We start from the raw sequence: 111246 nt of genomic DNA on the forward strand, positions 1-111246 counted from the left end.
AGAGGCGTTTCATGTCTGTCCTGCAATTTTTCTGATGCGCATGGCACCATGCGCCCCCAACCACGCACAGGATTCCCGTCTGAGGCGAGTCGCGCAATGCGAAATGTGGAAACAATGCGTTTTATTTGGGGCGGCGTAGTCGTGCGCGCGCAGGAATGCACAAGGGGTTGTGTTTACGTACCGGCTTGCGCCGGGTCGCGGCCGGATTAGTTTGCCTCGGATGATGAAAGAAGGAGCGCGGGATATGGCGGCGTTTGTCGAGGTGAGCGGCCTGGAGAAGACTTTTGACGACGGGTTTCAGGCCCTGAAGGGCGTGCACCTGGAGATCCGCGAGGGCGAGATCCTGGCGCTGCTGGGGCCCAATGGCGCGGGCAAGACGACGCTGATTTCGGCGCTGTGCGGGATCACGACGCCGACGGGCGGCACGGCGCGCGTGGGCGGGCATGACATCGAGGCCGAGTATCGCGCGGCGCGGTCGCTGGTGGGGCTGGTACCACAGGAGATTGCGCTGGAGCCGTTCGAGAAGGTGATCAACACGGTGCGGTTTTCGCGGGGCCTCTTTGGCAAGGGCCGCGACGAGGCGCTGGTGGAGAAGATCCTGCGGCAGCTGAGCCTGTGGGACAAGCGGACCAACCAGATCAAGGAATTGTCGGGCGGTATGAAGCGGCGGGTGCTGATCGCCAAGGCGCTGGTGCATGAGCCGCGGGTGCTGTTTCTGGACGAGCCGACCGCCGGCGTCGATGTGGAGTTGCGCCGGGATATGTGGGACGTGGTCGAGGGGCTGCGGCAGGACGGCGTGACGATCATCCTGACGACCCATTACATCGAGGAGGCCGAGGCGATTGCCGACCGGGTGGCGGTGATCAACAAGGGCGAGATCCTGCTGGTTGAGGACAAGACCGCGCTGATGCAGCGGATGGGGCGCAAGAGCCTGCGGATCGACCTGGTCGAGCCGGTGGAGGCGGTGCCCGAGAGCCTGTCGGATTATGACTTGTGGATGAGCCCGGACGGCCAGAGCCTGACCTATACCTATGACACCAATGCCGAGCGGACGGGGATTGCGCGGCTGGTGCGCGAACTGACGGAGGCGGGGCTGGTGATCCGCGATATTCAGACCAGCCAGTCGAGCCTGGAAGAGATCTTCGTGGGGCTGGTGCAGGAGGATGCGGCATGAATTTTCTGGCCATCACGGCGATCTACAAGTTCGAGATGCAGCGGTTCTTTCGCACGCTCTTGCAAAGCTTCGTGTCGCCGGTGATTTCGACCTCGCTTTATTTCGTGGTGTTCGGCGCGGCCATCGGCAGCCGGATCGACCAGGTCGAGGGGGTGAGTTACGGCGCGTTCATCGTGCCGGGGCTGATCATGCTTTCGGTGATCACGCAGGCGATTTCCAACGCCTCCTTCGGGATCTACTTTCCGAAGTTCATCGGCACGATCTATGAGCTCTTGTCGGCGCCGGTGAATTTCCTCGAGATCGTGATCGGGTATGTGGGGGCCGCGGCCACCAAGGCGCTGTTCATCGGTGTGGTGATATTGGCGACCTCGGCGCTGTTCGTGGACGTGGAGATACAGCATCCGGGCGCGATGGTGGCGTTCCTGCTGCTGACCTGCATCAGTTTCGCGCTGTTCGGGTTCATCATAGGGATCTGGGCGCAGAATTTCGAGCAGTTGCAGCTGGTGCCACTGCTGATCGTGACGCCGCTGGTGTTCCTCGGTGGGTCGTTCTACTCGATCTCGATGCTGCCGCCGTTCTGGCAGACGGTGACGCTGTTCAACCCGGTGGTCTATCTGATCTCGGGATTTCGCTGGGCGTTCTTCGGGCAGGCGGATGTGTCCATCGGCCTGAGCCTTTTGGCGATTGCCGGGTTCACGGCGCTGTGCCTGTTCCTGATCTGGCGGATCTTCAAGACCGGGTACCGGATCAAGAGCTGAGGGGGCGTGGAGCGGCGCGTGGGGTTTCACCCACCCTACGCAGGTTGTGCACCGGCCAAGGGTAGGGCGGCGGAGGTCTGGCGATCGCGCCGTGTGACCCGGCGTCGTTTACGTGGCTTTCTTGCCCTCAGGCGGTACTGAAACGCGCCGCCACCTTGTTTGTCCTGCGCGGGCATTCTACATCGGCTTCCATGAAGCGATTTATCCCGTTTTTGAAAAGCGACCCGCTGGTGTCGGTTGTCCGCCTGTCGGGGGCCATCGGTGCCGGAGCACGGATGCCTTTGAGCGACGAGGCGATGGCGCCGGCCATCGAAAAGGCGTTCAAGCGGGGCAAGCCAAAGGCGGTGGCGCTGCTGATCAACAGCCCCGGCGGATCGCCGGTGCAGTCGGCGCTGATCGCCGGGCGCATCCGGCGGCTGGCCGACGAGCACGAGGTGCCGGTGCATGCCTTCGTCGAGGACGTCGCGGCGTCGGGGGGCTATTGGCTGGCCTCGGCGGCGGATGACATCTGGGTCGACGACAATTCCATCGTGGGCAGCATCGGCGTGATTTCCGCCGGTTTCGGCGCGCATGTGTTCCTCGCGCGGCAGGGCGTCGAGCGGCGGGTCTATACGGCCGGCAAGTCGAAGAGCACGCTCGACCCGTTCCAGCCCGAGAAGAAGGAAGACGTGGCGCGTCTGAAAGGCATCCTCGAAGAGATGCACGGGAATTTCATTGCGCAGATAAAGGCGCGGCGTGGGGATCGGCTGAGCGAGGAGGAAGACCTTTTCACCGGCGAGTTCTGGCTGGGGGGCCGGGGTGTCGAGCTGGGGCTGGCCGACGGGGTGGCGCATCTGGTGCCGAAGCTGAAAGAGCTTTACGGCGACAAGGTGCGGTTTGCCACCTATGGCAAGAAGAAGGGCTTTTTCCAGCGGTTCGGGTCCTCGGTGATCGAGGATGCGTTTGCCTCGGTCGAGGAACGCGCGGCCTTTGCGCGGTTCGGCCTGTGACGTGCTGAGCAAGATCGCCCTCATATTCCTGGCCTTCATCGCCGTGCTGGCGATGTTCGGACGCCTGCGCTTTCCCGGACAGAAAAAGCTGGAATCGGCTCGGTGCCCGCATTGCAAGCGGTTCCGCATCGGCAAGGGGCCGTGCCAGTGCCGGGAGGGCAAATCCTGATGTGGCCATGGCTGATGTCGGGGCTGGGGCTGTTGATCCTGCTGCTGGCCGGGGATGCGTTGGTGAAAGGCGCGGTGAACCTGAGCCTGCGCGTGGGGATCCCGGCGCTGATCGTCAGCCTGACGATCGTGGCTTTTGGGACGTCTGCGCCGGAATTGCTGATCTCGGTCAACGCGGTGCTGGAGAACAAGCCGGGGCTGGCGCTGGGCAACGTGGTGGGGTCGAACACGGCGAATATTCTGCTGGTGCTGGGGGTGCCGGCGCTGTTGGCGACGCTGCACACCTCGGGGTGCAACACGCGCAAGACGTATCTTTTCATGATCGGGGCGACGCTGATCTTCATCGGGCTGGCGTTTCGCGGGCCGTTCGATTGGATCGCTGGGGCGGTTTTGCTGGCCTGCCTTGGGCTGGTGCTGGGCGATGCGTTCCGGGATGCGCGGAACCACCGGCGCGACGGCAAGGCTGCCGAGGTGGAAGCGGACGAAGAGGAAGAGGTCGAGGGCGCCGACCCCGACATGCCGTGGTGGCAGATCTTCGTTTTTCTGGCGCTGGGCCTTGTGGGGCTGCCGCTGGGCGCGGACCTGCTGGTGGACAACGCGTCGATCATCGCGCGGGAATTCGGGGTCAGCGATGCGGTGATCGGCCTGACGCTGGTGGCGCTGGGCACGTCCCTGCCGGAGTTGGCGACGACGGTGATGGCGGCCTTGCGCAAACAGGCGGATGTGGCGCTGGGCAACGTCATCGGGTCGAACATGTTCAACCTGCTGGCGATCATCGGGATCACGACGTTCGTGGGTGCGATCCCGGTCGACCCGGAGTTCCTGCAGTTCGACCTGTGGGTGATGCTGGGCGCGTCGCTGCTGTTGATCCCGTTCGTGTTCCTGGGCCGGGATATCAACCGGCTGTGGGGCATCGCCTTGACCGTTCTCTACGTGATCTATGTCTTGGTCGTGTTGAGCTGAACGGAGCCCCCGCATGACCGACCAATCCCAGACCCGCCGCGCCCTAGTGACCGGAGGCGGCAAGCGCCTTGGGCGGGCGATGGCGTTGTACCTGGGCGCGCGGGGCTATGACGTGGCTGTGCATTACGGCGGGTCGGCCGATGCGGCCGAGGAAACCGCGGGCGAGATCGAGGCAAAGGGCAGGAAAGCCGTGACCGTGCAGGCGGACCTGCTGGATGAGGCCGCGGTGCAGGCTCTGATGCCCGAGGCGGCGGCGCGGTTGGGCGGGCCGGTGCATGTGCTGGTGAACAACGCGTCGATCTTCGAGGACGAGACGTATCAGACGGCGACCCGGCAGAGCTGGGACCGGCACATGGAGTCGAATTTGCGCGCGCCCTTCGCGCTGACGCAAGGTTTGGCGGCGCAGGTGCCGGAGCCGGTGAAGGACGAGAATGGCGAGCCGGTGGCGCAGGGGCTGGTGGTGAACATGATCGACCAGCGGGTGCGCAAGCTGACGCCCTATTTCGCCAGCTACACGATTGCGAAGTCGGGTCTGTGGACGATGACGCGCACCGCCGCGCAGGCGCTGGGCCCGCGCGTGCGGGTGAACGGGATCGGCCCCGGGCCGACGCTGAAGAGCACCGAGCAGAGCGAAGAACAGTTCTTTGACCAGCGAGCGCGGACGATTCTGAAGCGGGGCGTGAACCCCGAGGATATCACCGCCGCGCTGGGCTATTTCCTGGAGGCAAAGGCGGTCACGGGCCAGCTGATCTGCGTCGATGGCGGGCAGCATCTGGCATGGCAGACGCCGGATGTTCTGGGGGTCGATGTATAGACGCTGCGTCAACTTGTTCACGGGGCGCCGCGTGGTTACCGAAGCGTTACAAAAGTTTTAATGTTTTCATATATTTGGGATACCACGGATTTTTTATCGTTAAAAAACAATGCCTTGTTTTTGTGCTTAATTTTTGTGCAACTTAACGAAGCAGGCCGAAAACAAAGAAAAAATCCGGATGCCCGAAACTTTTCCGCAGAGTTATCCACACGATCAGTGGAGATGTTTCCTATTGCGGCGTGTGTGCTAACCATTGCAGCCCGAAAGGCAGAATCAAACCAGAGCGAATGACCGGCGAATCGAATCACGAATCAGACCGCGATGCCCCGCCCGAGACCGGGCACAAGGTGATCCAGTCGTATCTCAAGACGCTGGACGGCTCGCCCGGCGTCTACCGGATGCTGGGGGCGCAATCACAGGTGCTCTATGTCGGCAAAGCGCGCAACCTGAAGGCGCGGGTGTCGAGCTATTCGCGTCCCACGGGGCACACGCCCCGGATCGCGCGGATGATCGCGGAAACCGCGTCGATGATGTTCCTGACCACGGCGACCGAGACCGAGGCGCTGTTGCTGGAACAGAACCTGATCAAGCAGCTGAAGCCGCGCTACAACGTGCTGTTGCGCGACGACAAGTCGTTTCCGAATATCCTGGTCACGGGGCACGACTTTCCGATGATCAAGAAGCATCGCGGCGCGAAGAAGGAGAAAGGGCAGTATTACGGGCCCTTCGCCAGCGCGGGGGCGGTGAACCGGACGCTGGGACAGTTGCAGCGGGTGTTCCAGCTGCGCAATTGCAGCGACACGCAGTTCGAGAGCCGCACGCGGCCCTGCCTACAATACCAGATCAAGCGCTGCACGGCGCCATGCGTGGGATATATCTCGAAACGGGAGTATGCCGCGCAGGTTCGGGACGCGCAGCGCTATCTGTCGGGGCGGTCGACCGAGATCCAGGAGAAGCTGGCGGCCGACATGCAGGAGGCCAGCGCGGCGATGGAATTCGAGCGGGCCGCGGCGCTGCGCGACCGGATCAAGGCGCTGACGCAGGTGCAGACGGCGCAGGGCATCAACCCGCGGACGGTCGGCGAGGCGGACCTCGTGGCGCTGCACTTGGAGAAGGGGCAGGCCTGTGTGCAGGTGTTTTTCATCCGGGCGGGGCAGAACTGGGGGAACAAGGATTTCTATCCGCGTGTCGGCGCGGACGTGGCCGAGGCGGAAGTGCTGGAGGCATTCCTGGGCCAGTTCTATGACACCAAGGACCCGGCGCGGCAGATCATCCTGAGCCACGAGATCGAGAGCCCTGACCTGATGGCCGAGGCTTTGACCGGCAAGCTGGGGCGCAAGGTGGAGCTGCTGGTGCCGCAGCGGGGCGAGAAGGCGGAATTGGTGGAGGCGGCGTTGCGCAATGCGCGCGAAAGCCTGGCGCGGAAGATGAGCGAGAGCGCGACGCAGGCCAAGCTGTTGAAAGGTGTGGCGGAGGCGTTTGATCTGCCGGGCCCTCCCGAGAGGATCGAGGTTTACGACAACAGCCATATCCAGGGCGCGCACGCGGTTGGCGCGATGATCGTGGCGGGGCCCGAAGGTTTGATGAAGAACCAGTATCGCAAGTTCAACATCAAGGGAGATGAGCTGACCCCCGGGGACGATTTCGGGATGATGAAAGAAGTCCTGACCCGGCGGCTGAAACGGCTGATCAAGGACGACCCGGACCGCGACAAGGGGCTGTGGCCCGATCTGCTGCTCATTGACGGCGGGCAAGGGCAGGTCAGTGCCGTGCATTCGATCATGCAGGAGATGGGCGTGCGCGACCTGCCGATGGTGGGTGTGGCCAAGGGGCTGGACCGCGACGCCGGCAAGGAAGAGTTTCACCGGATGGGCAAGCGGCCCATGGCGCTGCGCCACAACGACCCGGTGCTGTATTTCATCCAGCGGCTGCGCGACGAGGCGCACCGGTTTGCCATCGGCACGCACCGGGCGAAGCGGACGAAGGCGGTGAGCGCCTCGCCCTTGGACGAGATCGCGGGGGTGGGCGCGTCGCGTAAACGGGCCTTGCTGGCGCATTTCGGGTCGGCCAAGGCGGTGAGCCGCGCCAATCTGGCGGACCTGAAGGCCGTGGACGGCGTGTCGGCGGCGCTGGCGCAGAAGGTTTATGACCATTTCCACGAGAAAGGGTGAGCGATCTTCGTCGCGGGCTGTGCCCGCGCCGACCGGCTGGGGGCGCTGCCCCCAGACCCCCGGAGTATTTCGGGAACGATGAAACCGTGGAAACCTGATCAGGGCTTTCGGACGGGGGCGGTTCGCACTAGTTAGAGCGTATGACGTGGAATCTTCCGAATATTCTGACCGTGTTGCGGTTGTTGGCGGCTCCGGCGCTGGCGGTGATGTTTCTTTACTTCAACCGGCCGTGGGCGGATTGGTTTGCGCTGGTGCTTTTCGTCGGTGCGGCGATCACGGACTGGTTCGACGGCTACCTGGCCCGGGCGTGGAAGCAGACGACCAAGCTGGGCACGATGCTGGACCCGATCGCGGACAAGGCGATGGTGGTGATCGCACTTGCGGTGATCCTGGGGTATTCGTCGATGTCGCCGTGGCTCGTGCTGCCAGCTACGATGATCCTGTTCCGGGAAGTGTTCGTGTCTGGCCTGCGGGAATTCTTGGGCGATACGGCGGGAACGCTGAAGGTGACCAGGCTGGCCAAGTGGAAGACCACGTTGCAGATGGTGGCGATTGCGGTGCTTTTTGCGCAAGGTGTTTTCCTGCACTATTTCGGCATGTCCAGCATGGGCATGAATGAACAGATCGTGGCCGATGTGCTGGCGGGGCGCGAAGAGGATCTGCATGGGCTGCGGTGGAAATTCGACGGGATGGTCGTCACCGGCCACGTGGGGCTGTGGCTGTTGTGGCTGGCCGCCGGACTGACGCTGATCACGGGCTTCGACTATTTTCGCAAGGCGATGCCTTACCTGAAGGACTGAGCACATGGATGTTCTCTATTTCGCATGGGTGCGGGAGCGGATCGGACGCCCCAAGGACAAGGTTGAAACCGGCGCCGCGACGGTGCGGGAGCTGGTCGAGGAATTGCGGGCGCGGGAGGCGCGGTACGAGATGGCCTTTGCCGATCTGGACGCTTTGCGCGTGGCCGTGGACCAGGAGTTGGCGGATTTCGACGCGCCGCTTGCGGGGGTGCGCGAGGTGGCATTCTTTCCGCCGATGACGGGGGGCTGAGGCCTTGGATATCCGGGTGCAGGAAGAGGCGTTCAACCTTGGCGCGGAGGTCAATGATTTCACCAAGCGGCAGAGTGGCATGGGCGCGGTGGTGAGTTTCACCGGCATCGTGCGGGATATCGATGCGGGCCTCGAGGCGATGCAGATCGAGCATTACCCGGGCATGACCGAGAAGGCGCTGGCCGGGATCGCGGAGGAAGCGCAGAGACGCTGGAACCTGGGCGATGTGCTGGTCATTCATCGCCACGGTGCGCTGGCCCCCGACGAGATGATCATGATGGTCGCCACGTCCTCGCCCCACCGGGCGGATGCGTTTCAGGCCGCCGAATTCCTGATGGACTACCTGAAGTCGCGCGCGCCGTTCTGGAAGAAGGAAGTCACGCGGGACGGCGCCGATTGGGTGGATGCCAAGGATGCCGACGAAGATGCGCTGAGCCGCTGGTGACGCAAGGTTCGCGTTGACCGCGGCGGGCCGAGCATGGAGAGATTTGCCCCTCGGGACAGCGGAAGGCGCGTCATTCCATGAACGAGATCATCGAGAGTTATGTCGAAACGCTGGACCCCAAGGCGAAAGGCGCCATTCGCGGCACCGCGAAGCTGGTGATCGAGGGCGCGGGCAGCGTGATGCTGGACGAGACCGGCGCGCGGGCGGGCGACGAGGACGCCGATGTGGTGCTGATGGCCAGCGACGAGGTCTTTCGCGACATCCTTTCGGGCGAGCAGAACCCGGTGATGGCCTACATGTCGGGCAAGCTGAAGGTCGAGGGCAACGCGCAAAGGGCGCTGAAGGTGAGCGGGATCCTGACGGGATAGCCGTTGGTCGTGAACGGGCCTGATTGGAGGCCCGTGGGCCTATCGGCTGAGCCGGGTCTGACCGGCTTTTGCCGCGAATCGTGACAAAATTGTGAACCGTGCTATCCTTTAAACTCTGGAGGGAGTTTAAGCGATGGCAGTACCGGCACAGGTGACTTGGGCAAATACTTCGACGAAACCGGGGACGGATATCCGGCAACTCGGGGGGTATGTGAAGAGGTTCTTCGGCAAGGCGCCGTGGCAGCTCGGGCCCGAAGACGCGATTGCCAGCATCGAGCATGACGAGTGGCGGTTCTATGTCGAGCTGGACGGCGAGAAAGTCTGGCTTGAGGTCGAGGAAGACCCGCACGGGCAGAAAAAGCTGAGCTTGTCGGGCGAAGTTCTGGCCGAAGAGGTTTTCGGATCGCTGCCAGACAAGCCGACCCAGTGAGGGTGCGCGGCTTGTCCCGGAGACGAGCCCTGAAAATCCAATCATGACGATGTTCGAGGACCGTCCTGTGCAATATGCCGCCGGGCGCGTGTTTCGGGCTGTGGCCCGTGCGACATCGCCGCTTTCAATTCAGACCGATCTGCTGTATGGGCGCACGTATCTGAAACGTGACGCCTTAGACCCCGGCGCATGAGATGATGGAGGGGTCGGTGGCAATGGGGCCACCAATGTAACGGAGGACCCGGGATACGCCCGGGAGGGCCTCCAGCTAGGAAACGATAGATGTTCAAAGAAGTGAAAAAATCGATCCAGTGGGGCGAGGATACGCTGACACTGGAAACGGGCAAGGTTGCCCGGCAGGCGGATGGCTCGGTCATCGCCACCTACGGGGAAACCTCGGTCATGGCCAACGTGACCTTTGCAAAAGCCCCGCGTGAAGGTCAGGATTTCTTTCCGCTGACCGTTCACTACCAGGAGAAATACTATTCCGCGGGCAAGGTGCCCGGCGGCTTTTTCAAGCGTGAGGCACGGCCCACGGAAAAGGAAACCCTGACCGCGCGCCTGATCGACCGCCCGATCCGCCCGCTGTTCGTGCCGGGTTTCAAGAACGAAGTGCTGGTGATGTGCACCGTGCTGAGCCATGACCTGGTCAATGACCCGGACATGGTGGCAATGATCGCGGCCAGTGCCGCGCTGACCATTTCGGGCGCGCCGTTCATGGGGCCGATCGCGGGCTGCCGTGTCGGTTTCACCGATGGCGAATACGTGCTGAACCCCGAGGTCGAGGACATGCACGACCTGCGCAACAACCCCGAGCAGCGGCTCGACCTGGTGGTTGCGGGCACGAAGGGTGCCGTGATGATGGTGGAATCCGAAGCCTACGAGCTGTCGGAAGAGGAAATGCTGGGCGCGGTGAACTTTGCGCATGAGCAGATCCAGCCGGTGATCGACATGATCATCGACCTGGCCGAGGACGCCGCCAAGGAACCGTTCGACTTTCAGCCGCCGGATTACAGCGACCTTTACGAGGCCGTGAAGGCGGCGGGCGAAGACAAGCTGGCCGCGGCCTACAAGATCCAGGATAAGCAGGAACGCACGACTGCCGTTTCGGCCGCCAAGGAAGAGATCAAGGCATCGCTGTCCGAAGAGCAGCTTGAAGACCCGAACCTTGGTTCCGCGCTCAAGAAGCTGGAAGCGTCGATCCTGCGCGGTGACATCGTGAAGTCCGGCAAGCGGATCGACGGCCGGAGCCTCGACGAGGTCCGCCCGATCGTGTCGGAAACCGGGCTGCTGCCGCGGACGCATGGCTCGGCCCTGTTCACCCGCGGAGAAACGCAAGGTCTGGTCGTGACGACGCTGGGCACGGGCGACGATGAGCAGATCATCGACGCGCTGCACGGCAACTTCCGCTCGAACTTCCTGCTGCACTATAACTTCCCGCCCTATTCGGTCGGTGAAGCGGGTCGCGTCGGTCCTCCGGGACGGCGCGAGATCGGTCACGGCAAGCTGGCATGGCGCGCGCTGCAGGCGGTGTTGCCGGCGCCGACGGATTTCCCCTACACGATCCGGGTCGTCAGCGAGATCACCGAGTCCAACGGCTCGTCCTCGATGGCGTCGGTCTGTGGTGGGTCGCTCAGCATGATGGACGCCGGTGTGCCGCTGAAGGCGCCGGTGGCCGGTGTGGCCATGGGCCTGGTACTGGAAGACGACGGTTCCTACGGCATCCTGACCGACATCCTGGGTGACGAGGATCACCTGGGCGACATGGACTTCAAGGTGGCGGGAACCGAAGCCGGTATCACGTCGCTGCAGATGGACATCAAGGTCGCAGGCATCACGCCGGAGATCATGGAAAAGGCGCTGGAGCAGGCGAAGGCCGGCCGGTTGCACATCCTGAACGAGATGGGCAAGGCGCTGTCGGAAGCCGGTGATTTCTCGGTTCACGCACCGCGCATCGAGACGATGCAGATCCCGACCGACAAGATCCGCGAAGTGATCGGGTCGGGCGGCAAGGTGATCCGCGAGATTGTCGAGGTGTCGGGCGCCAAGGTCGACATCAACGACGAAGGCGTCATCAAGATCGCGTCGCCCAACGGCGAGGCCATCCAGAAGGCGTACGACATGATCCACTCGATCGTGGCAGAGCCGGAAGAGGGCAAGATCTACAAGGGCACGGTCGTGAAGATCGTGGACTTCGGCGCCTTTGTGAATTTCTTCGGCAAGCGCGACGGACTGGTGCATGTCAGCCAGATTGAGAACCGCCGCCTGAACCATCCGTCGGATGTTCTGAAGGAAGGTCAGGACGTTTGGGTCAAACTGCTGGGCTTTGACGATCGCGGCAAGGTGCGCCTGTCGATGAAGGTCGTCGACCAGGAGACCGGCGAGGAAGCCAAGAAAGAAGAGCCGGCGGACGAGTAAAATCCGCAGTCTTCGAGAAACGGAAAGCCCCGGTGGAAACACCGGGGTTTTTGCGGGAAAGTGACGCAACGTCACAGCCAAAGGTAAGGTTTTCCTTACGGGTCAAAGCCCATGTTTTTTCCCATACACCGCTCAGCCGCCTGGCGGCTAAAAAAGGGTAGCGGAAGGGTATCCGGCTGCGCTGTCACTCACGGATCATGCGCGTCGGAGGGGGCCTCGGTCAACGAACCGGGGCCCTTTCAATTTTCCCTGTTTCTAAAGCCGCATGAAGGCAGGTGCGCGGATACGGCCGCGCGTGCCCGCGATGCAGCGGGCCTCGCGGTAGGTCAGGATCGGCAGTGCCGCGCGATAGGGCGTGGTGCCGGCGGCGCGCAGGATTGCGGCGGCTTCCTCGATCAGCCAGTCCTCGGTCATCACGCCGGGCAGGATGGTTTCGCAGGGCGCGCCGCCCTCGGCCAGGACAAGCTGATGATCCTTGAGCAGAAGATGGACATAGGTCACGGAGCGGCAGGGTGCGAAGGTGATGCCGGTCTGGCCCACCAGCGCCTTGGCGGGCACAAGGACCTCTGGCGTGCCGAAGAGCAGCTCGGCCTTCCACGAACAGATCGCGACGCGATGCTGCTGAGACAGGCGCAGCGGGCGGGTGTTGCCAAGAATGCCGGGGGCGAAGCGGACCGGACAGGCGGGCCCGTCGCCCGCCATGCGCCGCGCGCCTGCCCAGAGGATGCGCCGGGGCGCGGCATCGCGGGTCAGCACCCGGTCACCGGGGCGCAGATGCTCGACGGGCCGGGCGCCGGACGGGGTTTCAAGCAAGGTGCCGGCGGCGAAACAATTGACCGCGTGACTATAGCTGGCGTGCTGATCCGCGGTGTAGAATTTGGGCGGCTGGCCGTTGGTGAAATTATCGAAATACCAGGTTTCGAGGTCGAAGTCCGGGGTCCAGACCACTTGGGCCGGGTCACCGTTGCTGTCCGTGCCTTCGAAGACGATGACACCGCCGGAGTCTGGCGACGGGTCGGTGCGGATCACGACCGCGTCTTCGAGGAGGTGCGTGCCGCCCGGGCCGGAATATTGAACGTCGTAGGTCTCGCCCAGTTCGAACAGGTTGGGATCGCTGTCGCCCGCGTTAGAGGTGACGATCAGGTCCCGTGAACTGTTGGGCGGATAGTCGAAAGACGATTGCCCGGGCGTGTCGTTGACATTCGCACCGGTCGCAACCGCAAATTCATTATCTATGCCGTAAAACGTCTTGGTCATGCCCACCACTCCGGGGGTGCAGCATCACGTCAAGTGCCTAAGGTGATGTTGATTACCGAAAGGAAAATACGGCGGATTTGACTTAAACCGGCAGGGCCGTGGTTTGTAGCACCGTGCGCAGGGCGAAACTGGATTGCATGGTGGCAACGCCCGGCAGACGGGTGAGGTACTGGCGGTGGATGCGGGCGAAATCCTCGGTGTCCTCGACCGCGAGTTTCAGCAGGTAGTCGGCGGTGCCTGCCGTCAGGTGGCATTCCAGCACGTTGGGGATGCGGGCGACGGCGGTTTCGAACGCGTCGAGCACATCGTCGGCCTGGGTCGTCAGGGTGATCTCGACGAAGACGGTGGTGGGCACCCCCATGCGGCGCGGGTCCAGAAGGGCGACATAGTCCTTGATGTAGCCGTCGGTTTCCAGCCGCTGCACCCGGCGATGACAGGCCGAGGGCGAGAGGTTCACCGCCTCGGCCAGGTCGGCGTTGGAAATGCGGCCGCGTTTCTGCAGGACGGCAAGAAGGCGACGATCCATCGTATCGAGGGTCATTCGGGGCAAAACCTTTTAGGAAAACGCCGTTGCTTCGAAGAATATCCCGGTTTCTACGGCAATCACGGGTAAAATATCAAACCCCTTTCATCGGGGGTGCGATAAACTAGTTCAAAGCGCGAAGGAGGAGTGCGACATGAAAATCGGATGCCCGACAGAGATCAAACCGCAGGAATTTCGCGTGGGGATGACCCCCAACGCCGCCGGAGAGGCCGTGTCCCATGGGCATGATGTCATCATCCAGTCCGGCGCCGGGAAAGGCGCGGGGTTCGAGGATGCGGATTATGTCGCCGCCGGCGCCACGATCATCGACACGGCGGAAGAGGTGTTTGCCACTGCCGACATGATTGTGAAGGTAAAGGAACCGCAGGCCGGTGAACGCAAGATGCTGCGCGAAGGGCAGCTGCTGTTCACCTATCTGCACCTGGCGCCGGACCCGGAGCAGACGAAGGACCTGATGGAAAGCGGCTGTACCGCGATCGCCTATGAGACCGTGACGGACGAGCGCGGCGGGCTGCCCCTGCTGGCGCCGATGTCCGAGGTTGCGGGTCGCCTGGCGCCGCAGGTGGGCGCCTACACGCTGCAGAAGGCCAATGGCGGGCGTGGCGTACTGATGGGCGGCGTGCCCGGTGTGGGCCCGGCCAAGGTTCTGGTGATCGGCGGCGGTGTCGTCGGCACGCATGCAGCGCGCATCGCGGCGGGCATGGGCGCGGACGTGACCGTGCTGGACCGCTCGTTGCCGCGTCTGCGGTATCTGGACGACGTCTTTTCGGGCACGTTCAACACCGGGTATTCGTCGCAAGGCCTTTTGGCCGAGCATCTGGGCCAGGCCGACATGGTGATCGGCGCGGTGCTGATCCCCGGGGCCGAAGCGCCGAAGCTGGTTCGCCGGGCGCAGTTCGCGGACATGAAGCCGGGCGCGGTGCTGGTGGACGTGGCCATCGATCAGGGCGGGTGTTTCGAGACCTCGAAGGCGACCACCCATGCCGACCCGATCTATGACGTGGACGGGATCATGCATTACTGCGTGGCCAACATGCCGGGCGCCGTGGCGCGGACCTCGACCATCGCGCTGGGCAATGCGACGATGCCGTTCATGCTGGCGCTGGCAGACAAGGGCTGGAAGCAGGCCTGCGCCGATGATCCGCACCTGCTGAACGGTCTGAACGTGCATGCCGGGCAGTTGACGTATTTCGCCGTTGGCAAAGCGCTGGGGATCGACGTGATCTCGCCGCAGATGGTGGTGAAAGGGTAAAATCCGCGTGGGTTTTCACCCATCCTACGCTTGATTGCCGCACGCGGCACCGTACTCATTGCTCGATATCCGCGCCGCCTTCCTCGGTGCGTTTGGCAATGAAGGCGTCGATGGCCTCTAGCCGGTCTTGCGGCAGTGCGGGGTCTTTATGCGCGGCGAGCGTTTCGAAAACGATGCGGTTGCCGCGTTCGGTCGTGTCTACCGCACCCCGGCCGCGGGAGTTCTCGAAGTTGGACCAGTCGGACGGTAGCCGCGCATAGAAGGCCTATACTGCGTGACAAAGAAATGGCCGCCTTGGCGCACGTCGGCGATGGCGTAATAAACGAGCGTTGCGTTGATGACCTCGACCGGTTTGAAGAGCTCGGCGAAGATTTGCAGCACCTCGATGTCGATGATGAACTTCTCGACCGAGATGGTCAGCCCGCCTGTTTCGGCGCACGCAGGCTGAGGGGTTCGGGGTGTTGCTCGACTGCGACGGGGTTCGGGCTATAGATGATTATCGGTCGCGGATACGCGACACACTCTTCCGCAGGTTCGAGGCCAATGCGCCGCGCATCCGCCGTTGCGCCTGCAATGCAAAATCCGAAGTTGTCTTGGGCTGACCGCTGTCGCCTTTCGCTCACTTTGTTCCGGATCGCTCGACCCCGGAAATGCGACGCGTTCGAAGCAGGTGAATACATCGGTGCGCAATCGACCGGGCAAAGTTGCCCGGGGAATCTGCGCCAGCAAGCAGACTGAGCGGGTATTTACGGTGGCCACCGAAGATGCCCCTGCTTTGAGGATCTTCGTAGATGGAGCGCATATTCGATGCTGGCCGGAATACCAGACGCGAAACCTCGATATTGTATTCGGCAAGATCGAAAGCCACGATAGGTGCTGTCGCTTCGCCCTTGTCCAACAGGCGATCCTGTCACCCGCCAGCCAGCTTCGCCAAGACTTGAGGGAACTCGGTTGGGATCACAAACAAACCGTCACGGGGATGTCGGACGGGGAACCAGCCCTGCCAAACCTCGTCCGCAACGCCGTCGGTGGAAACGTCCGCCACATCCTCGACTCGTGGCATATCTCGATACGTATTCAGCACGTCGAGAACGCCGTAAAAGGCCTGCTGCAGAGCAGGGCTTCTCCGGCATTTCAGTGCCGTTCAAACGTCCGGCCGAAACGCTGCGATGGTACCTTTGGCATGGAAAAGTTCTAACGGCCACGACCAGTCTATAGCAATGGTTGATGGTCGATTATGCGCGGCTGGTCACAGATGACCGCGTGGCGACTTAAGCGGCCCGGCGAGTGCAAGATCGGGGCCGAGGCTTCTATTCATACATTGCGGAAAACATGGACACCGCCGAGCCCGGTGGATTTGTCGCAGTTCGACCGGGGCTGTTTCTGCACGGTGGCGAAGCGCGGTTGCTGCAAACTGCGTAATGTCGTTTTGCGACCTCCCTGAGGTCGCATTTGGAATACGTGACTGGACCGGCGCGGCTCTATGGTCTTACAAATAACAATAACCGTAGAGCCAGCCGGGGGCATCGCCATATGGGCCGATTTATCCTGCGCCGTGTCGGAGTGATGCTTCTGACGGCGCTTTGCCTGACGTTCATCGTCTTTTTCCTGACCAATCTTTATCCGAACCTGGAAAAGATGGCGAAGACCGAGGGCAACATGCGGATGTCGGATGCCGAGGTCGAAAGCTATCTTAAGAACAACGGGTATTTACAGCCGACGCTGGTGAAGTACGGCCAGTGGCTGGGTGTGCTGCCGGGGTATGTCATCGAGGGGACGGATGGGAAGGTGCGGGCGAAATGCGCGGCCCCCGAGACGCCCATAGAGGAGGCGCCGGCATTCTGCGGGGTGTTGCAGGGCAACTGGGGCTATTCCAACCGGCTGAAGAAAGACGTGGACGAGGTGATCGGCGAGAAGCTGGCGCTGACCGGCATCCTGATGTTCTGGGTGATGCTGCTGATGGTGCCGTCGGCACTGATCCTGGGGGTGCTGGCGGGAATGCGGGAAGGGTCCAAGCTGGACCGGACGTTGTCGACCTTGTCGATCGGGACCACGGCGACGCCGGAATACGTGTCGGGCGTTCTGTTCATTGCCGTGTTCGCCAGTTCGGCCGTGGGCCTGAAATGGTTCAAGGGCACGGCGACCAGTGCGATGGATAATATCACCTTCGAGAATTTCTTTCTGCCGGTGCTGACCATCGCGGTCTACGGCATGGGGTATATCGCGCGGATGACGCGGGCCAGCATGGCCGAGGTCATGACCTCGCAATACATCCGAACGGCGCGGCTGAAGGGTGTGAGCTTTCCCAACATCGTGATGAAACACGCGCTGCGCAACGCGCTGATCGCGCCCTTTACGGTGATCATGCTGCAGTTTCCATGGCTGCTGAACGGCGTGGTGATCGTCGAGACGCTGTTCAACTACAAGGGCTTCGGCTGGGCGCTGGTGCTGGCGGCGGGGAACAACGACATCGAGCTGTTGCTGGGAATTTCGGTCATTTCGGTCGTCGTGGTGCTGGTGACGCAGCTGATCTCGGATATCGGCTATGTCTACCTGAACCCGCGTATTTCGGTCAGCTGAGGGGAGGAGAGCGGACATGGACCCCTTGAGCTGGAGCGGGATCTTCTTGCAGATGGTGCAGCAATTCGCGGCGCCGCTGATCGCGGTGGCCGTGACCTTTGCGATTTCCATCGTGTTCAAGCGCAGGCTTGGCCTTTACGGCAAGCTGTTCGACAGCGTGATCGGGATGATCGGGCTGGCGCTGGTGCTGTTCTGGGTGTTCACGGCGTTCTTTGCCGGGGCGCTGGACATGGTGGGCACGCATGACCCGCTGGACCAGTCGGCGATGATGAAAAAGGCACTGCCCGGCGAGCCCTATACCAAGCTGATCGGCGAGCCGGACCCGAACGCGGGCGCGCATTACCTGCTGGGCGGCGACAACCTGGGCCGGGACGTGTTCAGCCGGGTTGTGGATGGCAGCATCAAGGTGATGCTGATCGCGCCGTTTGCGACGATCTTCGCCTTCATGGTGGGGATCACGCTGGGCCTGCCGGCGGGGTATTATGGCGGGCGGTTCGACACGGTGCTGAGTTTCCTGGCGAACCTGGTGTTGGCCTTTCCGGTGATCCTGCTGTTCTACCTGTTGGTGACGCCGGAGATAAAGGAGACGCTGATACCTAGGATCATGGCGGGAACGCTGTTCATCTTTCCGATCGTCTTCCTTACGGTCCTGTGGAACTCTAGGTTCCGAACACAGGCGTCAAAGCGCAATCTGTATGTCGGCATCACGCTGGTCGTGGGAACGTGGATTTATCTTGGCATCGCATGGGACGCGGACCCGACGGGAATCATCAGCTTTCCTCCGAACCTGCTGGTGGTGTTCGTATCGGTGGTTTTTGTCAACTCGCCCACGGTCTTTCGCATCGTTCGGGGGCTGGCGCTGGACATCAAGACGCGCGATTACGTGGCCGCCGCGCAGACGCGGGGCGAGGGGCCGTGGTACATCATGTTGTGGGAGATCCTGCCCAATGCAAGGGGGCCGCTGCTGGTCGATTTCTGCCTGCGGATTGGGTACACCACTATCCTTTTGGGCACGCTGGGCTTCTTCGGGCTGGGGCTGGAGAGCGAGAGCGCCGACTGGGGCAAGATGATCATCGACGGGCGGCGGCTCTTGTCGGCCAATATCCTGCATATCGCCATTCCGCCCGCGCTGGCGCTGCTCAGCCTTGTTCTGGGGCTGAACTTTCTGGCGGACGGGCTGCGGGAAGAGAGCTTGAGGGATTAGCGACCAACCTGCCCCGGACCCCGATCCGGGGCCTCTGGCGGTGAGGCCCCGGGTCAGGCCCGGGACGGGATTTCGAGAGGGATATGAGAGATGTCGAAACTGCAAGCGCATGACGGCCCCATCCTGGAGATCGACCGGCTGTCGATTTCCTTCTTCACGCGGCTGCGCGAGATCCCGGCGGTGATGGATTTCTCGGTCTCGGTCCAGCCGGGCGAGGCGGTAGGGCTGGTGGGCGAAAGCGGCTGCGGCAAGTCCACGGTCGCGCTGGGCGTGATGCAGGACCTCGGCGTGAATGGTCGGGTGGTGGGCGGCACGATCAAATTCAAAGGCCGCGACCTGAGCGAGATGAGCGCAGAGGAGCTGCGCGATATTCGCGGCAATGAGATCGCGATGATCTACCAGGAGCCGATGGCGAGCCTGAACCCGGCGATGAAGATCGGCAAGCAGCTGATCGAGGTGCCGATGATCCACGAGGGCATCGGCGAGAAGGAAGCGTGGCAGCGCGCGCTGGACGTGGTGCGGGACGTGAAGCTGCCCGATCCCGAGCGCATCCTGAAATCCTTTCCGCACCAGTTGTCGGGCGGGCAGCAACAGCGGATCGTGATCGCCATGGCGTTGATGTCGAAACCGTCGCTGCTGATCCTCGATGAGCCGACGACCGCGCTTGACGTCACGGTCGAGGCCGCGGTGGTCGAGCTGGTGAAGGATCTGGGCAAGAAATACGGCACGTCGATGCTGTTCATCAGCCACAACCTGGGGCTGGTGCTGGAGACCTGTGACCGGATCTGCGTGATGTATTCCGGTGAGGCGGTGGAGACGGGCAGCATCCGCGATGTCTTCGACAAGATGCGGCATCCCTATACGCAGGCGCTTTTCCGGTCGATTCCGCTGCCGGGGGCGAACAAGAACGCGCGGCCGCTGGTGGCGATTCCGGGGAACTTTCCCTTGCCGCATGAGCGGCCGCAGGGCTGCAATTTCGGGCCGCGTTGCGATTATTTCGAAGAAGGGCGCTGTAACCGGGCGGGGGGGATCCCGATGGAGCCCGTGCCGGGTGACGACCGCCATGCCTCGCGTTGTCTGCGCTTTGACGAGATCGACTGGAATGCGCCGGTGAAGGCCAGCGTGGCGACCGAGGCGACCGAGAAGGGTGAGGTCGTCCTGAAGATGGACAACCTGAAGAAATATTACGAGGTGGCGGCGAACGCGCTTTTCGGCAAAAGCGGTGATACCAAGGTCGTGAAGGCCAACGAGACGTTGAGTTTCGAGGCGCGGGAGAGCGAGACACTGGCCATCGTGGGCGAGTCGGGCTGTGGCAAGTCGACCTTTGCCAAGGTGCTGATGGGGCTGGAGACAGCGACGGACGGGCAGATCCTGCTGGACAACCGCAATATCGAGGGCACGCCGATCGAGAAGCGGGACACTCAGACGGTGGCGGATATCCAGATGGTGTTCCAGAACCCGTTCGACACGCTGAACCCGTCGATGACCGTGGGGCGGCAGATCATCAGGGCGCTGGAAGTGTTCGGCGTGGGCAAGAACGACACCGAGCGGCGGGCGGAGTTGATGCGGCTCTTGGACCTCGTGAAGCTGCCGCGCGAGTTTGCGGACCGGATGCCACGGCAGCTTTCGGGCGGGCAGAAACAGCGCGTGGGGATCGCGCGGGCCTTTGCCGGGGGTGCGAGGATCGTGGTGGCGGACGAGCCGGTGTCGGCGTTGGATGTCAGCGTGCAGGCGGCGGTGACGGACTTGCTGATGGAGATTCAGCGCGAGAAGAAGACGACGCTTCTGTTCATCAGCCATGACCTGAGCATCGTGCGATACCTGAGCGACCGGGTGATGGTGATGTACTTGGGCCATGTGGTGGAACTGGGCACCACCGAACAAGTCTTTGCGCCGCCCTATCACCCCTACACCGAGGCATTGCTGTCGGCGGTGCCGATTGCCGATACCAGCGTCGAGAAGACGCATATCGTGCTGGAAGGCGATGTGCCGTCGGCAATGAACCCGCCCTCGGGCTGTCCGTTCCAGACGCGGTGCCGGTGGAAATCGCAGGTGCCGGCGGGTCTGTGCGAGGTCGAGGTGCCGCCGATGCGAACGCTGGATGACGGGCACCAGCTTAAATGTCACCTGGCGGAGGTGAAGCTGGCCGGAATGGAGCCGGTGATCAAGGTCGCGGCGGAGTAGGCGACCGCGCCTGTTGAAATCGAACCGCAGGACCCGTCAGTGGAACGGGCCCTGCTGTGACCTCAAGACGCGGCCTGTTTCGTTAGCGCGTCGCGGATTTCCACGAGCAAGTCGATCTCGTTGGGGCCGGGGGCCTCTTCGGGGGCTTCTTCCTTTTCCTTGAAGGCGGTGTCCTTCACCTTGTTCACGTAGCGCACCAGCATGAACACGACGAAGGCGATGATCAGGAAGTTGATGATCGCCATGACGAACGCGCCCCAGGCGAAGACGGCGGCGCCGGCCTCGCGAGCGGCTTCCAGCGAGGCGCCCTCGGCCACGTCGCCCGACAGAACGGTGTAGTTGTTGGTGAAGTCCAGCCCGCCGGTGACAAGCCCGATGATCGGATTGATCAGGTCGGCGACCAACGACGAGACGATGGCGGTGAAGGCCGCGCCGATGATGATGCCGACGGCCATGTCCATGACATTGCCGCGGGCAATGAAGTCTTTGAATTCGCTTAGCATTTATGTGTCCTCTTTCCGTGGTGAGGCTGTTTTCGCCCCTGCCGAAGCTCCCATTAGCACAGGTTAATGAAAGAGTGTGACGATTTGTTCGGGGAAAGATACGAGATCTCTCCCCGAGATTGACTTTTTCCGACCCCTCGCGGACGGTCCGAGAAGTGCAGGCAAGGGACGAAGATGACAGACCGGCAGAAAGGCACGATCGTGGGTATCGACGTGGGCGGGACGTTCACCGACCTTGTGCAGCTTGACCCGGCCAGCGGAAAGGTGCGGTTGGCCAAGGTGCCGACCACGGTCGAGAACCAGGCGTTCGGTGTGATGGACGCGCTTGAGGCCTCCGGAGCCGAACTGGCGGCGATCGACCTGATCGTGCATGGGACCACCACGACGACGAACGCGGTGCTGGAACGCAAGCTGAGCCGGACGGGGCTGATCACCACGCAAGGCTTTCGCGACGTGCTGGAGCTGGGGCGGCGGACGCGGCCGCAAGCCTATGGAATGACGGGGGAATTCACGCCGATCATCCCGCGCGACCTGCGGATCGAGGTGCCCGAGCGGGTGGATGCCGCTGGGGAGGTCGTCGTGCCGCTGGACGAGGACGCGGTGCGGGCGGCGGCGGAGCGGTTGCTGGCCGAGGGATGTGAGGCGGTGGTGGTGCATTTCCTGCATGCCTATGCCAACCCGGCGCATGAGGCGCGCGCCGGGGAGATCATCGCCGAGGTTTGGCCCAACGAGCACATCACCCTTGGCCATGCGATCTTGCAGGAAAGCCGGGAATACGAGCGTGGCGTGACAGCGGCGGTCAATGCAAGTGTGCAGCCCATTCTGGACCGCTATCTGAAGCGTTTGACCGACAGCCTGTCGGAGGGCGGCTATGACCACGACGTTCTGGTGATGAACGGCAATGGCGGCATGGTGTCGGCCCGGCTGGTGGCGCCGGAGGCGGCGAAGACGGTGATGTCGGGGCCGGCCTCGGGCGTTATGGCGGCGGCCTATACGGGTCGGCAGGCCGGGTTGGTGAACCTGATCACCTATGACATGGGCGGCACCTCGACCGATGTGGCGCTGATCCGGGGGGCCGAGCCGCCGGTGTCGAACGAGATCGAGATCGAGTACGCGATGCCCATCCACGTGCCGATGGTGGACGTGCGCACGGTAGGGGCCGGGGGCGGGTCCATCGCGAAGGTGAACGTCGCGGGACTGCTGGATGTGGGGCCGGAGAGTGCCGGGGCCGATCCGGGGCCGATCTGTTATGGGCGGGGCGGGCAGCGGCCCACGATCTCGGACGCGAACCTGATCCTGGGGCGGCTGGATGCGGCCAAGTTGGCCAAGACCGGAGACGTCGCGGCAAGCGACGTGGCGCAGGCCTTTGCCCGGGAACTGGCCGAGCCGCTGGGGCTGGACGTGACGGACGCGGCGCTGGCGGTGATCCGCATGGCGAATACCAAGATGGCCGGGGCCATTCGCATGGTGTCGCTGTCGCTGGGGGCCGACCCGCGGGATTTTGCGCTGTTTGCCTTTGGCGGGGCTGGGCCGCTGCATGCTTGTGCGTTGGCGCGGGAGTTGGGCGTGCCGCGCGTGCTGGTGCCGGCCCGACCGGGGATCACCAACGCGCTGGGCTGCGTGGTGGCCGACCTGCGGCACGATTTCGTGCAGACGGTGAACCGGCCCGTGCATGCGTTGGAGGCGGGCGAACTGGCGGCGGTCTTCTCGGCGCAGGCTGCGGCGGGCAAGGCGATGCTGGAGAAAGAGCGCGTGGCGATGACCGGGGTGCGGCATGTCTATAGCGTGGACATGCAGTTTGCCGGGCAGACCCACCTGCTGCGCGTGTCGCTGGAGCGGCCGGACGTGACGCCGGAGGAGCTTCAGTCGTTGTTCGAGGACATTTATTTTGCGCGCTTCAAGGTGCGGCTGCCCGAGATCCGGGCGCATGTGGTGAACGCCAATTGCTCGGTCATCGGAGAGCGTGAGCCGCTGGATTTGTCTGTGCTTGTCGACCCGGCGGGACGTAAGGCGACGCTGGAAGAGGCCCGGCAGGCATCGCGGCGCGTGCGGTTCGAGGATGACTGGCACGAGACGCCGATCTATTGGCGCGACCACTTGCCGTTGGAGTTCCGTCTGGAAGGGCCGGGGATCGTGGCGCAGATGGACACGACGGTGCTTATAGAGCCGGGCTGCGTGGCGACGGGAGACGCGCATGGCAATATCCTGATCGCGGTGGGAGAGGCGCCATGACCATTGATCCGATCACGCTGTCGGTCATCCAGGCCGGGTTGCAGCAGGTCTGCGACGAGATGGACCTGGCGTTCTCAAGGGCCGCGTTTTCGCCGGTGATTGCCGAGGCGAATGACCGTTCGGACGGGATATACGCCGCTGCCGATGGGGCGTTGATCGCGCAGGGCGCTGGTGGCCTGCCGGTCTTCGTCGGCACGATGCAATACTCCACGGCAACGCTGATCGAGATGATCGGGGACGGGCGCGTTGGCGCGCCGGAGCCGGGGGATATCTATATCGTCAACGACCCGTATCTGGGCGGCACGCATTTGATGGACGTGCGGTTTGCGCGGCCCTTCTATCGCGGGGATCGCCTGTTCTGCTGGCTGTCGAATACCGGGCATTGGCCTGACACCGGCGGTGCGGTGCCGGGTGGGTTCTCGGCCAGCGCCACGGCGGTGGAGCAGGAAGGGCTGCGCCTGCCGCCGGTGAAGCTGTTCAAGCGGGGGCAGATGGATGCGGAGATCTACAGCATTATCTGTTCCAATATCCGCGTGGCTGATCAGCGGATCGGCGATGTGCGGTCGCAGGCCGCGGCGCTGGATCTGGGGGCCGAGCGGCTGGGCGCGCTGATGGATCGCTATGGCGACGAGGTGGTCGAGGCGGCGATTGCCGCGTTGCGGGACCGCGCGGCACAGCAGATGCGGCGTTTCATCCGGGAGATCCCGGCGGGCGCCTATGACTCCGTTGCGTGGATCGACAGCGATGGCGTGGTCGATGAGCCGCTGGCGATAAGGCTGACCGTCACGCGCGAGGCGGAGCGGCTGGTGTTCGATTTCACCGGATCTGCGGCGCCGTGCCTTGGACCGATGAATTCGGTCCGTGCGACGACGCTCAGCTCGGTCTACCTGGCGATGCGGCATATCTTTCCCGACGTGCCGATCAGCGCGGGGGCGTTCGAGCCGTTGGAGGTGACGTGGATCGAGGGCACGTTCCTGGATGCGCAGTACCCGCGCCCGGTGTCGGGCTGCGCGGCGGAGGTCAGCCAACGGATCGCGGAGGCAGTGTTTGCCGCGCTTGTGCAGGCGCTGCCGGACAGGGTGACGGCGGCACCGGCGGGCACCAGCGGGAACTTCGCGTTGGGCGGGCACGATCCGGAACGTGATCGGGATTTCGTGATGTACCAATTGTCCGGCGGCGGTTATGGCGGTTGGGCCGAGGGGGACGGGATCACCAACGGCTGTTCCACCATCGGGATTTCCAAGGCCCCGCCGGTAGAGATCATGGAGCAGGCCTTTCCGGTGCTTTACCACCGCTATGCACTGCGCGAAGGATCGGGCGGCGCGGGCCGGATGCGCGGCGGGTTCGGCCTTGATTACGAGGTGGAGTTGCGGCGCGGGCAGGCCAAGGCGAGCTTTGTGATGGATCACGGGCGGTTTGGGCCGCAGGGCGCGATGGGCGGCGGCGACGGCGCGCCCAACGAGGTGACGGTGTGGCGGGGCGACGTGCCCTATACACCGTTGCACCTGTCGAAAGAGCAGGACATTCCGCTTGGTCCCGGCGACCGGGTGCGGGTGAAAACGCCCGGCGGCGGTGGCTTTGGCGAGCCGATGCAGCGGCATCCGGGCCTGGTGGCCGAGGATGTGCGGCTGGGGCGGTACACGGTCGAGGAGGCGGAGCGGCTCTTTGGTGTGGTCATCGAGGATGGCGCGGTGGATACGGTGGCGACGACGCAGCGGCGGCTGTCTTGAAGAAGAGCGCGTGCCGGTAGGCTTTGCTGTCAGGGCCTTGCATCGTTTGGGTGAGACGCATCGCCCGTTTCTGGAGGTGAACCGGGCGCGAAGGAACAGCCATGCGCGTCACGGACCGATCACAACACCCTAGCGGGTCCGCTTGAATTTGAGTACTATATGCGCGGGAGATGCCCCTTGGGGAAGGGTGGGGTAACGAACCGTTGGGCAATACGCGCCACTGCAAAATGTAAGCTGACACTTCATTTTCAGGAGAGCGATTCATGTCCAGATCATCTTACCCGGCGCAGACGGTTCACGTTCCACGGTCAAGTTCTTACAAAGGTCCCTTCGGTCGCATGTTCCGATCTTTGCCACCGTGGTCGCCGCCCGGCGACACCGAGGAACAGATCGACGCCGACATCCGCGCGTTCGCAGCCAACGCCATGGCCGAGACCGATGGTGACGACCAACTCGACAATGCCAACCTTCCGGCTGGCTATACCTATTTCGGGCAGTTCGTGGACCACGACATTACGTTCGATCCGACCTCATCGTTGATGCGGCAAAACGATCCGGACAAGCTGCACAATTTTCGCACACCCCGGCTCGACCTTGATTGCCTTTATGGCGAGGGTCCCGCGGATGAACCTTTCATGTACGACACGAACCGCGGCGGCATGTTCCTGATCGGCAGAGTGCAGCGCGACATCGAGGACAACCCGACAGAAGGGTCCAATGAGCCCGATTTGCCGCGCAACGTGCAGGGGCGTGCCTTGATCGGCGACATGCGCAACGACGAGAACGTCATCGTCAGTCAGTTCCAGCTTGCGATGCTGCGGCTTCACAATGCCGTTTACGGCCAGCTTATCGGGCAGGACCCGGACGATACCGCCGCCCATTTCGAGATCGATCAGGACAAGTTCCACGCGGCGCAGCGAATCGTCAGGTGGTTCTACCAGTACGTCGTTTGGAACGATTTCATCAAGCGGCTGACCAAGAACGACATCTGGTCCGAGGTGCTGCGGCTCGTGGACGGAAAATTCGTCAACGGCGCCCGTTTCTACAAGTGGGAAAAGAACCCGTTCATGCCGGTGGAGTTCTCGGTTTCGGCTTATCGTTTTGGTCATTCGCTGATCCGGCCCGGCTATCTAGTGAACCTGAACTCGGACGTCGGCCTGGGGTTCGATCCGAACGATCCTACCTCGCGCGAATTGCCTATCTTCGATCCAACCAATTCGGGACAGCACGATCTACGCGGTTTTCGGTTCTTCCCCCACAAGCATACGGTGCAATGGGACTGGTATTTCAAAATGTCGTCGTCGGTCGAGCAGTTTTTCCCGCAACCCGCGCGGCGGATCGATCCGAAGTTGAGCTCTGCGGTCAGCAAGATCCCAGAGGGGCCGGGCAAGCCAAATCTGTTGGCAACGCTCAACCTTCTAAGGTCTTGGCGGATGGAGATTCCATCAGGCACCGCCGTTGCCCAGGCGATGGGGTTTGCCCCCCATGCCATCGACGACCCGCATGAAGACATTCTGTGGCACTATATCCTCAAGGAAGCGGCGAGTATTCCGGCGGCAAATTCCGGTCGGATGCTCGGAAACGTGGGCTCGACGATCGTGGCCGAGGTCTTTGGCGGTCTGTTGTATGGCGATCCGAAAGGCTGGGTGCAGAACGAGCCCGGGTGGACGCCGGCTGATGAACCCGCGATTACGGCGCTCTTGCCAACCGGAGGGCCAGAGAACGGCGACTGGGAAGTAGCGGACCTGATCCGTGCTTCCGGCGCTCCGGTCGATGACAACGACGTGGCGAATACCATCGCCAACGGAAGGAACTAGCTGTCTTGGGCAAGGCGGGGTGGCTCCGTCTTGCCCGCGCCCCAGTGTCACACAACCGGATCGGTCATGTGGCGGCCTGTTTCACCGCGCCGACGACATCGTCCAGCACCGTATCCAGCAAAGCGGGGTCGACGGCCTCGCCCATGACGCGGATCAAGGGCTCGGTGCCGGACTTTCGGATCAGCAGGCGCCCGTCGCTGCCCAGTTTCTTTTCGCCGTCGGCGATGGCTTGTTGCACCATATCGGCCTCGAGCGGGGTCTGGCCGGACTGGTAGCGGACATTCACCAGCTTTTGCGGGATAGGCGTGAAGACGCGCGCCAGTTCGCTGGCCTTCTGGCCGGTTTCCACCATCGAGGCGAGGAATTGCAGCGCGCCGATCAGCCCGTCGCCGGTGGTGGCATAATCGGTCATGACGATATGGCCAGATTGCTCGCCGCCCAGGTTGTGGCCGCTGGCGCGCATCTCCTCGACCACGTAGCGGTCGCCGACCTTTGTGCGCTTGAGGCCGATGCCCTTGGATTCGAGGTGCCGTTCCAGCCCGAGATTGGACATGACCGTGGCCACCAGCGCATCGCCCTTCAGCCGGCCTTCGGCGGCCCAGCGGGTGGCGATGAGGGCCATGATCTGGTCGCCGTCGGCGATATGCCCGGTTTCGTCGATCAGGACGACGCGGTCGGCGTCGCCGTCAAGACAGATACCCAGGTCGGCGCGGGTTTCCAGGACCTTGCGCGCGGCGGCCTCGGGGTGGGTGGAGCCACATTCGAAATTGATGTTGGTGCCGTTGGGCTCGACCCCGAGGGAGATCACGTCGGCACCCAGTTCCCACAGCACGGCAGGGGCGGTCTTGTATGCTGCGCCGTTGGCGCAGTCGACCACGATGCGCAGCCCTTCGAGCCGTCCGCGATAGGGAAAAGTGGTCTTGGCATACTCGACGTAGCGGCCACGGGCGTCCTCGAACCGCTTGGCGCGGCCGATGTTTTCCGGCTTGGCGAGGCGTACGCCTTCTTGCAGCAATTTCTCGATCCCGGCCTCAGAGTCATCCGACAGCTTGAAGCCGTCGGGGCCGAAGAGCTTGATGCCGTTGTCGCTGGCCGGGTTGTGGCTGGCCGAGATCATCACGCCCACATCGGCCCGCAGCGAATGGGTCAGGTACCCCACGGCGGGTGTCGGCACCGGGCCGAGCAGGAAGACATCCATGCCGGTCGAGGCGAAACCCGCGGTCAGGGCATATTCGATCATGTAGCCCGACAGGCGCGTGTCCTTGCCGATCACCACGCGGTGTTCCTGATTGTCGCGGCGAAAGTGACGCCCGGCGGCGGCACCCAGCTTCAGCGCCAGTTCGGCGGTCATGGGCCAAGTGTTGGCCTCACCCCGGACGCCGTCGGTCCCGAACAGTTTGTCAGCCATGCACCCGCACCTTTTGCCCCGTGACGTTTTTGTGACCATTCTCATACAAGCGCTGCCGCGCCCTGTCCAATGGTGCGCGCCGGCATGAGCCATTTGTGGCATAGAACGCATAGTGCAGCCGACCCGTCGCAGATGCGCGTTGACTGACGGGGAACCGGAACCGCATAAGAAAGGCGGGGCGACAGGCAGATCAGGGGCGAAACCCGATGAAGATTGCGATGATTGGAACCGGCTATGTCGGGCTTGTCTCCGGGGTGTGTTTCTCGGATTTCGGGCATGACGTCGTGTGCGTCGACAAGGACGCCGCCAAGGTTGAAAAACTCAACCGCGGCGAGGTGCCGATCTATGAGCCGGGGCTGGACGTTCTGATGCGGAAGAACGTCGAGGCCGGGCGGTTGTCGTTCACGCAGGACCTGCCAGAGGCGCTGGACGGGGCCGAGGCCGTATTCATCGCGGTGGGCACGCCGACGCGGCGCGGCGACGGTCATGCCGACCTGACCTATGTGATGGCGGCGGCGCAGGAAGTGGCGCGGCTGGCCAAGCACTATATCGTCATCGTCACAAAATCGACGGTGCCCGTGGGCACGAACCGGCAGGTGAAACAGGCCGTGCGCAAGGCGAACCCGGATCTGGATTTCGACGTCGCTTCAAACCCTGAATTCCTGCGCGAAGGGGCCGCGATCGAGGATTTCATGAAGCCCGATCGCGTGGTCGTGGGCGTGCAGTCGCAGCGCGCGGCGGAGGTGATGGAGGACATCTATCGCCCGCTTTACCTGCGCGAGTTTCCGATCCTGACCACCGATCTGGAAAGCGCCGAGATGATCAAGTACGCGGCCAACGCCTTTCTGGCCACCAAGATCACCTTCATCAACGAGATTGCCGCGCTGTGCGAGCGGACCGGCGCGGACGTGAAGCAGGTGAGCCGAGGCATGGGCCTGGATGGGCGGATCGGTAACAAGTTCCTGCATGCAGGTCCCGGCTATGGCGGCAGCTGTTTTCCCAAGGATACCCGCGCGCTGGCCCGGACAGGGCAGGAATACGGCGTGCCGCTGCACATCACCGAGACGGTGATTTCGGTCAACGAAGAGATGAAGCGGCGGATGATCGACAAGCTCCTGGACCTTTGCGAGGGCAGCTTCAACGGAAAGATCATCGCGGTGCTGGGGGCGACCTTCAAACCCAATACCGACGACATGCGAGAAGCGCCGTCGCTGACCATCGTGCCGGCGTTGGTCGGCGGGGGGGCCAAGGTGCGCATCTGCGACCCGCAGGGCGAGCGGGAAGGGCATGAACGTCTGCCGGGCGTGCAATGGTCCGAGGACCCCTACAAGGCGGTGGGAAATGCCGATCTGGTGGTGATCCTGACGGAATGGAACGAGTTCCGGGCGCTGGACCTGAAGCGGATCGCGCGGCGCATGAACGTCGCCCGTATGGCCGATCTGCGCAACATCTATTCGGTCAAGGACGCCAAGCGGGCCGGGTTCATCGCCTATGACAGCGTCGGACGGACCGCGTTCGAGCGCAAACCCGCGTCGGAAGAAGCCGCCGAGTAGCGATCAGAGCACCACGTCCTCGACCGCCTTGGAATGGTGCGTGATCTGCTCGTAGCCGTCCTCGGTCACGATGAAGCTGTCGCCGACCTGTGCCCGGAACGTTTCGGATGAGACCGATCCGTCGACCGCGAACACCATGCCAGGCTGCAATACCGTCTTGTCGCCGGTGACCAGTTGTGGGCTTTCAAGGAAGCTGAACCCCGTCGCGCGTCCGCAGCGGAAGGGATAATCGTGCCCGGCCGACTGGATGACGTTGGCATAGGCGGCGTGCACTGTCTCGGCGGTGACGCCGGGGCGCAGCGCGGTCAGCGCGGCCTGCTGGCTGGCGATGGCGACCTCGTAGAGCGCGACCTGGTCGGCGGGGGCGGAGCCGATCCAGAAGGTCCGGTCGAAGCCAAGCTTGAAGCGATGGAAATTGGTCATGCCGCAGAAACACAGGAAGACCGGCTCGCCCGCCTGCATGATGCGGGTCGATGCGCGGTGATGCGTCTTGGTGATTTCCGGGCCGGACGCCATGATCTGCAGGAAATGCGTGTTGGGCGACATGCCCGCGTCCTCGTAGTGCGCCGCCAGCAGGGCCGCGGCGGTGCGGGTGCCGGCCTGAGATATGGCCAGGGCGACCTCGTATTCGGGCGTCCCGGCGCGGATCGCGTCGCGCCCGGCCTGCATCATGGCCGTGGCAACCTCGCCCGCGTGCCGGGCCAGCTGAAGTTCCTGCCGGGATTTGATCATGCGCATGTCTGCGAGGATCGGAGTCACGGAGGTCAGTCGATCCTTCGAGACGAGCGTTCCGAGATAGGCGCGGACAAGTGGCGGCATGTGATCGGGCTCGACGGCGATCGTTTCGGCATCGCACAGAGCCTCGGGCAGTTCGGCGCGCCATTCGTCGCCCATGCCGTCATTCCAAGCGGCGATACGGTCCACCCTGGCGTTGGACCGCGCCGCGGCCTCGTCCAGCGATGGCGTGATCAGAAGGCTGCGCCCATCACGAGACACGACGAGGATCGTGGGGCGGCCGAATTCCATGTGCAAGTAGTCGTAGTAGCCGGTCAGGTAGTAGACATTGTCGTCGTCGGTGACGAGTGCGACGTCGATCCCGGCCTTGTCCATGCGGGCGCAGAGATCGCGCATCCGATCTTCAAACATCTTTCAGTTCCTCGCGCGCCACGGCTGTCCAGAATGCGGCCCCGTGCGCTAGGGCCGCATCGTTGAAATCGTAATCCGCCGAATGCAGCGGGCGGGCATGGGCGCCTTCGGTGCCGTTGCCCATCAGCACGAAACAGCCCGGGCGCGTGGCGGCCATTTCGGCAAAATCCTCGGAGAAGAGTTTCGGCGGGCAGGCCGCATCCATCGGTGCGCCGATGGCTTGCGCGGCGGCGGTGGCCGTGGCGACGGGTTCTGGAGCGTTGATCGTGGGGCGGAAGATCGTGTCGTAGGTGACATGGCCGGTGACGTCATGGGCGGTGCAGATGCCGGCCACGATGCGGCGCATGGCGACCTCAATGTTGGCGTTGACCTCAGGCGTTAGCGCTCGGGCGTCGCCGGTCAGCGTGGCGCGACCGGGCAATACGTTGCGTTTGCCGTTTGTCTCGAAGCCGGTGACCGAGACGACGCCATTCTGGGCCGGGTCGAGCTTGCGCGAGACGATGGTTTGCAGCGCGCCGACGATTTCGGCACCGATGGTGATGGCGTCTGCGCCCATGTGAGGCAGGGCGGCATGGCCGCCGCGGGCCTCGATGATAATCTCGAAAAGCGCCTCGCTGGCGGTGATCGGCCCCGCGCGGGTGGCGAAGTGGCCCACAGGCATGCCGGGGATGTTATGCATCCCGTAGACAGCCTCGACCCCGAAACGGTCGAATACGCCATCGGCGATCATGGCGGCGGCGCCTTGGCCGTGCTCCTCGTTCGGCTGGAAGAGAAAGACGATGCGGCCCGAGAGGTCATCGGCTTCGGCCAGCGTCTTTGCTGCGCCGAGGGCCATTGTGGTGTGGCCGTCATGGCCGCAGGCGTGCATCTGGCCGGGAACCTCGGAGCGGTAGGCGACGTCATTCTGCTCGGTGATCGGCAGCGCGTCCATGTCGGCGCGGATGCCGATGGTGCGGGTGCCGTTGCCCTTTTGCAGAACTCCGACGACGCCGGACTGGCCGATGCCGGTGTGAACCTCCAGTCCGAAGCCGCGCAACAGGTCGGCCACGCGGGCGCTGGTGCGCGGCAGGTCGAAGCCCAGTTCCGGCATGCGGTGAAAGGCATGGCGCCATTCGGTCATCTGCGCGGAGAGGTCGGGCGGAAGGGTCATGGTTTGGGCAGGACGAGAATGGCGCGGAAGTCGTTGACATTGGTGAGCGTGGGGCCGGTCACGACCTGATCGCCGATGCGCCCGAAAAAGCCGTGCGCGTCGTTGATGGCGAGCGCGTCGGCGGCGTCGGGGGCTTTCGTGAGCGTGTCGGGCGAGATGATCGCGCCCGCGACCTCGGCCGCGCCGTCGACGCCGTCGGTGTCGCAGGCCAGCGCGTGGATACCGGGCGCGCCGTCAAGCGCGACGGCGAGCGCGAGGCAATATTCGGCGTTGGGCCCGCCGATGCCGTTGCCGCGTCGGGTGACGGTAAGTTCGCCGCCCGAGAGCAGAAGGACGGGTTTGTCGCCCTGTACCTTGCGCGCAAGGGCGGCATGTTCGGCGGCGACGTCGCGGGCCTCGCCTTCGAGGGCGTCGCCCAGGATATGCACGTCTATCCCTTCGGCCTTTGCAATTTCGGCAGCGGCGGCGAGCGATTGCGATGGGGCGGCGTAGATCACGTTTTCCACGGTCGAGAGGCGCGGGTCGTCGGGAGGCAGGGGGTTGCCGCCCGCGGTCAGGTAATCGGTGATGGAGGGCGACGGCGTGACGTTCCAGCGGTCCAGGGCTTCCAAGGCACCGGCCGGGGTGCCGGTGTCGCCCACCGTGGGACCGCTGGCGATGTCGCTTGGGTTGTCGCCGGGGACGTCGGAGATCAAGAGCGCGAGCATCCTGGCGGGGTAGGCGGCGGCGGCCAGTTTGCCGCCTTTGACCGCCGAGATCTGCTTGCGGATGCCGTTGATGGCGCCGATGGGCGCGCCGGAGGCCAGCAGCGCGTCGGTCAGTGCCTGTTTTTCGTTGAGCGTGATTCCGTCGGCGGGTGCGCAGAGGAGTGCGGAGCCGCCGCCGGAGATAAGCGCCAGAACGGTGTCGCCTTCGCCGCAGGTGTCCAGCAGTGCCAGCATCCGGCGGGTGGCGTCGACGCCGGCCTGGTCCGGGACGGGATGCGCCGCCTCGACGATCTCGATCTTTTCGCAGGGGCGGGCATAGCCGTAGCGGGTGATCACCAGCCCCTCACAGGGGCCATAGGCCGCCTCGACCGCCTCGGCCATGCGGGCGCTGGCCTTGCCGGCGCCGATTACCACGAGCCTGCCCTCGGGGTGGGGCGGAAGGTGAGCGGCGAGGCTTTGCATCGGGTCGGCCACTTCCACGGCACGGTCGAACAGGCGGCGCAGGAAGCTGTCGGGGTCTTGCATCGGGGGGCTCCGGGTCTTTGGTTGACGCAGCGTAGCGTTGTTCACGGCGCATGCAAGCCAAGCCTGCTCAGCTTGACAAAACCGGGGGCAGAGGCGACAGACGCGGCCATGTGGATGACCTTTCTTCAGGTGGGCCTTGGCGGCGCCATGGGCTCGATGCTGCGCTTCGGCGTGGGGCAGGCGGTGGCGCGTCACGTCTCTGGCGGCTTTCCGTTGGGCGTGCTGCCGGTGAACATCCTGGGGTCGTTCCTGATGGGGATGGTGGTGGTTTACACGTTCCACAAGGACATCACGCATCTGAACCCGTTCCTGATCGCCGGTGTGCTGGGCGGGTTCACGACCTTCTCAGCCTTTTCGCTGGAGGCGTTCACGCTTTATGAGCGCGGCGCGGTGGGGACGGCGGCGCTCTACGTGATCCTGTCGGTCGCCTTGTCGATCCTCGGGCTGGCATTGGGCGTCTGGCTGGCGCGGGGGATCTGGGCATGAGCGGTGTGCAGACATTGGCGGTGGAGGCCGGCGAGGGCGACCAGCGGGTCGACCGATGGCTGCGGCGACGGTTTCCGCATGTGGCGCAGGGCCGGATCGAGAAGATGTGCCGCAAGGGCGAGCTGCGCGTCGATGGCGGACGGGTCAAGGCCAACACGCGGCTGGAAGAGGGCCAGCAGGTGCGCGTGCCGCCCCTGCCGGAGCCGGGCGAGGTGGAAAGTGCGCCTGTCGAGAAGCAGAAGACGAAGATTTCCGATGCCGACGCGAAGATGATCCGGGACGCGGTGATTTATCGCGACGACCATATCATCGCGCTGAACAAGCCGCCGGGCCTGCCGGTGCAGGGAGGCAGCAAGCTGACCCGGCACGTGGACGGGCTGGCCGATGCGCTGCGGTTCGGGTTTGAGGAAGCGCCGCGGCTGGTCCACCGGCTGGACAAGGATACGTCCGGCGTTCTGATCCTGGCGCGGACCCGGGCGATGGCGGCGGCGATGACGCAAGCGATACGGCACCGCGAGACGCGCAAGATCTATTGGGCCGTGGTGGCCGGTGTGCCGACGCCCTACCTGGGCGAAATCAAGTACGGGTTGGTCAAGGCCGGGGGGCATGGCGCGCGCGGCGAGGGCGAGAAGATGGTCTGCATCCATCCCGGCGAGGTGGACCGGACGAAGGGCGCCAAGCGGGCGATCACGCAATATGCCACGCTTTACCGGGTGGCGAGCCGGGCGTCGTGGGTGGCGATGGAGCCCATCACCGGTCGGACCCACCAGTTGCGCGCGCATATGGCCGAGATCGGCCATCCTATCGTGGGCGACGGGAAATATGGCGGGTCTAGCCAGGAGAACCTTGGCGACGGCTGGGGGGCGAAGCTGGGCGGGATCATCTCGAACAAGCTGCACCTTCATGCGCGGACGATGGCGTTCGAGCATCCGGTGACGAAAAAGCCCGTGGTGATAGAAGCGGAGTTGCCCGAACATATGGCCAACACGTTCGAAACGATGGGCTGGACGCCGGACCTGGCCGCCGAAGATCCGTTCGAGGCGCTGCGATGACTGCGTTGCGGCTGGTGATCTTCGACGTGGACGGCACGCTGGTGGACAGCCAGGCGGATATCGTCGCGGCGATGAGCCATGCCTTTGCGCGGGCCGAGCGGGACGCACCGACGCGCGAGGCGATCCTGTCGATTGTCGGGCTGTCGCTGGACCGGGCCATCGCGTTGCTGGCGCCGGAGGTGGATTCCGGGATGCGGGATCGCATGGTGGAATGGTACAAGGAAGCCTACATTGCCTTGCGGGCCGAGATCGGGGCAGCGCAATCCTCGCCGCTCTATCCCGGGGCGCGGGAGGTGCTGGAGGCGCTCAACGCGCAGCCCGAGACGCTGCTGGGCGTGGCGACGGGCAAGTCGCGCCGGGGGCTGGACAAGCTACTGGAAGGGCATGGGCTGGAGCGGATGTTCATCACCCAGCAGGTCAGCGACCATCATCCGTCAAAACCGCATCCGTCGATGATTCGCGCGGCCCTGTCCGAGACCGGGCTGGAGCCGCACCCGGCGGTGATGATCGGCGACACGAGTTTCGACATGGAGATGGCTGCCGCGGCGGGCGTCGCGGGCATCGGCGTCGGCTGGGGTTATCACCCAAGCGAGGCGCTGAGCGCGGCGCGGCACATGATCGACAGTTTCGACGCCCTGCCGCCCCTGTTGCAGCAGATATGGGAGGCCGCAGCATGAGTGAGTGGAAGGCCAAGCGATTCTGGAAAGAGGCCACCGTCGTGGAGGAAGGGGGCGGGTTCGGCATCCGGCTGGATGGCCGGGCGGTCAAGACGCCGGCGAAGGCCGCGATGGTCGTGCCGACGCGCCCTCTGGCCGAGGCGATTGCGGTCGAGTGGGACGCGCAGGTGGACCTGATTCAACCGGGCACGATGCCGGTGACACGGTCGGCCAATGCGGCCATCGACAAGGTGCGGCATCAGCACGCCGAAGTGGCCGATATGCTGGCCGGTTACGGCGATACGGACCTTCTATGCTATCGCGCGGACAGCCCCGACAGCCTTGTGCGGCGGCAGGCCGAGGCGTGGGACCCGCTGCTGGACTGGGCGGAAACGCGGTACGGGGCGCGGCTGGTGCCGGTGGCGAGCGTGATGCACCGTCCGCAGGACACAGATGCATTGGCGCTTTTTTCAGCAGAAGTGCACGCGATGGACAATTTCGCCCTCACCGCCTTTCACGATCTCGTGGGCTTGTCGGGCTCTCTGGTGATCGGGCTTGCCGCGATGCAGGACGCCCGGCCCGTAGAGGACCTGTGGGAGATTTCGCGCCTCGACGAGCGCTGGCAGGAAGAACAATGGGGCATTGACGAGGAAGCCCGCGCGGTCGAGGCGGTCAAACGCGCCGAATTCCTGCATGCCAAGCGCTTTCACGATCTGGCGCAACGCGGCGAGACCGGGTCCTGAATGGTGGTTTCCCATACGGAAACATTGGCCTGAGACCATCGTTTTTCGTGACACGGGTCTTGACGTTCAGGAATGAATCCACTCACACTTATGCACACTGACGTGGGGGGAACCCCTTTCACAGTATCGCTCCGGTCCTATTGGATCGACTAAACCGCCCTAGATCGGGCGGATACATCAGGAAGAGGTAAACATGAAAAAATCCGTATTTCTAGGCGCGCTGACGGTGGCCGGCCTTACGGCTGGCGCGGCTGCAGCCGCGACGCTTGACGACGTCAAGGCACGCGGCACGCTGAACTGTGGCGTGACCACCGGCCTGGTCGGCTTTGCCGCCCCGGATTCCAACGGGAACTGGGATGGCTTTGACGTCGGCGTGTGCCGTGCTGTCGCTGCCGCCGTGCTGGGTGACCCGCAAGCCGTCGAATTCGTGCCCACCACCGGCAAGACGCGTTTCACCGCGCTGGCCTCGGGCGAAATCGACATGCTAGCCCGGAACACCACCTGGACCTTCTCGCGCGATGTCGACCTGAAGTTCGAATTCGTCGGCATCAACTACTATGACGGTCAAGGCTTCATGGTTCCCAAGGAACTGGGCGTTTCGTCGGCCAAGGATCTGGACGGCGCGACCGTCTGCATTCAGACCGGCACCACGACCGAGCTGAACCTGGCGGACTATTTCCGCAAGAACAGCATGAACTACGAGCCGGTTCCGATCGAAACCAACGCCGAAGCGCAGCAGCAGTACCTGGCTGGCGCATGCGACGTCTACACCACCGACGCCTCGGGCCTGGCCGCGACGCGTGCCGCGTTCGAAGATCCGTCGGCACACGTGCTGCTGCCCGAGATCGTCTCGAAAGAGCCGCTGGGCCCGCTGGTCCGTCACGGTGACAACGAGTGGGGCGACGTGGTTCGCTGGACCCTGAACGCGCTGATCGCGGCCGAAGAGCTGGGTGTCACGAGCGCCAACATCGCCGACATGGCGTCCTCCGCCGGTGACAGCCCGGAGATCAACCGCCTCCTCGGCACCGAGGGCAACCTTGGCGAGATGCTGGGCCTCGAGGCCGACTGGGCCGTGAAGGCCATCTCGGCTGGCGGCAACTATGGCGAACTCTTTGAGAAGAACATCGGTGAGACCACGCCGATCGGTCTGGCGCGCGGCCTGAACGCGCAGTGGACCGATGGTGGCCTGCTCTACTCGCCGCCGTTCCGCTAAGATACCAAGTCGAAGGGCGCGGATCACTCCGCGCCCTTCGCGCATCTAAACCAAGGACAGGCCCACCCGCGCAAAAGCGCATACAATAATCCGGGCCGCCAACGGGGACTTCCAGATGACAACAATAACCGACCCTCAACAGGAGTCGTTTCGACCGTCTATGCTGTTGAACGATACGCGCTATCGTTCCTACACATTCCAGTTCATCGCCCTGATGGTGCTGATCGGGATCATCGCCTACCTGGGCTACAACCTGGTGCTGAATCTGCGGGCCGCAGGGCTGAACATCAGCTATGAATTTCTGGGCGAGCCGGCGGGCTATGACATCAACCAGACGCTGGTGGAGTACACCAGCCGAAGTTCGCATCTGACCGCCGCCATCGTCGGTATCCTGAACACGCTTCTGGTGGCGTTCCTGGCCTGCGTGACAGCGACCATATTCGGCGTGATCGCGGGCGTGCTGCGCCTATCGAACAACTGGCTGGTGCGCAAGCTGATGGCCGGCTATGTCGAGGCGTTCCGCAACGTGCCGGTGCTGATCTGGATCATCATCATCTTCACGATCATGACGGCCGTGTTGCCGGCGCCAAGGGCCTTCCGGGGTGAGGATGCGGACGCGTCGATGATCCTGGGGTCGGTCGCCTTTACCAACCGGGGCGTATACGTGCCGATGCCGATCTGGGGGCCGGGGTCGATGGTGGTCGTGGTGACGTTCATCCTGTCGATTGTCGGGGTGTTCGCCTATCGCGCTTATGCCAAGAAACTGCTGTTCGACACGGGTAGGCTGTTGCCGACGGGATGGCCGTCACTGGCGATCCTGTTCGTGCCGTCGATCCTGATGTTCTTCATCATGGGGCAGCCCATTTCGCTCGACTTCCCGGAACTTGGCGGCTTCAATTTTCGCGGTGGTCTTCAAATCGGGGCACCACTGATCGCGCTTTGGTTCGCGCTGTCGATCTATACCGGCGCCTTCATCGCCGAGAACGTCCGCGCCGGTATCCTGGCCGTCAGCAAAGGTCAGACCGAGGCCGCGGCGAGCCTTGGCTTGCGTCCGCGCCGGATCATGAACCTGGTGATCCTGCCGCAAGCTCTGAGGGTGATCATCCCGCCGCTGATCTCGCAGTATCTGAACATCACCAAGAACTCGTCTCTGGCGATTGCCGTGGGCTATGCCGACATCACTGCGACGCTGGGGGGCATCACGCTGAACCAGACGGGCCGCGCCATCGAGTGCGTGCTCTTGCTGATGCTGTTCTACCTGCTGATCTCGCTCGGGATCTCTGCGGTGATGAACGTTTACAACAACGCCGTGCGGCTGAAGGAGCGCTGAGATGTCTGACACACACGCAGAATCCGTCGCTTATGTCCGCGACACCATGTTGCCGGAATCGCCGCCACCGGCGGCGGAAACCGGCGTTGCCAAGTGGATGAAGCAGAACCTGTTCGCGACGATCCCGAACTCGGTGCTTACCGTCGCGGCGATCTTGGTGATCTATTTCCTGCTGGCGGCAACGCTGCCCTGGATTCTGAACGGGATCTGGAATGCCACGTCGATCCGCGAATGCCGCGAGATCCTGGACGGTGCGACCGGCGGCTGTTTTGCTGTGCTGAGCGACCGCTGGAATCAGCTTCTGTTCGGGTTCAAGTATCCAAGCGAGCTTTACTGGCGTCCGGCGCTGGCCTTCCTGCTGCTGTTTGCGGCGGCGGCCCCGGTGATGTTTTTCAAGTACTTGCCCAGCAAACTGCTGCTGTTCACCGCGATCTATCCGTTCCTGGCCTTCTGGCTGATCTGGGGCGGGTCGATCCTGCCGCCGTTGATCCTGCTCATTGGCTTTGCGGCGGCCTACGTGGCGTTCAAGACGATGGAGCGCAAGGGCTTCGGCATCGGGGTGCTGAGCGGGCTTGGCGTTTTGATCGTGGCGATCATCCTGGCCGGGCTCTTCAGCGAGAGCAACGTGCTCGCGCTGGAGGCCGTGGCGTCGCGCGACATGGGGGGCTTCATGCTCAACATGATCCTCGGCACGGTCTGCGTTTCGCTTTCGATCCCGATCGGCATTGCGCTGGCGCTGGGGCGGCAATCGGACATGCCGATCATCAAGTGGATCTGCGTCGTGTTCATCGAGTTCATCCGCGGCGTGCCGCTGATTACGCTGTTGTTCGTGGCGAACGTGGTGTTGGCCTATTTCCTGCCGCCGGGTACGACATTCGACCTGATCATCCGGGTGATCATCATGATCACGGCCTTCGCTTCGGCCTATATCGCCGAGGTGATCCGGGGCGGGCTCGCCGCCCTGCCGCGCGGGCAGTACGAGGCGGGCGACAGCCTGGGTCTGGACTATGCCCAGGCGATGCGGCTGATCATCCTGCCGCAGGCGCTGAAGATCTCGATCCCGGGCATCGTGAACGTGGCGGTGGGCCTGTTCAAGGACACCACGCTGGTCTCGGTCATATCGATGTTCGATCTGGTCGGCATGATCCGGGGTCCGATCCTGGCCTCGACCGACTGGAACGGGGTCTACTGGGAGCTCTTCGGCTTTGCCGCGCTTCTGTTCTTTGTCGTCTGTTATGGCGTGTCTCAATATTCGCAGTGGCTTGAGCGCGAGCTCAACACTGATCACAGGTAAGGGGAGGGTTATCCATGGCGGAAACCGCTCAAATGCAGGTCTCGGACGAAATCGCGATCCGGATCGAGAACATGAACAAGTGGTACGGCACGTTCCACGTGCTGCGTGACATCGACCTGTCGGTCCACCGGGGCGAGCGCATCGTCATCGCGGGACCGTCCGGGTCGGGCAAGTCGACGCTGATCCGGTGCATCAACGCGCTGGAGGAGCACCAGAAGGGCCGGATCGAGGTGGACGGGACGGTGCTGTCCTCGGACATCAAGAACATCGACAAGATCCGGTCCGAGGTCGGGATGGTGTTCCAGCACTTCAACCTGTTCCCGCACCTGACGATCCTCGAGAACTGCACGCTGGCGCCGATCTGGGTGCGCAAGATCCCCAAGCGGCAGGCCGAGGAAACGGCGATGCATTTCCTTGAAAAGGTGAAGATCCCCGAACAGGCCGACAAGTATCCCGGCCAGCTGTCGGGCGGTCAGCAGCAGCGGGTCGCCATCGCGCGGTCGCTCTGCATGAAGCCGCGGATCATGCTGTTCGACGAGCCCACGTCGGCGCTCGATCCCGAGATGATCAAAGAAGTGCTCGACACGATGGTCAGCCTTGCCGAGGAAGGCATGACGATGCTGTGCGTGACGCACGAGATGGGCTTTGCCCGGCAGGTGGCGAACCGAGTGATCTTCATGGATCAGGGCCAGATCGTGGAGCAGAACGAACCCGAAGAGTTCTTCAACAACCCGAAAAGCGACCGGACCAAGCTGTTCCTCAGCCAGATCCTCGGGCACTGATCGGGGGCCTTCGGGGCCTTACACCCAAACGCGCCGCCGGGTCTGCAAGACCTGCACCCGGCGGCGTATTTCGTTTTGCACGGGGCCATGGCGGGGCGTGTCGCGGAGCGTTTCGACAAGGTGATCGGGCCGGTCGCCGCGCTGGCGGGTCCAGCTGAGGGCGGCGAGGACCGACCGCGCCCGTTCCGGCAGGCGGTCGGGAATCTCGAAGCCGTTGAGCGTGGCCCAGACGCCGGACCAGAGCCGACCCACGGTCCACGGGTTGTATCCGCCACCGCCAAGGACCAGCAGGCGCGGGGCCATCTGTTTCAGGGCCGTGACCACCTGCCAGTGCGCGTTGTTGGACAGGGCCAGACGGGCAAGCGGGTCTTCCAGTACAGCGTCAGCCCCGCATTGCAGAACGATGACCTCCGCGCGCCAGCCCTGCACGGCGGGCAGGAGGACTTCGTCGCGCAGCAGCGCGAAGTCGTCGTCATGAGTGCCGCGCGGCAGGGGCAGGTTGATCGCATGGCTGCCGGCCCGGTCGTCGAGCGCGCCGGTGAAGGGCCAGCGGGCCTCCTCGTGGGTCGAGATCATCAGCACGCGCGGATCGCCATGAAAGGCGTCGGCGACGCCGTCGCAGTGATGCGCGTCGATATCGACGTAGGCGATGCGCGTGAGGCCCTGCGCGAGGAATGCCTTGATGGCCAGCACCGGGTCGTTGAGATAGCAGAAGCCTGCCGCATGGTCGGCCATGCCGTGATGCGTGCCGCCGCCCGGGTTGTAGACGATCCCGCCCTGCGCCAGCAGGTCTGCCGCCAGAAGCGAGCCACCTGCGGCGGTGGCCGGTCGGCGGTAGATTTCGGGGAAGATTGGGTTCGACAGTGTGCCGATCTGGTGGCGCTGACGGGTCGGCTCGTCCACCCTTCGGGCTGCCTCGGCCTGTTGCAGGGCGGTGATGTAGGCGGGCGTGTGAAAGCGCGTCAGCGCGGCGGGCTTGGCGCGCGGGCTGACGCGGAATTGGTCGCGCGGCAGCCAGCCCATCGCGCGGCACAGGTCCATCACCGTGGGCACGCGCGGGATGCTCAGCGGGTGGCGCGCGCCGTAACTGGAGCCGTGATAGATCTCGGACCCGATGAAAAGGGGATGCGGTCCCGCGCCTGTCACTCGGTCAGTTCGCGCGGGATCACGAAGGCTTCGAGCCGTCCGGTGCCGGGTGTGAGAGCGCCCCAGTCGTCGATGTCGAACCGCGCGACCAGCGTGGCCCCGGTGGGATAGTCTTCGAAGCGCGGATGGTCGGGATGTTCGGCCATCATCTGGTGCGCGAAAGAGGCGATGCCGGGGTTGTGCGCCAGCATCAGGACGGTCTGTCCCGTGGCACGCTTCAGGACCTTCAGCATCTGGGTTGGACCGGCGTGGTAGAGCTGGTCGGTCACCTGCCGGTCGCAATCGACCTTGAGCCGTTGCATCGTCTCGACCGTGCGGACGGACGACGACACCAACGCCTCATCCACGACGATGGTCTGCGATCGCAGCCAATCCCCCAGGGCCTTGGCCGATTGTTTGCCGCGCTTGTTGAGCGGGCGATCGTGGTCGTCGAGCGTGGGATCGCCCCAGCTGGATTTGGCGTGACGCATCAGGACGAGACGTCTCATTTGAAGGCCCTCATGTGAAAGGCAGACTGGTTGTCCAGCCGCCCGTAGGACTGGCTGACCGGGCAGGCCCGGCGCACAGCGCATCCTTTTGACATACAATCATTTTCCGGCCTGTCCAAGTCTGCCTTGCAGGTGGCGATGTCATAGGTGCCGGTGGCGAAGGCGTCGACGGGGCAGGCGGTGAGGCAGGGCCGGGTGGCGCAGCTGTCGCAGGGATTGGGCGGCGGCGCCGGTGCGTCGATGATGTGACCGAACCCAAGCGCGCCGCGATACGAGATCATCAGGCCGGCCGTGTCGTGCACCAGCAGGCCGACCGGCGATTGATGCGCCCGACCGCTGGCCCTGGCCCAGGTCACGAACGGCTGGAAGGGCGGGCCTCCGAAGGGGAAGAAGGCGGTGCCGTCCAGATCCCGGGCGAGGCCGCCGATCACGCGCGACGACCAGCGGTCCATCGCGTCGGGCGCAGTGTCGGCATATTCCGGCGACGCGGTGAAGGCAGGCCAGAAGCCGGGCTCCTTCGGGCCGAGCAGAACGAGGCTGCTCATGCCCTCGGGCGTCTCCGCCCCGGTCACCATGCCGAACGTGGCCAGATGGTGCGGCGCTGCGGCCTGTGCGATGTCGTCGAGAGTCGTCATTTGCGAAAGAAAGGCAGGCCAAGGGACCATCCGAGGCGCGACGGGCGGTCGTCCTGCCACTCCAGCCCGATGGTCATGTCGTCATGGCCCTTTGCGGGCTGGGCGATGTAGGTGCCGAACATGCGGTCCCAGATCGACAGGGCGAAACCGTAGTTGCTGTCGTGTTCGCTGCGCTGGTTGGAATGGTGCACGCGGTGCATGTCCGGCGTCACCAGAACCTTGCGCAGGGCCGCATCCAGCCCCAGAGGCAGCTTGATGTTGGCGTGGTTGAACATGGCGGTGCCGTTTAGGATGATCTCGAACAGGATGATGCCGAGAGCGGGCGGGCCGAGCAGGTAGACAAGCCCGATCTTGAGCAGCATCGACAGCGCGATTTCCACCGGGTGGAACCGGATCGCGGTGGTCACGTCGATATCACGGTCGGCGTGATGGACCCGGTGGATGCGCCACAGGAGCGGGATCTTGTGCGTGACAAGGTGCTGCACCCAGATGGCAAGGTCGAAGATCAGCACGGTTAGCACCACGGCGATCCAGCCGGGGATGTCGATGGCGTTCATCAGACCCCAGCCATTGGCTTCGGCATCCACGGCGGCGCCGACGGCCAGCAGAGGCAGGGCGAGCGCAAGGGCGCGCAGGGTCAGCGTGTCGAGGATGACGATGGCCCAGTTGGTGATCCAGCGCGTGTTGCGGGGTTGCGTGCGCACCCGGCGCGGGGCCTTGGCCTCGATCAGGGCCAGGACCGCGAACAGCCCGATGAAGACGGACAGGCGGATGAGTAACTCGTTTTCCATGAGTTATATTTATTGCATCCGCATGTGTCGGCAAAGAGACGAAGGGTCACAACGTGGTGTGCGCCGTTCATCCTGCCCGGATCAGGGAGCCGGAGCCGTGTTCGGTGTAAAGCTCCAGCAGCACGGCGTTGTCCAGCCGCCCATCCAGGATGACCACGCCGCGCACCCCGTAGGAGAGCGCATCGAGTGCGGTTTCCGTCTTGGGGATCATGCCGCCCGAGATGACGCCTTGATCGGTCAGAGACTTGATCTGCGACGCGGTGAGTTCGGTCAGGATGTTGCCTTCGCCGTCGCGCACGCCGTCCACATCTGTCAGCAGTAGCAGGCGGTCGGCCTGAAGCGCCGCCGCAATGGCGCCGGCGGCGGTGTCGCCGTTGATGTTGAAGGTCTCGCCCTGGCGGCCTGCGCCCAAGGGGGCGATGACCGGGATGGCGTCATCCTGAAAGAGCGTGTGCAGGATCGAGGGATCGACCTTGTCGGGGGTGCCGACGAAACCGAGCTTGGGGTCGGTGGGCACGCAGGTGATTAGGCCCGCATCCTTGCCCGACAGGCCCACGGCCTTGCCGCCTTGGGCGTTGATTGCTTGCACGATCCGCTTATTCACCCGGCCCGAGAGCACCATCTCGACCACTTCCATCGTGGCCTCGTCGGTGACGCGCTTGCCGTTCACGAAATCGGACTTGATGTTCAGCTTTTCCAGCATCTGGTTGATCATCGGCCCGCCGCCATGGACGATCACCGGGTTCACGCCGACCTGCCGCATCAGCACCACGTCGCGGGCAAAGGTTGCCATCGCCTCGTTGCTGCCCATGGCATGGCCGCCGAGCTTGATCACCACGACGGCGTCGTCGTAGCGCTGAAGATAGGGCAGGGCCTCGCTGAGGGTGCGGGCGGTGGTGAGGTTGTCGCGGGTCATGTCTCGGGTCTTCATGGGCGTGATCCTTGTTCCGAGGCGTTATCACCGGACGGGCGCTGGCGCGCAAGACTTTAGGTGACCCCCACCCTGACCCTCCCCTCGGGGGAGGGAAGCGGGATTGCGGGCCGAGCGCGTTTATGGAGGGGTGTCACCTGTTGGGCCGGTTGTGCCGTGAGTATTTCCGGCAAGAAAAAGCCGGGGCCGATCTTTGGTTATTCCAGCGTGGCGATGATGGCGCGCAGGGTGGCGATGCCGTCGCCCTTTTCCGAAGAGGTCAGGACGATCTCGGGGAAGGCGGCGGCATGGGTCGCAAGGCGGGTGCGGACCTGCGCCAGCATCTTGTCGCGCTCGGCGACCTTGACCTTGTCGGCCTTGGTCAGCACGCATTGGAAGGTCACGGCGGAGCTGTCGAGCAGGGCCATGATCTCTTCGTCCACGGGTTTGATGCCGTGGCGGGCGTCGATCAGCACGAAGGCGCGGCGCAAGGTGACGCGACCCGAGAGGTACTGTTTCAGCAGGGCCTGCCATTTCTCGACCTTCGGGAGAGGTGCGTTGGCGTAGCCGTAGCCGGGCAGATCCACGAGGAAAGTCCGGCCGCCGAGGTCGAAATAGTTGATTTCCTGCGTGCGGCCCGGGGTGTTGGAGGCGCGGGCCAGCGCCTTGCGGCCCGTCAGCGCATTGATAAGGCTTGATTTTCCGACATTGGAGCGCCCGGCGAAGCAGACCTCGGGACGGTCGGCGTCGGGCAGGCCGGACATGGCGACCACGCCCTTGACGAAGGTGACCTCGCCGGCGAAGAGCTTTCGGCCGGATTCCGTAGCGGCCGCGCTGGGCGCCTCAGCCAGGGGGAAGGGGAGCGCCATCAGATCGGTTCCACGGTGTCGCCGACGCGGATCGTGCCTGAGCGTGTGACAGTGGCGTAGATGCCGAAATCCTGATGGCCGAAGCGGGTGTTCAGCGTGCCGAGCGTGTCGGCGTCGCGCTCGCCGGTCCGCGGATTTGCGGTGGTAGCCAAGCAGCGCTGGATCGGTTCCTGCACGCTCAGTTCAGCCTCGCCTATGCGCAGGGTGTGGCCGACCCAGTCGAACTCGGCCCATGGCTCGAGGCCTGTAAGGTGAATGTTGCCGCGCCAACGCAGGGGCGAGATGTCTTGGCTCATCGCGTCGGTCATGGCATCGTTGGAGGCAAGGTTGATCAGGCTGATCGACGCATAATCGGTGTCGGTCATGCCGCGCCCGGGCACATGTACGAGCCGGGCCGATTGCGCGCGGTCGGCGGGCATGAGCGGGCGAACCCAGTCGAGGAAAGTGTCCTGCTCCCGCTCGGGATCGAATGTCAGATCAGGCCGGCCGGGATGGGAGAGCGTGACGCTGCCATCAGCCTCGTCTACCTTGGCCGAGATGGCCATGAGCGTGCCGGTCTTTGCCCCGCGCGAGAAATTGGCGCAGGGCACCCACTCGGTCCCGTCGGCCTTGGACATCTCGTGCGCGACGGCCCAACGGCGATCCCACGGAATGGTCTGGCCCTCGGTCAGGGTGACCGTGTCCAGCGCTTCGCGGCCGTGCCCCTTGATCGGGTGACGCCAGAGCGCGGCCACGGTTGCCATCACTTGTCCTCCGGCGGCGGGGTCTTGGCCTTCTTCTTGAAGCTGGACTTGATGTTGCCGAACACGTCCGGCTTGTAGCCCTGGCTGCGCATGATCAGGTATTGCTGGCTGAAGGTGATCACGTTGTTGGCGATCCAGTAGACCACGAGGCCCGACGCGAAGCTGCCCAGCATGAACATGAAGACCCAGGGCATCCACGCGAAGATCATCTGCTGCGTGGGGTCGGTGGGCGCCGGGTTCAGTTTCTGTTGCAGCCACATGGATACGCCAAGGCAGAGAGGGAGGATGCCGATGAAGATCAGCGCCAGGATCGAGCCGGGTTCGGGCGCGGCCCAGGGCAGCAGGCCGTAGAGGTTATAGAGCGACGACGGGTCGGGTGCCGAGAGGTCGTCGATCCAGCCGATCCAGGGGGCATGGCGCAACTCCAGCGTGACGAAGATCACCTTGTAGAGCGAGAAGAAGATCGGAATCTGCATCAGGATGGGCAGGCAGCCCGAGGCCGGGTTGACCTTTTCCTTCTTGTAGAGCTCCATCATCTCTTTCTGGAGCTTCTGGCGGTCGTCGCCTGCGTTTTCCTTGATCTTCTCCATCTGCGGCTGAAGTTCCTTCATCTTGGCCATGGAGACGTAGGACTTGTAGGCCAGAGGCAGCAGGACCGCCTTGATGATGAGGGTCAGCGCGATGATCGCCCAGCCCATGTTGCCGATGAGTTCGTTGAGGTTGTGCAGCAGCCAGAAGATCGGCTTGGTCAGGAAGAAGAACCAGCCCCAGTCGATCGAGTCGATGAACTTGGTCACGCCTTCGTCGTTCTGGTAATGCCGGATGGTCTCCCATTCCTTGGCGCCGGCGAAGAGGCGGGTCTGGATGGTCACTTCCTGCCCGGGCGCGACGGTTTCAGTGCGCTGCTTGATGTTGGTCTGGAAGATGTTGCGGTTGGTATCCTGGAAGGTCGAGAAAGTCGAACCTTCGGCCTGGCCGGGGATCAGCGCGGTCATCCAGTAGTGATCGGTGAAGCCGGACCAGCCGGCCTCTTGCAGCGCGATATTCTCATGCGCGCCGGCGGGTTCGAAATCGTCATAGTCGATCTCACGCAGCTCGCCGTCGGTCAGGCTGATGCCGCCTTCGTGCAGGATGAAGAAGTTCTTGAGGTCCGGCGGCAGACCGTGGCGGGCGAGGATGCCGTAAGGCGCGACGGAGGCGGCGTTGTCGCCGGTATTCTGCACCGACTGGGTGACGTTGAACATCGAGCGGTCATCGACAGACATTTCCCGGCGGAAGGTCAGGCCGGCGCCGTTGTCCCAGGTCAGGACCAGCGGGTTTTCGGGGGTCAGCGGACCATCGGATTCGACGTCCCAGACGGTGTTCGCGCCGGGAACCTGGTCGGGCGTCAGACCGCTGCCCGGTGCCCAGCCGAAGAGCGCATAATAGGCGCGGTCGGTGCCGACGGGCGACAGGAGCGTGACGATCGGTGCGTCCGGTTCGAGCGTTTCGCGGTAGTTCTTGAGCTGCAGATCGTCGATCCGCCCCCCGCGCAGCGAGATAGTGCCTTGCAGGGTGGGCGTGTCGATCTCGATGCGCGGCGTGTCGTCGGCCTCGGCTTCGGCCTGTTGCGCCTCGGGTGTCGTGGCGGTGTCGTCGGCCGTACTTGGCACAATGGCCGTGTCGCCCGCAGGCTCGGACGGGGTGGTGTCGGTTTCCGTCGTGGACGTGCTGGTGGCGGTCGTCTCCGGCGTCTCTTCCGGCTCGGGCGGCGGGAAAAGCAGGAACCAGATAAGGATCACCAACAGGCTGAGGCCCGTTGCCAGCAGGAGATTGCGGTTCTGTTCGTCCATCTTGGATGGCCACCCGTGCAAGTTTCAATCGCTTGGGGCGTTCAACAGAGTGCAGCAGCAAAGGTCAAGGGGTCAGAGCAGATTCGTGGCGATGTGAAAACTGTGTCGCAGCTTGCGGCGAAGCGATCGACAGGTACGCAGCGAACCTGGGCGTGGCGGTGCAATTGCGCCCCGGAAGTGCGATTGCTACCGCAGGGTGACCTAGCCGGCGCTATTGCCGATGCGTGGCGGCGTCTGAACCCTGGCAATGTGATCGCTGATCCACTGGATCGTTCTGGACGCTGGCATCGGGCGGGCGATGCCGAAACCCTGAACGTGGCCGACCCCAAGCTGGGCGAGCATCGCGTGTTCGCCTGCGGTTTCCACGCCTTCAGCAATGGTATCGAGGTCGAGCTGTTCGGCCATGAGCTGGATTGCGTTGACCATGCGCTGCTGTTCTATGTCGCGGTCGAGTTTCTTGACGAATGAGCGGTCGATTTTCAACCGATGCACGGCGAACCGACGGATCGACGAGATCGAGGCGTGCCCGGTGCCGAAATCGTCCAGGTCAATCTGACAGCCCATCTCGGCCAAGCGCCTGATATTGCGCACGATCGTATCCTCGGGGGAATAGGCGACAACGGTTTCGAGAATCTCGACCGTCAGTCGCGTCGGCGTGATATCGTAGCGGTCAAGCTCCCACGTGAGGCGGTCGACCAGCTTTGGGTCGCGCAGTTCGTCGGCAGAGAAATTCACACCGACCTGAGGTATATCGAACCCCGCCGCGTCCCAGGATTTGAGTGTGGAAAGCGCGTCCCGCAGGATCTTCATCCCAAGAATGTCTGTCTTGCCAAGATTTTGCAGCAGTGGAAGAAACTCTGCGGGCGGGATCAGGCCGCGCACCGGATGTTCCCACCGCGCCAGCGCCTCGAACCCGGAGATACCGCCGGTATCGGTAGAAATCTGCGGTTGGAACCAAGCCTGTATCTGCCCATCTGTCAGTGCGGTCAAAACCTCTGTCGCGGTGCCCTCGGGTAGGGGCGAGACCCGGCGCAACTCGGGGCTGTAGGCGCGAATGGCCGACGGGCCGTGACGGCGGGCCTCGACCAGCGCGATACCGGCAGCATCGGACAGGTCGCGCCCGGTGGCGCCGCGAATGAAGCTGTCAAGGCAGAAGCCCACCGAGGCGGAGACGTAGATCGTGGCGGCATCAAGTGAAATCGGCTCCTCTACAGCGGCTTGCAGGCGGGTGGCTAGCTTGAGCCCTGCTTCGGAATCGAGCCGGCGAACGGGGGCAAAAATGATGCCGAACTGCCCATTAGTAAGCGGAAGCAGGACGTCACGTTCGCGCAATACGGTCTTGAGCCGGTCGGTCACGCAGATGCTGACCCGTTCCGCCGCGGCGGTCCCATGCCGGTCGAGCAGGGTGTCGTAATCGTCGATCTCGACGATGGCACAGCCCGTGCGGCGCAGGCAATTGCGGGCAAGATCAAGCGTTTCCTGCAACTGTCGTTCGAAGTCATCCTCGCGCTCCCGGCGGATGGGCGGCGGCGCGGAATGGCGCACCCATGCAAGCCCGAGCGGCACGGCCAAGGCAATCGCTAGCAAGGTTGGCTCGCCGCCGAGCCAGAAGCCGCCCAGCACCAGCGCAGGAAGGAATGCCAGCGCCTGCGGGCCCGTCAGCACGGTCGCGAGGGCGAAACGGAAGGAAGACAAGTAGTGGCGCAAGAGCATGGTCCGGGATCCGAAGCGGTCTTGGTCACGCTATCCCGAGTTGTTCAATAGCCCCTTAACGCAACTTCGGCAGCGCGTCGTCATTTCCTTCGAATTTTAGAGAGTCCCGGCTCAACCCCTCGAAATCGAAGAGTTTAGGATCGAGCAGGTGCGAGGGGCGGGCGTTCATCAGGGCGCGGAACATGACCTGACGGCGGCCCGGGCTGTTGGCTTCCCAGCCGTCGAGGATTTGCTTGACCTGCTGGCGTTGCAGCCCGTCCTGGGAGCCGCAGAGATCGCAGGGAATGATGGGGTAATTCATCGCGCAGGCGAACCGCTCGCAATCGGCCTCGGCCACATGGGCCAGCGGGCGGTAGACGAAAAGGTCGCCTTCCTCATTCACCAGCTTGGGCGGCATGGTGGCCAGCCGCCCGCCGTGAAAGAGGTTCATGAAAAACGTCTCTAAAATGTCGTCGCGATGATGGCCCAGCACCACGGCGGAACAGCCTTCCTCGCGGGCGATGCGGTAAAGGTGGCCGCGGCGCAGCCGCGAACAGAGCGCGCAATAGGTTCGGCCTTGTGGCACCTTGTCGACGACGACGGAATAGGTGTCTTGGTACTCGATCCGGTGGAGCACGCCCATGTCTTCGAGAAACTTTGGCAGGACCGTCGCCGGGAAGCCGGGTTGGCCCTGGTCGAGGTTGCAGGCGAGGATGTCGACGGGCAGAAGGCCGCGCCATTTCAGCTCGTGCAAAACGGCCAGAAGCGTGTAGCTGTCCTTGCCGCCCGAAAGGCAGACCAGCCAGCGAGCATTTTTCTCAATCATGCCATATTGCTCAATCGCCTCACGGGCCTGGCGAACGACACGTTTGCGCAGCTTGCGAAACTCCGTGGTCTTCGGAGCGCCGGCAAAGAGCGGATGGATATCGTCGGCATCATCGAGCATGGGCGGGGATGTACCCGGAACAGTCCGCAGCGGCAAGCGGAGTTGCGCGATTGGAAGCTGGTCGATTCCTGCAAAAACGGGCGATTTTTCGGAATCGAGCAGCCGGTTACGCGGCAGATGGTGTAGACTGCGCACAGATCATGGAGGTGGCATATGCTGGCGGAGACCGACCTGATGATACGCGGCGCCCTGATCGGCGTCTGCTTTTTGTGCTTCATCTTGCTGTGGTCGAGCGGCAGGACACGGTCGAAATCCTATTCCCTCGGCGCCATTGCCCTGTGCCTGACCGCCAGCATGGCGGTCGAACAGGGCATGGGCACGGTGTGGTCCGCAGACGCCAGGGCCGTAGCCTTTGTGCTGGGGCATTTCATGCCGTTGGCGCTGACGTGGTTCGTGCTGGACGTTTTCATGGAGGATGCGGAGCGTAAGCGCTCGGGTGTTCCGCTTTTATGCCTTGCGGCGATCGTGACCGGGCTCTGTTTTGCGCCGTCGCAGCTGGGCAGTGTGCAGGTGGCGCTGAACCTGCTGCTCTATGCCGGACTGTTGTGGGTGGTGGTCACCACGGCGAAGGGCGACCTTGTGGAGCACCGCAGGTCTTTCCGCGTCGTTTTCGTGAGTGCCATCGTGGTGTTCGGTGTGTCGAAAACGCTGCTGGATGTCTCCTTGCCCGACGCGATGCGGCCAGCGTGGTATGGCACGGCGCATGCGGTTGCATTGTTGGCGTTCGCGATTGTGTTTGCGCATTGGGCGTTGCGGCCGGGCAGTGACATATGGACCGAGGAGAAGCCGCGCCCGAAGCCGCAGACGGGAGACCTACGGCTGGTGGACAAGCCTGCGCTGGACAGGATCGAGACCGCGATGCGCAACGAGATCTGGCGGCGTGAGGGGCTGACCATCGGGGCCATGGCCGAGGCGGTGGGCCTGCCGGAGCACCGGCTGCGCAAGGCGATCAACCGGGACCTGGGGTTTCGCAATTTCGCCAGCTTTGTGAATGGCTACCGCATAGATGCCGCGAAGGCGGCGCTGGCCGCGCCGGAACGATCGGGTCAGACGGTTTTGGAAATCGCCTATGACTGCGGGTTTGCTTCGCTTGCGCCTTTCAATAAGGCCTTTCGGATGGTGACGGGGCAGACGCCCACCGATTACCGGCGGACCTGCCTGAAGGATTACGCCTCGATTTCCGCGTAAGACGTATCGATTCCGGAAAATCCATCGCGATTTCGAAACGAGGAAGAGCGCCGCCGGCTTTGGGCGCACCTTGCGGGCAGTCACACCAGCAAGGAGACACGTGATGTTCAAAACGACCCTGACTGCCTTGGCTATTCTGGCCGGGCTGGCCTGCGACCCCGTTCATGCGACCGGGTTCGGCAATCCCGCCAACGTGCCGAGCCAATGGCCAGAGAAAGGCGCGTTCACATGTTTAGCGCGCGACACGAAAGCAATCACCGCGACTCGCGATGCGCAGAACTTGGAAGTGCCGACCGTGGTCGATGACGGCGTGCGCGGGCGCTAGGCGCCCGCGTCGATCAGGGCTTGCAGAATGGTCTTGGCGCTGTCCGAGCTCCAGTCGGCATCGCCCTGAAGGCGGGCGATCTCGCGGCCCTCGCGGTCAAGGATGACGGTGACGGGCAGGCCGAGCACGCCCATCTGGCGCGACAGGCCCATTTTGGGGTCGGCGTGAAGCGGCAGGTTGTCGACACCGATCTCGTCAAAGAACTTTTTCATCGCCGCGGGCGCGTTGCGGCCTGAGGCGATGGTGACGACCTCGAAATCGTCGCCTCCAAGCTGGTCTTGCAGGTCCGACAGCATCGGCATCTCGTGGCGGCAAGGCGCGCACCATGTGGCCCAGAAATTGACCAAGGTGATCTTGCCCTCGTAGTCCGACAGGGTCATGTCGCCGCCATCCTCGGATTTGAAGGCCTCGGCAGGCACCGCCTTGGCCTCGGAATGCACCACCAGCTTTTTCATGTCACCGTCGCGCAGGTCGGCAATATCCGCGGGCTGGGCTGCTGCGCCGTTTGCACCGACTGCGAGGGCCATATAAAGGACGATGGACTTCAGCGAATTCATAGCGCCTCCGAAGAGTTGGGACATGACAGACAAGACCTCTAACAAGATGTGGGGCGGCCGGTTCGCCGCCGGGCCCGATGCGATCATGGAGGCAATTAATGCCTCGATAGATTTCGACAAGCGCCTTGCGGCGCAGGATATCGCCGGGTCGCGCGCCCATGCGGCCATGTTGGCCGCGACGGGTATCGTCAGTGATAGCGCTGCCGAGGCGATGCGGGAAGGCCTGCTCACGGTGTTGTCAGAGATCGAAAGCGGGGATTTCCCGTTCTCGAAGGCGCTGGAAGACATTCACATGAATGTCGAGGCGCGTCTAAAAGAGGTGATCGGCGAGCCGGCGGGGCGGCTGCACACCGGGCGCAGCCGGAATGACCAGGTGGCAACGGACTTCAAGCTGTGGGTCCGCGATCAGCTGGATGCCTGCGATGCGGCGTTGGCGGCACTGATGAAAGCGTGCCTTGCGCAGGCCGAAGCCGGGGCGGATTGGGTGATGCCGGGGTTCACGCATCTGCAGGTGGCGCAGCCGGTGACGTGGGGGCATCACATGATGGCCTATGTCGAGATGTTCGGACGCGATCTGTCCCGCGTCCGCGACGCGCGCGTGCGGATGAACGAATGCCCGCTGGGCGCCGCTGCGCTGGCCGGGACATCCTTTCCCATCGACCGGGACATGACGGCTAAGGAGCTTGGGTTCGATCGACCGGCGTCCAACAGTCTGGATGCGGTCAGCGACCGGGATTTCGCGCTGGAGTTCCTGTCTGTCGCCAGCATTTGCGCCATGCACCTCAGCCGAATGGCCGAGGAACTGGTGATCTGGTCCTCGGCGCAGTTCCGGTTCGTGACGCTGAGCGACCGGTTCTCGACCGGGTCGAGCATCATGCCGCAGAAGAAGAACCCAGATGCCGCCGAGCTGATCCGCGCCAAGATTGGGCGCATTTTCGGGGCGAACGTGGCGCTGACGTTGGTGATGAAGGGCCTGCCGCTGGCCTATTCCAAGGACATGCAGGAGGACAAGGAGCAGGTCTTTGACGCCGCGGACAACCTAATGCTGGCACTGGCGGCGATGGAGGGGATGGTCCGCGACATGTCCGCCAACCAGGGCGCGCTGGAGGCGGCGGCGGGGGCTGGGTTTTCGACCGCGACGGACCTGGCCGACTGGCTGGTGCGGGTGCTGGGCCTGCCGTTCCGCGATGCGCATCACGTGACCGGGGCTTTGGTGGCCAAGGCCGAGGCCAAGGGATGCGACCTGCCGGAGCTGAGCCTGGAGGAGATGCAATCGGTGCATGGCGATATCGACAAAACGGTCTATGATGTCCTTGGTGTGCACAATTCTGTCGCCTCGCGGATGAGCTATGGCGGGACCGCGCCGGAACAGGTGCGCATGCAGGTTGATCGCTGGAAGGAGATCCTGGGATGAAACGCGTGATCGCATGTCTGGGCCTTGTGGTGCTTGCCGGCTGTGGCGTCGATGGCGAGCCGATACCGCCGGGCAGCGAAGCCGACGATACCGTGGTGCGGAATGATCCCACACCGGTGCGGCCGAATCTGAACGGATCGCTGACCGTCGGCACCAACGGATCGCGGGCCAGTGTTGGCACGTCAGTCGTCAGCGGTAACGTGTCGGTCCACGTGGGCACGGTCTTTTGAGGTACGTGTTCCTTGCCCTGGCCGTCTGGGGGGCAATCCATCCGATGGCGTGGTTCGTCGCGTGGTTCAACGCGAACGGATACAGCCTGATGGGCATGGTGGAGGCATGGCACGCCAATGCCGCGACCAGCGGGCTGGTCTGGGACCTGACGATTGCCGCGGTTGCGCTGACCCTCTGGGTGATCTGGGAGACGGTAAAGGTGCGCGACTGGCTGCGCCTGATCGCGATACCGGCAACGTTCTGCATCGGTGTCAGTTGCGGTTTGCCGCTTTATCTGTTTCTGAGGATGCGGCGCGGGTGATACCTGCGGGAATCTGAGTATTTTCAGCAAGAAAAAGCGCGAATGGACCATTTTCTTTACCGAGACGGCGAGCTTCATGCCGAGGACGTGCCGGTGGCCGAGATTGCGGCGCAGGTGGGCACGCCGTTCTATTGTTATTCGACCGCGACCCTGACGCGGCATTTCCGGCTGTTCGACGAGGCGCTGGAGGGGATGCCGCACCTTGTGTGCTACGCCATGAAGGCGGCCAGCAACCAGTCGATCCTGAAGACGCTGGCGGGGCTTGGCGCGGGGATGGACGTGGTCTCGGGCGGCGAATATCTGCGTGCCAAGGCGGCGGGTGTGCCGGGCGAGAAGATCGTGTTTTCCGGCGTTGGCAAGACCCGCGAGGAAATGCGCATCGCGCTGGAAGGCGGCGTGCGGCAGTTCAACGTCGAGAGCGAGCCGGAGATGGCCGCGCTGTCGGACGTGGCGATGTCGCTGGGTGTGGAGGTGCCGATCACGGTGCGGGTGAACCCGGATGTGGACGCGAAAACCCACGCCAAGATCGCGACCGGCAAAAGCGAGAACAAGTTCGGCATCCCGATCGCCCGCGCGCGGGAAGTCTATGCCGAGGCCGCGCGGTTGCCGGGCCTCAAGGTGATCGGGATCGACGTTCATATCGGCAGCCAGCTGACCGATCTGGAGCCGTTCCGGCTGGCCTATCAGAAGGTGGCCGAGCTGACCGAAGTGTTGCGGGCGGATGGTCACGAGATATCCCGCCTTGATATGGGCGGCGGGCTTGGCATCCCTTATGAACGGTCGAACGCGGCGCCGCCGCTGCCCACCGATTACGGGGCACTGATCCGCGAAACGGTCGGGCACCTTGGCTGCGAGATCGAGATCGAGCCGGGGCGGCTGGTGGCGGGCAATGCCGGTATCCTTGTCAGCAAGGTGATCTACGTGAAATCGGGCGAAGGGCGTGATTTCCTGATCCTCGATGGCGCGATGAACGACCTGATCCGACCCGCGATGTATGATGCCTATCACGATATCGTCCCGGTGAGAGAGCCAGCGCCGGGCGCGGAGCCGGCCAAGTACGATATCGTCGGCCCGGTCTGCGAATCGGGCGATACCTTCGCAAAGGAGCGGGTCATGCCGCATGTGGGCGAAGGCGACCTTGTGGCGTTCCGCAGCGCGGGTGCGTACGGCGCGGTCATGAGCAGCGAGTACAATACAAGGCCGCTGGTTCCAGAAGTTTTGGTGCATGAGCATCAATTTGCCGTCATCAGGCCCCGGCCGACCTTTGACGAGATGATAAATCGCGATACCATCCCCGCATGGTTGTGACGCGACGGGCGCGCTCGCAATCCAACCGCAGGGATGCATGGCACAATCTGACAACACCACGTTCAACAAGGTCATCAGGCGGCTGAAGCGGCCCTTGATGCTGACCTGGGCCGGGCTGATAGCCGAGCGTCTGGTGCGGGCCTTCTGGCCGCTCTGGAGCGTGGTTATCGCGGTGTGCGCGGCCCTGATGCTTGGTCTGCACGACCTTGCGCCGGTGGAAATCGTCTGGACGCTGGCCATCGTTTCGGGGCTGGCCGCGCTGGGCTTTGCGGTACACGGGGCGCGCCGGTTCGCCTGGCCGTCGCGCGACGAGGCGATTCGACGGATGGATGGCGTGTTGCCGGGGCATCCGCTGGCGACAATTGCCGACAGGCAGGCCATCGGAGGCGGCGACACGGGGTCGCAGGCCCTGTGGCGGGCGCATATCGCGCGGATGGAAGCTCGCGCGGCCGGGGCCAAGGCGGTCGATCCGGACCTGCGGCTGTCGCGCCGGGATCCGTTCGGGCTGCGCTATGTCGCTTTGCTGGCGCTGGTCGTGGCGGTCTTGTTCGGGTCCGCCTGGCGGGCCGGCACGGTGTCGCAGATGGCCCCCGGCAGCGGTGCGGCGCTGGCCAGTGGACCGACATGGGAGGGCTGGATCGAACCGCCCGCCTATACCGATTTGCCGAGCCTGTACCTGAACGATCAGGACGGGGCGTTCAGCGCGCCCGAAGGCAGCTTGGTCACGCTGCGCTTTTACGGCGAGGTGGGCGCGCTGAGCATGACCGAAACGGTCTCGGGCAGGACCGAGGACATTCCGCCGGCCACGGATATCGAGCAAAGCTTCGAGATCGCACAGGACGGGACATTGCGGATTGATGGGCCCGGCGGTGAGGAATGGACGATCACGGCCCTGCCCGACGCGCCGCCCGAGGCGTCGATCTCGGAAGGGCTGGAGGTCACGTTCGACGGGCAGATGAGCCAGCCTTTCGCGGCCAGTGACGATCATGGCGTGGCCGGCGGCACCGCGACGTTCGAACTGGCGCTGGACGAGGTCGACCGGCGCCATGGCCTGACGGCGGAACCCGATGCGCGCGAGCCGATTGTGCTGGACCTGCCGCTGCCGATCACCGGGGACCGCGCGGATTTTACCGAGACCTTGATAGAGAACCTGTCCGAGCATCCGTGGGCGCATCTGCCGGTGCGCCTGACGCTGAACGTTCGGGACGAGCGCGACCAGGCGGGGCAGAGTGAGCCAATGGTGATGGATCTGCCCGCGCGGCGGTTTTTCGATCCGATGGCCGCGTCGGTGATCGAACAGCGGCGCGACTTGCTTTGGGCGAAATCCAATGCGCGCCGGGTGAGCCAGATGCTACGCGCGGTGTCGCACAACCCCGAGGATGGGCTTTTCAAGTCCGAGACGGCTTATCTGAAGCTGCGGGTGATCCTGCGGCGGCTGGAGACGTTCATCGACCATGACAGCCTGACCGACGAGACGCAGGACGAACTGGCGCAGGCACTGTGGGATCTGGCCGTGCTGCTGGAGGATGGCGATATCGGCGACGCGCTGGAGCGGATGCGGGCCGCGCAGGAACGGCTGAGCGAGGCCATGCGCAACGGCGCCAGCGAGGAAGAGATCGCGCGGCTGATGCAGGAATTGCGCGACGCGACTCAGGACTACCTGCGGCAGAAATCGCAGATGGCGCAGCGCGAGGGCGACCAGACCGATGAGCCCGACTGGGGCCAATCCGAGAACATGCAGACCCTGACCGACCAAGATCTGCAGGACATGATGGACCGTATTCAGGAGCTGATGGAGCAGGGCCGGTTTGCCGAGGCGCAGCAGGCGCTGGAAGAGTTCCAGCAGATGATGGAGAACCTGCGCGTGACCGAAGGTCAGCAGGGGCAGGGCGGCGACAATCCGGGCCAGCAGGCGATGGAAGGTCTGGCCGAAACGCTGCGTGACCAGCAGGGCCTGTCGGACGAGGCGTTCCGGGACTTGCAGGAACAGTTCAATCCCGGCGCGCAGGCCGGGGAGTCGCAGGGCAACGAGGGCCGTAGCGGCGGCCAAGGCCAGGGCCAGCAGCATTCGCAACAAGGCCAGGGCCAACAGCAGGGTCAGGGACAGCAGCAAGGGCAAGGCCAGCAACAGGGTCAGCAACCCGGTCAGGGCCAAGGCAACCAGTCCGCAGAAGGGCAGCAAGGCAACGGCGCTGGCGCCCTGTCCGAGCGGCAGGAAGCGCTGCGGCGCGAGTTGGAACGCCAGCGGCAGGGTCTGCCCAATGTCGGCGGCGAAGCCGGGGAAGATGCCCGCGAGGCGCTGGACCGGGCCGGACGCGCCATGGAGGGTGCAGAGGAAGCGCTGCGGGGCGACGACCTGCCCGAGGCGATCGACCGACAGGCCGAGGCGATGGACGCCCTGCGCGACGGGATGCGCAGCCTCGGCGAGGCGCTGGCCGAGAACAGCCAGTCCCAGCCAGGCCAAGGCCTGGCGCAAAGCCAGACACCGGGGCAGTTTGGCGAGCAGGATCCGCTTGGCCGGTCACAGCGCGGGCTGGCCGGGGACCAGGGTGAGTTCACCGCACGGGAAGACGTGTATCGCCGCGCCGGAGAGTTGCTGGACGAGATCCGCCGCCGGTCGGGCGATACGGCGCGCCCCGAGGTCGAGCTTGATTACCTGCGGCGGCTTCTGGACCGATTCTGACGTGAGACGAAGTTCCGGCGCGCGCGGCACAGCGTCAGCCGCATTTGATCAGCCGTCGGCGACGCCGTCTTCGGACAATGAGGCGGCCACGCCCTGAATAAAGTCGTTGAGACCGGCTCGCCAGGCATTCACCATCTCGACATAACCCGTCAGCGGATCGGCCAGTTGCGGGACCGCCCCGGACAATTGCGGCGCGAACACGTAAAGCAGCAAGCCCAGAACCGCGAGGATGACCGCCAGCCGGAACCCTGAGCGGAAGCCGCTCTTGCGGGTGGCAACCGTGGTATCGCCGGCCGCTGACACGGATCTTGGCTGTTCCTTATTGCCGTCGGAATCGAGCGACGAGTTGATCTCGTCGATATCGGGCAGCAGGTTGCTGCGCGACGAGGGGTCGATCTCGTCCATCTCGGCATCGGTTTTTTGCGCTTCCGGTTCGCCGCGCAGGCGGGCCATACGGGCGCGGGCCTCTTCCGAGCGGCGCTGTGCGTCGTTGTCGGTGTCCTGAAGCCCAAGCTCCTGCTGGGTCTCGACGGTACCGCGGTTGTCTTGTTCGCGCGCGCGGGATTCACGCTCGGCCTCTTCGCGAAGAACGTCGGCCACGGCGGGGTCGATCTCGCGTCGCTTGTGTTCGGATGCGGGTGCGGTGTGGTCTTCCGGAGTATCCTCGTCCTCTTCTTCGTACGTGTCGTCGTCCGCCGACGGGTGCGGGTCAGCTCTGACCTCGGCGTTGGCAGAGGAGGTGTCGTCCTCCTCCTCGTCTGCGCCATAGTCCGCGTCCGATCCAAGCCCGGAGGACGTGTCTTCGGGCTCGTACTGCTCCTGATTGGCAAGATCATCTTCCGCTGCCTGAGGCTCTTCGGGGGGATGGTCGGGATGGTGCTGGAACCAGGTGCTCCCGCAATCGGAACATTGCACGTCGCGCCCGCTTGCGGGAATGACTTCTGTAGGGACTTCGTATTGCGCCCCGCAATTCGGGCATATCAACCGCATCTTGCCACCCGCTGCCTTCCGCCTGACCGGGATACCCCAGCCTATTGTTTGGCATACCTTACGCACAAATAACGGACCGGGAAAGGGGGCAATCACCGAAGTGCCGTAGTCGTTGCACATGTGTGTCCCGTGGGGCATGAAGGGCAAAACGTATTGGGGGTCGAAGTGATCGAGCTGGAAAACGTCGCCTACAGCTATGGCGGGGGGGAATTGCTGAGTGATGTCTCGCTCAAGCTGCAGGCCGGGTCATTTCATTTCTTGACCGGCCCGTCGGGAGCGGGCAAGACCACGCTTCTGAAGCTGTGTTACGGGGCCCTGATGCCCACGGCTGGCGAGGTCCGGCTGTTCGACACGGATGTGCGCGCGATGGAGCGGGACGACATCGCCTATGCACGGCGGCGGATCGGGGTGGTGCATCAGGATTGTCAGTTTCTTGATCACATGAGTGTTGCCGACAATATCTCCTTACCGATGATGGTGTCCGGGCGTGACCTGCTCAACGAGTCCGCGAACCTCAAGGAACTGATCGGCTGGGTGGGTCTCAAGGCGCGGGCCGACGCCCTGCCGCCGGAGTTGTCGGGCGGGGAGCGTCAGCGGGCGGCGCTGGCGCGGTCCATCATCATGTCGCCGGACGCGGTGCTGGCAGACGAACCCACGGGCAACGTCGACTGGGAGATGTCGCAGCGTCTGCTGCGCCTGCTGATCGAGTTGAATCGGATGGGCAAGACGATCATGGTCGCCACCCATGACCTCGCCCTGATCCGGGCCGCGAAAACCCATGTCCAGGCACGGGTGCTGCGGATATCGAACCGGCGGCTGCAACTGGCGGGGGCGGACCTGTGAAGCTGAATTTCAACCGCGTGACCGAATTTGTCATGGGCGACGCGCAGGCCGACCGCGTGGTGCCGCCCACAGGATTCACGGCCTCGCTGACGGTGTTCAGCGCGGGCGCGATGTCGTTTCTGGCGGTGTTCGCGCTGGCCTTGTCGATGGCGACGGGACGGCTGGCCGATCGCTGGGGATCGGAACTGGCGCGGTCCTCGACTATTCGGATTTCCGCGCCCGAAGGGCAAATGGCGGCGCAGACCGCGGCCACGCTGAAGATCCTTCAGACGACCAAGGGCGTCGCCTCGGCCCGGGCGCTGGACCCCGACGAACAGCGCGCCTTGCTGGAGCCGTGGTTCGGCCCCGACCTGCCGGTGGATACCCTGCCGATCCCGCAGTTGATCGAGGTCGTTGAGGAGGGCGAGGGGTTCGATGCAGGCGGGCTGCGCCTGCGGCTGTCGGCCGAGGTCCCGGGGGCGATCCTTGATGACCATACCCGGTGGCGGCGACCGTTGGTCAGTGCCGCGACGCGCCTGCGCATGCTGGGGTATATATCCATCCTGCTGATCGGGGCGGCGACGGCGGCGATGATCACGCTGGCGGCCAATGCCGCGCTGGCGGCGAACACGCAGGTGATCGGCGTGCTGCGCCTTGTGGGGGCGCGGGACAGCTATATCGCGCAGGCTTTCGTGCGGCGGTTCACGCTGCGCGCCCTGACCGGAGGCGCCGTGGGCACCGTGGTGGCCGGGCTGGCGGTGTTCCTGTTGCCTGCCGCGCAGGAAGAGGGTGGGTTCCTGACAGGCTTGGGCTTTCACGGTTGGCAGTGGCTCTGGCTGCTGGTGATCCCGCCGCTGGCCGCTGCGGTCGCCTTTGCGGCGACACAGGCTGCTGCCCGCAAGACGTTGAAGGAAACGCCATGAGATATGCTATCCAATGGGTCCGCTCTGCGGTGTTCGTGGGCCAGATCTATTTCATGATGCTGCCCATCGGGATCGTGTTCCTACCTTGGGCTCTGCTGTCCTCGAAAGGGGCCAACAAGGCCTGCAAAACGTGGTGCACGTGGGTTCGCTGGAGCGCCCGCTGGATGGTGAATGTCCGGACCGAAGTGCGTGGCACGCCGCCTCAGCATGAATGTCTGATCGTCGCCAAGCATCAGTCATTCCTTGATATTATCCTGATTTTCGGTAGCGTTCCGGCCGGCAAGTTCATCATGAAGCGCGAGTTGATGTACGCACCCATCATCGGGCAATATGCCCTGAAACTGGGCTGTGTGCCGGTCGACCGGGGCAAGCGCAGCCAGGCGATCAAGAAGATGATCGCGGATGTCGGACGGGGGCGCCTGCGGCCCGGACAGTTGATCATTTACCCGCAAGGCACGCGCATCGCGCCGGGGGTCAAGGCGCCCTACAAGGTGGGGTCGTCGATCCTCTATGAAGAGATGGCACAGGAGTGCATTCCGGTGGCGACGAATGTGGGCCTGGTCTGGCCGCGCAAGGGTGTCATGCGGCATCCCGGGACCGGGGTGGTGGAGTTCCTGCCGGCGATCGAGGCGGGGTTGCCGAAGGAAGAGTTCATGGCGCGGCTGGAAGACACGGTGGAGAGCAATTCCAACCGCCTGATGCGCGAAGCGGGGTTTGAGCCGGATGGAGTTCATTAACGATATCAAGGCGCTGGAAGCGCTTTACGGTGCGCCCGCCGCGGCCAGTACGCGCAAGGTTGTGCAACGGCTGACGCCGCTTTACCGCAAGTGGATCATGGCGTCGCATTATTGCGTGCTGAGTACGGTGGGGCCGGACGGCACCGATGGCAGCCCGCGCGGGGATGATGGCCCGGTGGTGCTGGAGCTGGACGAGACGACCCTGGCGATGCCAGATTGGCGTGGAAACAACCGACTGGATTCGTTGCGGAATATCGTGTCGGACGGGCGTGTGTCATGCATGTTCATGGTGCCGGGATCGAACACGGTGGTGCGGGTGAACGGCACCGCGAAACTGACTGCCGACGAGGGGGTGCGCGCCCGGTTCGAGCAGCAGGGCAAGCATCCGGCGACGGTGATCGTGATTTCGGTTTCCGAGATCTATGCCCAATGTGCACGTGCCACGATCCGCGCCGGGCTGTGGGATCACGACGACAGCGCAGGGTTGCCGAAGATGGGTGAATTGCTGGCCGAGGCCTCGGGCGGAGACGAGGGCGGCGCGGAGTATGACGCCGCCTGGAGCGCCCGGGCGGCGAAGACGATGTGGTAGGCGTTGCAGGGTTGGTTAACGCGATTTGGCACATCGGTATCGCGTCGGTATTTCAGTAGCATCGCGTCGGTGGAAATATCGCGTCGGTGAAAATGTCGCTGGGCGGGAAGGGTTAAATCCAACTGCTGTCCGCCATTGAGTATTCACACTCACTGCGGCGAATGATGGCTTTGAGCCCTTAGTGCTGTCGCTGATCTTGTGCCGCGCGGTGTCAAGGCCGCAGGCCACCGCGCGATCGCCAGACCGCCCGGACGGGCTGGCGATTGGCTGACGTTGGCGTTTCGAACTGAAGTCTCGCGGATATGTCGGCCATAAAGCGCCTCGAACATCCGGCAGAACGCCAGCCCGCGGTCTGGCAATCGCACGGATTGCTACACGAACGGCAGAAAATTCCGCAAAGCGAAGGTTCAAGGCAAAATCCCCGCGCGGAATCCAGGTGCAGCTTGCTGCACCGCCGCGCATCGCCGGGCCGCCCCACCGGCGCGGCGATTTGGTGAAGCTGGGTACGCCGCTCAGAGGTATTGCGGCGTTGGCGGGCATAAAGTGCTTTAGAACCATCGTCGCATCGCTGCGCCGCGGCCCGTCGCGCCGGAGGCGCGCATTTTAAGTGACGCGCCTCTGGCGCGATGCGCGGCAACAGCGAACCATCGTAAACTTCATCCGCAGACCAGTCATCCGACGCAGTTCTCTCTGGCGCGTACGCGGTCCGACGCGTGGGTGTTCACCCACTCTACGAGATGCCGGACAGGGCTTGTAATTGGACGGGCGGGGCGGACCCCGCCCGCATTGAGCATCACGAGTGGATCGGCCCGTCGCCGCAGGCCAGGGCCGCTTCGCGCACCGCTTCGGAATAGGTCGGGTGGGCGTGGCAGGTCAGGGCCACGTCCTCGGCTGCGGCGCCGAATTCCATGGCGACGCAGATCTCGTGGATGAGATCGCCCGCCATCGGGCCGATGATATGCGCGCCCAAAATGCGGTCGGTTTCCTTGTCGGCGAGGATCTTGACGAAGCCGTCGGCGGCGAAGTTGGCCTTGGCCCGGCCATTGCCCATGAAGGAGAACTTGCCGGCCTTGTAGGCGCGGCCTTCTTCCTTGAGCTGCTCCTCGGTCTTGCCGACGGCGGCGACCTCGGGATGGGTATAGATCACGCTGGGGATGACGCCGTAATTGACGTGGCCGTGCTGGCCCGCAATGACGGATGCGGCGGCCATGCCCTCGTCCTCGGCCTTGTGGGCCAGCATCGGGCCCGAGATACAGTCGCCGATGGCGTAGACGCCCTTGACGTTGGTCTGCCAGTGGTCGTCGGTCTTGATCTGGCCGCGCTCGGTCATTTCGACGCCGAGGTCATCGAGCCCCAGCCCGTCGGTGAACGGTTTGCGCCCCGTGGAGACCAGCACCACGTCGGCATCGAGCGTTTCCTCGCTGTCGTCCTTGCGCAGCTTGTAGGTGACCTTGGCCTTGGTCTTCATCGCCTCGACTCCCTGCACGGCGGCGCCCATGATGAAGTTCAGGCCCTGTTTCTTGAGCAGCTTGTGGAAATTCTTCTGCACCTCGCCATCCATGCCGGGGGTGACATGGTCGAGATATTCCACGACCGTCACCTCGGAGCCCAAGCGGGAATAGACCGAACCAAGCTCCAGCCCGATGACGCCGGCGCCGATGACGACCAGTTTCTTGGGCACCTTGGGCAGTTCCAGCGCGCCGGTGGAGGAGACCACGGTTTTCTCGTCGATCTCGACACCGGGAAGGGTGCTGACCTCGGACCCGGTGGCGATGATGATGTTCTTGGCCTCGTGCGTGTCGTCGCCGACCTTGACCTTGCCTGCCTCGGGGATAGAGCCCCAGCCCTTCAGCCAGTCGATCTTGTTCTTCTTGAACAGGAACTCGATGCCCTTGGTGTTCTGGCCGATCGTGTCGTCCTTGTAGGACAGCATCTGTTTCCAGTCGACCGAGGGGCTTTTGCCCTTGAGGCCCATGGCGGCGAAATTGTGCTCCGCCTCGTGCAGCATGTGGCTGGCGTGCAGGAGTGCCTTTGAGGGGATGCAGCCCACATTCAGGCAGGTGCCGCCCAGGGTTTCGCGGCCCTCGACACAGGCGGTTTTCAGGCCAAGCTGGGCGCAGCGGATCGCGGCGACATAGCCGCCGGGGCCGGAGCCGATTACGATCACGTCATAGGATGCCATTTTCTATTCTCCTTCGAGTGTCGGGCGTGTTGATCCCGAACCTATGCTTTTTGTGGTGCGGTGTCACGACGCGGGCGGGGCGCAGTCCGGCACGGTTTTCAGGATTTCGTGCAGAAGGTCCGTCCACGCGGCGTCGGGGTTGTTTTCCATGAAGCCTATGGCGGGGACGAAGGCGTTCTGGAAACCGGGGTGGAAGGTTTCGCCATCCGACCACCAGGGCGTGATGGTGCCGCTGACCAGGGTGAAGTCGATGGATTTGCCCGGCAGGTCGACGCGCGTGATCTGGAAACAGCCGTCGCCTTCGCCCTCGGGGGCGCGATCGGTGAAACTGTTGGTCTTGTGGTGGTAGTCGCGGTGCATGACGAAAAACGTGCCTTCCTCGATCACGAACTCGGCGGCGGCCGGTGTGGCGGCAAGCGCAACGGTGATGGCGAGAGGACGGATCATAGCAGGGCGGCCAGGTACATGAGGGCGGTCGCGGCGAAACCCACCAGCCAGACCAGCGACCGCCAGGGGCGCAAGCCAAGGTAATAAGCCGGGATATAGGCGATGCGGGCAATGAGGTAAGCCCAGGCGCAGGTTGTGGTGACCCAGGTGGACTGGCCCGAGACGGCGATGACCACGCAGGCGATGGTGAACAGGATCAGCCCTTCGAAATGGTTGTCCATCGCGCGGCCCAGCCGGGCGGTGCGGTCGGACATCTGGCGCGAGGGTTCGCGGTCGCGCGCCGAGGTGGTGTAGCCCGGCCCGAGCTCCATGTTGGCGGGCACGGCGTAGAGGGCGAATTGCACCACTTGGAGCAGAGCGGCGAGGGTGAGAACGGTGAGTTCTGGTGTCATGCGGCTTGAATCGCCTCTGCTATGGCCTGGGCCTTGGCGTCAAAAGTGCCGGTGCGGGCCGAGGGGTGGGGCGCGCGGATGTGCGGCACGTTGAAATGTTTCAGAACGCGAGCGGAATCGTGCCCGAGGGCAATGGGGCGGCGGCCGAGGCGTTCGTGCTGGCCGATGGCCTCCCAGCTGGCGCGGGCATGGGCCGGCGGGATTGTGGAGGAGCGCTGCGGCGTGAGCAGGTGAAAGACCGGGGTGATGTAGATGTCGGCGCGGGTGAGGTTCAGCAGCGCCAGCACCTTGTCGATGACACGGTTGAAAGGGTTGGTGGAGAGGTAGCCTTGGCGGCTGAGTTCCGCGCCGTGGCGGCGGACGGAGGGTGCGTCGAGCCAGTCCTTGGACACCAGCATGGGGCCGGTCAGGCTGCCGGAGGTCATCTGGATGGGCGAGACGTAGTCGCCGTCGAAACCTTCCTCGGCCAGCGTCGGATAGCCGGGCAGGCGGAAGGCGCGGCGTGCGGCGACGGCGCGGGCGTATCCTGCGGCGTTGGTCATCGGTGGGACGCGTCCCGGGCTTGACCCGGGATCTCGTTCTGGGCGAGAGGCCCCGGCTCGGAGGCCGGGGCGGTTGATGCGCGCCTCATGCCGTCTCCAGCATGTGCGCGGCGGCGGGGCCGTGGCCGAGGCCGGTTTCCTTGTCGACCCAGGCCTTGGCGCGGGCCATGTCGTTGACGTCGAAAAGAACCCAATGGGTGCCCGTGCCCTCGCGCCACATCTGAAGCTGGGTGAGACCGGCATTGGCCCGGTCCTCGGCGTGGGAATCGTGGGCGCCTTGGTCGAAGCTGTCGTAGCGGAGAAGGAGTTGGGTGGTCATGGGGTGGTCTCCGAAAAGTTCGCTTTCATTTCTTAGAAACAACTTCTCTGTCGTAAAAAAGTTTACCGTGGTCCCTTACAGACGGCCAAACCCATTCGTCTTCATCAGGGTATGCAAGCTGTAAATCAACTTTCGGGAAGTTTCCTACCCTATGCCGAACCTCTTCGCGCCAAGTTTCGGCATTTTCCGCCCATTCTGCCAAGACTTCACCATCGTCAGGGTCAAGTAAGATCGCGATGTCTAAGTCGCTGGCGGTTGTTCCTGTACCCATTGCACGCGATCCAAAAACCCAAGCTTTTGAAATGGATGGAACCCCGCGCGCCCACAGGGCAAGCGCGGAGAGCCATCTATTGTCAACTAAAACTGTCACAAATCCATCAACAACCTTCTCGGATCCTCCAGCGCGTCCTTCACGCGGACGAGGAAGGTCACGGCGCCCTTGCCGTCGACGATGCGGTGGTCGTAGCTGAGGGCGAGGTACATCATGGGGCGGGCCTTGATTTCGCCGTTCACCACCATCGGGCGCTGCTGGATCTTGTGCATGCCCAGGATACCCGATTGCGGCGGGTTGAGGATGGGCGAGGACATCAGCGAACCGTAGACGCCGCCGTTCGAGATGGTGAAGGTGCCGCCCTGCATTTCGGCCATGGAGAGCTTGCCGTCGCGGGCGCGGGCGCCCTTCTCGGCGATGGCCTTTTCGATATCGGCAAAGCCGAGCGCGTCGGCGTCGCGGATCACGGGGACCACGAGGCCGGTGGGCGTGCCGGTAGCAATGCCCATGTGCACGAAGTTCTTGTAGACGATGTCGGTGCCGTCGATTTCGGCGTTGACCTCGGGCACTTCTTTCAGCGCATGGCAGCAGGCCTTGGTGAAGAAGGACATGAAGCCGAGTTTCACGCCGTGCTTCTTTGCGAACTCGTCCTTGTACTCGTTCCTAAGCGCCATCACCTCGGTCATGTCCACCTCGTTATAGGTGGTGAGCATGGCGGCGGTGTTCTGGCTGTCCTTGAGGCGGCGCGCGATGGTCTGGCGCAGGCGGGTCATCTTGACCCGTTCCTCGCGGCTGGCATCTTCGGCCGACACCGGTGCGCGGGGCGCCTGTGCGGGGGCCGACGCGGCGGCGGGCGCGGCGCTGCTGGCGGCGGCTGCGGCGCGGGCCACGTCCTCTTTCATCACGCGGCCATCGCGGCCAGAGCCTTGCACCTGATCGCTGCTGAGGCCCTTTTCGGCCATCGCCTTTTTCGCCGAGGGCGCATCCTCGACATCGCGGCCCGGAGGCGGGGTGGTGTACTGGCCGCCATTGGCGGTGGCGGCTTCGTCACCTTTGGCCTCGACCGCGTTGCCATCGGGACGTTCGGCGGGTTCCACGGTGCCATCGGCGCTGCCGGACAGGACCGCGAGTTTGCCGCCCGCTTGTACCGTCTCGCCCTCGTTGGCGAGAATCTCGGTCAGCGTGCCGGCGGCGGGCGAGGGGACCTCGACCGAGACCTTGTCGGTTTCCAGCTCGCAGAGCATTTCGTCCTGGCTGACGGTATCGCCGGCTTTCTTGAACCAGGTCGAGACGGTCGCCTCGGACACGGATTCGCCCAGCGTGGGCACCATCACGTCGATGTTGCCGCCGCCGCCCGAGTCGCCGCCGGACTTGGCGGGCGCGGGATCGGGCTTTTTCTCTTCCGACTTCTCGGCCTTCTTGGGCGCGCTGTCAGAGCCGCTGTCGCCTTCGGACAGGGTGGCCAGCAGGGCGTCGACGCCCACGGTCTCGCCCTCTTGCGCGACGATCTCGGCCAGGGTGCCGGCGGCGGGCGAGGGCACCTCGACGGTGACCTTGTCGGTTTCCAGCTCGCACAGCATCTCGTCGGCCTCGACTTTGTCGCCGGCTTTCTTGAACCAGGTGGCGACGGTGGCTTCGGTCACGGATTCGCCCAGCGTGGGCACGCGTACTTCGGTGGTCATTACGTCTTATCCTTCGATCGTCAGCGCGGCATCGACCAGCGCTTCTTGTTGGGCTTTGTGTTGGCTTGCGAGGCCTGTTGCGGGCGAGGCGGAGGCGGAGCGCCCGGCATAGACCGGACGGGTGTGCTTGGCCTTGATGCGTTGCAGCACCCATTCGATGTTGGGCTCGATGAAGCTCCAGGCGCCCTGGTTCTTGGGCTCTTCCTGGCACCAGACCATCTCGGCCTTCTTGAAGCGTTCAAGCTCCTTGACCATCGAGATGGCGGGGAACGGGTAGAACTGCTCGATGCGCAGGATATAGACATCGTCGAGCCCGCGCTTGTCGCGTTCTTCCAGCAGGTCGAAATACACCTTGCCCGAGCACATGACGACGCGCTTGATCTTGTCGTCGGATTTCAGCTTGGTGTCCGAATTGCCGTATTGGGCATCGTCCCAAAGCACGCGGTGGAAGCTGCTGCCGGTGGTGAATTCCTCGGCCTTGGAGACGCACATCTTGTGGCGCAGAAGCGATTTCGGCGTCATCAGGATGAGCGGCTTGCGGTAGGTGCGGTGCAGCTGCCGGCGCAGGATGTGGAAATAGTTCGCCGGGGTCGAGCAGTTGGCGACGATCCAGTTGTCCTGTCCGCACATTTGCAGGAAGCGTTCGAGGCGCGCGGATGAGTGTTCCGGGCCTTGGCCTTCGTAGCCGTGGGGCAAGAGGCAGACGAGGCCGGACATGCGCAGCCATTTCGATTCACCCGAAGAGATGAACTGGTCGAACATGATCTGCGCGCCGTTGGCAAAGTCGCCGAACTGCGCCTCCCACAGGGTCAGGGCGTTGGGTTCCGACAGGGTGTAGCCATACTCGAAGCCCAGTACGGCGTATTCCGAGAGCATCGAGTCGATGACCTCGTACTGTGCCTGGCCTTCGCGGATGTGGTTGAGCGGGTAGTAGCGCTCCTCCGAATCCTGGTCGATCAGGCCGGAGTGCCGCTGGCTGAACGTGCCGCGGGTGCTGTCCTGCCCGGCGAGCCGCACGCGGTAGCCTTCGGTCAGGAGCGAGCCGAACGCGATCGCCTCGGCGGTGGCCCAGTCGAAGCCCTCGCCGGTTTCGAACATCTTGGCCTTGGTTTCCAGGAGCCGCGATACGGTCTTGTGCAGCGGTGTGCCCTCGGGCGGGGTGGTCAGCGCGCGACCGATCTCGGCCATGGTCTTTTTCTTGATGGCGGTTTCGCCGCGCTGGTAATCCTCGTCCTTGCTGTCGAGGTGAGACCACTTGCCGTCCAGCCAGTCGGCCTTGTTCGGACGGTATTCCTTGCCGGCCTCGAACTCGTCGGCGAGGTAGGACTGGAACGCGGCCTTCATGTCGTCGATCTCGCCCTCGGGGATGAGGCCGTCCTTGACCAGCCGCTCGGTGTAGAGCGAGAGCGTGGTCTTCTGGGACTTGATTTTCTTGTACATGATCGGGTTGGTGAACATCGGCTCGTCGCCTTCGTTGTGACCGAAGCGGCGGTAGCAGATGATGTCGATCACCACGTCCTTGCGGAACTTCTGGCGGAACTCGGTGGCGACCTTGGCGGCGTGCACGACCGCCTCGGGGTCGTCACCGTTCACGTGGAAGATCGGCGCCTCGACCATCAGGGCGATATCCGTGGGATAGGGCGAGGAGCGCGAGAAGTGCGGCGCGGTGGTGAAGCCGATCTGGTTGTTGACCACAAGGTGCATGGTGCCGCCAGTCTTGTGGCCCTTCAGCCCCGACAGGCCGAAGCATTCGGCCACGACGCCCTGGCCCGCAAAGGCCGCGTCGCCATGCAACAGAAGCGGCATGACGGCGGTGCGTTCCTTGTCGCCCAGCTGGTCCTGCTTGGCGCGGGATTTGCCCAGCACGACGGGGTTCACAGCCTCGAGGTGCGAGGGGTTCGCGGTGAGGCTGAGGTGCACGGTGTTGCCGTCGAACTCGCGGTCCGAGGAGGCGCCGAGGTGGTATTTCACGTCGCCCGAGCCGTCCACGTCCTCGGGTTTGAACGACCCGCCCTGGAATTCGTTGAAGATGGCGCGATAGGGTTTGCCCATGACGTTGGCGAGGACCGACAGGCGGCCCCGGTGGGGCATGCCGATGACGATGTCCTTCACACCCAGCTGTCCGCCGCGCTTGATGATCTGCTCCATCGCGGGAATCACCGCCTCGCCGCCATCAAGGCCGAACCGCTTGGTGCCCATGTATTTCACGTGCAGGTATTTCTCGAAGCCTTCGGCCTCTACCAGCTTGTTCAGGATCGCCTTGCGGCCCTCGCGGGTAAAGCGGATTTCCTTGTCGTAGCCCTCGATGCGTTCCTTGAGCCAGGCGCTTTGCTCGGGGTCGGAGATGTGCATGTATTGCAGGGCGAAGGTGCCGCAATAGGTGCGTTTGACGATCTCGAGGATCTCGCGGATCGATGCGACCTGAAGGCCCAGCACGTTGTCGATGAAAATCGGCCGGTCCATGTCGGACTCGGTGAACCCGTAGGATTTCGGGTCAAGCTCGGGGCGGTCGGGCGTCTCGCGCAGGCCCAGCGGATCAAGATCTGCGGCGAGGTGGCCGCGGATACGGTAGGCGCGGATCAGCATCAGGGCGCGAACGGAATCGAGCACGGCCCGCTTGACGGCATCGTCCGAGACCTCGACGCCTTTCTCTGCGGCCTTCGACTTGATCTTGTCGCCGGCTTGTCGCGCCTCGACCTCGGTCGGGTATTCGCCGGTCAGGGCGCTGGTCAGGTCATCGGCGGGCTGCGGCGGCCAGTCGCCCCGCGCCCAGCTTGGCCCGGCGGCCTCTTTCTTGACGTCCGTATCACCATCGCCCAGCTCGCGGAAGAAGGCCTGCCATGCCTCGTCGACCGCATTGGGGTCGTTGGCATATCGCGCGTAAAGCTGTTCGAGATATTCCGCGTTGTGCCCCTGCATGAAGCTGGAGGCGTGGAACTGGTCGTTGGGGGATTGGTCGGTCATGGGTATGTACCTCGGGTTGCTAGGGCGGCGCGGTGTCAGGCGGCAGGTGGCGCGCCGTACTCATTGGCGTCGGGTTCCGATGGTCGCGTGAGCCACCAGATGAAGATGATCGCAATGACGAGACCGACAATGCCGAGTATCGCGCCAAGGATGGCCCCGCCCACAGAGGGCGCCTCGAGCGGCATTCCGGTTTGGGGATCAAGCTCGTACCTGCCGAATCCGAAGATCCGCACCAACAGGTTGTAGATCGACGGGATCAGAAAGTACCAGCCGGGGCGGCCGGTGTCGTGCATCCGGCGGAAGCCCACCGCCAGAAGCGGCAGGAACATTCCCAAGGCGTAGATCAGTGGTAACAGGGGAAAGAGAGAGACAACCAGCGCCCCGATGATGTAGGCGAGCATAAACCACCAGAATTCCGAGCGTGACGCCCGGCCCGAGAAGTCCATGTACTTCTCGGTGAGGCAAGTCTTCACGCTGGTCTGGAAGTCCATCAGCTTTCTCCTGTCACTGTTACGCGGTCACTTCCCGATGGCTTCCAGCACGGCTTCGCCCAGTCCTGCGGGGGATTCGGCGACGGTGATGCCGGCGGATTTCATCGCTTCGATCTTGTCGTCGGCGCCGCCTTTGCCGCCGGCGACGATGGCGCCGGCGTGGCCCATGCGGCGGCCCGGAGGCGCGGTGCGGCCTGCGATGAAGCCGGCGCAGGGTTTGGAGCGGCCCTTCTTGGCCTCGTCCTTCAGGAACTGCGCCGCGTCTTCCTCGGCGCTGCCGCCGATTTCGCCGATCATGATGATGCTTTCGGTCTCGTCATCCGCGAGGAACCATTCCAGCACGTCGATATGCTCGGTGCCCTTGATGGGGTCGCCGCCGATGCCCACACAGGTCGACTGGCCCAGGCCCACATCGGAGGTCTGCTTGACCGCCTCGTAGGTGAGCGTGCCGGAGCGCGAGACCACGCCGACCGATCCGCGCTTGTGGATGTGGCCGGGCATGATGCCGATCTTGCAGGCGTCGGGCGTGATGATGCCGGGGCAGTTGGGGCCGATCAGGGTCGAGCTGCTGCCCTCGAGCGCGCGCTTGACGCGCATCATGTCCAGAACCGGGATGCCTTCGGTGATGCAGACGATCAGCGGGATCTCGGCGTCGATGGCTTCGAGGATCGAGTCGGCGGCGAAGGGCGGCGGCACGTAGATGACGGAGGCGTTGGCGCCGGTCTCGTGCATGGCCTCATGGACCGAGTTGAACACGGGCAGGTCCAGATGCGTCTGGCCGCCCTTGCCGGGGGTCACGCCGCCGACCATCTGGGTGCCGTAGGCAATCGCCTGCTCGGTATGGAACGTGCCTTGGCTGCCGGTCAGGCCTTGGCAGATGACTTTGGTGTTTTCGTCGATGAGGACGGCCATGATGAAGGCTCCTTACTTGAGTATTTTGTAGCCAGGCGACGGGCGCCCGGCGCTGCGGCGGCCTACATGACCACCATGAGTTGCGAGGTTCCATTTTCGATGCAGACGGGATCCTGACCGGCGATGCCTGCAGAAACCCACAGCACGTCCTCGCCTAGGACGGTCCAGAAGCCCGAGCAGGCCTCGTTCTGACCTTCCTGGCTGTCGATCTGGACGTTGCGGCCCTGCATGTCGCCGGGCATTGTCAGCCCGTCGGGGAAGAGTGTTTGCGTAAGCGCTCGCGCGGTCTGCAGCGCCTCGGACAGGCCGATCTGGTCGCTAGAGATGGCGCAGAACCGTTCCAGCGGCGTGGTCCGTAGCAAGATGGTCACGTCCGCGTCGCCCGGCGCGCTGTACCAGTGCAGGATTTCGGTTTCGCTCACCTGTTCGGGCTGATGCGAGAAGCCCGCCTCCACCAGCGCAGGGCCGATGTCGGAGGGATCGCCATAGTCGGCAACGCACAGCCTGTAGGCCTCGTCAAAGCGGTCTTGCGTGGTTTGCGCGAGAGCCGGGGCGCCAAAGCAGGCCAGCGCAAGCCCAAACGCGCCGGCCCGGACCTGACGCGGTCCTATTGCCGGGCGGCGACCAATCCGGGACTCCGCTCGTGACGACGCCCGGGACTCCTCCCGTTCGGACCTTAGACGCTCCCCCGGAGCGTCTGCCGACTTTTTCGGACCGCTTTCTGCCCAGGGCTCCGCCCGTGATTGGGCAAAAAGGTCCCCCGGACCTTTTTCGAGACGCCCAATCACCCCTTCACAGCCTTCACGATCTTCTGGGCGCCGTCCTTGAGGTCGTCGGCGGCGATCACGTCAACATCGGAGGTGTTGATGATCTCCTTGCCCTTCTCGACATTGGTGCCCTCGAGCCGGACCACGAGGGGGACCTGCAGCCCGACCTCTTTCACGGCCGCGACCACGCCCTCGGCGATCACGTCGCAGCGCATGATGCCGCCGAAGATGTTCACCAGGATGCCCTTTACCTGCGGGTCGGAGGTGATGATCTTGAACGCCTCGGTCACCTTGTCCTTGGTGGCCCCGCCGCCCACGTCGAGGAAGTTCGCCGGCTCGGCGCCGTAAAGCTTGATGATGTCCATCGTCGCCATGGCCAGCCCCGCGCCGTTGACCATGCAGCCGATCTCGCCATCCAGCGCGATGTAGTTGAGGTCGTACTTGGACGCCTCCAGCTCCTTGGGGTCTTCCTCGGTCGTGTCGCGCAGCTCGGCGATGTCGGAGTGGCGGTAGACCGCGTTGGAGTCAAAGCCCATCTTGGCGTCGAGGCACTTCAGCTCGTTGCTTTCGGTGAGAATGAGCGGGTTGATCTCGAGCATCTCCATGTCCTTTTCCAGGAACATGTTGTAAAGCGTGCCCATCAGCTTGACGCATTGCTTCACCGCCGCGCCCTCGAGCTCGAGCATGAAGGCGATGCGGCGGCCATGAAACGGCTGGTAGCCGGTGGCGGGATCGACGCTCAGGCTGAGGATCTTCTCGGGCGTTTTCTCGGCCACTTCCTCGATGTCCATGCCGCCCTCGGTGGAGGCGACGAAGCTGACGCGGGAGGTCACCCGGTCCACCAGAAGCGCCAGGTAGAATTCCTTGGCGATGGCCGCGCCTTCCTCGATATAGATGCGGCCCACCTGCTTGCCGGCGTCGCCGGTCTGCTTGGTCACCAGCGTGCGGCCCAGCATCTTCTTGGCCTCCTCGGCGGCCTCGGAGACCGACTTGGTGATGCGCACGCCGCCCGCGTCGCCGGCGCCTGCCTCCTTGAAGGTGCCCTTGCCGCGGCCGCCCGCATGGATCTGCGCCTTGACCACCCAGACGGGGCCGTCAAGCTCCCCCGCCGCCGTCTTCGCCTCTTCCGCGCGCAAAACGACACGCCCGTCCGATACAGGCGCCCCGTAAGAGCGCAGCAAGGCCTTCGCCTGGTATTCATGGATGTTCATGCGGATGTCCCATCTTTCTGTGCGTTTGCATCTGGTATAGCCATAGGATGAAGCGGGACTTAACCCCTTTTGTGCCCTGCTCCGCGATTTACAGCGAATTTCCGCTATTTGTGATCACACGATTTTAAGCTGTGATCACAAATAAGCGCGTTGATATGCATCACGAATCGCGCCGGGATCAGTTCAGGAAGAGCGCGAAGCTACCGGCGTTGCCGCCGGTCAGGCGCTGGAACGCCTGCCAGCTTTGCGCCGTGATCCGGGGGCCGCGGGCGGTGTAGGGCGTGGCGCCGATGCCGTGGATCCAGGCGATCGGATCGATCGGCGCGGGGTCGTCGACATAGGCCGTGACGTCGATGCCATGGCCCGAGGGCAGCAGCGGGTGCGGGATGAGAAGGCGGCCCTGAAGAACGGCTTCGGCATCGGCGAGGATTGCCTGCCAGCCTGCCGCTACGCGCGGCGGGATCTCGACCCCCAGCGCGGAGGTCTGGGTGGCGTTGGGGATCCATTCGAGGTCGTCGTCGGTTTCCTGCGCGAGACGGTCCCAGAACCTGCGGTTATGGGCGATCATCGCCAGCCAGTCGGCATGGGCGGCACGGATGAGGTCGGCATCGGGTTGTTGTTCGAGCGCGGACAGGATCACGTAGAGCGCGTCGATCGAGGCCATCTGGCTGCGGGCCATGCGTTGGATCTGGCCGTCGTCTTTTGTGTCGAGTTTGGCTTTAGCCGAGCGGATCTCGTTCCGGATCAGGGCGCGGGCCTGGTTTGCCTCGCGTTGCTGCGGCCGGAGGGTGGCCATCTCGTCACTAAGCTCTTGTATCCGGGTCTCGATACGGGCGATTTCCGCGTCGTCTGTGGCCTCGGTACGTTGCCGGAACAGACCGTTCTGCTCGTCTGAGAGCGGGGCCATCTGCGCGGCGATGGCATCTACGCGTTTTTGAATTTGCTGCTGCTCGGCCTCGAGCGCCTCGATCTCGGCGGCCAGCGCCTCCGGGTCGTAGTGGTTCGGGATCTCGGGCGCGTCGGCGAGCGCGTCACGGGCGGCGCCGAGGTCGCGCAGGATCGGGGCGGGATCGAAAGCGAGGAAGAGGTTGCCGAAGCCCGAGAGCATGTGGGTGTAGGCGGTCAGCCAGGCATGATCGGCCTCGTCGAAGCGGATGATGAGCGGCGCGGCGTCTTCGCTGGCGCGCTCGAACGCGCGCAGGGCCTGCCGGTCGAGGACAACGGGGCCGAGGATCTGGGCGGCGTCCTCGCCCCGGTCGCGGGCGCCGTTGCCGTTCACGTCGAACCAGATGTCGGTGAGGGTCAGGGTGAAGGGAGTGATGCCTGACCCTTCGGCCGTGGCGAGGGTGGCGCGGGCGGTCTGCATGTCGGTGACGAACTGCACCATGATTTTGCTGAACGTTTCCGGGCCGGAGGGTTGTGGCGTGGGGTTGGGAACGAGCGCCCAGCCGAAGCGCAGGACGGGCAGCATTCGGTTGTCCTGCCAGAGTCCGTAGTCGTAGCGCGACTGCAGGGTCTGTTCGACGCCGCGCAGGGTTTGCAGCATCCCCAGCTCGAAGCCGTTGGCGACGGCATCCTGCGACAGGTGATCGATGCGGGCCTGCAGCCCGTCCTGTGCAAGGGTCGGTGCGGTCTGGGCCGTGGCGGTGGTGCCGCAGAGGGCGAGGCAGACAGACAGAGCGAAACGGAAATTCATGGTAGCAATCCTGCAAAAGAAAACGCGCGGGCCTGTGTGGTCCGCGCGTTCAGAGTACAGGCTTTGGGCCGGGGTTCAACCGAGCGAGTTGTCGATGCCCTTGCACGCTTCGACGAGGCCTTTCACGGCCTTGACGGAGGTGTCGAACATCTCCTGCTCGTTCTTGTTGAGCTTGATGTTGACGATCCGCTCGATGCCGCCCGCGCCGATTACGGTGGGCACGCCAACATACATGCCCTTCAGACCGAATTCGCCGTCGCAATGGGCGGCGCAGGGCAGGACGCGCTTCTGATCCTTGAGGTAGGCTTCGGCCATCTCGATGGCCGAGGTGGCGGGCGCGTAGAAGGCCGAGCCGGTTTTCAGCAGGCCGACGATCTCGGCGCCGCCGTCGCGGGTGCGCTGGACGATCGCGTCGAGTTTTTCCTGCGTGGTCCAGCCCATGTCGACAAGGTCGGGCAGCGGGATGCCGGCGACGGTAGAGTAGCGCACGCAGGGCACCATGGTGTCACCGTGGCCGCCCAGCACGAAGGCGCTGACGTCCTTCATCGAGACATTGAATTCCAGGCTGAGGAAGTGGCGGAAACGGGCGCTGTCCAGCACGCCGGCCATGCCGCAGACTTTCTCGGCGGGCAGGCCGGAGAATTTCTGCAGGGCCCAGACCATCGCGTCGAGCGGGTTGGTGATACAGATGACGAAGGCGTTCGGGGCGTTGGCGGCGATGCCTTCGCCCACGGATTTCATGACCTTGAGGTTGATGCCCAGAAGGTCGTCACGGCTCATGCCCGGCTTGCGCGGGACACCGGCGGTGACGATGCAGACGTCGGCGCCGGCAATGTCGGCGTAGTCCTGCGTGCCCTTGAGGGCAGCGTCAAAGCCTTCGGCCGGGCCGGATTCGGCGATGTCGAGCGCCTTGCCCTCGGGGGTGCCTTCGGCGATGTCGAAGAGGACGACGTCGCCCAGTTCCTTGATGGCGGCGAGGTGGGCGAGCGTGCCGCCGATTTGTCCGGCGCCGATGAGGGCAATCTTGGGTCTGGCCATGGAAATTGATCTCCGGTGGGTTTGTTTTCGCGCTACGGGGTAGTCGCAAACCGGGGTCAATTCAAGGGTGCTGCGCTGCGGCGCGGCGGTGGCGGACGGGTGCGGCGCGGCGCGGGCGCCGAAAGCCGTTGAAATGTCAGGTATTTAGTGTCGCGCGGTGATGGTGGCGGGGGTGCATCGAATTGCACGCGCCCCGTAAGGCTGGTGGCGAATCTTGTGCGCGGGCGGCCCCCGCCCGCGCCGCGTCAGGCGTCGTCGCCCTCGACCGGCAGCGCCTCGGCCAACGTCTCGAACGACTGGCCGCTGGCGACAAGGCAGGTCATGCCATGGACGGACGTCACGGTAATCGTCCAGGTGCCGGTCTCGGAGGAGGCGAACACCTCGACCACCGCATTGTTGGCGCCGAGGCCCATGGACTGGCGCGACTCGCCGTATTTGGAGGTCAGCCGGTCGACGACCGCATCGCGCGGCGCGCAGTTCGCAGCGTAAGCGGGACCGGACAGACCCGTGGCCACGAGCGTGGCAATCATCATCAGTGTGGTCTTCATCGTCTTACCCTTTCAGCTATGGGTCCCTGCCGTTTTTCTGGTGCAGACAGCGTGGGGGCGACCGTATCAAGCCAAGGTTAATGGACCGTTCGCGGCGCTCGGGAGGGGCGCGGAACAGGCCCATTTCTGCATCGCGGCGAGAAAGGCCTTGAACTTTCGTTCCAAAAATGGCGAATTCCCGCGCAAGAAAATTTCGACCAGACAGCGGGGCACGCCATGGACCTGACCACCCATCCTTACCGATCCGTTCTTTATATTCCCGGCTCGAAGGAAAGGGCGCTGGACAAGGCGCGCACCCTGCCCACCGACGCGATCATCTTCGACCTGGAGGATGCCGTGGCGCCCGATGCCAAGGCCGAGGCGCGTCAGACGCTGGCTCAGGCGTTGAGCGACGGGGGCTATGGCAACCGTGTGAAGGTCGTGCGGATCAACGCGCTGACCACCGAGTGGGGGTTCGAGGATGCGCGCGTGCTGGGCGATGCGGGGGCGGATGTGATCCTGCAGCCCAAGGTCAATACCTATGCGGATGTCGATAACCTGTCGGACCTGATCGGCACCGAGATCCCGATCTGGACGATGATGGAAACGCCCGCCAGCGTGTTCAACGCCCGCGAGATCGCGGCGCATCGGCAGGTGACGGGGCTGGTGGCCGGCACGAACGACCTGACCAAGGAACTGGGCTGTCGGTTCCGCGCCGACCGGATGCCGTTGCTGGCATCTTTGCAGATGATCGTGATGGCGGCGCGGGCGGCGCGCGGCGTGGTGGCGCTGGATGGTGTCTATAATCGCTTTCGGGATGGCGACGGTCTGAAATCGGAATGCGAGCATGGCCGCGATCTGGGGTTCGATGGCAAGACGCTGATCCATCCTGACCAGATCGAGATTGCCAACACGGCGTTTGCGCCCACGCAGTTCGAGATCGACATGGCCGTGCGCCAGATCGAGGCATTCGAGGAGAGCAAGAAGCAGGGGCAGGGGATTGCCGTCGTGGACGGGCAGATTGTGGAAAACCTGCATGTCGTCGCGGCGCAGCGGACGCTGGCCAAGGCCGAGGCGATTGCGCAGATGGCGGCGGAGTAGATCATGGGATTGCTGATCGCAGGCGTGCTGCTTTGGTCCGTGGCGCATTTGTTCAAACGGATCGCGCCGGGGCCAAGGGCAGCGATGGGCAATGCGGGCAAGGCGGTGATCGCCGTGGTGCTGCTGGTCAGCATCTGGATGATGACCAAGGGCTACCAGGCGGCGGATGGCGCGTTCTTCTGGGGGCGGCACCCGATGACGGTGGGGATCAACAACCTGCTGATGCTGCTGTCGGTCTACATGTTCGCGGCCTCCGGCATGAAAACGGCGCTGGCACGCAAGATGCGGCATCCGATGCTGGGCGCGGTCAAGGTCTGGGCGCTGGCGCACCTGTTGGTGAATGGCGATGTGCCGTCCTTCATCCTGTTCGGCGGGCTGCTGGCCTGGGCAATGGTCGAGATGATCGTGATCAACAAGTCGCAGCCGGAGTGGGTGCGCCCCGACCCGGCGCCGAAATCCAAGGAAATCGCCGCGGCGGTGGGCAGTGTCGTGGTCTACGGCCTGATCGTGGCCGTGCATTACTGGCTGGGCTATCCGGCCTTTGGGTGAGCGTATGAAACTTTATCGATTCCTCTCGGCCGATGACACGTCGGCCTTTTGCCACAAGGTGACCGAGGCGTTGAACAAGGGGTGGGAGCTGCATGGCAGCCCGACCTATGCGTTCGACGCGGCCAATGGCGTGATGCGTTGTGGGCAGGCCGTGGTGAAAGAGGCCGAGGGCGACTACAGCCCCGAGATCAAGCTGGGAGAGCAGTGAGCATGGCCAAGACCAATCCGGGGCGTTTTTTCGAGGATTACACCGTTGGTGACGTGATCCCGCATGCGGTGCCGCGCACTGTGTCGGGGGGCGAGCGGGCGCTCTATCATGCGCTCTACCCGGCGCGCCACGCGCTTTATTCCTCGGACGAGTTTGCGCGCGCCTGCGGCCTGCCCGCCAGCCCGATTGACGATCTGGCGGCGTTTCACATCGTCTTTGGCAAGAGCGTGCCGGATATCTCGCTGAACGCTGTGGCGAATTTGGGCTATGCCGAGGCACGGTGGCTGCGGCCGGTCTATGCGGGCGACACGCTGCGCGCGGAGTCCGAGGTGATCGGGGTTAAGCAGACATCGAGTGGCAAGACCGGGATTGTCTGGGTGCGCACGACGGGCCTGAACCAGCAGGACCTGCCGGTCATGGAGTTCGTGCGCTGGGTGATGGTGCGGAAAAAGGACGTGGAGGCGCCCGCGCCCGAGCCGGTGGTGCCCGACACCGCGCCGCATGTGGCCCCCGAGGACCTGGTGATCCCGGCGGGGCTGGATTTTTCGAACTACGATTTGACGCTGGCGGGCGAGCCGCATCGCTGGGGCGACTACGAGGTTGGCGAGACGATCGATCACGTCGACGGCGTGACCATCGAGGAAGCCGAGCACATGATGGCGACGCGCCTGTGGCAGAACACGTCGAAGACCCATTTCGACGTGACCCCGCGCGAGGATGGCAAGCGCTTGATCTATGGCGGGCATGTTATTTCCATGGCCCGCGCGCTGAGCTTCAACGGGCTGGCCAACGCGCAGATGATCGCGGCGATCAATGCGGGCAGCCACGTGAACCCGTGCTTTGCCGGGGATACCGTGCGGGCGTGGTCCGAGGTGCTGGACCGCGCCGAGACCGCGGTGCCGGGCATCGGTGCGCTGCGGTTGCGGCTGGTGGCCACCAAGGGTGGCGAGGCGTTCAGCCTGCGCGGCGAGGATGGCAAGTACCTGCCCCATGTCCTGCTGGACCTGGATTACTGGGCGCTGATGCCGATCTGAGGCACGGAGCGGCGTTTTCGGTTTGTTAACACGTCGCTTGTAGCCTTCTTTCCCGTGCGAAAGGAGGTTGCAATGCCTGATCCAACGCCTCTCGAGGGCCCGCGGCTGCGGTGCCTCGTCCTCGAAGACAGTGCCCATGACCAGGAGATGATCCGCCGCGCCATGCGCGGGGCGCGGGTGGAGGCCGAGATCGATTTCGTCTCGACCATCGAAACCGCGCGCAAGGCGCTGTCGCAATCCCGCTATTCCGCCATCCTGTGCGACAACAGCGTGCCCGATGGCTCGGGCAGCGAGTTTGCCGGTGAACTGGCCGGTGAGCCGGAGCTGTCGGACGTGCCGATCGTGATCGTGTCGGGCTGGCCGTCACCGTTCATGTGGGACAAGGCCCGCGCGGCGGGCCTGTGCGTGATCGACAAGACCGATGACCCGATGCGCAAATTGCGTGATTTCTTCCGCGAGAGCGTGGGCGACATGATTACACAACGCGTGGCGGGGCCGATGCGCCGCAGCGCCTGAAGGCAGGCCAACGCGAATGTGCGCGGCGCGCTGAACGGTTTTTCTGGGCAGCGACAGCGGTTCGGCGCATGCTGTCGGCATGCTACGCGCGCTCCTGTGTCTTTGGCTTACGGCTGTCGGGGCTGGCGGCGCGGTCGTGTCCGCCGCCGCCTGCGAGGTGGCACTTGTGCTGGCGGTGGACGTGTCGGGTTCGGTCGACGAAGGGGAATATCGCATCCAGATGCAGGGATTGGCCGACGGGCTGCGCGATACTGCGGTCAGCGAGGCTCTGGTCGTGGGCGAAGCGGCGGTGCTGGTGCTGCAATGGACTGGCACCTCGCGCCAGCGCGTGGTGGTGCCGTGGCAGCGGATGACGGATTTCGACGCGGTCGAGGCGCTGGCGGCGCGGATCGAGACCACGCCGCGCGTCTGGCGCAACTTCTCTACCGCCATTGGCGAGGCGCTGGAGGTCGGCGCGGCGCAGTTCGCGGATGTGCCCGGATGCCGCCGCCGGGTGATCGACGTGTCGGGCGACGGGTCGTCCAACGAGGGGCCGGAGCCGCGTGCGGTGCATGGCCTGCTGACCGAGCAGGGGATCATCGTCAACGCGCTGGTCATCGAAGGAGCCGAGCCGATGATGACCGAGTATTTCTGGGAAAACGTCATTCACGGGCCTGGCGCGTTTGTGATCACAGCCAATGATTACGCCGAGTACCCGGCCCGAATGCGCCGCAAACTGCTGCGCGAAGTTACCAAACCCATCTCGAAAGCGCCGAGTGATTCCTTTGCGCCGCATTTGTGATCACGCACTAGAGTATGTGATCACGAAAACTGCTTTTGCGACGAAATGCCTGCACTATTTGAAGAATACGGGTTTGCAGAGCCCCCGGATGATTGGATAAAACGAACTCAAATCGCGGGGCAGGCTGGCTCACCCGGGTCGGCGCCACATCGCGACGAGAAAGGGAATGCCAATGGCAGACGTCAATCGCGGCAACCGGCCGCTTTCGCCCCACCTCACAATCTATCGCCCGCAGCTGACGTCGATGACGTCGATCCTGACCCGGATCACCGGGAACGCCCTGCTTGTCGCCGCGCTGTTGACGGTGTGGTGGCTTTTGGCCGCCGCGACCTCGGCCGACTATTTCGCGACTGCCGACGCGGTGGTGACCAGCTGGTTCGGTGACATCGTGATGTTCCTGTCGCTCTGGGCGCTGTGGTATCACACGCTGGCGGGTGTGCGGCACCTGATCTGGGACAACGCGATGATGCTGGAAGTCGACAAGGCCGAGATGCTGGGCTGGGCGGCGATCGGCGGATCGGTCGTTCTGACCATCCTGACCGTGCTGTTCATCTGAAGGAGACCCCGGACATGCGTTTCCTGACAGACCGCAAACGCGCCGTGGGCCTTGGCTCGGCCAAGACCGGCGTCCATCACTTCTGGGCGATGAAGGTGCAGAGCGTCGCGCTGCTCATCCTGATCCCGCTTTTCGTGTTCACCTTCGGCGGCATCCTGGGCAGTTCGTTCGAGGAGGTCACGGCCTATTACGCGCGGCCCTTCCCGGCCATCATCGTGGCGCTGACGCTGGTCGTCGGCTTCAAGCATTTCGCGGACGGGTGCCAGGTGCTGATCGAGGACTATGTGCATGGCACGGCGCAGAAGGTGACGATCATCCTTGTGACGTGCCTGAGCTATGGCGCCATGGCGACGGGGCTATTCGCCATCGCGCGACTGGCGCTCTGAGAGATATTCAAGGGCAGGGCGCGCGGCGCCTTGGCCCGTACGAGACCATATAGCCGGGGCCGGCATGGCCCGAGCAGACGAACCGGAAAAGGCACGAAGCATGGCGGCTTACGAATACGAGACACATGATTACGACGTGGTTGTGGTGGGCGCGGGCGGCGCGGGGCTGCGCGCGACGCTTGGCATGGCGGAACAGGGCCTGCGCACGGCGTGCGTGACAAAGGTGTTCCCGACGCGCTCGCATACCGTGGCGGCGCAGGGCGGTATCGCGGCATCGCTTGGCAATATGGGCCCCGACAGCTGGCAGTGGCACATGTACGACACCGTGAAGGGGTCGGACTGGCTGGGTGATACGGACGCGATGGAATATCTGGCGCGCGAGGCGCCCAAGGCGGTCTATGAGTTGGAGCATTACGGTGTGCCGTTTTCGCGCACCGAGGAGGGGCGGATTTACCAGCGCCCCTTCGGCGGGCACACGACCGAGTTCGGCGAAGGCCCCCCGGTGCAGCGGACCTGTGCCGCGGCTGACCGGACCGGCCACGCGATTTTGCATACGCTTTACGGGCAAAGCCTGAAGAACAACGCAGAGTTCTACATCGAATATTTCGCCATCGACCTGATGATGAGCGAGGACGGGCAGTGCACCGGCGTCGTCTGCTGGAAGCTGGATGACGGCACGATCCACGTGTTCAACTCCAAGATGGTGGTGCTGGCGACCGGCGGTTACGGCCGCGCGTATTTCAGTGCGACGTCCGCCCATACCTGTACCGGCGATGGCGGCGGCATGGTGGCCCGCGCGGGTCTGCCGCTTCAGGATATGGAGTTCGTTCAGTTCCACCCGACGGGCATCTACGGTTCGGGCTGCCTGATCACCGAGGGCGCGCGGGGCGAGGGCGGTTACCTGACCAACAGCGAAGGCGAGCGGTTCATGGAGCGCTATGCGCCCAACTACAAGGACCTTGCGCCGCGCGACTATGTCAGCCGGTCGATGACGATGGAGATCCGCGAAGGGCGCGGCGTGGGGGAGCATGGCGATCATATTCACCTGAACCTCAGCCACCTGCCCGCCGAGGCGCTGAACCTGCGCCTGCCGGGGATCTCGGAATCGGCCAAGATCTTTGCCGGGGTGGACGTGACGAAAGAGCCGATCCCGGTGCTGCCCACGGTCCATTACAACATGGGCGGCATTCCGACGAACTATTGGGGCGAGGTTCTGAACCCCAGCAAGGACGACCCGCATGCCGTGGTGCCGGGCCTGATGGCCGTGGGTGAGGCGGGCTGCGCGAGCGTGCATGGTGCGAACCGTCTGGGGTCCAACTCGCTGATTGACCTCGTGGTGTTCGGTCGGGCCTCGGCCATCCGCGCGGGCAAGGTGGTCAATCCCGAGAGCGCCGTGCCGGCGACGGATGCGGGTCAGGTCGACAAGGCGCTGGATCGGTTCGACCATTTCCGTAACGCCGATGGCGGCACGCCGACGGCCGAGTTGCGGCTGGAGATGCAGCGCACGATGCAGGAGGACGCGGCAGTGTTCCGCACCTCCAAAACCCTGTCCGAGGGCGTCAAAAAGATGGATGCCATTGCCGCCAAGCTGGATGACATAAAGGTGACCGACCGCAGCCTCGTGTGGAACAGCGACCTGATGGAAACGCTGGAGCTGACCAACCTGATGCCCAACGCGCTGGCCACAATCGCAGGAGCGGAGGCGCGCAAGGAAAGCCGTGGCGCCCATGCGCACGAGGATTTCTCGAAGCGCGACGATGAAAACTGGCGCGTGCACACTGTTGCGCGGGTGGATGGCAAGACGGTCGATCTGAGCTATCGTCCCATTATCGAGGACCCGCTCACGACCGAATCCGAGGGTGGGATCAATTTGAAGAAGATTGCACCCAAGGAGAGGACATTCTGATGAAAGCCATACTGAGAACCGCCGCCGCCATTGGTGGCCTGACGATGCTGGCCGGCGCTGCGCATGCCATCGACACCACACCCGCGAATGTGGACCGCGTCGTGCAGGCGTGCTTTGCCGAGGTGAGCCCGGAAGGGTCCTACGTGACCAATGTCCGGGGCGACGAGGTGATCCTGAAACCCGTGCGCGGCTCTGGCGCGTCCAATTACGAGGCGCAGGCGCTGAACAGCTGCATCGCGTATCGCTTCGGCGCGTCGACGGTGACCGCGGCGGCGAACCCGAACCGCTATATCTCGGTCGGCGAACAGCGCAGCGCCATCCTGGACTGCAAGCACAAGTTCGGCATTGGCGGCGGTGTCCGTCTGGGCGGGCAATGGCAGGAAGTGCCCATTGGCCAGCAGACCCGGATCTGGATCGTGCCGCATGGCCGTGTGACCGCCGAGGCGGCGAACCGGATCAATGCCTGCGCCGACCAGGCGCTGGGTCGGGGCGGCAGCCCGGTGGTCAAGGTGACGGGCGTCGTACGCAAACAGGGGCCTTGCCCGAAACATGCGCCTGTCCTGTATGGCGGTACGCAATACTGTATCGGCAACTGATCGCAATGCCCAAGGCCGCCACGCATATCACGGCAAAGCCCGCCCGTCCGGCGGGCTGGCCGCGTGCGCGGGGGCGGCATTACCTGGACGTGCTGGAGGTGCTGCACGGGACGAGACGCCCGGAGTGGTATCTCGAGATCGGCGCGGGGCGGGGGCATTCGCTGATGCGATGCCCCGGCAAGGCCATCGCTGTCGATCCTGCGTTTCGCCTGAGTGGTGACGTGATGGGCGACAAGGCCGCGCTGCACCTGATCCAGAAGACCAGCGGCGATTTCTTTGACAGCGGGCAGGCGCATGAGATAGCGCCGCGCATTGACATGGCCTTTATCGACGGGATGCACCTGTTCGAGTACGTGCTGGACGATTTCATCGCCACGGAAAAGCTATGCCATCCCGACGCGGCGATCCTGCTGCATGACCTTGTGCCGTTTTCCCCCGCCGCCGCCGAGCGGGAGTGGGACTCCGAGCGTACCAAGGGCTGGTCGGGCGACGTTTGGAAGATGACGCTGATCCTGCGCGAATACCGCCCCGAGCTGGCGTTCGACGTGCTGAACCCGCGGCCCTGCGGGCTGGGGATCGTGACCGGGCTTGACCCCGAAAACCGGGTTCTGGAGGACGCGCGAGACGAGATCGTGGCGAAGTTCATGGACCTGACGATCGTGGAGTTCGGGCCGAAGAACCTCAAGCAGATCATGCAGATGCGCAAGGTCGAGGACGTGCTGCCCGAGTTGAAGGAAATGGAGGCGGCGGAATGAGGTGGCTTGCCATTCTTGCGCTGCCGCTGCTGCTGACAGGGTGCGATGCGGCCAATGACGCCGCCGACGCCATCGCGCGGGACCGCGCCAAGACGGTGGTCAACGGCATCGTCGCGCAACGCTTTCCGGGCGTCACCGTGGCGCCCGTCACCGACTGCATCATCGACGCGGCCTCGGCCGGGGAAATCATCACCATCGCGCGCGATTCCGTGGGCGGGGTTCAGCCCGCGACGGTCGAGCTGGTGGTGGACATCGCAAGCCGGCCCGAGTCGGTTCAATGTATTGCTGAAAACGGTCTGGTCCTGCTGGGCCGCTGAACGGAGAGGAAACGTAAATGGTACAACTGACGCTTCCGAAGAATTCCCGGATCACCAAGGGAAAGACGTGGCCCAAGCCCGAAGGCGCCAAGAACGTACGCAAGTTCCAGATTTATCGCTGGAACCCCGATGACGGGAAGAACCCACAGGTCGATACGTACTTTCTGGACATGGATAAGTGCGGGCCGATGGTTCTGGACGCGCTGATCAAGATCAAGAATGAGGTCGACCCGACGCTGACGTTCCGCCGGTCCTGCCGCGAGGGGATTTGCGGATCCTGCGCGATGAATATCGACGGGATCAACACGCTGGCCTGTATCTATGGTCTGGACGAGGTGAAGGGCGACGTGAAGATCTATCCGCTGCCGCACATGCCGGTGGTCAAGGACCTGATCCCGGACCTGACGCACTTCTACGCCCAGCACGCCAGCATCATGCCGTGGCTGGAGACCAAGACGAACCGCCCCGCGAAGGAGTGGAAGCAGTCGATCGAGGACCGCGAAAAGCTCGATGGCCTATATGAATGCGTGATGTGCGCGTCCTGTTCGACCGCCTGCCCCAGCTATTGGTGGAACGGCGACAAGTATCTTGGACCGGCGGCGCTGTTGCACGCCTATCGCTGGATCATCGACAGTCGGGACGAGGCGACGGGCGAGCGGCTGGACGATCTGGAAGATCCGTTCAAGCTCTATCGCTGTCACACGATCATGAACTGCGCCAAGACCTGCCCCAAGGGGCTGAACCCCGCCAAGGCGATTGCCGAGATCAAGAAGATGATGCTGGAGCGTGCGGTGTAATGAGCAAGCCGCGTCCCGAGCTCGATTTCCAGTCGAAGGAAGAGTTTCGGGACGTGTGCCGCCACCTGTCGGGGCGGCTGCATTACCTGAACCGGACGGCGATCGGGGAGAGCAGGTTCGTCAGTGAACTCGCGGGGCTTGTCGAACGCGCGGGCAAGGTTTTCGACGACCATTATGACGACAAGGAGGTCTTCGCCGCGTTCGGCGATGGCTGGGACCAGGGAACCTTGTCGCGCGAAGAGCGGCCCCTGGCGCTGTTCGGGTTGCTTTATCCCGAGGTCGGGTCGGACAAGTCCTGATCCAGCAGGGATAGCAGATCGGTGATGCGGTCCAGTTGCCCCGGCTTGGCCCGGGGCGCGAGGAATGTATTGAGCGCGGCATCGCGCGTCTGGACCATGGCGATCAGCGTGGCACGGCCCGTCTCGGTCAGGTGAACATGCTTCAGCCGTTTGTCCGTGGCATCCGCGACGCGGCGGATCAGCCCGTCTTTTTCCATCCGGTCCAGCAGGCGTGACACGCCGTATTGCGGCAGCATCAGGCTGTTTTCCAGTGATTTCGCGGTCTGGCCATCTTGGCCCGCGTCAAGTGCGGCCAGCGCATCCAGCACGTCGAGCGGCGGCAGGCCTTCGGCCTTGAGCGCGGACTCCAGATGGTTCTGAAGGCGGCGGTGGGTGCGCGACAGGACCTGCCACGCAGAAAGGTTCTGGGGTGTTCTGCTCATGCCTGAACCATAAATGCAGGTGCATTTGGGGGGCAAGGGGCGTTTGCCGGCCTGCACGAAATCTGCGCAACGGGGGCGGGGGCGTCTGCACGGGGGCCTGCGCAAAAAGGCGGCATCGGAATATGAAATGAGAGGACATTCCAATGCTGCGTTCCCCCGGATTGCGGTTCATCATCGTGGGCCTGTTGGTGCTGCTGATGACCATCCCTGTGTTTTTCGTCGGTGCGATCATCGACAGCCGTGCGGACTACAACCGCCAGACCATTGCGTCGGTCGGGCAGGAGTGGGGCGGACGGCAGCTCTTGTCCGGCCCCGTTCTGATCATCCCGGTCGAGGAAACGGTAATGGTGCGCGAACGCGAGGAGGTGATCGACCCCGTGACCGGTGAGCAGAAGCTGGATGGCGATGATCAGCCGGTGTTTCGGTTCAAACAGGTGGAGCGGACGCTGCGGCGTGATCCCGTATATGTCTATCCCGATACGCTGGACCTCGGCGTGGACAAGACCACGCAGGAGCGCAGCCGGGGCATCTTCTCGGTGCCGGTCTATACCGCCAAGGCGGAAGGCGCGTTCGATTTCAACTCCGCCGAGGCAGAGGAGGTGCTGCGCGGTGAGGAGGTTCTGCTGTGGGACGAGGCGGAGGTGCGCGTCTACGTGAGCAGTAACCGCGCGCTGCGGGGTGAGACGCGTTTGATGGCCGATGGCCGGGCGCTGGAGATGGAGCCGGTGGCGAGCGAGAACCGCTATATCGGTGGGCTGCGCGCGCCGACAGGGGACCCGCGAGAGATCGGGGCGTTCGACCTGAAGATGGGGCTGAATGGCGCCGAGGCGCTGTCGTTCACGCCGGTGGGGCGCGAGACGCGGGTGACGCTGACCTCGGACTGGCCGCATCCCGAGTTCCAAGGCGCGTTCCTGCCTGACAGCCACGAGGTGCGCGAGGACGGGTTCGAGGCGCATTGGGTTATCCCGCATCTGGCGCGACCGCTGCCGCAGGTCAGCCGCGAGGATCAGAACGAGGCGGCGCGGAGCCAGTCGAGCTTTGGCGTGGGGCTTTACCAGCCGAACGACTTCTACCAGAAGGCCTATCGCGCGGCGCGGTACGGCATCCTGTTCATCGGTCTGACCTTCCTGACGATTTTCCTGGTGGAAGGGCAGACGAAGCGGCCGACGCACCCGGTGCAGTATATCCTGATCGGGCTGGCGCAATCGGCGTTCTTCCTGCTGATGCTGGCGCTGTCCGAGCAAGTGGGTTTCGGCATGGCCTATCTGGTGTCGGGCGCGGCGACGGTCGGGTTGGTGACGGCGTTCGCCGCGACGGCGCTGAAGCTGGGCCACCGGACGCTGGTGGTGGGGGCGATGCTGGCGGTGCTTTACGGTGTGCTCTACCTCATTCTGCGCAGCGCCGATTATGCCCTGCTGGCCGGGTCGATCCTTCTGTTCGCGGCGATTGCGGGCACCATGTTCGCCACGCGGAACGAGAACTGGTACGGCGAGCCGCGCACCGGGCCGCGCCGCGGGTGGTTCCGCAAGGCAGAGCCGCAGCCGGAAGCGCCACAGCCCACAAGCTGACGCGACGTTTCCTTCCATGAGGCGGGGTGGCCGGGTTAGGCTGCCCCGCAAGTGCGGGAGGTGACCATGGAAAAGACCGATATCGCGATCGTGGGCGGCGGGCTGGCCGGCCTCGTTGCCGCGCATGAGGCGGTGCAGCGCGGGCGCAAGGTGGTGCTGCTGGATCAGGAGGGGCCACAATCCCTGGGCGGGCAGGCGTTCTGGTCACTGGGCGGTCTGATGATGATCGACACGCCGGAGCAGCGGCGCATGGGTATTCGGGATAGCCGGGATCTGGCGGCGCAGGACTGGATGGGCAGCGCGCAGTTCGACCGGCCCGAGGATGCGAACCCCCGCCGCGTGGCCGAGGCGTATCTGGATTTCGCCGCCGGGCCGATGCGGGGGTATCTGCACGCCATTGGGATGCGCTGGTTTCCCGTGGTGGGCTGGGCCGAACGGGGCGGGGCCAAGGCGGACGGGCATGGCAATTCGGTGCCGCGCTTTCACGTCACCTGGGGGACGGGGACGGGCGTTGTCGCGCCGTTCGTTCGGTTGGTGCAGGAGGCAGAGAAGGCGGGCAAGCTGCGGTTGGCGTTCCGGCATCGGGTGACCGGGCTGGATGTGACGGACGGGCGCGTGACCGGCCTGCACGGCGATGTGCTGGCCCAGGATTACGCGGTGCGCGGGGCCTCGACCACTCGCGAGGTGACGGGGCAGTTCGAGATTCAGACCGAGAGCGTGATCGTCGCCTCGGGCGGGATCGGCGGGGACCACGAGAAGGTGCGCAAGCTGTGGCCCGTGGACCGGCTGGGTCCCGCGCCCAAGGTGATGGTGGCGGGCGTGCCGGATTACGTCGATGGCCAGATGCAGGACGTGGCCAAGGCCGCCGGCGCGGGCGCGATCAACGAAGACCGGATGTGGCATTATTGCGAGGGTCTGAAGAACTGGGACCCGATCTGGCCCAACCACGGGATCCGTATTTTGCCCGGGCCGTCCTCGATGTGGTTTGACGCGAAGGGCGTGCGGATGGAGGCGCCGTGCCTGCCGGGGTTCGACACGCTGAGCACCTTGAGACGCATATTGTCCACGGGGTTCGAGCATTCGTGGTTCATCCTGACGCAGAAGATCATCGAGAAGGAATTCGCCCTGTCCGGCAGCGAGCAGAACCCCGACCTGACCTCGGGCAAGTGGCGCGAGGTGTTGAAGGAACGGCTGGGCAAGGGGGCGACCAGCGCTGTCGAGGCGTTCAAGGCGCATGGTGAGGATTTCGTCGTTGCGCGGGATTTCGAGACGCTCGTCGAGGGCATGAACCGGATCACGCCTGAGGCACCTCTGAACGCTGCGCAGTTGCGGGCGCAGGTGGCGGCGCGGGATGCGCAGTTGAGCAATCCGTTTGCCAAGGATGCGCAGGTGATCGCCATCAGGCAGGCGCGCGCCTATCGGGGCGACAGGCTGATCCGGACGGCGAAGCCTCATGAGATTCTGGACCCTGCCAACGGCCCGCTGATTGCCGTGCGGCTGAACATCCTGACGCGCAAATCGCTGGGCGGGCTGCACACCGATCTGGAGGCGCGGGCGCTGCGCCCGGATGGCGCTGTTCTGGAGGGGCTTTATGCCGCCGGAGAGGTCGCGGGGTTTGGCGGTGGCGGCTTTCACGGGTACAATGCGCTGGAGGGGACCTTTCTTGGAGGATGCATATTCTCGGGCCGCGCTGCGGGGCAAAACGCCTGAAACTGATGTAGTGAAAACACAGTTCAAACTGTGTGGAAAAATTCATCTGCCGGCGCGCAAAAACTCTTGCGCGACTCACGGTTTGGCCCCATGTGCGCGTTCAGACGCCAACGCACGCGCCTCTGTCCCGAAGGCATAGACCAAAGCGGTTACGTAGCGACGGTAACGTCTCTGAACTTTACCTCGCGGCCCTGCGCCGCCTCGTGACCTTTGGAGATGTCCATGACCGCTTTCGTCACCGACCTGTCGGGTGATTTCCGCCATGCTTGCGCCGCCCGTATCGAGGGTTTCCTGCGTACCACCACGTTCGATCGTCCGACGCTGGTGATCGACACCGAAGTCGTGCTGCAGAACTATCGCGCGCTGGCGCAGGGGCTGGGCGATGCGCATATCCATTATGCCGTGAAAGCCAACCCGGAGCCGGAAGTGATCGAGGCGCTGGTGAACGAAGGCAGCCATTTCGACGCGGCCAGCCGGGGCGAGATTGAGCTGTGCCTGTCGCAGGGCGCGCGTCCCGAGGACATCTCGTTCGGCAACACCGTGAAGAAACCGGGTGACATCGCGTTTGCGCACCACGTGGGCGTGACGCTGTTCGCGGCCGATGCCGAGGAAGAGCTGGACAAGATCGCCGAGCACGCGCCGGGCGCCGAGGTTTACATCCGCCTGATCGTCGAGGCGTCGGGCGCTGACTGGCCGCTGACCCGCAAGTTCGGCTGCGCGCCGGATCATGCCGTGGCACTGATGGACTACGCCGCATCGCTGGGCCTGCGCCCGGTTGGCGTGTCGTTCCACGTCGGCAGCCAGACCCGAGAGACCGCCATGTGGGCGCCGGTGCTGGACCGGATCGCTGACGTGTGGCGTGCGGCACAGGACGCGGGCCACGCGCTGGACCTGCTGAATATCGGCGGCGGCTTCCCGGCCTTCTATGGCGAGGAAATCGCGGCGCCGGCGATCTATGCCGGGCAGGTGCGCGAGATGGTTGCCGAGCGTTTCGGCGACGTCCCGCGCGTGATGGCCGAGCCGGGCCGTGGCTTGGTGGCCGAGGCCGGCATGATCGCCGCCGAGGTGGTGCTGGTGTCGCGCAAGTCGCCCGACGACCTGCACCGCTGGGTGTACCTGGATATCGGCATGTTCTCGGGCTTGGCCGAGACCATGGACGAGGCCATCCGTTACCAGTTCGTGACCGCCCGCGACGGCGAGCGCATGGGGCCCTGCATCCTGGCCGGACCGTCCTGCGACTCGGCGGATGTTCTCTATGAAAAACGCATGATCGACCTGCCGCTGGGCCTGAAATCGGGCGACCGGGTGTTCATCCGCAGCTGCGGTGCCTACACCTCGTCCTATTCCAGCGTGGGCTTCAACGGCTTTCCGCCGCTGGACGTGGTCGTGCTCTGAACTGCCCCCCGATCCGGGGTGGGCCTGTTGGCCTTGCCCCGCGGGACAGTGTAAGACCCACGGCATGTTCATTGTCGTGGGTCTTGTCATTGCGTTCATACTGGTGGCGATCTATGCGCGCCCGAAGATGCGCAATTGCCGCTGGCGCGAGGATCGTGGCGCATCGACCCCGTCGCAGACGGCCTTTCGCTGTGCCTTCTGCGGGGCGCGGGCCTTTACATCGGATGGCAAACCGCCTTTGGATTGCCTGAGGAACACGCCGCAATCCTGAGGACCCCATGCCGGAACCCACCGATGCCGATGTGCGCCGGGCCGTCGCGCCTGTCGTCTGTTATCCCAACGACACCCTGCCCGTGCCGGATCTGGACCTGTACCGCGCCGCGCGGGAAGGGGCCGAGAAGGTCGGCGAGGTGATCGTTCCGCCGCGGGAGGCCGCCTGCTTTCGCGTGGCGGCGGGGCATTTCTTTCGCATCACCAGCGTGGAGGGGCCCCAGGTGGGGGACCTGAACCTGTGGAACGCGCAGGATCTGGGCGAGCGGTTCTATTCCGGCAAGTCGCGGGCGCTGCATGGCACGCATCTGACCACCGGCGAGCGGATGTGGTCGGGCTTTCCTTATCTGCGGCCGATGGCGACGATCATCGCGGATACGCTGGGCTGGTACGGGATCGACGAATTCGGCGGGTCGGTGCATGACGTGATCGGCACGCGCTGCGATCCTTATACCGGCAATCTGCTGGCCGGGTCGCAATATCATCATTGCTGTCATTCCAACCTGATCCGGGCGGTGGCGGACGAATTGGAGGTCTCGCTGGAGGAGGCGGAGCCGCTGGTGCATGACGTGCTGAACGTCTTCATGTGCACCGGGTTCACGCGGGACACAGGCCAGTATTTCATGAAGGCCAGCCCGGTGCGGCCCGGCGACTACCTGGAGTTCTTTGCCGAGATCGACCTGCTGGGGGCGCTGAGCGCCTGTCCGGGTGGGGATTGCTCGGCGGAGCATTCCAGCGACGCGGCGGCGTGCTATCCGCTGAAGGTCGAGGTGTTCGCGCCGGCGGAAGGGGCCTTGGGCGATTGGGTCAGCCCGCTGGTGAACGGGTATGACCGGACCCACGGGAGATAGCGGCATGAACCGGGTCGAGGGCGGGTGCCTGTGCGGGGCGGTGCGGATCACGGCGGAAGGTGCGCCCGACCGGGTGGGGCTGTGCCATTGCCTGGACTGCCGCAAGCATCATGGTGCGGTGTTCTTTGCCGCCGCGATCTTTCCCGAGTGGGCGGTGACGATTAGAGGTGAAACGCGGGCCTGGGAGGGGCGGCATTTCTGCCCGCGCTGCGGCGGGTCGGTGTTTTCCGTCAGTGACGGCGAGGTGGAGGTCCACCTTGGGTCGCTGGATGCGCCGAATGTGTTCGAGCCGACCTACGAGCTGTGGACCGTGCGGCGGGAAAAGTGGTTGACGGAGGTGCCGGGACTGGCGCGGTTCGAGCGGGATGAGACGTAGGTTCGCGCGAATTTCCTAACAACGTGTGAAGAGCGCGCTCCGCGCGGCTCCAAAGCCGTCCGCTTGGGCAAAACGAAAAAACCCCGCCGAGGCGGGGTTCGTTCAGCAGAACCAGATCGGGATCTCAGCCCTGGCGGGCCTTGAAACGTTTCTGGGTCTTGTTGATCACGTAGACGCGGCCTTTGCGACGCACGACGCGGCAATCGCGATGGCGGTTCTTGAGCGAACGCAGCGAGTTCCGGACTTTCATCACTCGTCTCCAATGTCGTGGCGCGGGGCGCCGGGTTGCGGGTGCACCGGCCAGGCCGGGCAGTGAATATGGTGGGCGATACTAGGATCGAACTAGTGACCCCTTCGATGTCAACGAAGTGCTCTACCGCTGAGCTAATCGCCCTGATACCGGAATGGCATGGCCCCCAACGAATAGGGGCGCGGGAAACCGCGCCGGTGAGGCGTGTCTATAAAAGGAGTCGGGCAGGGGATCAAGGGCTTTTAGAACCTGATTTTCAGACTATTATGAAGTGTCAGGAGAGAGAATGCCGAAAGCCGCGTATACCCTTACACATCCGGAGCGTCGTACGACATCCGTCGTGTTCGCGTCGCCCCATAGCGGGCGGGATTATCCGTGGTCTTTCGTGCGGCGCACGAACCTCAACGAGTTGAGCGTGCGCAGTTCCGAAGATGCCTTTGTCGATGACCTGTTCGAGGCCGCGCCGCGCAACGGGGCGCCGTTTATCAAGGCCGGTGCGCCACGGGCCTTTGTGGACCTGAACCGCTCGACCGAGGAACTTGACCCGGCGCTGATCGAAGGGGCGCGGCGGACGGGGCACAACCCGCGCGTCGCCTCTGGCCTGGGGGTGATCCCGCGGGTGGTGGCCAATGGCAAGGCGATCTATTCCGGCAAGATCACGATGGACGAGGCGCAAAGGCGCATCGACACCTATTGGCGGCCCTATCATGCGGCGCTGAAAACCCAGATGGATCAGGCGCTTGGTATGTTCGGGCAGGCGATTTTGATCGATTGCCACTCGATGCCGCACGAGGCGATGGATGCCGTGGCCCGCAGTGGCGCGCGGCGCCCCGAGGTGGTGCTGGGCGACAGGTTCGGCGCGGCGGCGAGCGAGGAAGTGGTGGACCGGATCGAGGCGGCATTCACCGCCGCCGGGCTGAAGGTGGCACGCAACGCGCCGTTTGCCGGGGCCTTCATCACCCAGCATTACGGCCGTCCGCAGGAGAACCGGCACGCGGTGCAGGTCGAGATCGACCGGGCGCTCTACATGAACGAGCGGCTGATCCGGCCCAATGGCAATTTCGAGGCGTTCAAGGCCGTTCTGGAGGGCGTGATCGCCCAGATCGCCGAGGTCGGGCGGCCCAAGCCGCAGCAGCTGGCGGCGGAATAAGACTGCACGGAAGGTGGCTGCAAAAAATTGGTGGGCGAGCGGAATGCCGTTTCTTTGCCGACTTTCGAAACTGAAAAGGACGGCCCTAGCGCGGCTTGCTTTGATCATGCAGAAATTGTGGAGTGTCGTTTCTCTGAGCTTGATAGGTGCGGTACCCACGCGCGCTGAGATGATTTGTGCGGACGCACCGTATCTGGCCCCGGATAAGGCCTCAGAGAGTGTACCTGCCGCCGTCTACACCAAGATCGCCGACGTGCTGGTGCGATTCCCGTCCTTGGCGGCGGTAGTGGAGGCCTCGGAACCGGCGTTTTGCCTTTCTGACGCGATGAACAACGCGCATGGGTATTTTGAGCCGGACACGAACCGAATCGTGATCAGCCGGGATCTATCGCGACCGATGCAGGCAGGTGTGCTTTTGCACGAGCTACGGCATCTTTGGCAGTCATGGCATCGGGCGTGCCCGACATCTGCATTGAAGATGAAGGAATACGCGCGCGCGACCTACGCGATCGAGGCCGACGCGAGCGCGATCAGCTTGATGATTGCATGGGAGATGAAAGAGCATGGATCCCCTGATGTTTGGGTCGCTTTGTCGTCCTGGCCGCAGCAGGCTGATATTGCACGGAGCTTTGCGGACGCGATGAAGGAAACCGGTGATGCGGGGCTGGCGACGACGGCTGCTTTTTACCAGTGGTACGCGTCAGAGGCGCGGCGACAGGACTACTACGAGTCTGCTTGCAGCGATTATCTGGACAGGCAGGACGAGGGTCACCTGATACCGCGCTACCAGATGATCCAGGATGACTTTTACGAGGCCTTGTGCCGGTTGCCGGATGGACGGGCCTACACCTGTGGCGATCCGCGACAGGACTGAGGCATGCTGCGCCCACGGCCCTGAGGCCGTGGAGCGGGCCCTTCAAGGTCCGTCCGTGGCGTCCAGCCGGGGCCGTGGTCAGTAGCGGCGCGTGTAGGTGAAGTGTACTACCTCGTCGGTCTTGGTGTCGGTGATGGCGAAGGTCACGTCGGAGCGATCCTGGAAATCGTAGCGCGCGGCGAGCCCGTAGGCGGACGTCGTGCTGTCGCGCGTGACCTCGCCGAACCCCGAAAGCGTCAGGTCGCGCCAGACGGTGTAGTTCACGTCGAAGGCCACCGCATCGGGGCGCTGGTTGGCGTCGGGGTGCAAAAAGGCGGCGCCGATGTCGAGCCGCCCCTGCTGCCAGCGGGCGCCGATCTTGGCATTGATGCCGTCGAAATCATCCTTGGGGTCCCAGACGCCCTCGATCGCGGCGGCGAGAGTTACGGCCTGTGCCTGCCACCGGGCGGAGGCGGAAGCGGAGCGAAAGTTGCCGTCGCTGGCATCGAGCAGCGAGACGGCCCACGCCGTGTCGCCCGTGGTGTCGCCATAGGAGACGCCGACCGGCACGGAGTTGAAGCGCAACGCCTCGGTCGTGGCGCGGGCGCGGGTGTATTCGGTGCGGGTCTCGGCGATGGAAGCGGCGGTGAAGTCGAAGGGCGAGATCAGCACCTTGTCATAGGCGGGCTTCACCACGCCCAAGCGGAACCGGTCGTCATAGACGAAGGCGGCGTAGGTCTCGTGCGGGCGGTCGCCCTTGTAGTAGTAGCCGAAGGTGCCAAATTCGAACGCGACGGGGCTGTCGGCGATGTCGAACAGCGTAAAGGTCAGCATCGCGTCGATCCGCGACATGAACGCGTTGTCCTGGATGCTGTTGGCGCCCACCGAGATGTCGCCGGAAAAGTCGAACCAGTCGGCTGCGGCGGGGTCGGGGCGCAGGCCGGCGGCGCAGAGCGCCAGCGCGGCAAGGCTGGGAATGGGACGGGTCGATATGCGTTTCATGACCGAAGCAACGTGGCACGGGTTGGAAAGTTGCACGAGCAATGACCGACGGTGTCGATGTGATTTTTCGGCCACAGCGGAGTGTCGGTAACACTCTGCTTTAACGGGAGAAACCCGGTTCAGCGCAGCGAGCGGCCCTTTAGGATGGCGTCGGCGCCGAAGCGGGCGCGGATCTCATCCGTGGCGCGTTCGGCGCGGCCGCGCTGGCGGGCCTGCGGGTCCAGAAGGTCGCCGGAGGCCTCGGCGGCGGTCTCGGGTACGAGGTCCGACAGGCCCACGCCCAGTAGGCGATAGGGCTTGGTGTGATCGACCTGATCGAAAAGCGCGCGGGCGGTGCGGTAGAGCGTGTCGGCCAGCTGCGCCGGGTCGCGCAGCGAGACGCGGCGGGTCAGGAGTGAGTGGTCGGACCGCTTGAGTTTCAACGTCACGACGCGGCCCGCCAGATGCTTGGCCTTGGCGCGGTCGGCGACCTTTTCGGCCATGCGCCAGAGGTGGCCGTCGAGGATATCGGCGCTGGCGGTGTCCTCGCGGAAGGTGGTCTCGTTCGAGATCGACTTCATCGGGCTGTGGGCCGAGACGCGGCGGTGATCCTGCCCGCGGGCAAGGTGCCAGAGCCGCTCGCCCATGGAGCCGAAGCGCGCCACGAGGTCGGTTTTCTCCCAGCGCAGGAGGTCGGCGAAGGTGCGGATGCCCGCCGCATCTAGCGAGCTGCGCGCGGCCTGCCCGACGCCCCAGATCAGGCTGACGGGTTGATCGTGCAGGAAATCTGCCGTCTCAGCCTGGCCGATGATGGAAAAGCCGCGCGGCTTGTCGAGGTCCGAGGCGATCTTCGCGAGGAACTTGTTGTGCGACAGGCCGATGGAGCCGGTGAGGCCCAGTTCGGTGCGCATCCGCTTGGTCAGGCGGGCCAGCATGACGGCGGGGGACGCGCCGTGCAGGCGGGCCGTGCCTGTAAGATCGAGAAACGCCTCGTCCAGTGACAGGGGTTCGATATCGGGGGTCAGATCCTCCATCATGCGGCGGATCTGGCGCGAGACCTCGGCGTAGAGTTCCATCCTTGGCTTGATGATGACAGCGTCGGGGCAGAGTTTCAGCGCCTGGAACATGGGCATGGCCGAGCGCACGCCGCGGATGCGGGCCACATAGCAGGCGGTGGAGACGACGCCGCGCCGGCCGCCGCCGATGATGACGGGCTTGTGCGCCAGATCGGGGTTGTCGCGTTTCTCGACTGAGGCGTAGAACGCGTCGCAATCCATGTGCGCGATGCTGAGGTCGTGCAGTTCGGGATGCGACAGCACCCGCGGGCTGCGGCAGGCGGGGCAGCGCGCGCCGGTGTCGAATTCTGTCAGGCAGTCGCGGCAGAGGGCGGGCATGGGCGGGGCTGTGTTCGGGGTTGCGATGCGGTTATTGTAGGGGCGCGGCGCGTGAGGGAAAAGACGGTATGAGCGAACAGAGGTTCGAGGGTACGAAGCTGGCGCTGTTTCTGGGCGCACGGCTGGCCGTGATCGAGCGAGACCAAGCGGCGGATATTCCCTGGCCCGGGTTCCTCGACCTGCCGGGAGGCGGGCGCGAAGGCGCGGAAAGTGCCGAGGCGTGCGTGCTGCGCGAAACGCACGAGGAGTTGGGGCTGGTGCTGGACCCCGGCGTGCTGGGCTGGCGGCGATTCTATGCGGGGCCGACGCGGATGTGGTTCTTCGTGGCGCATTGCGAGGCGGCACTGGCCGACGAGGTTGTTTTTGGCGACGAGGGGCGGCGCTGGTGCCTGATGCCGCCCGAGGATTACGTGGCGCATGACAAGGCCGTGCCGCATTTCGCCGAGCGGGTGGCGGCTTACCTGGCGCGGTAGCGGGGAGCCATGGTGGGTTTCACCCACCTGACGTCAGGCGATGTCGTTGAGGATGGCTTGCGTGGCGGCGCGCGGGTCGTCGGCGGCCCAGATGGGGCGGCCGACGACGATGTGATCGGCACCGTCCGATAGGGCCTGTGCCGGGGTGGCGACACGTTTCTGGTCGCCCAGTGCCGCGCCGGCGGGCCGCACGCCGGGGGTGACGATCAGCTTGCCCGCGGCCTCGGGCAGAGCGCGGATCATCGCGGCCTCCTGCGGCGAGGCGATAACGCCGTCGGCCCCGGCCTCGAGCGCGCGGGCCGCGCGGGTGGCGACGATGTCGGGGATCTCGCCGGGGGCGATCAGCGACGCATCCAGATCTTCGCGGTCGAGCGAGGTCAGCACGGTGACGGCGAGGATCTTCATCGGCTTGCCCGCCGCCCCTTCGCGGGCGGCGCGGACCACGTGGGGATCGCCATGCACCGTCAGAAAGTCGAGATCGAACTGCGCCAGCCCGCGCACCGCGTTTTCCACAGTGGCGCCGATATCGAAGAGCTTCATGTCGAGGAAGATACGCTTGCCATGATCCTGCTTGAGCTCATTGGCGAGGGCGAGGCCGCCGCCGGTCAGCATTCCGAGCCCGATCTTGTAGAACGACACCGCGTCGCCCAGACGCGTGGCCAGGTTCAGGCCGTCGAGCGCGTTGGGCAGGTCGATTGCCACGATCAGGCGGTCATCGGCAGGCCGGTTTGGTCGAAGTTGGACGGGGTCTGGCATAGTCGCAACCTTTCGCGTCGGGTCGCGCCCTTGTTGCGGCCTGACGCGGTGGCGTCAAGCCTGTTCGGCAGCCACCGGCCAAGCCGAATCCTCGACCACGATCGCCTGTGGAGCGTTGCGATATTCGGGCATCCGGCGCAGTTGGCGCAATGCATCCTGAACCAGCGCACGGGTAACGATCGCGTTTTCGGTTAAGCCGCCCAACATCGTGGCAGGCATGGCCGACGCGCGCAGACTGAGCGAGGCTGTGTCGCCATGCAGCAATACGGTAGCGACATGCGCGCCCGAATGCGGTGAAACAGCGACGTTTTCTAAGGAAATACGTTCGATTTTCATAACACACCCCACTTTGCACTCGCAGAAAGTGTGCATCAATCGAACGCGATTTGCGAGGGGGAAATGGTTAATTGGCGTCCCCCCGCAAAGTTTTGCCTGTTATTCAGGCAGCAGCGGCTGAGCCTTGCGCAGCCTCGGGCAGCGCGGAGCGCAGATCATGCGCCTTTTGTGTGTGACGCAGGCTGGCCTTTTGCGTCAGGCCGCGGGCGATCAGCGCGTATTCCGCGTTGAGCGGGGCCTTGAGGTGAACGGGGTAACGAAAGATGTGACCGGAGTCGTGGATACGTACGGCCGCCTCGAACGCTTCAAGTTCGGGATTGTAGCGGATGGCGTCGAATTCAAGCTTCTCGATCTGCATGGGTCTGCTCCTGTTTTACGAGTTAACCAGACGACTTAGCCTGTGGATAACTATGTGGATAACGTTGGGTCGGCCGAAAAAGTTGCAAGGTTCACAAAATTTTTGAGCGGATTTCCGCACATGTGGTGGTTTGGCCTTGAGATCAATCAACATCTGGTCGCGGTTTTCGCGATGCGAACAATTTGCAGCTCCTCTTGAAGCTCACGGTCGTGTTACCCATTTAGAGGTCTGAGGTTCCCGAAGCCGCACGCCTAATGCTGGGTGCGCCACCGGGATAACGCTTGTGAGAAGGAGAGACGGGATGGACTTGTCGAAGTTCACCGAGCGGTCGCGCGGATTCATTCAAGCCGCGCAGACGATCGCGATCCGGGAGAGCCACCAGAAACTGGCGCCCGAACATGTATTGAAAGCACTGATGGACGACCCCGAGGGGATGGCCAGCAACCTGATCAAGCGGGCGGGTGGTGAGCCGGCGCGCGTGGTGCAGGCGCTGGACCTGAGCCTTGGCAAGATCCCGAAGGTCAGTGGCGATGCAGGCCAGACCTATATGGACGGTCAGACCGTGAAGCTGTTGGACGAGGCCGGAAAGCTGGCCAAGAAGGCGGGCGACAGTTTCGTGCCGGTGGAGCGCCTGCTGACTGCGCTGGCGATGGTGAAAAGCCCCGCCAAGGATGCGCTGGAGCAAGGCGGGCTGAGTGCGCAGGCCCTGAACGAGGCGATCAACGACATTCGCAAGGGGCGGACGGCGGATTCGGCCAGTGCCGAGGACAGTTATGAGGCGCTGGAGAAGTACGCCACCGACCTGACACAGCGGGCTGAGGATGGCAAGATCGACCCCATCATCGGCCGCGATGACGAGATACGGCGCGCCATGCAGGTGCTGAGCCGCCGGACCAAGAACAACCCGGTCCTGATCGGGGAGCCGGGCGTGGGTAAAACCGCGATTGCCGAGGGGCTGGCCCTGCGGATCGTCAACGGCGACGTGCCCGAAAGCCTGCAGAACAAGAAGCTGCTGGCGCTGGACATGGGTGCGCTGATCGCCGGGGCGAAATATCGTGGCGAGTTCGAGGAACGGCTGAAGGCCGTGCTGAACGAGGTCACGGATGCGGCCGGGGAAATCATCCTGTTTATCGACGAGATGCACACGCTGGTCGGTGCGGGCAAGGCGGATGGCGCGATGGACGCGGCCAACCTGATCAAGCCGGCACTGGCGCGGGGTGAATTGCACTGTGTCGGGGCGACGACGTTGGACGAGTACCGCAAACACGTGGAAAAGGACGCCGCACTGGCCCGCCGGTTCCAGCCGCTTGTGGTCGAAGAGCCGACGGTCGAGGACACGATCAGCATCCTGCGCGGCATCAAGGAGAAGTACGAGCTGCACCACGGCGTGCGGATTTCGGACTCTGCGCTGGTGTCGGCGGCGACGCTGAGCCATCGGTATATCACCGACCGCTTCCTGCCGGACAAGGCGATCGACCTTGTGGACGAGGCCGCGAGCCGGTTGCGCATGGAAGTGGACAGCAAGCCCGAGGAACTGGACGCGCTGGACCGCGAGATCCTGCAAAAGCAGATCGAGGCCGAAGCCCTCAAGAAAGAGGACGACGCCGCCAGCAAGGACCGGTTGGAGAAGCTGGAAAAAGAGCTGGCCGACATGCAGGAGAAATCCGGGCAGATGACCGCGAAATGGCAGGCCGAGCGTGACAAGCTGGCCGGCGCACGCGACATCAAGGAACAGCTGGATCGCGCGCGGATCGAGCTGGACCATGCCAAGCGCGAGGGCAACTTGGCGAAGGCCGGGGAGCTGAGCTATGGCGTCATTCCGCAGCTGGAAAAGCAGCTGGCCGAGGCCGAGAAGGCCGAGGAAGACGGCGATGTCATGGTCGAGGAGGCCGTGCGGCCCGAGCAGATCGCCCAGGTGGTCGAACGCTGGACGGGTATTCCGACCGCAAAGATGCTGGAAGGCGAGCGCGAGAAGCTTCTGGGCATGGAAGACAACCTGCACCGCCGGGTGATCGGCCAGGATGCCGCCGTGAAGGCGGTGGCCAATGCCGTGCGCCGGGCGCGCGCCGGGCTTAACGACGAGAACCGTCCCTTGGGCAGCTTCCTGTTCCTGGGGCCGACCGGCGTGGGCAAGACCGAGCTGACCAAGGCGGTGGCCGAGTTCCTGTTCGACGACGACAGCGCGATGGTGCGGATCGACATGAGCGAGTTCATGGAGAAGCACTCGGTCGCCCGTCTGATCGGGGCGCCTCCGGGCTATGTCGGGTATGACGAGGGCGGTGTGCTGACCGAAGCCGTCCGCCGGCGGCCCTACCAGGTGGTCCTGTTCGACGAGGTCGAGAAGGCGCATCCGGAGGTATTCAATGTGCTGTTGCAGGTTCTGGACGATGGTGTGCTGACCGATGGCCAGGGCCGGACGGTGGATTTCAAGCAGACGATCATCATCCTGACGTCAAACCTTGGGTCCCAGGCGCTGAGCCAGTTGCCGGAAGGGTCCGATGCGGCGGCGGCCAAGCGCGACGTGATGGATGCGGTCCGGTCGCATTTCCGGCCCGAGTTCCTGAACCGGCTGGACGAGATCGTCGTCTTCGACCGTCTGAACCGCGACCAGATGGACGGGATCGTGGATATCCAGATGGCCCGCCTGCTCAAGCGGCTGGCCGGGCGGAAGATCACGCTGGAACTGGACGATGAGGCGCGCAAGTGGCTGGCCGACGAGGGCTATGACCCTGTCTATGGCGCGAGGCCGCTGAAGCGTGTGATCCAGAAGGCGTTGCAGGACCCGCTGGCCGAAGGCTTGCTGGCAGGGGATATCCTGGACGGCACCACAGTGCCGGTAAGCGCCGGGGCGGACGGGTTGATCATAGGCGAGCGCGTCGGGTCGACCAACCGCGAGCGGCCGGACGATGCCGTGGTGCATTGAGCGGCTTGAACACGTGACGATGCCCCCCCCCGCCGGAGAGATCCGGCGGGGGTTTTCGTATGTACGGGCGGCTGAGGGTCGGCTTGCGAAGGTGGGGCGGAAACCCACCGAGGTCCCGGATCAAGTCCGGGACGGGCTAGAAACGTATCCTCGGACGGGCCGGCCCCCGAACGCAGGTTCAATTGGGGGCCAGCCCCCAAGCCCCCGGGATATTTGCGGCCAGAGGAAGACAGGGCGGAGCGCGGAAAGGCCGCGGTGTTGCGGAAATGGCCTTTGCGCGGACAAATTGAGACGAGTGTTGCGCGGATTCGCGGGCCGCGCGTATAGTGTCGCCAAAAGCGAAACGGCGCCGGTTCACCGTGCGGCAACCATATCAGTCATAAGATCGGGCCATGGCCGAGCAGGATAGTTCAGCAGACGACACGCCAGCGTTGCCCCGCTGGTTCGACGAGCTTCGACCCGGGGGCGAGGGCGAGGGTTTCATGGAGCGGCATCTGCGGCATTCGCTGATGTTCGTGCGGCGGCCGGTAAACCGCCTTTTGGTGACGTTCGACAACCTGAGCAACGTCAACAATACCTCGCCGGACCGCGAACCCTGGGCGTGCAAATTCGCGCGCGATACCAATGTGTCGCACCTTGGCGTGATGGCGCATGTGGCCGACTGGTACCGCGATGCCGAACTGATCGCGCGGTTCGAGAAGCTGCGGGACGACGGGTTCTTTGACGGCTATGATCGGGTGGTGTTCGCGGGCGTGTCGATGGGCGGGTATGCCGCCATCGCCTTCGGCTCGCTCGTGCCCGGGGCGCATGTGATGTCGGTGAACCCGCAGAGCACGCTGGATACACGGCTGGTGCCGTGGGAGACTCGGTACGAGGGCGGGCGGCGGCAGGACTGGACGCTGCCCTTGTCGGATGCGGCGTCGCTGACCGCCGGGCTGGGGCGGGTGAATATCTTCTACGACCCCTATCATGCGCTGGACAAGCAGCATGTAGAGCGGTTCGAGGGCGATAATATCCGGGTCTTCAACTGTCGCTATTCGGTGCACAAGACCGCCGTTTTCCTGCGCAAGATCGACGCGCTGAAGCCGGTGATGCATGCTGTACTGTTCGACGAACTGGAGGAGGCGGAGTTCTATCGGCTGTACCGCGGGCGCCGGAACCTGCCGTGGTTCAAGGGGTCGGTGGCCGCGTATTTCAAGGAAAAGGGCCGCGACGAGCTGGCCGACCGCTTCGCCATGGCCTTTCGCAAGCGGCTGAGGGCCAAGGCCCGGCGCGAGGCGCGGGCGGACGAGACGCAAAAGCCCGATGCGCCGAATCCGGACGTGGCACCGGCGGAGGCCAAGACAAAGGTCAAGCCAGAGACACGGGCCGAGGCCGAAACACAAGCCAAGCCAGAGACACAGAGCGTCGGCGTGAAGGTCATTCCGTCGCCGCCCAACCTGGGCCCGCGCAGGAACGACCGGTGCGGGATCGTGACGACGATGAAGAACGAAGGCCCGTTCATGCTGGAATGGGTGGCCTATCACCGCGCCATCGGTTTCACCGATTTCCTGATCTACACCAACGATTGCGACGATGGCACCAACCGGATCGGGATGCGGCTGGAAGAAATGGGGCTGGCCAAGCATGTCGACAACAAGATCAAGAAAGGCGGCAGCCCGCAGCGCAGCGCTCTGCGCAAGACCCTGAAGGAAGACTTCTACAAGGAGTGCGACTGGGTCATCTGCGCCGATTGCGACGAGTTTCTGAACGTGCGCGTGGGCGACCGGCGCCTGCCGGATCTGTTCGAGGCGACGGGCGAGGCGGATGCGATCTCGCTGTGCTGGAAGATCTTCGGCCGGGGCGACAAGGTGGCCTATGAGGACAAGCTGGTGACCGAGCAGTTCACCTGGTCCGCGCCCGAGGAGTACCGCGACAAGTACCGGGCGCTGGGCCTGAAGACCATGTTCCGCCCGGGACGCGGGGCCACCCGGTTCGGCGTGCACCGGCCCAAGTTCGATGACGGGCGGCCGGCGGAATTCATCTGGAAGGACGGCGGCGGCCAACTGATGCCGGAGGCGTACTACACCACCGGATGGTCGGCCTATGGCGGTTTCAGCCACGCGTTCGCGCGCCTGCATCATTACTCGGTCCGCTCGATCGACAGTTTCCTGGTCAAGCGGGACCGGGGCCGGACCAACCATGTGGATCGCGACCAGGGCGTGGCCTATTGGGCCGACATGAACCTGAGCATCGTCGAGGACAAGTCGCTGTTGCCGACGGTGGATCGCACGCGCGCGGAGTTCGACCGGCTGTTGCAGGACGACAAGCTGGCGCTGTTGCACGCCGAGGCCTGCGCCTGGCATCAGGCCAAGATCGCGACGCTGAAATCGAGCGGCGAATGGGCCGCGTTTCACGCGCTGCTAACGCAGATCAACCAGCCGGGGCAGGACCCCAAGGAATGCGTCGCCCTGTTGAAGGAGCACGCCGCGGAATGAGCGAGCCTTATGTCGTTCTGCATGGCGGGTTTCACAAGACCGCCACCAGCCATATCCAGTCGATGCTGGGGCGCAACGCGGGCTATCTGAAAAAACAGGGCGTTCTTTACGTGCATCACCGCGACATGCGCAAGGAACTGACGGTGCCGTGCCAGCTGTATGTCTACGAGCAGCAAGGCATGAATTTCCGCACCAAGTACACCGCGGCGGAGCTGGCCGAAAAGACCGGCGCGTTCTTTGACGGGCTGATCGGACAGAAGGACAGGATCGACCGGGTGATCCTGTCGGACGAGAACCTGGCCGGGCATTGCGGGCATTGCGTGAAGCGCGGGCTGTTGTACCTGTGGCGCGACGAGCTGGTCGGGGCGATTGCCGGACAGATCCCGTGGACGGTGCGCGAGGTGCATCTGGGCCTGCGAAACTATGCGGATTTCTTCGCGTCGGCTTATGTGGAGTATCTGCGCTCGGTGACCTCGAAGAATTTCATCGACGAGACGGTGATGCGCAAGCGGGTGCTGGAGCACATGCCGAACTGGATGAAGGTGCTGAAGGTCATGCGCAACAGCTTTCCCGAGGCGAAGATCTTCGTCTGGCGCTATGAGGATTTCCGACAACTGGACGAGCGGGTGCTGTCCAACCTCTGTGGCCCGTCGGTGGACCTGTCCAAGCTGAAGCAGCCCAAGGACAAGAACAAGCGCCCGACCGCGAGCGGACGGGCGGTGTCGGAACTGTTGCAGATGATTCACCGTGACGGCGCGGAGGCGGCGCTGGAACAACGGGTCGCCTTGCAGGACAAGTATCCACGCGGCCCGGACCATGGCGGCTACGATCCGTGGACGGCGCATGAGCGCGCGCATCTGAAGCGGATGTATGATCAAGACATCGACGATATCCGGGCCAACCCCGACATCACCTTGCTGGAGCTGGAGCATGTCGCGAACCATTAGAACAACAGGCCCGCAAGAGGCCGGACGACGAGGAAGCAGATGAAGCAGGACTTCGAGATCGGGATGCTTTGGGTCGAGGGACCGCTGAGCTATGTGGAGGTGCTGTGCGCGCAGTCCTTCCTGGATGCGGGCCATCCTGTGAAGCTGTATCACTACAAGGACGTGCAGAACGTGCCCGACGGGGTCGAGCTGATCCACGGCGACACCGTTTTGCAGATCGACCGGTTCATTCAGCACGGTCGCACCGGCAGCTTTGCGCTGTTTTCGGACGTGTTCCGCTATCACCTGCTGAAGCAGAACGACCGAATGATCTGGGCCGACCTGGATGCCTATTGCGTGAAGCCGTTCGAGAGCGAGACGGGGCATTTCTTTGGCTGGGAGTCGAAGCATCATATCAACGGCGGCGTGTTGGGCCTGCCGCCGGACAGCGAGGCGCTGGGCCAGCTGCTGGAAATGAGCGAGGACGAGTACGGCATCCCGGAATGGTATCCGGATGCCGAGAAGGACAAGCTGCAACAGCAGAAGGACGAGGGCGCGCCAGTTCACGTCAGCGAGATGAAATGGGGGGTCTGGGGGCCGCAGGCGGTGACCCATTACCTGCACAAGACGGGCGAGTCCAAATACGCTCAACCCATCGAAGGGCTGTACCCGGTCGGCTTTCGCGAGCGGCGGCTGCTGATGCGCGGCTGGGCGAAGGACAAGGTCGAGGCGATGATCACCGACCGGACCTACTCGGTGCATTTCTACGGCCGTCGGGTGCGCGAGTTTTTGTCGAAACAGGGCGGGATGCCCGAAGAGGGCAGTTGGATGGAGCACATATTGAACAAGCATAACATAGATTGCGAGGCCGCACCTGTGCTGTCGCGCGAGGAAAAGGCGGAGAAGAAGCAGGCCGAACTGGCCGCGAGCGTGTCGACCGCGCCGCGCCTGGCCACGGGCAAGGGCGGTGAGAACCTGACCGATCTGGCCGACAGGTACGGGTCTGACAAGGGATCGACGAAGCACCGGTATACCGAGCTGTACCACATGCTGTTTCACCCCTACCGCCAGCGCAAGATCACATTCCTAGAGATGGGTCTGCTGATCGGCGGGCCGGAGCATGGCAACCACCCGGACCGCGAGACCAATGACTGTCCGTCGATCCGGATGTGGCTGGAATACTTTCCGAAGGCCGAAATTCACGGGCTGGACGTGTCGGACTTTTCCTGGTTCGAGCATGAGCGGTTCACCTTTCACCGCTGCGACATGGACAAGCGCGAGAACATCGCGGACGCGATGGAGGATATGGGCGTCGCCCCGACCATCGCGATCGACGATGCAAGCCACGCCAGCCATCACCAGCAGAACGCGTTTCTTGAAGTGTTCCCGCGGCTGGAATCGGGCGGGCTTTACGTGATCGAGGATTTGCGCTGGCAGCCCGACACCTATGAGCAGCCCGGCATCACCAAGACCGCCGCGCTGTTTCGCAGCTGGCTGGACGACCGCACGTTCCAGCATTCCGATCCGGCGGTCGCGGCGGAATTCAACAAGCTGAGCGAAGACATTTCCGGCTGCATCGTGGAGCCGGTGCGATATCAGAAGAAGCGAAAGGACCAGGTGGTCGTGATCCACAAGAAATAGATCAGATCCGGAGGCTCATAACAAAAACACCGCCCCCGGACCAAACAGCAGAGCAGGCCGCGCAACGACGCGGCGGAAAGTGAGGCAGTATGAAACGCAGGGTCTGCACCGCGGAAGTGGTGTGCAACAAGAATGGCTGGGATTTTTCCGAGGCGTTCCCTTTTCAGTTCAGGGTGTCGAAGGCGCGCACCGCTCCGTGCGAGCAATGGATGCACTTCAAGCTGGGCGACTGGCATCTGCATCATTGTCCGCGCCTGCCACGTCACGAACTGGGGTTCGGAAACGGCAAGGTTCTGGGCGTCGTGCTGGGGGTTGCGGTCGATCGCGAGGGGCGGTCGCTGAACGGGCGCATGTCGCTGGAGGGCAAAGGCTCGCTTGCCGCGCTGGAGGATTACATCGAGGGGTTGGCCGGGCGGTTTGTCGTGCTGGTCGCCGCCTATGGTGCGACGCGGATCTATTTCGACGCCACGGCCGGATTGAGCGCGGTCTATTCCAAAAAGGACCGCGCGGTGGCGTCGAGCGTTCATGTGGCGATCAACCGCGAGGCCGAGCCCGAGACGGGCATCACCAGCCGCGCGGTTCTGGCGCGCGAGGGGCAGTACCTGTTGGGCGAAACTTACGACAGGCATTGCCGGCGGGTCTATGCCAATCACTATCTTGATCTGAAGACGTTCGATATGCACCGGCACTGGCTGGGCGCCGAAGACGATTTCGCGGCTGTGGGCGAGGACCGCAACGGCGTGGCCGCCGAGATCGCCGCGCGGCTGCAACAGGTCATGGTCACGCTGGCGGCCAGCCATTCCACAGCATTGCCGCTGTCGGCGGGCACGGATTCACGCCTGCTTTTGGCTGCGGCGGCGCCGGTGCTTGACCGGATCGAGCGGTTTTACATGCACGACATCTACAAGGTCACGCGGTTCGACCGTGAGGGCGCGCAGTTGCTGGCGCGCGAGATGGGCGTCACGCTGGAGGTGATCGACCGCGAGGACCCGGAGTTCGAGAGCTTCATGACGCCGGACGAGGTTGCGGAGTTGCGGGTGAAGATGGCGTTTCGCACCGGTCTTTCGTTTGATGGCATCGACGAGGTGACCGTGCGGGCGGTGTCGCGTGCGCCGGAAACGACGCTGGTTCTGCGCGGCAACGGGGCCGAGATGACTCGGGCGAACAAGTGGACGCGGGCGATGGCGGCACAGGGCTGTACGCTGGATGATGCGCTGGCGGCGCTCTTGAACATGCGGGCCGAGCATTTGCCGGACCGGGTTGCGCCAGACCGCCTGGAAAGTCTGCGGGCACGGTATGCCGCGTGGCATGACGGGTTGCCGGAGCCTGCGCGGGCGCGGATGCCGGACGTCGCCCATGCCGAGCTGTTCATGCCGGCGGCGCCCAACAACGTCTATTACGCGTTCGAGCGGAACTTCTATATCAATCCGTTCAACGACCGGCGGCTGATGTTTCTGACGGCGGCGTTCAATCCTCTGGCCCGCAAGCGCAACAAGCTGGTGGGCAAGTTGATCCACAATACGACGCCGCAGTTGAATGGCTTGCCCTACGCGGCGGAACTCAAGCAGGCGCACCGGCGCGCGGCATGATGCCGATGGTGCAGGCCGGGACGCGCGCCCCGGCCTGCGATGGCAAAGTTACTCGGGCATGATCACGCCGTCGATTACGTGGATAACGC

The 111246-nt window shown here is 64.0% G+C and carries 112 protein-coding genes, 1 tRNA gene and 2 pseudogenes (2 of these 115 cut by a window edge); 69 read left to right on the plus strand and 46 right to left on the minus strand.

Features of this window, described 5'->3' with window-relative positions:
• Positions 1–13, minus strand: partial view of an SGNH/GDSL hydrolase family protein gene (locus FIU86_RS01100; RefSeq protein WP_254703910.1) — the start only. Its footprint begins 686 nt before the window's first position; 13 of the gene's 699 nt are visible here — the first part of the coding sequence; it begins with the start codon at positions 11–13; its stop codon lies beyond the left edge, outside the window.
• 231 nt (positions 14–244) lie between these two features.
• On the opposite strand from FIU86_RS01100, the gene FIU86_RS01105 reads away from it, so the two are divergent.
• From FIU86_RS01105 to pnp, 13 genes are all read left to right on the plus strand, one after another.
• Positions 245–1174, plus strand: coding sequence for an ABC transporter ATP-binding protein (locus tag FIU86_RS01105; RefSeq protein ID WP_152473395.1), 930 nt, complete (start codon positions 245–247; stop codon positions 1172–1174).
• Positions 1171–1932, plus strand: coding sequence for an ABC transporter permease (locus FIU86_RS01110; protein ID WP_152473396.1), 762 nt, complete (start codon positions 1171–1173; stop codon positions 1930–1932). The genes FIU86_RS01105 and FIU86_RS01110 overlap by 4 nt, the downstream gene beginning before the upstream one ends.
• Positions 1933–2123: 191 nt before the next feature.
• On the plus strand, positions 2124–2921 hold the full coding sequence (locus FIU86_RS01115) for a S49 family peptidase (protein ID WP_152473397.1): 798 nt from the start codon (positions 2124–2126) through the stop codon (positions 2919–2921).
• A gap of 1 nt (position 2922) precedes the next feature.
• Positions 2923–3090 carry a hypothetical protein gene (locus FIU86_RS22470; protein ID WP_172977391.1) on the plus strand — a complete coding sequence of 56 codons (168 nt, stop codon included), beginning with the start codon at positions 2923–2925 and terminating at the stop codon, positions 3088–3090.
• Positions 3090–4052 (plus strand): calcium/sodium antiporter, encoded by a 963-nt coding sequence (locus FIU86_RS01120; protein ID WP_152473398.1) that lies wholly within the window; start codon positions 3090–3092, stop codon positions 4050–4052. The genes FIU86_RS22470 and FIU86_RS01120 overlap by 1 nt, the downstream gene beginning before the upstream one ends.
• Positions 4053–4065: 13 nt before the next feature.
• Entirely contained in the window at positions 4066–4866 is an 801-nt protein-coding gene (locus FIU86_RS01125) for an SDR family oxidoreductase (protein WP_152473399.1), read from the plus strand.
• 287 nt (positions 4867–5153) lie between these two features.
• Entirely contained in the window at positions 5154–7037 is a 1884-nt protein-coding gene (uvrC, locus tag FIU86_RS01130; RefSeq protein WP_152473400.1) for an excinuclease ABC subunit UvrC, read from the plus strand.
• 140 nt (positions 7038–7177) lie between these two features.
• Complete coding sequence (pgsA, locus tag FIU86_RS01135; protein ID WP_152473401.1) at positions 7178–7837, plus strand: CDP-diacylglycerol--glycerol-3-phosphate 3-phosphatidyltransferase; 660 nt, start codon at positions 7178–7180, stop codon at positions 7835–7837.
• Between the two features lie 4 nt (positions 7838–7841).
• Positions 7842–8087: a molybdopterin converting factor subunit 1 gene (moaD, locus tag FIU86_RS01140; protein WP_152473402.1), complete on the plus strand. Its 246-nt coding sequence runs from the start codon at positions 7842–7844 to the stop codon at positions 8085–8087.
• A gap of 4 nt (positions 8088–8091) precedes the next feature.
• On the plus strand, positions 8092–8532 hold the full coding sequence (locus tag FIU86_RS01145; protein ID WP_152473403.1) for a molybdenum cofactor biosynthesis protein MoaE: 441 nt from the start codon (positions 8092–8094) through the stop codon (positions 8530–8532).
• A gap of 77 nt (positions 8533–8609) precedes the next feature.
• Positions 8610–8900: an SCP2 sterol-binding domain-containing protein gene (locus tag FIU86_RS01150; protein WP_152473404.1), complete on the plus strand. Its 291-nt coding sequence runs from the start codon at positions 8610–8612 to the stop codon at positions 8898–8900.
• 133 nt (positions 8901–9033) lie between these two features.
• Positions 9034–9330: a hypothetical protein gene (locus FIU86_RS01155; RefSeq protein ID WP_152473405.1), complete on the plus strand. Its 297-nt coding sequence runs from the start codon at positions 9034–9036 to the stop codon at positions 9328–9330.
• Positions 9331–9612: 282 nt separating this feature from the next.
• Positions 9613–11748 carry a polyribonucleotide nucleotidyltransferase gene (gene pnp, locus FIU86_RS01160; protein ID WP_152473406.1) on the plus strand — a complete coding sequence of 712 codons (2136 nt, stop codon included), beginning with the start codon at positions 9613–9615 and terminating at the stop codon, positions 11746–11748.
• A 255-nt stretch (positions 11749–12003) separates the two neighbouring features.
• Here the strand turns inward: pnp and FIU86_RS01165 are convergent, their stop codons facing one another.
• Together FIU86_RS01165 and FIU86_RS01170 are read right to left on the minus strand one after the other, a co-directional pair.
• Positions 12004–13005 (minus strand): Hint domain-containing protein, encoded by a 1002-nt coding sequence (locus FIU86_RS01165; RefSeq protein WP_152473407.1) that lies wholly within the window; start codon positions 13003–13005, stop codon positions 12004–12006.
• Positions 13006–13087: 82 nt separating this feature from the next.
• Positions 13088–13546 (minus strand): Lrp/AsnC family transcriptional regulator, encoded by a 459-nt coding sequence (locus tag FIU86_RS01170; RefSeq protein WP_152473408.1) that lies wholly within the window; start codon positions 13544–13546, stop codon positions 13088–13090.
• 136 nt (positions 13547–13682) lie between these two features.
• On the opposite strand from FIU86_RS01170, the gene ald reads away from it, so the two are divergent.
• Positions 13683–14801 (plus strand): alanine dehydrogenase, encoded by a 1119-nt coding sequence (gene ald / locus FIU86_RS01175; RefSeq protein ID WP_152473409.1) that lies wholly within the window; start codon positions 13683–13685, stop codon positions 14799–14801.
• A 55-nt stretch (positions 14802–14856) separates the two neighbouring features.
• Here ald and FIU86_RS23075 read toward each other — a convergent pair.
• Together FIU86_RS23075 and FIU86_RS23080 are read right to left on the minus strand one after the other, a co-directional pair.
• Positions 14857–15054 (minus strand): annotated as a pseudogene (locus FIU86_RS23075) (trimethylamine methyltransferase family protein); the annotation flags it as partial.
• Positions 15000–15182, minus strand: a complete 183-nt coding sequence (locus FIU86_RS23080) for a hypothetical protein (RefSeq protein ID WP_368373144.1) — start codon at positions 15180–15182, stop codon at positions 15000–15002. The gene FIU86_RS23080 and the pseudogene FIU86_RS23075, both read right to left, overlap by 55 nt.
• Before the next feature lie 86 nt (positions 15183–15268).
• Here FIU86_RS23080 and FIU86_RS01190 point away from each other — a divergent pair.
• The 4 genes and pseudogenes from FIU86_RS01190 to FIU86_RS01205 all read left to right on the plus strand — a co-directional run.
• Positions 15269–16139, plus strand: a pseudogene (locus tag FIU86_RS01190) (ISKra4 family transposase); the annotation flags it as partial.
• Between the two features lie 195 nt (positions 16140–16334).
• The gene (locus FIU86_RS01195) at positions 16335–17381 is read left to right on the plus strand and encodes an ABC transporter permease (RefSeq protein ID WP_152473410.1); all 1047 of its coding nucleotides are present in this window, start codon (positions 16335–16337) and stop codon (positions 17379–17381) included.
• 16 nt (positions 17382–17397) lie between these two features.
• Positions 17398–18585 carry an ABC transporter permease gene (locus FIU86_RS01200; protein ID WP_152473411.1) on the plus strand — a complete coding sequence of 396 codons (1188 nt, stop codon included), beginning with the start codon at positions 17398–17400 and terminating at the stop codon, positions 18583–18585.
• 90 nt (positions 18586–18675) lie between these two features.
• The gene (locus FIU86_RS01205) at positions 18676–20769 is read left to right on the plus strand and encodes an ABC transporter ATP-binding protein (RefSeq protein WP_152473412.1); all 2094 of its coding nucleotides are present in this window, start codon (positions 18676–18678) and stop codon (positions 20767–20769) included.
• 62 nt (positions 20770–20831) lie between these two features.
• Here the strand turns inward: FIU86_RS01205 and mscL are convergent, their stop codons facing one another.
• Positions 20832–21272 (minus strand): large conductance mechanosensitive channel protein MscL, encoded by a 441-nt coding sequence (gene mscL, locus FIU86_RS01210; protein WP_152473413.1) that lies wholly within the window; start codon positions 21270–21272, stop codon positions 20832–20834.
• Between the two features lie 174 nt (positions 21273–21446).
• On the opposite strand from mscL, the gene FIU86_RS01215 reads away from it, so the two are divergent.
• From FIU86_RS01215 to FIU86_RS01225, 3 genes are all read left to right on the plus strand, one after another.
• Positions 21447–23504 carry a hydantoinase/oxoprolinase family protein gene (locus FIU86_RS01215; protein ID WP_152473414.1) on the plus strand — a complete coding sequence of 686 codons (2058 nt, stop codon included), beginning with the start codon at positions 21447–21449 and terminating at the stop codon, positions 23502–23504.
• Complete coding sequence (locus FIU86_RS01220; RefSeq protein WP_152473415.1) at positions 23501–25234, plus strand: hydantoinase B/oxoprolinase family protein; 1734 nt, start codon at positions 23501–23503, stop codon at positions 25232–25234. Before FIU86_RS01215 ends, FIU86_RS01220 begins: the two co-directional genes overlap by 4 nt.
• Before the next feature lie 338 nt (positions 25235–25572).
• Positions 25573–27051 (plus strand): heme peroxidase family protein, encoded by a 1479-nt coding sequence (locus FIU86_RS01225; protein ID WP_172977392.1) that lies wholly within the window; start codon positions 25573–25575, stop codon positions 27049–27051.
• Positions 27052–27115: 64 nt separating this feature from the next.
• Here the strand turns inward: FIU86_RS01225 and glmM are convergent, their stop codons facing one another.
• Positions 27116–28459 (minus strand): phosphoglucosamine mutase, encoded by a 1344-nt coding sequence (gene glmM / locus FIU86_RS01230; RefSeq protein ID WP_152473417.1) that lies wholly within the window; start codon positions 28457–28459, stop codon positions 27116–27118.
• Between the two features lie 206 nt (positions 28460–28665).
• Here glmM and FIU86_RS01235 point away from each other — a divergent pair, with 206 nt between their 5' ends.
• A complete protein-coding gene (locus FIU86_RS01235; RefSeq protein WP_152473418.1) occupies positions 28666–30012 on the plus strand; it encodes a UDP-glucose/GDP-mannose dehydrogenase family protein in 1347 nt (448 codons plus the stop codon).
• Between the two features lie 3 nt (positions 30013–30015).
• Here the strand turns inward: FIU86_RS01235 and FIU86_RS01240 are convergent, their stop codons facing one another.
• From FIU86_RS01240 to FIU86_RS01250, 3 genes are read right to left on the minus strand one after another with little or no spacing between them, the layout of a single operon-like run.
• Positions 30016–31158: a Xaa-Pro peptidase family protein gene (locus FIU86_RS01240; RefSeq protein ID WP_152473419.1), complete on the minus strand. Its 1143-nt coding sequence runs from the start codon at positions 31156–31158 to the stop codon at positions 30016–30018.
• Positions 31151–32308: an amidohydrolase gene (locus tag FIU86_RS01245; protein WP_152473420.1), complete on the minus strand. Its 1158-nt coding sequence runs from the start codon at positions 32306–32308 to the stop codon at positions 31151–31153. Before FIU86_RS01245 ends, FIU86_RS01240 begins: the two co-directional genes overlap by 8 nt.
• Complete coding sequence (locus FIU86_RS01250) at positions 32305–33540, minus strand: glycerate kinase (protein WP_152473421.1); 1236 nt, start codon at positions 33538–33540, stop codon at positions 32305–32307. The genes FIU86_RS01245 and FIU86_RS01250 overlap by 4 nt, the downstream gene beginning before the upstream one ends.
• 108 nt (positions 33541–33648) lie before the next feature.
• Here FIU86_RS01250 and crcB point away from each other — a divergent pair, with 108 nt between their 5' ends.
• From crcB to FIU86_RS01290, 8 genes are all read left to right on the plus strand, one after another.
• Positions 33649–34026: a fluoride efflux transporter CrcB gene (gene crcB, locus FIU86_RS01255; protein ID WP_152473422.1), complete on the plus strand. Its 378-nt coding sequence runs from the start codon at positions 33649–33651 to the stop codon at positions 34024–34026.
• Complete coding sequence (locus tag FIU86_RS01260; protein WP_152473423.1) at positions 34023–35078, plus strand: RluA family pseudouridine synthase; 1056 nt, start codon at positions 34023–34025, stop codon at positions 35076–35078. Before crcB ends, FIU86_RS01260 begins: the two co-directional genes overlap by 4 nt.
• A complete protein-coding gene (locus FIU86_RS01265) occupies positions 35075–35755 on the plus strand; it encodes an HAD-IA family hydrolase (protein ID WP_152473424.1) in 681 nt (226 codons plus the stop codon). Before FIU86_RS01260 ends, FIU86_RS01265 begins: the two co-directional genes overlap by 4 nt.
• Complete coding sequence (locus FIU86_RS01270) at positions 35752–36477, plus strand: ATP12 family chaperone protein (RefSeq protein ID WP_152473425.1); 726 nt, start codon at positions 35752–35754, stop codon at positions 36475–36477. Before FIU86_RS01265 ends, FIU86_RS01270 begins: the two co-directional genes overlap by 4 nt.
• Before the next feature lie 193 nt (positions 36478–36670).
• On the plus strand, positions 36671–37690 hold the full coding sequence (locus FIU86_RS01275; RefSeq protein ID WP_152473426.1) for an amino acid ABC transporter substrate-binding protein: 1020 nt from the start codon (positions 36671–36673) through the stop codon (positions 37688–37690).
• A 115-nt stretch (positions 37691–37805) separates the two neighbouring features.
• Positions 37806–39020 (plus strand): amino acid ABC transporter permease, encoded by a 1215-nt coding sequence (locus tag FIU86_RS01280; RefSeq protein ID WP_152473427.1) that lies wholly within the window; start codon positions 37806–37808, stop codon positions 39018–39020.
• A gap of 1 nt (position 39021) precedes the next feature.
• Entirely contained in the window at positions 39022–40314 is a 1293-nt protein-coding gene (locus FIU86_RS01285) for an amino acid ABC transporter permease (protein ID WP_152473428.1), read from the plus strand.
• Between the two features lie 14 nt (positions 40315–40328).
• Positions 40329–41096, plus strand: a complete 768-nt coding sequence (locus FIU86_RS01290) for an amino acid ABC transporter ATP-binding protein (protein ID WP_103763501.1) — start codon at positions 40329–40331, stop codon at positions 41094–41096.
• Positions 41097–41114: 18 nt separating this feature from the next.
• Here the strand turns inward: FIU86_RS01290 and FIU86_RS01295 are convergent, their stop codons facing one another.
• From FIU86_RS01295 to ttcA, 10 genes are all read right to left on the minus strand, one after another.
• Positions 41115–42242 (minus strand): acetoin utilization protein AcuC, encoded by a 1128-nt coding sequence (locus tag FIU86_RS01295; RefSeq protein ID WP_254703911.1) that lies wholly within the window; start codon positions 42240–42242, stop codon positions 41115–41117.
• A complete protein-coding gene (locus FIU86_RS01300) occupies positions 42239–42730 on the minus strand; it encodes a histidine phosphatase family protein (RefSeq protein WP_152473429.1) in 492 nt (163 codons plus the stop codon). Before FIU86_RS01300 ends, FIU86_RS01295 begins: the two co-directional genes overlap by 4 nt.
• A complete protein-coding gene (locus FIU86_RS01305; protein WP_254703912.1) occupies positions 42727–43365 on the minus strand; it encodes a ferredoxin in 639 nt (212 codons plus the stop codon). Before FIU86_RS01305 ends, FIU86_RS01300 begins: the two co-directional genes overlap by 4 nt.
• A complete protein-coding gene (locus tag FIU86_RS01310; protein ID WP_152473430.1) occupies positions 43362–44156 on the minus strand; it encodes a sterol desaturase family protein in 795 nt (264 codons plus the stop codon). Before FIU86_RS01310 ends, FIU86_RS01305 begins: the two co-directional genes overlap by 4 nt.
• 67 nt (positions 44157–44223) lie before the next feature.
• Positions 44224–45087: an acetylglutamate kinase gene (gene argB / locus FIU86_RS01315; protein ID WP_152473431.1), complete on the minus strand. Its 864-nt coding sequence runs from the start codon at positions 45085–45087 to the stop codon at positions 44224–44226.
• Positions 45088–45284: 197 nt separating this feature from the next.
• The gene (yihA, locus tag FIU86_RS01320) at positions 45285–45935 is read right to left on the minus strand and encodes a ribosome biogenesis GTP-binding protein YihA/YsxC (protein ID WP_152473432.1); all 651 of its coding nucleotides are present in this window, start codon (positions 45933–45935) and stop codon (positions 45285–45287) included.
• Entirely contained in the window at positions 45935–46678 is a 744-nt protein-coding gene (locus tag FIU86_RS01325; protein WP_152473433.1) for an MOSC domain-containing protein, read from the minus strand. Before FIU86_RS01325 ends, yihA begins: the two co-directional genes overlap by 1 nt.
• Positions 46678–48510, minus strand: a complete 1833-nt coding sequence (yidC, locus tag FIU86_RS01330) for a membrane protein insertase YidC (protein ID WP_152473434.1) — start codon at positions 48508–48510, stop codon at positions 46678–46680. Before yidC ends, FIU86_RS01325 begins: the two co-directional genes overlap by 1 nt.
• A 201-nt stretch (positions 48511–48711) precedes the next feature.
• Positions 48712–50223 (minus strand): bifunctional diguanylate cyclase/phosphodiesterase, encoded by a 1512-nt coding sequence (locus FIU86_RS01335; protein ID WP_152473435.1) that lies wholly within the window; start codon positions 50221–50223, stop codon positions 48712–48714.
• A 55-nt stretch (positions 50224–50278) separates the two neighbouring features.
• Positions 50279–51148, minus strand: coding sequence for a tRNA 2-thiocytidine(32) synthetase TtcA (gene ttcA / locus FIU86_RS01340; RefSeq protein WP_152473436.1), 870 nt, complete (start codon positions 51146–51148; stop codon positions 50279–50281).
• A 153-nt stretch (positions 51149–51301) separates the two neighbouring features.
• On the opposite strand from ttcA, the gene FIU86_RS01345 reads away from it, so the two are divergent.
• Both FIU86_RS01345 and FIU86_RS01350 read left to right on the plus strand, forming a co-directional pair.
• Complete coding sequence (locus FIU86_RS01345; RefSeq protein ID WP_152473437.1) at positions 51302–52336, plus strand: AraC family transcriptional regulator; 1035 nt, start codon at positions 51302–51304, stop codon at positions 52334–52336.
• Positions 52337–52439: 103 nt separating this feature from the next.
• Positions 52440–52661, plus strand: coding sequence for a hypothetical protein (locus tag FIU86_RS01350; RefSeq protein WP_152473438.1), 222 nt, complete (start codon positions 52440–52442; stop codon positions 52659–52661).
• Here FIU86_RS01350 and FIU86_RS01355 read toward each other — a convergent pair.
• On the minus strand, positions 52658–53218 hold the full coding sequence (locus FIU86_RS01355) for a TlpA disulfide reductase family protein (protein WP_152473439.1): 561 nt from the start codon (positions 53216–53218) through the stop codon (positions 52658–52660). The genes FIU86_RS01350 and FIU86_RS01355 overlap by 4 nt on opposite strands.
• Positions 53219–53240: 22 nt before the next feature.
• Here FIU86_RS01355 and argH point away from each other — a divergent pair, with 22 nt between their 5' ends.
• Genes argH through FIU86_RS01380 form a run of 5 tightly spaced genes read left to right on the plus strand, consistent with a single transcriptional unit; the run spans position 53241 to position 59155 of the window.
• Complete coding sequence (gene argH, locus FIU86_RS01360) at positions 53241–54632, plus strand: argininosuccinate lyase (protein WP_152473440.1); 1392 nt, start codon at positions 53241–53243, stop codon at positions 54630–54632.
• Positions 54629–54862, plus strand: a complete 234-nt coding sequence (locus FIU86_RS01365) for a hypothetical protein (RefSeq protein WP_152473441.1) — start codon at positions 54629–54631, stop codon at positions 54860–54862. Before argH ends, FIU86_RS01365 begins: the two co-directional genes overlap by 4 nt.
• Positions 54859–55164, plus strand: a complete 306-nt coding sequence (locus tag FIU86_RS01370; protein ID WP_152473442.1) for a DUF2834 domain-containing protein — start codon at positions 54859–54861, stop codon at positions 55162–55164. Before FIU86_RS01365 ends, FIU86_RS01370 begins: the two co-directional genes overlap by 4 nt.
• Positions 55165–55206: 42 nt before the next feature.
• Positions 55207–56472 (plus strand): diaminopimelate decarboxylase, encoded by a 1266-nt coding sequence (lysA, locus tag FIU86_RS01375; protein ID WP_152473443.1) that lies wholly within the window; start codon positions 55207–55209, stop codon positions 56470–56472.
• 37 nt (positions 56473–56509) lie between these two features.
• Positions 56510–59155 (plus strand): TIGR02302 family protein, encoded by a 2646-nt coding sequence (locus FIU86_RS01380; protein ID WP_152473444.1) that lies wholly within the window; start codon positions 56510–56512, stop codon positions 59153–59155.
• Positions 59156–59203: 48 nt separating this feature from the next.
• On the opposite strand, the gene FIU86_RS01385 is transcribed toward FIU86_RS01380, so the two are convergent.
• On the minus strand, positions 59204–60283 hold the full coding sequence (locus FIU86_RS01385; protein ID WP_152473445.1) for a zinc-ribbon domain-containing protein: 1080 nt from the start codon (positions 60281–60283) through the stop codon (positions 59204–59206).
• A 27-nt stretch (positions 60284–60310) separates the two neighbouring features.
• On the opposite strand from FIU86_RS01385, the gene FIU86_RS01390 reads away from it, so the two are divergent.
• The 4 genes from FIU86_RS01390 to FIU86_RS01405 are packed head-to-tail and all read left to right on the plus strand — an operon-like array spanning position 60311 to position 63216.
• Positions 60311–60988: a cell division ATP-binding protein FtsE gene (locus FIU86_RS01390; protein WP_152476856.1), complete on the plus strand. Its 678-nt coding sequence runs from the start codon at positions 60311–60313 to the stop codon at positions 60986–60988.
• Positions 60989–61020: 32 nt separating this feature from the next.
• Entirely contained in the window at positions 61021–61890 is an 870-nt protein-coding gene (locus tag FIU86_RS01395; protein WP_152476858.1) for an ABC transporter permease, read from the plus strand.
• The gene (locus FIU86_RS01400) at positions 61887–62627 is read left to right on the plus strand and encodes a 1-acyl-sn-glycerol-3-phosphate acyltransferase (protein ID WP_152473446.1); all 741 of its coding nucleotides are present in this window, start codon (positions 61887–61889) and stop codon (positions 62625–62627) included. The genes FIU86_RS01395 and FIU86_RS01400 overlap by 4 nt, the downstream gene beginning before the upstream one ends.
• Positions 62614–63216, plus strand: a complete 603-nt coding sequence (locus FIU86_RS01405; RefSeq protein WP_152473447.1) for a pyridoxamine 5'-phosphate oxidase family protein — start codon at positions 62614–62616, stop codon at positions 63214–63216. Before FIU86_RS01400 ends, FIU86_RS01405 begins: the two co-directional genes overlap by 14 nt.
• 793 nt (positions 63217–64009) lie before the next feature.
• Here FIU86_RS01405 and lpdA read toward each other — a convergent pair.
• The 15 genes from lpdA to FIU86_RS01480 form a co-directional block, all read right to left on the minus strand.
• Positions 64010–65398: a dihydrolipoyl dehydrogenase gene (gene lpdA / locus FIU86_RS01410; protein WP_152473448.1), complete on the minus strand. Its 1389-nt coding sequence runs from the start codon at positions 65396–65398 to the stop codon at positions 64010–64012.
• Positions 65399–65461: 63 nt separating this feature from the next.
• Entirely contained in the window at positions 65462–65845 is a 384-nt protein-coding gene (locus FIU86_RS01415; protein WP_152473449.1) for a hypothetical protein, read from the minus strand.
• The gene (locus FIU86_RS01420; protein WP_152473450.1) at positions 65842–66237 is read right to left on the minus strand and encodes an MAPEG family protein; all 396 of its coding nucleotides are present in this window, start codon (positions 66235–66237) and stop codon (positions 65842–65844) included. The genes FIU86_RS01415 and FIU86_RS01420 overlap by 4 nt, the downstream gene beginning before the upstream one ends.
• Positions 66234–66779 (minus strand): hypothetical protein, encoded by a 546-nt coding sequence (locus FIU86_RS01425; RefSeq protein ID WP_152473451.1) that lies wholly within the window; start codon positions 66777–66779, stop codon positions 66234–66236. Before FIU86_RS01425 ends, FIU86_RS01420 begins: the two co-directional genes overlap by 4 nt.
• Positions 66780–66864: 85 nt before the next feature.
• The gene (locus tag FIU86_RS01430) at positions 66865–67098 is read right to left on the minus strand and encodes a hypothetical protein (RefSeq protein WP_152473452.1); all 234 of its coding nucleotides are present in this window, start codon (positions 67096–67098) and stop codon (positions 66865–66867) included.
• A 25-nt stretch (positions 67099–67123) separates the two neighbouring features.
• Positions 67124–67468 (minus strand): nucleotidyltransferase domain-containing protein, encoded by a 345-nt coding sequence (locus FIU86_RS01435; RefSeq protein ID WP_302848756.1) that lies wholly within the window; start codon positions 67466–67468, stop codon positions 67124–67126.
• Complete coding sequence (gene odhB, locus FIU86_RS01440; RefSeq protein WP_152473454.1) at positions 67465–69051, minus strand: 2-oxoglutarate dehydrogenase complex dihydrolipoyllysine-residue succinyltransferase; 1587 nt, start codon at positions 69049–69051, stop codon at positions 67465–67467. Before odhB ends, FIU86_RS01435 begins: the two co-directional genes overlap by 4 nt.
• A gap of 6 nt (positions 69052–69057) precedes the next feature.
• Positions 69058–72015 carry a 2-oxoglutarate dehydrogenase E1 component gene (locus tag FIU86_RS01445; protein WP_152473455.1) on the minus strand — a complete coding sequence of 986 codons (2958 nt, stop codon included), beginning with the start codon at positions 72013–72015 and terminating at the stop codon, positions 69058–69060.
• Positions 72016–72050: 35 nt separating this feature from the next.
• Positions 72051–72506 carry a DUF805 domain-containing protein gene (locus FIU86_RS01450; protein WP_152473456.1) on the minus strand — a complete coding sequence of 152 codons (456 nt, stop codon included), beginning with the start codon at positions 72504–72506 and terminating at the stop codon, positions 72051–72053.
• Positions 72507–72533: 27 nt separating this feature from the next.
• The gene (gene sucD, locus FIU86_RS01455; protein ID WP_152473457.1) at positions 72534–73418 is read right to left on the minus strand and encodes a succinate--CoA ligase subunit alpha; all 885 of its coding nucleotides are present in this window, start codon (positions 73416–73418) and stop codon (positions 72534–72536) included.
• Between the two features lie 62 nt (positions 73419–73480).
• On the minus strand, positions 73481–74206 hold the full coding sequence (locus FIU86_RS22475) for a hypothetical protein (RefSeq protein WP_172977394.1): 726 nt from the start codon (positions 74204–74206) through the stop codon (positions 73481–73483).
• A complete protein-coding gene (sucC, locus tag FIU86_RS01465) occupies positions 74203–75396 on the minus strand; it encodes an ADP-forming succinate--CoA ligase subunit beta (RefSeq protein ID WP_152473459.1) in 1194 nt (397 codons plus the stop codon). The genes FIU86_RS22475 and sucC overlap by 4 nt, the downstream gene beginning before the upstream one ends.
• Positions 75397–75574: 178 nt before the next feature.
• Positions 75575–77092 carry a hypothetical protein gene (locus FIU86_RS01470; RefSeq protein ID WP_152473460.1) on the minus strand — a complete coding sequence of 506 codons (1518 nt, stop codon included), beginning with the start codon at positions 77090–77092 and terminating at the stop codon, positions 75575–75577.
• A gap of 75 nt (positions 77093–77167) precedes the next feature.
• Complete coding sequence (gene mdh / locus FIU86_RS01475) at positions 77168–78130, minus strand: malate dehydrogenase (protein WP_152473461.1); 963 nt, start codon at positions 78128–78130, stop codon at positions 77168–77170.
• A gap of 245 nt (positions 78131–78375) precedes the next feature.
• Complete coding sequence (locus tag FIU86_RS01480; protein ID WP_152476860.1) at positions 78376–78663, minus strand: hypothetical protein; 288 nt, start codon at positions 78661–78663, stop codon at positions 78376–78378.
• 231 nt (positions 78664–78894) lie between these two features.
• Between FIU86_RS01480 and FIU86_RS01485 the strand changes: the two genes are divergently transcribed.
• The 14 genes from FIU86_RS01485 to FIU86_RS01545 all read left to right on the plus strand — a co-directional run bounded on the left by FIU86_RS01485 (position 78895) and on the right by FIU86_RS01545 (position 88458).
• Positions 78895–79758 (plus strand): CoA ester lyase, encoded by an 864-nt coding sequence (locus tag FIU86_RS01485; protein WP_152473462.1) that lies wholly within the window; start codon positions 78895–78897, stop codon positions 79756–79758.
• A 3-nt stretch (positions 79759–79761) separates the two neighbouring features.
• Positions 79762–80307, plus strand: a complete 546-nt coding sequence (locus FIU86_RS01490; RefSeq protein WP_152473463.1) for an NnrU family protein — start codon at positions 79762–79764, stop codon at positions 80305–80307.
• A 4-nt stretch (positions 80308–80311) separates the two neighbouring features.
• A complete protein-coding gene (locus tag FIU86_RS01495; protein WP_057793332.1) occupies positions 80312–80515 on the plus strand; it encodes a DUF1737 domain-containing protein in 204 nt (67 codons plus the stop codon).
• Between the two features lie 2 nt (positions 80516–80517).
• A complete protein-coding gene (locus tag FIU86_RS01500) occupies positions 80518–81549 on the plus strand; it encodes a MaoC family dehydratase (RefSeq protein ID WP_152473464.1) in 1032 nt (343 codons plus the stop codon).
• Positions 81550–81621: 72 nt separating this feature from the next.
• Positions 81622–82065 (plus strand): response regulator, encoded by a 444-nt coding sequence (locus tag FIU86_RS01505; RefSeq protein WP_152473465.1) that lies wholly within the window; start codon positions 81622–81624, stop codon positions 82063–82065.
• A 79-nt stretch (positions 82066–82144) separates the two neighbouring features.
• Positions 82145–82846, plus strand: coding sequence for a DUF1194 domain-containing protein (locus tag FIU86_RS01510; protein WP_152473466.1), 702 nt, complete (start codon positions 82145–82147; stop codon positions 82844–82846).
• Between the two features lie 172 nt (positions 82847–83018).
• Positions 83019–83402 (plus strand): succinate dehydrogenase, cytochrome b556 subunit, encoded by a 384-nt coding sequence (sdhC, locus tag FIU86_RS01515; protein WP_152473467.1) that lies wholly within the window; start codon positions 83019–83021, stop codon positions 83400–83402.
• A 14-nt stretch (positions 83403–83416) separates the two neighbouring features.
• Positions 83417–83788, plus strand: coding sequence for a succinate dehydrogenase, hydrophobic membrane anchor protein (sdhD, locus tag FIU86_RS01520; RefSeq protein ID WP_152473468.1), 372 nt, complete (start codon positions 83417–83419; stop codon positions 83786–83788).
• Between the two features lie 100 nt (positions 83789–83888).
• Positions 83889–85694 carry a succinate dehydrogenase flavoprotein subunit gene (sdhA, locus tag FIU86_RS01525; protein WP_152476862.1) on the plus strand — a complete coding sequence of 602 codons (1806 nt, stop codon included), beginning with the start codon at positions 83889–83891 and terminating at the stop codon, positions 85692–85694.
• Entirely contained in the window at positions 85694–86290 is a 597-nt protein-coding gene (locus FIU86_RS22480; RefSeq protein WP_172977396.1) for a hypothetical protein, read from the plus strand. Before sdhA ends, FIU86_RS22480 begins: the two co-directional genes overlap by 1 nt.
• Before the next feature lie 5 nt (positions 86291–86295).
• Entirely contained in the window at positions 86296–87045 is a 750-nt protein-coding gene (locus FIU86_RS01530; protein WP_172977397.1) for a class I SAM-dependent methyltransferase, read from the plus strand.
• Complete coding sequence (locus FIU86_RS01535) at positions 87042–87362, plus strand: succinate dehydrogenase (RefSeq protein WP_152473470.1); 321 nt, start codon at positions 87042–87044, stop codon at positions 87360–87362. Before FIU86_RS01530 ends, FIU86_RS01535 begins: the two co-directional genes overlap by 4 nt.
• A gap of 17 nt (positions 87363–87379) precedes the next feature.
• On the plus strand, positions 87380–88159 hold the full coding sequence (locus FIU86_RS01540) for a succinate dehydrogenase iron-sulfur subunit (protein WP_103763861.1): 780 nt from the start codon (positions 87380–87382) through the stop codon (positions 88157–88159).
• The gene (locus FIU86_RS01545; protein WP_152473471.1) at positions 88159–88458 is read left to right on the plus strand and encodes a hypothetical protein; all 300 of its coding nucleotides are present in this window, start codon (positions 88159–88161) and stop codon (positions 88456–88458) included. The genes FIU86_RS01540 and FIU86_RS01545 overlap by 1 nt, the downstream gene beginning before the upstream one ends.
• Here FIU86_RS01545 and FIU86_RS01550 read toward each other — a convergent pair.
• Complete coding sequence (locus FIU86_RS01550; protein WP_152473472.1) at positions 88428–88880, minus strand: MarR family winged helix-turn-helix transcriptional regulator; 453 nt, start codon at positions 88878–88880, stop codon at positions 88428–88430. The genes FIU86_RS01545 and FIU86_RS01550 overlap by 31 nt on opposite strands.
• A gap of 143 nt (positions 88881–89023) precedes the next feature.
• Between FIU86_RS01550 and creD the strand changes: the two genes are divergently transcribed.
• The 6 genes from creD to FIU86_RS01580 all read left to right on the plus strand — a co-directional run bounded on the left by creD (position 89024) and on the right by FIU86_RS01580 (position 95050).
• Positions 89024–90448: a cell envelope integrity protein CreD gene (creD, locus tag FIU86_RS01555; RefSeq protein WP_152473473.1), complete on the plus strand. Its 1425-nt coding sequence runs from the start codon at positions 89024–89026 to the stop codon at positions 90446–90448.
• Between the two features lie 66 nt (positions 90449–90514).
• Entirely contained in the window at positions 90515–92158 is a 1644-nt protein-coding gene (locus FIU86_RS01560) for an FAD-binding dehydrogenase (RefSeq protein WP_152473474.1), read from the plus strand.
• Positions 92159–92374: 216 nt separating this feature from the next.
• Positions 92375–93553 carry a type III PLP-dependent enzyme gene (locus FIU86_RS01565; RefSeq protein WP_152473475.1) on the plus strand — a complete coding sequence of 393 codons (1179 nt, stop codon included), beginning with the start codon at positions 92375–92377 and terminating at the stop codon, positions 93551–93553.
• Positions 93554–93617: 64 nt separating this feature from the next.
• Positions 93618–93824 carry a hypothetical protein gene (locus FIU86_RS01570; protein ID WP_152473476.1) on the plus strand — a complete coding sequence of 69 codons (207 nt, stop codon included), beginning with the start codon at positions 93618–93620 and terminating at the stop codon, positions 93822–93824.
• 7 nt (positions 93825–93831) lie between these two features.
• A complete protein-coding gene (locus FIU86_RS01575; protein ID WP_152473477.1) occupies positions 93832–94674 on the plus strand; it encodes a DUF1989 domain-containing protein in 843 nt (280 codons plus the stop codon).
• 4 nt (positions 94675–94678) lie between these two features.
• Positions 94679–95050, plus strand: a complete 372-nt coding sequence (locus FIU86_RS01580) for a GFA family protein (RefSeq protein WP_152476864.1) — start codon at positions 94679–94681, stop codon at positions 95048–95050.
• A 124-nt stretch (positions 95051–95174) separates the two neighbouring features.
• Here FIU86_RS01580 and ykgO read toward each other — a convergent pair whose 3' ends face one another.
• Together ykgO and FIU86_RS01590 are read right to left on the minus strand one after the other, a co-directional pair.
• Positions 95175–95300: a type B 50S ribosomal protein L36 gene (gene ykgO / locus FIU86_RS01585; RefSeq protein ID WP_025058716.1), complete on the minus strand. Its 126-nt coding sequence runs from the start codon at positions 95298–95300 to the stop codon at positions 95175–95177.
• Between the two features lie 69 nt (positions 95301–95369).
• Positions 95370–95444: transfer RNA gene (locus FIU86_RS01590), tRNA-Val, on the minus strand.
• A 142-nt stretch (positions 95445–95586) separates the two neighbouring features.
• Between FIU86_RS01590 and FIU86_RS01595 the strand changes: the two genes are divergently transcribed.
• Entirely contained in the window at positions 95587–96450 is an 864-nt protein-coding gene (locus FIU86_RS01595) for an N-formylglutamate amidohydrolase (protein ID WP_152473478.1), read from the plus strand.
• Between the two features lie 106 nt (positions 96451–96556).
• Positions 96557–97324: a DUF6782 family putative metallopeptidase gene (locus FIU86_RS01600; protein ID WP_152473479.1), complete on the plus strand. Its 768-nt coding sequence runs from the start codon at positions 96557–96559 to the stop codon at positions 97322–97324.
• 78 nt (positions 97325–97402) lie between these two features.
• On the opposite strand, the gene FIU86_RS01605 is transcribed toward FIU86_RS01600, so the two are convergent.
• Both FIU86_RS01605 and FIU86_RS01610 read right to left on the minus strand, forming a co-directional pair.
• On the minus strand, positions 97403–98305 hold the full coding sequence (locus FIU86_RS01605) for a hypothetical protein (RefSeq protein WP_152473480.1): 903 nt from the start codon (positions 98303–98305) through the stop codon (positions 97403–97405).
• 119 nt (positions 98306–98424) lie between these two features.
• Entirely contained in the window at positions 98425–99678 is a 1254-nt protein-coding gene (locus FIU86_RS01610) for a DNA polymerase IV (RefSeq protein ID WP_152473481.1), read from the minus strand.
• Positions 99679–99746: 68 nt separating this feature from the next.
• Between FIU86_RS01610 and FIU86_RS01615 the strand changes: the two genes are divergently transcribed.
• A complete protein-coding gene (locus FIU86_RS01615) occupies positions 99747–100151 on the plus strand; it encodes an NUDIX hydrolase (RefSeq protein WP_152473482.1) in 405 nt (134 codons plus the stop codon).
• Between the two features lie 33 nt (positions 100152–100184).
• Here the strand turns inward: FIU86_RS01615 and pyrF are convergent, their stop codons facing one another.
• The 3 genes from pyrF to FIU86_RS01630 form a co-directional block, all read right to left on the minus strand.
• The gene (gene pyrF / locus FIU86_RS01620) at positions 100185–100907 is read right to left on the minus strand and encodes an orotidine-5'-phosphate decarboxylase (protein ID WP_152473483.1); all 723 of its coding nucleotides are present in this window, start codon (positions 100905–100907) and stop codon (positions 100185–100187) included.
• A 54-nt stretch (positions 100908–100961) separates the two neighbouring features.
• Complete coding sequence (locus FIU86_RS01625; protein WP_152473484.1) at positions 100962–101243, minus strand: hypothetical protein; 282 nt, start codon at positions 101241–101243, stop codon at positions 100962–100964.
• Between the two features lie 103 nt (positions 101244–101346).
• On the minus strand, positions 101347–101601 hold the full coding sequence (locus FIU86_RS01630) for a hypothetical protein (protein WP_152473485.1): 255 nt from the start codon (positions 101599–101601) through the stop codon (positions 101347–101349).
• 301 nt (positions 101602–101902) lie between these two features.
• On the opposite strand from FIU86_RS01630, the gene clpB reads away from it, so the two are divergent.
• The 5 genes from clpB to FIU86_RS01660 all read left to right on the plus strand — a co-directional run bounded on the left by clpB (position 101903) and on the right by FIU86_RS01660 (position 111157).
• A complete protein-coding gene (gene clpB / locus FIU86_RS01635; RefSeq protein WP_152473486.1) occupies positions 101903–104524 on the plus strand; it encodes an ATP-dependent chaperone ClpB in 2622 nt (873 codons plus the stop codon).
• A gap of 392 nt (positions 104525–104916) precedes the next feature.
• Entirely contained in the window at positions 104917–107001 is a 2085-nt protein-coding gene (locus tag FIU86_RS01640) for a glycosyltransferase family 2 protein (protein ID WP_152473487.1), read from the plus strand.
• Positions 106998–107948, plus strand: coding sequence for a hypothetical protein (locus FIU86_RS01645; RefSeq protein WP_152473488.1), 951 nt, complete (start codon positions 106998–107000; stop codon positions 107946–107948). The genes FIU86_RS01640 and FIU86_RS01645 overlap by 4 nt, the downstream gene beginning before the upstream one ends.
• A gap of 39 nt (positions 107949–107987) precedes the next feature.
• Positions 107988–109568 (plus strand): hypothetical protein, encoded by a 1581-nt coding sequence (locus FIU86_RS22760; RefSeq protein ID WP_254703914.1) that lies wholly within the window; start codon positions 107988–107990, stop codon positions 109566–109568.
• Between the two features lie 89 nt (positions 109569–109657).
• Positions 109658–111157: a hypothetical protein gene (locus FIU86_RS01660; protein ID WP_152473489.1), complete on the plus strand. Its 1500-nt coding sequence runs from the start codon at positions 109658–109660 to the stop codon at positions 111155–111157.
• Between the two features lie 48 nt (positions 111158–111205).
• Here the strand turns inward: FIU86_RS01660 and FIU86_RS01665 are convergent, their stop codons facing one another.
• Positions 111206–111246, minus strand: partial view of a fasciclin domain-containing protein gene (locus tag FIU86_RS01665; protein WP_152473490.1) — the final stretch only. Its footprint extends 442 nt past the window's final position; 41 of the gene's 483 nt are visible here — the last part of the coding sequence; its start codon lies beyond the right edge, outside the window; its stop codon occupies positions 111206–111208.

The organism is Roseovarius sp. THAF9 (assembly GCF_009363715.1).
Classification (GTDB): Bacteria; Pseudomonadota; Alphaproteobacteria; order Rhodobacterales; family Rhodobacteraceae; genus Roseovarius.

Bases quoted from the DNA above. Each gene is read 5' to 3' on its own strand.
- FIU86_RS01350 (WP_152473438.1), top strand. From the start codon at position 52,440: ATGTTCAAAACGACCCTGACTGCCTTGGCTATTCTGGCCGGGCTGGCC.
- FIU86_RS01345 (WP_152473437.1), top strand. From the start codon at position 51,302: ATGCTGGCGGAGACCGACCTGATGATACGCGGCGCCCTGATCGGCGTC.
- FIU86_RS01535 (WP_152473470.1), top strand. From the start codon at position 87,042: ATGAGGTGGCTTGCCATTCTTGCGCTGCCGCTGCTGCTGACAGGGTGC.
- FIU86_RS01660 (WP_152473489.1), top strand. From the start codon at position 109,658: ATGAAACGCAGGGTCTGCACCGCGGAAGTGGTGTGCAACAAGAATGGC.
- FIU86_RS01430 (WP_152473452.1), bottom strand. From the start codon at position 67,098: ATGACCACCCAACTCCTTCTCCGCTACGACAGCTTCGACCAAGGCGCC.
- FIU86_RS01220 (WP_152473415.1), top strand. From the start codon at position 23,501: ATGACCATTGATCCGATCACGCTGTCGGTCATCCAGGCCGGGTTGCAG.
- FIU86_RS01275 (WP_152473426.1), top strand. From the start codon at position 36,671: ATGAAAAAATCCGTATTTCTAGGCGCGCTGACGGTGGCCGGCCTTACG.
- FIU86_RS01395 (WP_152476858.1), top strand. From the start codon at position 61,021: ATGGGCGACGCGCAGGCCGACCGCGTGGTGCCGCCCACAGGATTCACG.
- mdh (WP_152473461.1), bottom strand. From the start codon at position 78,130: ATGGCCAGACCCAAGATTGCCCTCATCGGCGCCGGACAAATCGGCGGC.
- FIU86_RS01570 (WP_152473476.1), top strand. From the start codon at position 93,618: ATGTTCATTGTCGTGGGTCTTGTCATTGCGTTCATACTGGTGGCGATC.
- FIU86_RS22480 (WP_172977396.1), top strand. From the start codon at position 85,694: ATGAAAGCCATACTGAGAACCGCCGCCGCCATTGGTGGCCTGACGATG.
- glmM (WP_152473417.1), bottom strand. From the start codon at position 28,459: ATGGCTGACAAACTGTTCGGGACCGACGGCGTCCGGGGTGAGGCCAAC.
- FIU86_RS01530 (WP_172977397.1), top strand. From the start codon at position 86,296: ATGCCCAAGGCCGCCACGCATATCACGGCAAAGCCCGCCCGTCCGGCG.
- sdhA (WP_152476862.1), top strand. From the start codon at position 83,889: ATGGCGGCTTACGAATACGAGACACATGATTACGACGTGGTTGTGGTG.
- FIU86_RS01245 (WP_152473420.1), bottom strand. From the start codon at position 32,308: ATGACCCTTCCGCCCGACCTCTCCGCGCAGATGACCGAATGGCGCCAT.
- ykgO (WP_025058716.1), bottom strand. From the start codon at position 95,300: ATGAAAGTCCGGAACTCGCTGCGTTCGCTCAAGAACCGCCATCGCGAT.
- FIU86_RS01285 (WP_152473428.1), top strand. From the start codon at position 39,022: ATGTCTGACACACACGCAGAATCCGTCGCTTATGTCCGCGACACCATG.
- FIU86_RS01405 (WP_152473447.1), top strand. From the start codon at position 62,614: ATGGAGTTCATTAACGATATCAAGGCGCTGGAAGCGCTTTACGGTGCG.
- FIU86_RS01380 (WP_152473444.1), top strand. From the start codon at position 56,510: ATGGCACAATCTGACAACACCACGTTCAACAAGGTCATCAGGCGGCTG.
- FIU86_RS01170 (WP_152473408.1), bottom strand. From the start codon at position 13,546: ATGACCCTCGATACGATGGATCGTCGCCTTCTTGCCGTCCTGCAGAAA.
- FIU86_RS01580 (WP_152476864.1), top strand. From the start codon at position 94,679: ATGAACCGGGTCGAGGGCGGGTGCCTGTGCGGGGCGGTGCGGATCACG.
- mscL (WP_152473413.1), bottom strand. From the start codon at position 21,272: ATGCTAAGCGAATTCAAAGACTTCATTGCCCGCGGCAATGTCATGGAC.
- FIU86_RS01165 (WP_152473407.1), bottom strand. From the start codon at position 13,005: ATGACCAAGACGTTTTACGGCATAGATAATGAATTTGCGGTTGCGACC.
- FIU86_RS01115 (WP_152473397.1), top strand. From the start codon at position 2,124: ATGAAGCGATTTATCCCGTTTTTGAAAAGCGACCCGCTGGTGTCGGTT.
- yihA (WP_152473432.1), bottom strand. From the start codon at position 45,935: ATGGCGCTCCCCTTCCCCCTGGCTGAGGCGCCCAGCGCGGCCGCTACG.
- FIU86_RS01545 (WP_152473471.1), top strand. From the start codon at position 88,159: ATGAGCAAGCCGCGTCCCGAGCTCGATTTCCAGTCGAAGGAAGAGTTT.
- FIU86_RS01195 (WP_152473410.1), top strand. From the start codon at position 16,335: ATGGGCCGATTTATCCTGCGCCGTGTCGGAGTGATGCTTCTGACGGCG.
- FIU86_RS01625 (WP_152473484.1), bottom strand. From the start codon at position 101,243: ATGAAAATCGAACGTATTTCCTTAGAAAACGTCGCTGTTTCACCGCAT.
- FIU86_RS01305 (WP_254703912.1), bottom strand. From the start codon at position 43,365: ATGACGACTCTCGACGACATCGCACAGGCCGCAGCGCCGCACCATCTG.
- FIU86_RS22760 (WP_254703914.1), top strand. From the start codon at position 107,988: ATGAAGCAGGACTTCGAGATCGGGATGCTTTGGGTCGAGGGACCGCTG.
- FIU86_RS01270 (WP_152473425.1), top strand. From the start codon at position 35,752: ATGAGTGAGTGGAAGGCCAAGCGATTCTGGAAAGAGGCCACCGTCGTG.
- FIU86_RS01500 (WP_152473464.1), top strand. From the start codon at position 80,518: ATGGCCAAGACCAATCCGGGGCGTTTTTTCGAGGATTACACCGTTGGT.
- FIU86_RS01235 (WP_152473418.1), top strand. From the start codon at position 28,666: ATGAAGATTGCGATGATTGGAACCGGCTATGTCGGGCTTGTCTCCGGG.
- FIU86_RS01630 (WP_152473485.1), bottom strand. From the start codon at position 101,601: ATGCAGATCGAGAAGCTTGAATTCGACGCCATCCGCTACAATCCCGAA.
- FIU86_RS01615 (WP_152473482.1), top strand. From the start codon at position 99,747: ATGAGCGAACAGAGGTTCGAGGGTACGAAGCTGGCGCTGTTTCTGGGC.
- odhB (WP_152473454.1), bottom strand. From the start codon at position 69,051: ATGACCACCGAAGTACGCGTGCCCACGCTGGGCGAATCCGTGACCGAA.
- FIU86_RS01290 (WP_103763501.1), top strand. From the start codon at position 40,329: ATGGCGGAAACCGCTCAAATGCAGGTCTCGGACGAAATCGCGATCCGG.
- pnp (WP_152473406.1), top strand. From the start codon at position 9,613: ATGTTCAAAGAAGTGAAAAAATCGATCCAGTGGGGCGAGGATACGCTG.
- FIU86_RS01155 (WP_152473405.1), top strand. From the start codon at position 9,034: ATGGCAGTACCGGCACAGGTGACTTGGGCAAATACTTCGACGAAACCG.
- FIU86_RS01120 (WP_152473398.1), top strand. From the start codon at position 3,090: ATGTGGCCATGGCTGATGTCGGGGCTGGGGCTGTTGATCCTGCTGCTG.
- FIU86_RS01600 (WP_152473479.1), top strand. From the start codon at position 96,557: ATGCAGAAATTGTGGAGTGTCGTTTCTCTGAGCTTGATAGGTGCGGTA.
- FIU86_RS01335 (WP_152473435.1), bottom strand. From the start codon at position 50,223: ATGCTCTTGCGCCACTACTTGTCTTCCTTCCGTTTCGCCCTCGCGACC.
- FIU86_RS01280 (WP_152473427.1), top strand. From the start codon at position 37,806: ATGACAACAATAACCGACCCTCAACAGGAGTCGTTTCGACCGTCTATG.
- sucD (WP_152473457.1), bottom strand. From the start codon at position 73,418: ATGGCCGTCCTCATCGACGAAAACACCAAAGTCATCTGCCAAGGCCTG.
- crcB (WP_152473422.1), top strand. From the start codon at position 33,649: ATGTGGATGACCTTTCTTCAGGTGGGCCTTGGCGGCGCCATGGGCTCG.
- lysA (WP_152473443.1), top strand. From the start codon at position 55,207: ATGGACCATTTTCTTTACCGAGACGGCGAGCTTCATGCCGAGGACGTG.
- FIU86_RS01205 (WP_152473412.1), top strand. From the start codon at position 18,676: ATGTCGAAACTGCAAGCGCATGACGGCCCCATCCTGGAGATCGACCGG.
- argH (WP_152473440.1), top strand. From the start codon at position 53,241: ATGACAGACAAGACCTCTAACAAGATGTGGGGCGGCCGGTTCGCCGCC.
- FIU86_RS01550 (WP_152473472.1), bottom strand. From the start codon at position 88,880: ATGAGCAGAACACCCCAGAACCTTTCTGCGTGGCAGGTCCTGTCGCGC.
- FIU86_RS01200 (WP_152473411.1), top strand. From the start codon at position 17,398: ATGGACCCCTTGAGCTGGAGCGGGATCTTCTTGCAGATGGTGCAGCAA.
- FIU86_RS01250 (WP_152473421.1), bottom strand. From the start codon at position 33,540: ATGCAAGACCCCGACAGCTTCCTGCGCCGCCTGTTCGACCGTGCCGTG.
- FIU86_RS01495 (WP_057793332.1), top strand. From the start codon at position 80,312: ATGAAACTTTATCGATTCCTCTCGGCCGATGACACGTCGGCCTTTTGC.
- FIU86_RS01125 (WP_152473399.1), top strand. From the start codon at position 4,066: ATGACCGACCAATCCCAGACCCGCCGCGCCCTAGTGACCGGAGGCGGC.
- clpB (WP_152473486.1), top strand. From the start codon at position 101,903: ATGGACTTGTCGAAGTTCACCGAGCGGTCGCGCGGATTCATTCAAGCC.
- FIU86_RS01490 (WP_152473463.1), top strand. From the start codon at position 79,762: ATGGGATTGCTGATCGCAGGCGTGCTGCTTTGGTCCGTGGCGCATTTG.
- FIU86_RS01505 (WP_152473465.1), top strand. From the start codon at position 81,622: ATGCCTGATCCAACGCCTCTCGAGGGCCCGCGGCTGCGGTGCCTCGTC.
- FIU86_RS01565 (WP_152473475.1), top strand. From the start codon at position 92,375: ATGTCCATGACCGCTTTCGTCACCGACCTGTCGGGTGATTTCCGCCAT.
- FIU86_RS01610 (WP_152473481.1), bottom strand. From the start codon at position 99,678: ATGCCCGCCCTCTGCCGCGACTGCCTGACAGAATTCGACACCGGCGCG.
- FIU86_RS01415 (WP_152473449.1), bottom strand. From the start codon at position 65,845: ATGATCCGTCCTCTCGCCATCACCGTTGCGCTTGCCGCCACACCGGCC.
- FIU86_RS01300 (WP_152473429.1), bottom strand. From the start codon at position 42,730: ATGAGACGTCTCGTCCTGATGCGTCACGCCAAATCCAGCTGGGGCGAT.
- FIU86_RS01450 (WP_152473456.1), bottom strand. From the start codon at position 72,506: ATGGACTTCCAGACCAGCGTGAAGACTTGCCTCACCGAGAAGTACATG.
- FIU86_RS01510 (WP_152473466.1), top strand. From the start codon at position 82,145: ATGCTACGCGCGCTCCTGTGTCTTTGGCTTACGGCTGTCGGGGCTGGC.
- moaD (WP_152473402.1), top strand. From the start codon at position 7,842: ATGGATGTTCTCTATTTCGCATGGGTGCGGGAGCGGATCGGACGCCCC.
- FIU86_RS01215 (WP_152473414.1), top strand. From the start codon at position 21,447: ATGACAGACCGGCAGAAAGGCACGATCGTGGGTATCGACGTGGGCGGG.
- FIU86_RS01575 (WP_152473477.1), top strand. From the start codon at position 93,832: ATGCCGGAACCCACCGATGCCGATGTGCGCCGGGCCGTCGCGCCTGTC.
- FIU86_RS01325 (WP_152473433.1), bottom strand. From the start codon at position 46,678: ATGGCAACCGTGGCCGCGCTCTGGCGTCACCCGATCAAGGGGCACGGC.
- FIU86_RS01420 (WP_152473450.1), bottom strand. From the start codon at position 66,237: ATGACACCAGAACTCACCGTTCTCACCCTCGCCGCTCTGCTCCAAGTG.
- FIU86_RS01240 (WP_152473419.1), bottom strand. From the start codon at position 31,158: ATGTTTGAAGATCGGATGCGCGATCTCTGCGCCCGCATGGACAAGGCC.
- FIU86_RS01425 (WP_152473451.1), bottom strand. From the start codon at position 66,779: ATGACCAACGCCGCAGGATACGCCCGCGCCGTCGCCGCACGCCGCGCC.
- FIU86_RS01355 (WP_152473439.1), bottom strand. From the start codon at position 53,218: ATGAATTCGCTGAAGTCCATCGTCCTTTATATGGCCCTCGCAGTCGGT.
- lpdA (WP_152473448.1), bottom strand. From the start codon at position 65,398: ATGGCATCCTATGACGTGATCGTAATCGGCTCCGGCCCCGGCGGCTAT.
- ttcA (WP_152473436.1), bottom strand. From the start codon at position 51,148: ATGCTCGATGATGCCGACGATATCCATCCGCTCTTTGCCGGCGCTCCG.
- FIU86_RS01485 (WP_152473462.1), top strand. From the start codon at position 78,895: ATGGACCTGACCACCCATCCTTACCGATCCGTTCTTTATATTCCCGGC.
- FIU86_RS01645 (WP_152473488.1), top strand. From the start codon at position 106,998: ATGAGCGAGCCTTATGTCGTTCTGCATGGCGGGTTTCACAAGACCGCC.
- FIU86_RS01110 (WP_152473396.1), top strand. From the start codon at position 1,171: ATGAATTTTCTGGCCATCACGGCGATCTACAAGTTCGAGATGCAGCGG.
- sdhC (WP_152473467.1), top strand. From the start codon at position 83,019: ATGGCAGACGTCAATCGCGGCAACCGGCCGCTTTCGCCCCACCTCACA.
- uvrC (WP_152473400.1), top strand. From the start codon at position 5,154: ATGACCGGCGAATCGAATCACGAATCAGACCGCGATGCCCCGCCCGAG.
- FIU86_RS01265 (WP_152473424.1), top strand. From the start codon at position 35,075: ATGACTGCGTTGCGGCTGGTGATCTTCGACGTGGACGGCACGCTGGTG.
- FIU86_RS01400 (WP_152473446.1), top strand. From the start codon at position 61,887: ATGAGATATGCTATCCAATGGGTCCGCTCTGCGGTGTTCGTGGGCCAG.
- FIU86_RS01310 (WP_152473430.1), bottom strand. From the start codon at position 44,156: ATGGAAAACGAGTTACTCATCCGCCTGTCCGTCTTCATCGGGCTGTTC.
- ald (WP_152473409.1), top strand. From the start codon at position 13,683: ATGAAAATCGGATGCCCGACAGAGATCAAACCGCAGGAATTTCGCGTG.
- FIU86_RS01225 (WP_172977392.1), top strand. From the start codon at position 25,573: ATGTTCCGATCTTTGCCACCGTGGTCGCCGCCCGGCGACACCGAGGAA.
- FIU86_RS01470 (WP_152473460.1), bottom strand. From the start codon at position 77,092: ATGAATTTCCGTTTCGCTCTGTCTGTCTGCCTCGCCCTCTGCGGCACC.
- FIU86_RS01480 (WP_152476860.1), bottom strand. From the start codon at position 78,663: ATGATGATTGCCACGCTCGTGGCCACGGGTCTGTCCGGTCCCGCTTAC.
- FIU86_RS01445 (WP_152473455.1), bottom strand. From the start codon at position 72,015: ATGACCGACCAATCCCCCAACGACCAGTTCCACGCCTCCAGCTTCATG.
- FIU86_RS01560 (WP_152473474.1), top strand. From the start codon at position 90,515: ATGGAAAAGACCGATATCGCGATCGTGGGCGGCGGGCTGGCCGGCCTC.
- pyrF (WP_152473483.1), bottom strand. From the start codon at position 100,907: ATGCCAGACCCCGTCCAACTTCGACCAAACCGGCCTGCCGATGACCGC.
- FIU86_RS01605 (WP_152473480.1), bottom strand. From the start codon at position 98,305: ATGAAACGCATATCGACCCGTCCCATTCCCAGCCTTGCCGCGCTGGCG.
- sucC (WP_152473459.1), bottom strand. From the start codon at position 75,396: ATGAACATCCATGAATACCAGGCGAAGGCCTTGCTGCGCTCTTACGGG.
- FIU86_RS01365 (WP_152473441.1), top strand. From the start codon at position 54,629: ATGAAACGCGTGATCGCATGTCTGGGCCTTGTGGTGCTTGCCGGCTGT.
- FIU86_RS01640 (WP_152473487.1), top strand. From the start codon at position 104,917: ATGGCCGAGCAGGATAGTTCAGCAGACGACACGCCAGCGTTGCCCCGC.
- creD (WP_152473473.1), top strand. From the start codon at position 89,024: ATGCTGCGTTCCCCCGGATTGCGGTTCATCATCGTGGGCCTGTTGGTG.
- yidC (WP_152473434.1), bottom strand. From the start codon at position 48,510: ATGGACGAACAGAACCGCAATCTCCTGCTGGCAACGGGCCTCAGCCTG.
- FIU86_RS01595 (WP_152473478.1), top strand. From the start codon at position 95,587: ATGCCGAAAGCCGCGTATACCCTTACACATCCGGAGCGTCGTACGACA.
- FIU86_RS01105 (WP_152473395.1), top strand. From the start codon at position 245: ATGGCGGCGTTTGTCGAGGTGAGCGGCCTGGAGAAGACTTTTGACGAC.
- FIU86_RS01260 (WP_152473423.1), top strand. From the start codon at position 34,023: ATGAGCGGTGTGCAGACATTGGCGGTGGAGGCCGGCGAGGGCGACCAG.
- pgsA (WP_152473401.1), top strand. From the start codon at position 7,178: ATGACGTGGAATCTTCCGAATATTCTGACCGTGTTGCGGTTGTTGGCG.
- FIU86_RS01540 (WP_103763861.1), top strand. From the start codon at position 87,380: ATGGTACAACTGACGCTTCCGAAGAATTCCCGGATCACCAAGGGAAAG.
- argB (WP_152473431.1), bottom strand. From the start codon at position 45,087: ATGAAGACCCGAGACATGACCCGCGACAACCTCACCACCGCCCGCACC.
- sdhD (WP_152473468.1), top strand. From the start codon at position 83,417: ATGCGTTTCCTGACAGACCGCAAACGCGCCGTGGGCCTTGGCTCGGCC.
- FIU86_RS01385 (WP_152473445.1), bottom strand. From the start codon at position 60,283: ATGCCCCACGGGACACACATGTGCAACGACTACGGCACTTCGGTGATT.
- FIU86_RS01150 (WP_152473404.1), top strand. From the start codon at position 8,610: ATGAACGAGATCATCGAGAGTTATGTCGAAACGCTGGACCCCAAGGCG.